Source organism: Candidatus Nitrososphaera gargensis Ga9.2 (assembly GCF_000303155.1).
GTDB lineage: Archaea > Thermoproteota > Nitrososphaeria > Nitrososphaerales > Nitrososphaeraceae > Nitrososphaera > Nitrososphaera gargensis.
Genome location: NC_018719.1, coordinates 1 through 107,926, shown reverse-complemented (window position 1 = coordinate 107,926; position 107,926 = coordinate 1). Strand labels below are relative to the sequence as shown.

The window sequence follows — 107,926 nt, the reverse complement described above, 5'->3', positions numbered from 1 at the left end:
TTTCTGAAGAGACCGACGCCGTGGTAGCAAAGGACATCCAGTTCTACAGCATGTGCGAGCACCACATGCTACCGTTCTTTGGTAAGATCCATGTCGCATACGTGCCATCTGGCAAGGTGTTTGGCGTTTCAAAGCTGGTGAGGCTGGTCGAGAAATACTCCCGCCGGCTGCAGATACAGGAGAGGCTTACAAAGCAGATAGCCGACGAGCTTGTCAGAATGGGCGTAAAGGGCGCGCTTGTGATAGCAGAAGGCGAGCACCTTTGCATGAAGATGCGCGGCGTGCGAAACGACAGCTCGATCACCACGATAGCGCACCGGGGCATAATGGAGCAGAAGGAGGTGCGCGAGCACGTGCTTGCCCTCATCTACAACCCCAAGTCTGAAATGACTAGGGTGTAAGGATTGCCTTTTTCATATCTTTTTTGCTGTAGAACGAGTCGCACGAAACGCAGTTCCACCCATCAATGTCTCCAAGCCGGGTGATCACTATGCGCTCCTTCATGCTATCGCCGCAGTCTGGGCACCGGAACATGACTAAAAGCTGGTTCAAATGTTACTTAACTGCCATATGTACAGTGCACTAGTTATGTGCTGCATTGCAACAAACTGTCATCAGGCTAATAGCGTCATTGATGGCATGTTATTATAGGACACAGCTTCATACTAGCTTAAGCTAGATAGCTCTTCCCTCGTGGTCCTCAGCCAAGTGGGGTTTAGTTATCTGGCGGCGCGGGCAATTTCCAGGCTCACACGTAGCTCGCACCGCGCGATTTATCATTTGTGGCAAAAGATTTTCTAATTCGAAAAACAGTTTTGTTGTGAAGCAGATTTAAGTATATAAAATATCACCGATTGCTGAAAAATTGAAAGCTAAGAAGAAACCGGGTAAGATTCAGAGACGGGATATCTATTACATAGCCGGTGCTGTAGCTGTTTTAGCTGTGGCCATAGCATTAATTGGGTCGAGGGAGGTACCAAAGCCTGAGATCATGGCACATGGGGAACAGGTTGCCTATCACCATCATGTTCGCTTCGAATACTATCTTGATGGCCAAAAACAAGTAGTGCCTGCCAACATTGGAGTTCCAATTGATCAGAATCATCCTCTGGGCCGTTATGGAGTTGCAGGTATTGCGCCAATTCATACACATGAAACTGATGGTCTTATCCACATGGAAAGTAAAGATGAAGAGAAGCCTTTCACGTTTGGAGAGTTTCTCGAGCTTTGGGGTCTTGATCTGACAGACAAGCAAGCTGCCCTCCTCGCCAATGGCGAGCGCATCACTGATATGGAAGGCTATGTTCTAAAAGACGGCGCAAGTTTAAGGCTGGAAGTAACAACACAACAGTAGCCAATGCCTCTTTCAATCCTTTCTTGTATTTGGTCTGTTGTCATGTCATGGACAGGATGAGGTTCCCCTTCCGGTTACGTTGGCGTTGCGGATCATTGCATAGCTGTTCCGCCATTCCCTGACTCGTAAGAGCACTTCTCAGAAATACGTCTTTATGAGCAAGATATTGGCCCGTTTTTGCATATGTATTCCAGTAAGCAACCAACAACCTATTTTGTAGTGTCATCAGGCTAATAAGCAACCTCTTTCTATCACAGCAACAGCAACAACAATTGTCCGGCTGCAGGATAACGTTCTACGGCGGGGGTAAATGAGGTAGGCGGCAACAAGATCCTCCTAGATGACGACGGTGGTACCAGGATACTGCTCGACTTTGGCAAAGGGTTTTTCCGGCGCGCAAGGTTCTTTGAAGAGTACTTAAAGCCAAGGTCGGCAAACGGCCTTGTCGACTTTATCGAGATGGGCCTCATCCCCGATGTCGAGGGCATCTACAGAGAAGACCTGCTGGAGATGGCCGGCAGGAAGGCCGGATCGCCGACCGTCGACGCTGTGCTGGTTTCACACGCCCACGCCGACCACGTCGACTATATTTCGTTTCTCCACCACGACATACCCCTCTACATGGGAGCACGTGCCACACCATACTCAAGGCAATACAGGCGAGGGCGCCCCGCGACTTTGAGCGCGAAGTGCTTGATTTTCTGCCAAAGCCGTCAAAGAGAGGGGCCAAGCCAGTCGCAAGAAAGATAAACGAGTTCAGGTCGGGCTGCAGGTTCAAGATAGGATCGCTTGAAGTGCATCCGATCCATGTCGACCACTCGATACCCGGCGCGTACGGGTTTATCATCTATACGAGCGCCGGGCCGGTTGTCTACACCGGCGACATCAGGCTGCACGGCGCTAGGCCCGAGATGACGCAAGAGTTCGTATCAGAGGCAAAGGCTGCAAAACCAGTAGCCCTCATTTGCGAAGGGACAAGGATAATTGACATACCGATGGAAGAGAGCGAGCAGCGTGTGTTCAGGGAGGCAAACGACCTCGTGGCAGGGCACCCAAACGCGCCGGTGTTTGCCGACTTTAACTTCAAGGACATGGACAAGGTCAGGACATTTTACAGGATAGCAAAGGAGAACGGACGCAAGCTAGTAGTCAAGCTGAAGGATTGCTACTACCTAAAGTACCTGTCGCAAGACCCCAACCTCGGCATCCCAAACTATGACTACAAGGATATCGTCATTTACAAGCCAAAGCAGGTGTCCGGCACATATTCAGACGGCGACTATTACGGCGAGGACGCGACATTTGCAAGCCTGCCCAACGCAAAGACGGCTGCGGAGATCAGCCAGAACCTGAGCCGCTACCTGTGCGCCCTTGGCTACTTTAGCTTTGCATCGCTTATCGATATGAAGCCGCCTCCCGGCGCGCTCTACATCCACTCTGCAAGCGAGCCGTACAACGAAGAGATGGTCTTGAGCCAAGAGCGGGTGAACAACTGGCTCGACAAGTTCGGCATGGAGCGGCACCAGATATACTGCTCAGGGCATGCAAAGGGGACCGACCTGTTCCAGATCGTAAAAGAGATCAGCGCCAAGATGCTCTTCCCCATACACACCGAGCACCCTGAGATGTACGTGAGGGCTACCCGGAACATGACCGTGATAGAGGAAGGCAAGGCGTACGACCTCCTGCAGCAGTAGTAGTAGAGGGCGGATGCAGAACCTATTTGAATTGCTGTATGTATCTACATAAAAGTGCAAAAGGTATTGTATTTTGCATTGGGTGCTAGTAGTAGTTTGGAGGTAGTTGCCAGACGACGGACTCGTCATGGGTAGACTGCCACACATGCGGCAACCGGTACGGGTCATTCCTGTCCGCCTGCCCGGTGTGCGGCGCTCAAAATTATTTTGTTGCCGGTGATCCAGCAACAACAGCAGCAGCAAAGAAGAAGAATAGCAGCGGCAGCGCCGGCAAGATAGTAGCCGCCTGCGTCTTGGTGACAGTAGTCGCAGTCGCGCTATTCATATTCGCTCCCGCCATACTTGGCGTCATTACCCAGCAGCAGGACAGCAACCCTGCGTTCAGCATCCTGCAGCCGCAGGGTCAAGAGCCGGTGACCGTACCGCGCGAGGAGCTGGTGCAGCATGCGCTCGACCTGATAAACAAGGACAGAGCTGACTTTGGCCTGCCGCCGGTGCAGCTGAGCAGCAACCAGGCCGCGCAGGTGCATGCAGAGGACGTTTTCAGGACAAAAAGGATATCCCACTGGATGACAAACGGGGAAAAGCCCTACATGACCTACACTAGATACGGAGGGGAGGGCAGCGTGCAGCAGAACGTCGCGATTGCCGGCTTTAGCCCAGAGCAGTACGAGCAGTGCCGCACCAACATACTTCTTGACTGCGAAAGGATAGAGCCGCTGTCCACTATAGCCGAGCTGCAGTATGAGATGATGTACAAGGACAAGGAATGCTGCGACAACGGGCACAGGTACAATATACTTGACCCGCGCCATACGCATGTGAGCATCGGCATCGTCTATGACAGGTACTACCTTGCGTTTGTGGAGAATTTTGAGAACAACTACGGGCTGGACATAAGCGTCAATAACGGTCAGGTCACGATCTCAGGCCAGCTTTTGGAGGGGCAGGAGCTTCAGCAGATAGACATATACTACGACGAGATCCCAACGCGGGAGATTTATGAGCAGAACAAGCACATGCTCTCGTACTCTGCTGGCGAGCTCGTAGCGGCCGTGGTCGAGCCGCTGCCGCTGGGCTTTTACTACGAAAAGCCAGAGGGCCTCATTCTGATTGAAGCCAACAGGTGGGGGCAGGGCGACGACAGCCCTTCTTCTGTCGATGTCATGTTTAATCTGGCGTCCGCGGTGCGGAAGGACGGCGTCTACACGCTCTTTGCGGTGGTTGAGGACGGCGAGGAGAGGTTCAAAGCCACATCATATTCAATCTTTGTGGACTCTGAATGATAACAATAGTTAGCAATTTAAGAAACAGAGAGCCCTAGCCAGTCAGGGAGAGAAAGAGAGATGAGCGCAGTCAGTGAAATCATGTCGTCGCCAAAAAAGATAGTCGCGGCAAGTATCAAGCCCGGCCTGTCGGCCCTTGACATGGCCAAGTTGATGATAAAGAACAAGGTCGGCTCGGTAGTGCTGATGGACGGCGACGAAAGGCCAGTCGGCATAATTACCGAACGAGACATTCTCAGAAAAGTTGCCGCGTCAAACAAGCCGGCAAAAAGCATAGCTGCCAAAGACATCATGTCGTCGCCTGTAATTACAGTCAAAGCCTTTGACTCCATTGAAACCGCCGCAGCTGTAATGACAAAGAATAAGATCAAGAGACTTGTGGTGGTAGAGCAGGACGACTCGCTGGCAGGCGTGCTGTCAGTCACCGATATTGCAAGAAAGCTGGCAAAGATACTTGCAGACGACTATAACAGGTACGGCCACTTGAAGGCCATACTTGATCTCTGACTGATGTTTAAAATTCAAAACACTTGGCGACTTTGGGTCTATAGCTCATAATAGCTATGCTGCCGGAGAGAATTTTGTTTATGTTAAAAGCAGGGGCGGACAAGGAACCGGGCCTGAAGCGAAACGTCAACCTTTTTCAGGCAGTAATGTATGGAGTCGGATTGATACTTGGAGCGGGCATTTATGTTCTGATAGGCGACGTAGCAGGGATTGCCGGCAATGCGATGTGGATGTCCTTCATAGTTGCGGCTGTCATTGCTGCCTTTACCGGCCTCAGCTACGCCGAGCTTTCCTCGATGTTCCCAAAGAGCGCGGCAGAATACGTGTTTGTCAAGAAAGCCTTTAGGAACAATCTTGGTGCGTTTATTGCAGGATGGCTGATAACGTTTGTAGCAATAGTGTCGGCGGCAGCGGTGGCCGTAGGCTTTTCATGGTACCTATCGAGCTTTTTTCAGCAGCTTGATCCTGTGCTATCGGCCGTCGCGCTGGTCTTGGTGCTGTCCCTTGTAAATTTCATAGGCATCAGAGAGTCTGTGTGGATGAACACTATGTTCACGCTAATAGAGCTGGCTGGCTTGGCCCTCATAGTCACGGCAGCGGTATTGCTGGGCTCGTTTTCAGGGGTTGACTATTATGCGACGCCTCCAGCCACATCATCACCATCGTCGTCTTTTTCACTGTCAGCAGGTGCCATACTGAGCGCAGCTGGCCTAGCGTTCTTTGCCTACTTTGGGTTTGAGAACCTTGCCAACATTGCAGAGGAGGCAGAGAACGCTTCCAGAACCATCCCAAGGGCTCTAGTAATCTCGGTTGCTGTCACCACCGGCGTCTACATCATAGTCGCCGCGTCCGCGATCACGCTCTTGGGGTGGGAAAGGCTTTCTTCCTCAGATGCGCCGCTTGCCCTTGCAGCAGAGCAGACCTTTGGAAGGGCCGGAGTAGTAACGCTTTCCACAATAGCCTTGTTCGCCACGGCAAACACGGTCTTAATGATGCTGATTGCCGGATCTAGAATAATGTTTGGAATGGCAAGAGAGCATGCTCTGCCATCCACCCTTGGCAGGATACACCCTACGACGAGGACCCCATGGATTGCAGTCGTCCTGACGATGCTGCTGGCTATAGCCGTCGTTGTGCTTTCCCAAGGGAGCATTTCTGTTATAGCCAACATTTCTGTCTTTGCAATATTCATAGTGTATGCACTTGTCAATCTGGCGCTAATCTGGCTAAGATATAAACAGCCAGAGCTTAAAAGGCCGTTTAGGTCGCCAGTAAAAATCGGATGGTTCCCTGTGCTGGCTGGACTCGGATTCGTGACGTCGCTGTCCATGCTAACGCAATTTGATAGTACGACTATGCTGGCAGGTATTGTGGCAGTAGCAGCAGGGCTGGCAAGCTATGCAGCGTTAAAGAAGTACGGCAAGCGGCAGTTCCAGGCGCAAAGCAAGCATGAGTCTAGATAATAGTCGGATCTATTATATTTGAGGAAGTGCAATCGAAACACACACATATCATAATGAGCGAAGCTTCAAGCGGCAGTTCGCAGCAGCCTACGGAAATAGTCCTTGCCAGCTGGGGTACAAGGTTCCTTGCATGGCTGATCGACTTTATCATAGTAAATGTTGTGTTGTGGGCAATATTTGCGGCAGCTGCCATCCCATTCTGGCTCACCGGGATGCCTGACAGGTGGTTTGGCAGGGCAGAAGGCCCCATAGAGTGGGCAGTGACAAGCTTGGTGTTCTTTGCATACTGGACATACTTTGAAACTACCACCGGCCAGTCGCTTGGCAAGATGGTCATGCACATCAAGACCACCGATCTGGCAGGAAACAAGGTTGACCCTCGCAATGCGGCAATACAGAGCTTTGGAAAAGCGTTCCTCCTTCCAATAGATGTGATCCTTGGATGGATATTCACAAACGACAAGAGGCAGCGAATATTTGCAAGGGCAGCCAACACGATCGTTGTCAAGATGACAGGCACCGAGTAGAACTATCGCTATACAAAAGGTTAGAAAGGTTAGATGGACAGCACGGATAGGCAGGCATTATCATGCAACGCCACCTTTGGTCAAACTGCGCCGCGGTGCGCGCATATTGCTCGCCTACGCCGTTAACCCATGCTGAAACTCGCAAATGCGAGTGATCATCATATGTTGATTCATCTATTTAAGTCAGCTGACACTATTTTCTAGCAAACATGTTAACTCATTTATACTAAGAAATCCATAGTAGAACATTCTCATATGATAAGATCCAATGAGAATCGAAGTGAAAAAAGAACGAGACCGTTCTGCCAAGTGACTGGCTGCTTTGAGCACGCCGATTTCTATGTTGTTCTCAAAGAGACCGAAGAAGCGGACTATTATGAAGTGAACAGGGACGATAACGGCAACTACGAGAAGGTAGAAAAGAGCCTTGAGTTTGATGGGTTCAAAATAATCCTGTATCTATGCAGCAGGCACGACGACGAGTTCAAGTACCTCATCATTGGGAGCGAGCTGAGGATCGCAAGGAGGTGCAACCTCCTCCGCGCTCCAGAAATTCCATAGGATCCAGCTCCTGCCAGCTGTCAAGCAGGTAGAACGTTATCGAGTAGTTGCCAGTGGAAAAGCCGCCGGGAAAAGAAGGCTGGAATGTCGAGACCATGGGCAGCCCGTTCTTGCTTGCCGCAAGCTCTTTCAGCCTCCTGACCTCGTAGCCCCGAAGGCGCGGGATGCCAGCGCTTGCTTTTACCTGAATGAACCAGGTTGACCTTGAATTACCGCTGCAGCAGCAGGTGGCGACAATATCTGCCGGCCCCCTGCTCGCCGGCGACAGCGCGATGTCCCAGCCCATCGACTTTAGGTAGAGCGCGACGACATATTCCGCCTCCCTGCCAAACTTGCTCCAAGAGTGCAACAAAGGTAGCGGCAGCCGGCGCAGCAATCCCATATAGCTGTTTTTGGCCGCGATTGTTTACCTCCCGGCTCATCAACAAGATACACGTATATGTGACAGCGAAGGCGTACGTGCTTGTCGCTCAAACATATGACTACTACTGCCTATACAACTATGAAGGTGGGACGGTGGAACCTTGCCGACCTTGTGGAGGATCCTTCAAGTGACCAGTTTGGCAGCTTTTTGCGCTCGATCGAAGAGCAGCTGGCGCAGTTTGAAAGAAGCAGGCAGATCCTGCGACAGGACATTTCCCCAGTGGAATTTGAAGGGCTCTTGCACTTGCTTGAAAGTATCTCTGAAAAGATCTCTATAGCAAGCGGCTACGCGCACCTGCGCTACTACGCCGACACGTCATCAAACGAGGCCTCGGCGCTTGTTATCAGGATGGAAAAGATGGCGTCGGACATTGGCAACAGGACGCTGTTCTTCGACCTCTGGTTCAAAAGGCAGCTTGATGACGAAAACGCAAACAGGCTGATAAATGCCGTCCCGCAGGTCTACAGGGAATACCTCCGGCACAAGCGGCTGGTCGCAAAATATTCGCTAAGCGAGCCGGAAGAAAAGATAATCAACACGCTTGAAGTGACGGGCATAGGTGCGCTTGTCAAGATCTACGACAAGATGACAAGCGGTTTTGAATTCACGGTAAAGCTCAGGCGCGGCAGGAAAATAGTAGAGAAAAAGTTTGACAACAAGGAAAAGCTAGTGTCGCTTGTCAGGAGCCCCGATGCCAACACCAGAGAAGCTGCATACAAGTCGCTGCTTGAGGTCTACAGGAAGAACAGCGGCGTACTGGGCGAGATCTACCAGAACGTCGCTGTGCAATGGCGCGACGAGGCAATTTCAATGCGCGGCTACAAGTCCCCAATCTCTGTGCGCAACATCGCCAACAATCTGGACGATGTCACGGTCGAGGCGCTGCTTGCTTCATGCCGGAAAAACTCGGCGGTATTTCAGGAATATTTCAGGGAAAAGGCCAAGATGCTTGGCATGAAGAAGTTGCGCAGGTATGACCTCTACGCCCCCATTACGACCAAGGCATCTGACACGAAAAAGTTCACTTATGGAAAAGCTGTCCAGAGCGTGCTTGACACCTTTGGTGACTTTGACCCACAGTTCCGCACGCTTGCCGAGCGCGTCTTTTCAGAGCGCCACGTCGATTCGGAGATCAGGAAGGCAAAACGCGGAGGCGCTTTCTGCTACACCGTCACGCCCAAGATGACCCCCTATGTGCTCTTGAACTTTGACGGCCTGACAAGGGACGTGTCGACCCTTGCGCACGAGTTTGGCCATGCAATCCACAGCATGCTTGCGTCGGACCTGCCGATAATGGTGTCGCACGCGCCGCTGCCGCTTGCCGAGACTGCGTCAGTGTTTGCAGAGATGCTGCTCAACGAAAAGCTGGCCGAAAAAATGTCTGCCAGAGAGCGCAGGCTCTTGCTTGCAGAGCATATCGACGACATGTACGCGACCATAATGCGGCAGGCATACTTTACGCTCTTTGAGATTGAGGCGCACAGGGTCATAGCCGAGAGCAACGCCACAATCGACGCGGTAGCCAAGATATATTTTGAAAACCTCAACGAGCAGTTTGGTTCTTCAATAGCAATAACGCCTGATTTTCAGTGGGAGTGGGTGTACATACCGCACTTTTACCACACGCCGTTCTACACCTACGCATACTCGTTTGGCAACCTGCTCGTCCTGTCGCTCTACCGCCAGTACAAGCTTGAAGGCAAGTCGTCGTTTGTCCCCAAATACTTCAAGATACTTGCTGCAGGCGGATCGAGAAAGCCAGAAGAGCTCTTGATGGAGGCAGGAATAGACATTTCTAGAGAGGAGTTCTGGCAGCAAGGCTTTGACTATGTGCGGGAAATGATACAGCAGCTGAAATCACTTGCGCCATAACGATGTAGTCCTTGCAGCATGCATAGCCGGCTCGATGTCTGCCGGCGTGCTCCTACCATCAGCTGGCCTACTGGTCGAGCCCTACATCCTTGTGTGGCTTGGCGCGCTGCTATTTCTGAACCTGATAAGGCTCAAAACTTCTGACCTTCTAGCGACATTTACAAAACCAAGGCAGCTTGCCGTGCTATCTGCAGTCAAGCTGGCGGCGCTGCCAGTTGGCATGTATGCTCTTGTGTATTTTGTGTACCAGCCGTTTGCGCTCCCTGTCCTGCTGCTCTCTGGCATCTCGACCGGCCTTGGTGCGCCATTCGTGGTCAACCTTATTGGCGGCCGGCTCCCCCTCATAGTAGGCATGATAATAGCCACCTCGCTTGCCGTCCCCTTTGTGCTCCCATCAATAGTCTATGCGCTGGTGGGGTCGCAGTTTGACATACCGGTGATCGACATGGTGTTCTTGCTGTCTGCCGCGCTGTTTACGCCGCTTGCAGCAGGCTGGTTCACCAAAAAGCGCTTCCCGGTAGCTTCAAGGTTTGTCGATGAAAAGTCATTCCCGCTATCGCTCGTCTTTATCGTCCTGATCAACTTTGGCATGTTCGCCAAGTTCTCCAGCTATTTTTACGAAGAGCAGGTGTTTTTGCTGCAGACAATAGCAACCGCGTTCATTTGCTACGCGGCCTATAGCCTTGTAGGATATGCGAGCGCGCCTGGCGGCCAGCAGGAAAGGAGCGCCGGCTTGATAGCGATGAGCTACGTCAACAACGTGCTTGTGGCCGTGTTTGCGTTCCAGTTCTTTGGCTCACAGGTTGCGGCACTTGCTGCGCTGTACAATATCCCCTACTATGTCGGCATCGTGGCGATCAAGAGGTTCATGCCCGGACAATAGCTATGCATATATCTTTTTGGCATCCCTTATCATCATCAGACATATGCCAGTAATCCAGATAACGATGAGCCAAGGGAGGACAGTGGAGCAAAAGAGGGAGCTTGTCAAGGTGCTTACAAAAGAGACCGCAAGGATCCTCAACACAAAGGAAGAGAGCATCCGCGTCCTCATATATGAGGTGTCAAAGGAGAACTGGGGCAACGCTGGCGTGCTTGGGCTTGACATGAGATAAAGAAATTATCATAATAAAATACTGCCATCGTCGAGCGTTCCTTAATAGTGTCAAAAATGACTTACACAATTGCTATAGAAGTCATGTTCACAAATGTTAAAAGCGATGCGAGTTAGCCTGCTATTACCATTTTGAAGGAAAACCTTCAGGGATTGTCCAAAATGCAGAAGATCGCTGACGGCGGCCAACTGCGTAGCAGAACACGGGGTTGACAACAACCGCTCCGTGCTGATTTGCGAGTGCGGATATTTCAAGGAATTACCCTGACTGACAGCAAATCATTAACGCCCTTCTTTTCTTTATGATGATGGGGAAGAGGAGTAGATCATTTTGTTTCCTTATCTTGCGCCTGGGCTGCCGTGCCTTCCTCCTCTCCTTGCGGCTTCCATTTCTCCGCAAACTTCCATCCAAACTTTATCGCATATGGAGAAATGAACGTCGTAATTATCGTCATCGCTCCAATCATTGGAAGCAAAAACGCGCTTGTTGCCCCCACGTCTGCTCCTCCCTTGGCCGTCACAAGCGCCAGCTCGCCTCCCGAAGCTGACAGGCCAAAGCCTGCCCTCATCGATGTTAGCTTGTTGAACCCCTGAGCCCTTGCAGCGCTCCAGACCGTAATGAATTTTGCTGCAAACGAGACGGCTACCAGAATAAGCGCCGGAATTATGAAGAGAGGAAGCAGTGAGATATCCATCAGCGCGCCTATCGATATGAAGAACAGCGCGGCAAACATGTCCCTGATCGGAGTCGCCAATATGGCAGAGACAGAGTGCATCTTGGACTCGGCTATCAGGACGCCTGCAAAGAACGCGCCAGCTGCCACAGATATGCCAAGCTCAAATGCGATAAACGCCATCCCAAACGCTACGCCCAGCATGGCCACAACGAGCACGTCTTGCTGGTTTGTCCTGCCAATGAGGTCGATGAACTTTGGAACCGTCTTTGAGCCTAGCAGCAGCGCGCCTGCAATAAACGCAAGAACTATTCCTACAGAGGCCCCGATTTCTACAAATGAGAGGTCTCCCGTGGAGGCTATCGACTGCAGTATGGCCAGCATCGAGATGATTATAATGTCTTCAATTATTGCCACGCCGAGGATGAGCGAAGATGCCTCTGCCTTTATCATTTTTAGCTCTTCTAGCACCCGCATGACAATGACTGTGCTTGTAACAGAGATCGCAAGCGCAACAAACAGGCTGTCATAGAATGAAAATCCCATTGTCTGCCCGACGGCATAGCCGGCCATAAAGGTCCCTGATGCTTCTGCCGCTGCGATGACTGAAGCCTTTCTCCCCACTTTTCGCAGCTTTTCAATCGGGAACTCCATGCCTACTACAAAGAGCAAGAGCACGACCCCGATCTCTGCAAACAGTTCCAGAACTTCAATCTGAGTGATCAGGCTGAATGGCGGCGTGTGCGGGCCTATTATCATGCCTGCTGCAATGTATGCAATGACCATAGGCTGCTTGAGCTTGTAGGAAAGCAGAGCCATGGCAGATGCGACGATCATGATAACTGCAAAATCGCGGATAACAAGCTCAAAAACTTCAACCACGCTTTTCTGACTTGTCCTACTTTATATGAATATTTGCGAAAATAGATTTTTCCTGTTGTGCTGCCATGCGACAAAACCAAGAATAATAGGCAGATTAACGCTGATACAGAACGCTAGCAAACTTGCCAATTAGTCAGTATTTGTTTTGGATTCCTCTTGTTTCTTTTTCTTCTTCTCTTTCCAGTTCTCTAATGCCAATAGAAAGTTTGCTATATCTGCTCAAAACTCGAATGCCATACGTTTGCATCTAAATAATTGTGAATTTGTCTTAATAAAGACATGTGTCTGTTGTCGATAACCATATGCGGCAGCCAATTTTTGACATCACTTTTAGAAACGCAATACTACCGACAATTTCACAGAGCCGAAAATAAAGTTCCTTTAAGCAAGTCGGGACTGAAAGCGCGCATGTAAACTGCACCATTTTCGTGCGTGAAATGGTGCACAAAGCACTATTTTTTCTACACATGCTTCTTCACTGGAAACGCGTGCACGCGCCCTTCCTTATCAGCTGCCGCCTGCCGCCGCATCCAGAATGGCCTTTGCCTGCTTGTAGTGCACCGCGTCTATCATCCTGCCTTCGAGCCTTACCGCGCCCCTGCCGCTTCCCTTCTCCATCGCGTCACCAAGCGCCTGCACCACCTTCTTTGCCCACTCGATCTCGTTCTTGCTTGGCAGGAAGACCTTGTGCACAGGCTCTATCTGGCTTGGATGGATTATGCTCTTGCCAGAGTACCCGAGGCGCTTTGCAACCGTGGCGTCCTTGACAAGGCCGTCAGCGTCGTCGACTTTCTGCCATATCGCATCTATCGCGTGCACGCCTGCCGCCCTTGCGTCAACCGGCACTTTGGCCCGGGCGTATGCATAGCCTGCCGGGTCGCTTTCGTCGTAATCAAGCCGCATATCGTGCAGAAAGTCAAACACGCCAAACACGAGCGCGTTTACCCGCTCGTCTGCGCCTGCAATCTGGTAAGCGTTCACCACGCCCCTTGCAGTTTCAATTGAAGGCATCAGTGCTACCTTGCCTCCTGTCTTTCTCTCCTTTTCCAGCGCCGCCACCTGCTTCTTTATCTTGGAGACCTCCTGTGCGTCGTTGACTTTGGGTATCACTATGCCATCGACGCCCTTGCGCACGGCCGCCTTGAGGTCCAGAGCTACCAGCCCCGACTCGGGCGAGTTTGTCCTTATGTACACCGGCCTGCCGTATTCCTGCCTGCGCGAAATCGCGTCGGCTATTATCTTGCGAGCGGCGTCTTTTTCGTTGGCTGGCACTGAGTCTTCAAGGTCAAAGCAGATGATGTCTGCCTGTAGCATCTTGGCCTTTTCAACAAAGCGGGTGCTGTTGCCGGGGACAAAGATCAGGCTTCGGAACATCATACAAAAGAGTGAAGAAAGGGAGGGTTTTTAGAGCTTTTGCGGAGTGGTCAATATCTTGCCGAACTGCTGGGCCCCAGCCATCATGACGTGGCCTTGGACCATGTCAGAGAACGGCAAGATCGTGTCGATGACCGGCTTTATCTTGCCCTTGCTGACCCAGTACATCACATCTTCAAGCTCTGCCTTGGTGCCCTGCGTGGAGCCAAGCAGGTTCGTGCCCCTGAAGAACAGGTAGCGCAGGTCGATCGTCGAGTCGTAGCCAGTAGTTGCGCCAGTCGCAACAAGCGTGCCTCCCATCTTGAGCAGCGCAACTTCCTGCGGGAAGACAGACTTGCCGATGTGCTCAAAGACGACGTCAACTCCCGGTTGCCCAAGCTTTTTGTTGATTTCACGCACCTTCTTGTACCAGTCGGCTTCTCTATGGTTGACAACATAATCAGCACCTATCTCTAGGCACTTGTCCATCTTGTCCTTGTTGCCTGCTGTAGCAATGACTGTGCAGTTGTAGAGTTTAGCGATCTGGATACCTACCATTCCAACGCCAGAGCCTCCGCCCATGACTAGGACAAGCTGACCTGGCTTTATCTTGGCCCTTCCAACAAGCATGTGCCACGAGGTCATGCCCACCATGGAAACAGCTGCTGCATCGTTGAACGAAACATTATCCGCGATCTTTACGACATTAACTTCGGGCAGGTGTGTATACTGGGCAAATCCGCCCCAGAGTGGGCCTGTCTGGAAGCCCCAGACAAGTCTGTCACTGCAATCAAATTCTCTTCCAGAAGTGCATTCATAGCATACTCTACAACTCAAGTTGGAATGAGAAACGACCCTATCGCCTACCTTCAGTTTCTGAACGTCTGAGCCTACTTCAACTATAGTGCCGGCCACATCGCTTCCAGAAATGTGTGGTAATGGGATCTTGATTGGCTCGCCCCAGATACCCCAAAGGTCATTATAGTTGTAAGCTGCCGCTTCGACTTTGATCAAAACTTCATTTGGCTTAATCTTGGGAATGTCAATATCTTCAATCTTGACGACCTTTGTTGGATCCTTGCTGTATTCTCGATATACTGCTGCCTTCATAGAGCCACAAGCACCTCCATGATCTTAAATAGTTAACTCATGTCCAACCGGCATAATACAACATTCAGATCAGCGTCTTTCAATCTTGAAATCTTTTTTAGGCTGCTGGATGCGGAGGAGGAGCTGCTTCAATTCCTCGTCAGTCAGTGGGCGGTTTATCCTGCCAGAGGACGCTGCGCTGATAAGGTAGTTTTCAACGGCTGTGGCAAGCTCTGGCTTAACGAGCCGGATGTTCATAAGCCGCTGGCGCGCCTGCGAATCGAGGACAACCTGCAAAACCCGCTGGCGCATCGCAGCCTCGGCTTCGCGCCTTCTCGCTTCCTCGTCATTTGGCTGGTGTGGCTGTGGAACTGACATGGTTCATTATTTATTATTACGCGTAGCGCTGGAGCTGGGGTGCGGCCTTTATCAGCTCTCTGTGGATCTCGGTAGCAAGCCTGTCCATCTTTTTCATGCCTTCGCTTGAAATGAGCCTGCCCTTGCCCTGCACCTTGACAATGTAGCCGGACGCCTCCAGCTGCTGGAGCGCCTTGCGGATGATCGCGCCACCTGCGTCCCTGTGGTGGGCAAGGTTGTATCCAACCTTCTTCCTGCCGCCATAAGCTACTTTCAGGTCGGCAACTCCAAGAGGACCATGAAGATAAATCTTTCTCAAGAGCGAAGCGCACCGTTCGTACCACCAGTCTTTGTTCTGGGGAATTCGGGTGGCGTGCGAGCCTGTCTTGACAAACGCGGACCAAGCTGGGGGCACTATCTTTTTGTCGTCCTTCAACTGTTCGGCTAGCTTGGCGATCAGCTCGTCAGCCGGAACATCGTAAACCTTGGCCATGTATTTTGCAAGTTCGCTCTAGCCCTTATAAATCCTTATCATGGGAAAATAAGCTTCGTATCCTGGAGGCGAATTTCTTTATCACCATATCTCTCTCTAATACCCTCCCTCTCCTTCGAGTGACATTGTCGTTAAATAGTGGGCTGGTAGTATGCCTTAATGCATTTGTGCAACTACAAGTATCGTCTCTATCCAACACGCGAGCAAGAAACAAAGCTTGAAGAGACGCTTGATGGCTGCATGGGGGTGTACAACTATTTTGTCAGCAATGGTTTTTCTTCTGAATATGACATGAACTATACTATACTCTCACAGAGCTGAAGGAGCAGAAGCCATGGCTGTGAAACTACTATAGCAAACTGTTGCAAATGGTGTCAAAGCAGGTTGCGGCCAGTATCAAAGCAATATCAGTATTAAGAAAGAACGGTCACAATGTTGGCAGGCTCCATTATCTTACTCATGACAAGTACAATTCGTTCATGTATATAACCAGTTTAGCTTTAGATTAGAAAAGCATGGTCAGACAGATTTTGTTATGGCTGTCCAAGCTTGGCTTCATTAAGATACGATTGCACAGGCAACCGACGAACATCAAACAAGTAACCATTTGTAGACAAAATGCCCGGTGGTACGCGGTCATAGCTTGCGATACTAAGCCCATATTCAGATTTGTGCACTCAAACAGATCAGTCAGAATAGATGTCGGCATTACAAAATTTGTATACGATTCAGATAATCATTTCGCAGACAATCCTCTCTTTCGGACAAGGATGTCAAAACCATTATGTAGGGCACAAAGAAAGTTATGCAGAAGGCAAAAAGGTTCAAAGAACTATGAAAAAACCAAAAACTGGGTCGCAATGCTTCATGAAGTGATAGCTAGAAAGTGCAAGACTTTTTGCATAAGATATCGCGTTATTATGCTGACAGGTATGATATAATAGTATTATTTCTTGAGAGATTGTGTACACCAAATCTAGTCAGGAACCATAGGGTTGCAAAGCACATATTGGATTCAGGTTGGCGTACTTTTAAACAGTCCCTGAAGTACAAGGCCAAGATGGTACTAGAGGTTAACCCAAAGAATACATCTATTGACTGTTCAAAGTGCGGCAATAAAGTACCTAAAACCCTCGCAGTTAAGACGCACAGATGTGACAGGTGTCACATTGCTATCGATCGGGACTATAATGCAAGTCGAAATATCAAAAACAGAAAGACTTGCAATTGTTGCTAACGCAGGGACTGCGGGAAGTTACGCCTGTAGAGATTGCATGGGAGTCTATGAAGCAGGAAGAGCCCATGCCTGAAGGCATGGTGGTTCACAGATCCTTATTCCACCCCAAGATCTTGCGGTAGGTGTGACCGCACCGCAGGCACGTGATCCTGATAGCCCTCGTTTTTGCCCTGCTGCCGACCCTTACCCTTGCGCCCCTGCCCGGCACAATAAACGCCTTGCACTTTTTGCAATAGAGCTGCCGCGCCTCGTACGGGAGCCGGACCCGGAAGCGCATCGCTATCTTTTTGGCCTGCTGCGCCTGCCGGGCAGCCAACGCTTCGTCCTTTTCCTTCAAAGCGCTTTTGACAAGTATGTCGATGCGCTCTTTGGCAATCTCTTTTTTTGTCTGCCGCCGGACCAATATGGGAGGCAAAACACTATGCTGCCTGATAAACCATATAGCTGCAACCATTAATTAATTTGGGACACCATTACAGATGTTGACCAACCTTGACGAGCTTGAGCGGGCTGCAGCAAAATATGCCGAGCTGAAAAGGGGCGAGAATAACGCAGAGCTGGCGCAGATTGCCGGCACCATAGTCGACTCGATCTCGCTTCCGTCGTTTTCATTTCCCCTAAAAGAGGAAACTCTATCCAGCAATGGGACTACGACCTATGTCTATGAAAACAACGCCACCTTCCCAGCGCTCTACGACTTTCTTGGCGAGCTTCTGCATTCAAAGGTGCCCCTTGAAATCAGGGAGGCGAAATTTGGGCCCGGCGAAATAATCGTTGCCAGGCAGAGCAAGGAAGAGGCAGATGCAGCACTTGATATGAGCATCAAGGAGCTGCAGGAGCTTGTGCACGCCAGAGAATCTGAAATTTTATCAAAATACGCCGCCGACACTCCTTAATATACGGGCCGGCGGTATCGAGAGATACGATAACAACGACGATGACAACGCTCATCATTGCAGAAGCCGCGCTAGAGACCGTGCCTTGCGAGATTATCAACCACCCCGCAGTGCGAAACCATGCTCGCAGGCTAGGATTAAAGCCTTCAGAAACCCTGCTTGATAGGAGCTACCATCATGCCGCCATGAGCAAATTGCAAGACAACGGCAGGCGTGGCAGGCCGGACATTGTCCATTTTGCACTGATGGAGGCTCTGGGAACGCCACTCTTTCTGAGAGGCATGCTGAAGGTCTATGTGCATACGGTAAACGACAGGCTGATCACAATCGCCGACAACCTGCGGATCCCAAAGTCGTACTTTCGCTTCGAGGGCCTGATGGTGAGCCTGTTCAGGGACAAAGTCATCAAAAGTGACGAAGGAAGGGTCCTTATGGAAATTTCTGACGGCACGCTTGCAGACTTGGTGAATGCCATCAGGCCTAGCAGAGTTATTGGCCTGTCCAGAACGGGCATCCAGGGCACTGCGGAAAAGGCTGTGGCTGAAAACCTTGCTGATGATGGCTGCTGCGCGTTCGTGGTAGGCGGGTTCCCAAGGGGCCACTTTTCCGAGAGCACGACCCGGCTTTTGAACCTGACCTACTCGATAAGCGACATCGGTCTGGAAGCGCATGTAGTCATTGCAAGGGTGCTGTATGAATGCGAAAAGTTTCTACTTGAAAAAGGCATCCACCATGAAGGCGATGAAAAGCGCCGTCAGGTAGGGACTTGAGAACTTGAACACTGTCCACGATGCTTTTTCGCTGGGCTTTACCAAAAGCCACACAGAAAGCGCTATCATGACTGCTCCAAAGACGGCCGCAGTAGCAAGGTAAATGATGCCAAACATCTGGTTGAAAAAGAACGGCAGGATGCTGAACACTACCATCATCAATGTGGTACCGGCGATTACCCTGACTGAGGACTTTTCGCTGGATACCACCGGCAGCATCGGCACGCCGGCCTTTGTGTAGTCTTTTTTCACATGAAGCGCAAGGCTCCAGATGTGGGTTGGTATCCAGAGGAAGACCAGACCTGCCATCACTAGCCCTATCTCAATGTTTTGAGTAGTTACCGCTACATAACCAATTAGCGCTGGTGCACCACCTGAAAAGCCGCCGAGGATGATGTTTGATTGACTTCTTCTCTTTAGCCACTTGCTGTAGACGATGATGTTGTCAAAGAGCCCAAAGGCCATTAGGCCAAATGCCCAGATGTTGATGAACCAAGCGCATACAAGCGAAATTGCTGTAAGCACAAGCCCAAAGGCAAGAGCGTTCTTGGGCGATATCCTGCCCGACGGTATGGGCCGGTTCTTGGTGCGGTCCATTATTGCGTCAATGTCTCTATCGTTGTACCCCGTCAGCGTGTCAGCAGCTGCCGAGCCGGCAGCAACTCCGCCTATAAGCAGTAGCCAAGTAAGCGGCTCGATCGGCTTATCAAAGAGGAACGATGCTGTAAGGGCAGCTCCAAAAGCTGTGAAAACCAGTAGGTACCAGATCTTGGGCTTTGTGAGCTCGTAATAGTTCTTGAGCCGGCTGCCTACAGTTATCTGGTGAGTCGTCAATTGACAGCGAGGGTAAGTTGAACTGATTGTTATTTATATTATTACTTGGCTATTGATGTCGGGTAGGCAAGCTCGCGGCTTGTCTTGCGCATCTCAATGAACGTCTCTGTCTTTTGCACTCCTTCTATCCTGCCTATCTTTTCAGAGATAAGCTGGTGCATCTCGTCAAGCGAGCGGGCGTTCATCGTCACCAGGACATCGAACCTGCCCGTGACCTCTGCGACCTCCCTCACTTCAGGGATCTTGAAGAGCTCGTTCAGAACGTTGTCTCTGAGCTTTGAGTCCATGTTGATGCCGGTGAGCGCCTTGACGTTAAAGCCGAGCGCTTCATCGTTGATCACGATAGTGAACTTTTTGATAAGGCCGCGCTTGACAAGGCGCTTTATCCTGCTGTAAACTACTGACGAATTGACATTGATCTTCTTGGAAAGTTTTGGGACAGAAATGCTTGCGTCCAGGGCAAGCTCACTCAAAATTTTCACGTCTAAATCATCAATTCTTCCCATTTAGGAAATCAGGTAGATCATAAATTTGGAGGTTAATAAACCTATTAATTGCAACTTTTGTATTAAGTTCTGTCAAGTCTTTGATCATTGACCTGACTTGCGGAATCCAAAAAGTCGTCCCGCTTTGGCGCATAGAACCCAATCGCGCTGTCGTGGAACATATAGTTCCACAACCTATTTCCAAGATTAACTGCTCCATTGTAATCGGCGTTGCAAGAGTAACCACAGGCATGGCACACGAACAAGCCCTGATGTGGCCTTGACGTATTATCACTGCAGCATCTGTGGCAAATTTGGGGCTGTACCATTCTTTCGTGGTCAGAACAGGTACGCTTTCCCATGATGCTTTGTACGTGACGTACTGCATCAGTTTGAAGAATGGCATGTATGCTACAATACGATTCATCCTTCTACCTCTTGACCTGTCTCTAATACCTGTTAGGTCACCAAGCAGAATATACAGGCGTTGTTCTGCTTTGCTATGTTGACCAGCTCTCTCTCTTTCTCTTTCTTTCTCTCTCTCGCTCTGCTGATCTTGTGTAGTATGTCATTCACCTTGCGCTGTTCAGTATTGCCGACCTTCCTTATCATCTGGAGCAGAGTTTCTTTCTTTTCACCGAGCACTTTTTGCGAAGGTACGCATAGTGATGTCTCAATCCTCTTTCTTACCTCTCTCCCTCTACCCATGATGAACATTGGGGTCTGTCTACCTACCTACTTACTTACCTACCTACTACTTTTGTAAGTTCGGAAGAACTAAGACTTGCGATCAGCACAGCAGTCCCAATGTTTTTTCCTCTTTTGCCCATGTCCACAGCTATTATGGCACAGATGGATGGGTGTTAAAATCTCCACTTCTTTCGATACGGAAAGGTGGAGCTTGTAATGCCCATCACGCTTGACGAGTTTGGAATCATTTATTATTATTATCTTGCCTTCAATGGTCTCTGCTTGGTTTGCAGCAGCAGAGGCAGTAAAAATATCCTATAATAATTCCTTTTGCAATCCTGATATCCAGAAAGTACTTGGCAAATTTTTGTTATTCGTTTCAACGATGCCAAAAACCTGCTCATTTAGGTAGAGTGGGTCGTTTGGCTCAGCTCTTGACACCATTGCCGCATATATATACATCGAATAAAAACCTCTGGATGCATCTTGCGGTTTTCTGCATATAAGAAGGCTTCTTGACCTTTATCATGTCCTGCCATGCAGCATAAAAACCTCATCAAGTAATGCCTGTTTTCTCTTTGTCAGTCGAAACAGACGCGGCAAGTTATCGCTTTCCGGGCTTCCAGTTATATTTCTGAGAAAAAGGTACCTTATATACCCTCACGAACTTTGCACTAAAAAAGAAATTTAGAGGATGTTGCGATCCTTCAAGAGCTCGGCAAGCAGGACTGCACCCTTTGCCGATCCCATCTTTTCATTGTGCGACAGGAGGACGTACTTTATACCGTTGTCAAATGCCGTGTCCTTACGTAGCCTTCCCACTACCGTGGTCATGCCGTCGTTCAATTCCCTGTCGATCCTTGGCTGCGGGCGCGTTGGGTCGTCGTGCACCACGATATAGTCCTTTGGCGCGGTCGGCAAGTCCTTGATCGATACATTCTTTGAAAATTTCAGCATCTCCTTCTTGACCTCTTCTGCATCTGCTGTCTGCTCTGTTTCTACAAATACAGACTCGGTGTGGCCGTCCAGAACGGGGACCCTCGTGCATGTGCAGCTTACTTTGAGTGGCGCCGGTGCGATAGAGCCGTTGTTCATTGCGCCCAGAATCTTTTTCGTCTCAACCTGCACCTTTTCCTCTTCCTTTGGGATGTATGGAATAACATTGTCCATGATATCCAGAGCGATAACACCTGGCGACCTTCCTGCGCCAGAGAGCGCCTGCATAGAAGTCATGAACACCTTTTCAATGCCAAACCTGTCAAGTATTGGCTTGAGCGTGATGGCCATGCCGGTAGTAGTGCAGTTTGGCAGCGGCGCAACGAACCCTTTCCATCCGCGGTTCTTTCTCTGTAGGTTCAGCAGTTCGGCGTGGTTGTCGTTAATTCCCGGTATCAGTATCGGGACATCTTGCTCGTAGCGGAACGCGGCGGCGGTGCTGATCACCGGCGTGGTCTTGGCAAATTTCGGCTCGACTATCTTGGCATCATCTGATTCGAGCGCGGTAAATATTAGATCGAAATTCTCCGGCTTGATGTCGTCTACTTTGCTGACGACCATGTTCTTGACGTACTCGGGTACTTCTTCCCTATTGTGCCAGCGCAAAATGCCAGAGTTGGGGTCGCGGATGGCGTCTATGTATTTCTTGCCAGCCGACCTTTCAGAGGCGGCTACCTGCGTCAGTTCAAACCACTTGTGCCTGTTGAGGGCTATGACGAATTCTTGGCCCACTGCACCCGTGGCTCCAATGACTGCTACCTTGAGCATATATTAGAGGTGAATTTGTGAATGGAATTATTGAATCTACCGCTTTACAAAGAAGCGGACTCCCTTTCTGGAGGGCTCTTTATCTCTACAAACGCCTCTTCCTGATTCATAGACTGTGACTGCATGCATTGCTGCACGGGACTCCAATCTCTACAGGCGTAAATTCCCGCGGCCCCGCGATAGTAGTAAGTCTAGCCTCCCTAGTTGTTCTAGACCTCTGAACTGGATGTTTTTGGCAGCATTATAATCTCTGGCAATCTTGAGGCCGCAATTGTTGCAGCTATGTGTCCTCATGGCCAAGGTTTTAGGCACTAGTTTGCGGCATCTTGAACATTCGACAGGTGTGTATTATACGGATTTACTTCTATTACCAATTTGGCTTTATAATGTGTAAATATTTTTTGAATGTGCCAAAACCACTGTCCAAGATACTTCTAGCAAGAAAATGGTTTTTCACCATGTTGTTGATTTGTAATCTTGCAAGGAAAACTGCATCATATCTTCTAGCACATCCGATTGATAGCTTATGTAGAAAATCATCCTTTTGTTTCTAATTCTTTCATGTAGTATCTGAAGTCCAGTCTTGTCTTTGCCTTTTCCTTATTCTTTGAACCTTTCTGCTTTCTGGACAATCTTCTTGAAGCTCTACGCAGTGGTTTGAGGATTTTTGTGGGATGCAATGGATTATCTACTTCATGATTGTCCGAGTCATATGCAAATTTAGTTACGTCAACATCAATTCCAACGTGTTTCTTCAAATCAATACTAGGAGTTCTTATTGCCCTTGGCTGTTTACAGGCAATACAAACTTACCATTTGTTATTAGCTCTTTTTGTAACCGTAACCTGTCTGATATTGAAAATAACTCTTGAGAACCTAATCTCTATCCAGCCTATTTTTGAAGGCCATAGTAAATTGGCATTGCCATATCTTTCTATTTTGAAGCTGACTGATTATAAGTAAAAATTCTAAATTCATCTTTTTTAATGAAATTTAGTTTGCCATTGCCACTCTTGTATCCTTTTCTTTTTCAGTTCTTGAAGTGAACTATTAGCGCAGCAACTTGAGTTGATACCATTTGCAACATTTTAGAGTGGTAATTATTGAGTCACGGTTTCTCCCTTCCTTTAATTCTGTAAGCATGTAATTCATGTCATTTCTGTCGAGTTTTGATCCTGAATTCAATCTCTTGATAAAGTCATTATAAACGACCCTACAAGCTTCAGTAGTACTGTTTAGTATTGTTTCTGGTATCTATTTGGGTACAAACAAAACTTATGGATACAGATCAATAGGAGTTGCATCAGTAATTTAATAATCGTTATTGATGTTATTTCCTTTTAGGAAACTAAATGCAAGTCCTACATATGTACAGTGTAATACAATAACCTGCGTTCCTTTTCTAAGAACCTTCAAAATAATAAATCCCCCTGTTCAGTGGAAGATTAAGTTATGCTCATGCTGTTATGTCGTTCTTCTTCTTTTCGATAACTGCGGAGCTGACATCCATATTTCGCCAAATTACATCATAACCCAGCTTGTCGACAAGCTCTGCGTGACAGGCTTCAGGAATAGCATTTTCTGAGAGAATCTGGCATGCATCAGTAAATGCTTTGACTTCTTTTAGCAATAATTCCAGTTTTTTAGCTTTAGCTTTTGAAATAAGGTAGTGATGTTGTTGCTGCTGTCCTCCGCCACCAACGCTAATATACTGATCACTGTAATCTCTTGATACGATTTTAGACACTACCTCAATTGGAAGATCATATTTCTGTGCAAGATCTTTGAGTGAAATAATATCTTTTGAGCGATCAACTTCTATTCTTAAGCTAGGGTCTCTCGTTTTTCTATCGATCATCTCCTTATCCACTGCCTTTAGATAATCAAGAATTGGCCTTATAGGAACAGAGTCATTTTTGTAAAAGATTAACCTGTCCATAGGAACTGTGGAAGAGAAAGTTGCAAATGATGATGAAGAAGAAGATATTCTTGATCCAGCAAGTTCCTCATTTATCGCTATAAAGAGGTCAACTACTGTTGTTGTATTTTTTCTTGTATTGTAGTGATGATTATTGTTACTACTATCATCACTATTGGCTTTCATAATCTGCCTTACCTTCTGAAGTTTTCTCTCTAAATAATCTGGCGTCCAAAATCCAACAATTTCCAAGTATACTCTGTTGCCATACTTCTCAAACATAAAATCAGGAATGAACGCCTTGCCATTGGCAACGATCAAAGGATCTGGCTCCCTTACCAATTTCCAACCGCTCGTCTCTCCTACTACCTCATTGAATTTTCTAGCAAACTTTTCCTCTACCAAGCTATCAAAAGAATAACATTCAGATGATGTGAAAGCTGCTGATCCAGTCTTCTTCTGTCCATTTTGATTGTCATCATATTTAGTAGCAAAAAATGGATCCGATAAAAATGGAAGAGTTTCTGAATTAGATATTTTGAACTGATACAGTTTCTTTCCTTGCATCATCATTGTTTTTCTCAAAATCCATGCATCTATTTGCCAATCGACATCTCCTTTTGCAAGTACTATAGAGGGAAGTAACTTGGCAAGTGACGTTCCGTACCTATCAGTCAGCTTGAAGAGGCTGAGCGGGCCCTCAAGGGAGCAAACCAAGGAGCTTGTGCTAGCAATATCATTTTCGTTACCTTCATTATGCCGTTGACTGCGGTTCTCTAGATAATACATCAGCCCTAGCCTCTTTACATTTCTCAATATGCGTTTCCAGTTCGTTCCTCCTGAAATTTGAAACTCCATTTTTGTTGCATTAAAGAGCAGTGTTTGCATAAGAGATAGGTTGTACCAACCAACCAAAGTTTTAGCGTCAATATCAGCAAAATGTTCAAAGATCAGGTTATCATCCAAGTCACTCCACATTACCCTTATGACATCATCTGGAGAGATATGCAGCTTTTCCGATATGGAATTGATTATGCTATTTCTTTCAAGATCTGTTAATGCAAATCCTTTCTTCGACGATTCTTCAAACAACATTCTTCTGACATCAATAGGATCTATAGCTATTGTAGTTGTGCCGGCACCATCACCTGAGGGTGCTGGCTCGTTATTAGTGGTGTTATTGGTGATATGACGGGCAGAACAATAGGCATTATTGAAGACGCATCTTCTCTCAAGAAGGGCACAAAATCCTCTTATGAGTTTGTAATCATTATGACTTGACTCTATGGCAGATATTCTGTTATAGAGCTCGAATTTTCTTTCATGTGCTCTACATGATTCTTGGAATTCTTTAACCAATGACTGAGCTAATTCTAATTCGTCGCTTCGAGTACAAAACAAAGGCATAATCATGCCCTTTCTTACTGCAACCCTAAGTAATGGAGACGCTAACATATCCTATTGTTAGTGGTATATTCCGCCTCCTCTTGCAGCTGCTTATTGATATGATCTTCTTCATCACCCTCCTCTTCACCATCCTGTCTAATCGATCTTAATGCTCTCTTCCTTTTTGCACCAGTGATAGTTTCTTCCCTCGTCTCTGATGAAATAATCTCAATCAGCTTAGCCTTCTTACTTCTTCTACTGCTATCTTCTTTTTCATCATCGGTTGCTGCACCTGAGGTGGCAGCTTTGGGTTTTGGCCTGAGTAGCCTGCCAAGCCTTTGAATGAACTCCCTTGCACTCCCAGTCCCGCTAACAATTATTCCAAGTTCTGCATCTGGCACGTCTATACCCTCATCCAATACTTTTGATGTGACAATGGCCATATACCGTCCTTCCTTGAAGCCCGTTAGCACATCCTGCCTTTCATCTTTGTTTGTCTTGTATGTTATGAATGGTATCAGGAATTTATCTGATATCTGATAAACTAAGCTATTATGCTGGGTAAATATTATAGTCTTTTTGCCCTGATTTTCTGCCAAGATCTCCTTTAGTTCTTCTATCTTTGCTTTGCTATTCAGTGCAATATTTGTAGCTTTGTTTCTTGCAAGAAGTGCCTGTCTTGCAGTTGGATTTTTTCCAGATATCATTATTAATTTTTCAAGCGAGAGATTGTAGTAGCCGCCCATTGTTTTTCCAATCTTATTCAAACACTGCCTGTATGTAGACATATTTTCACGATATTCCTTAAGCTCCTCCGGTAATAGCTCAACTCTCCTTCTCTCAATCTCATACGAAGCAAGATGCTTTTTCTTGGCAAGAGTGTCAGGGCTTGCTTGATATACTACCTCTCCTACAAGCCTTGGCAGATCTCTATGAAGCTCATCTTCTCTTTCGATAGTAGCGGTAAGTCCTAACCTATAGGGAGCCGCCATCTGTTCTGCAATAGTTCTATATCCGAGGGCTGCCAAGTGGTGCACTTCATCAAATATTATTAGTGAAAATTTATTGCCAAGCAGTGGAGCCCGCAAATAGGCGGAATCATACGTAGATACGGTAATTGGCTGAACATCATCTATCCCACCACCAAGATTTCCTATTTTAGTAGGCTGATGAAAATATTTCGAAAGGACAGCTGTCCATTGATCCATTAGGTCAAGAGTTGGAACAATGATCAGTGAAGAGGCATTTACTGTTTCTATCGCTTTGATGCCCACAATGGTCTTCCCAGAGCCTGTTGGCAGAACAACTGATCCTCTCATTCCCGCACGAATCCAGTTATCAAGTGCTTTCTGCTGATAGTCCCTTAATGACACTAAAGAGGAAGCAATAGCTATTCCAGCTGTTGCTGTTGCTTTATTTTGTTTTACTACAATACCACCATCATCATCATTATTATTACTACTATTCAAATCTGGAGATGCTATAACATCCGAGAAAACATAATCAGCAAATTCTATTCCACTCTGCTTTAGATATTCCACTATGTTGACATAGTAAAGAGCCTGTGCCCGCAATATGTTATTATTATTACTTCTAGGATCCGGTGTCGCAAACGGAATATGGGCAAGGCCTCTAATGACTATGGTGCCTCTATCATAATTCAGCGTCGCTTTGAGCACTGGCTCTTTTATCAAAAAAGAATTAAAAGTCTTGCTGCCTAGAATCAGGACGCATACAGAGTAGAGTCAATAGCGACTGTTTTTACGTAAATTAAATATAAAAAGCCGCAGAATGTGCTGTCAGTTAAGAGATTTATTAACTAATAATCGTTGGCACAAATGTATATTCAAAGAAAAAAGCTAGAAAGTTAAGGAAGCTCTTTGGATTTGTGTAACACATCCATCATTCGTTTGATGATATTGAAAAGCTCCGGGATTCCTTCTTCTTGAGCTGCCATGACTACTACTTCCTCAGACTCCCATAGCTTGTATAGACTTGTCTTTGTGAATAGATACATTACTGTCGCGTTCATCCTTTCGATTATGAAGTCAATTAGGGGCACATGATTTAAGGCATTGCCTGCCTCCAGCGCGTCAAGATAACGACTCCTTTCGGTTGGCGTAATGTAGATTGGTGGAAATCCTTCTCTCTCCAGCATCAGATTTAGGATCTCCCTTCCAGTTCTACCATTACCATCTTGGAAGGGATGTATCTCTTCAAACTTTTGATGAAATAGAGCAGCCGTCTCTACAGGATGAACCTTCTTTATGTTTCGTCGGTATTCGTCTAACAGATATCGCATTCTAGTAGGCACAGTTTCCGCCGGAGGCGGCGTATATCCGAAGCCCCTGATTAATGCGCCTCTGATTCTGTATTCGCCTATAGGAATAGGCTTTCTATCGTCTCCAGTTATGCCTTTCATTAGTAGTTTGTGGATGTGCTTTATGACATGCTCTGTAATATCGCCGCTAAATCCCTTTAGGAACTCCTTGACATCTTTGTAGTTTGATACAGCTATTGCATCTTCTAGAGGTTTGTTATTCGGAGTAAGTCCTTCAATTAACACCTTGGCGGTTTCATTTTCGTTCAGCGTCACCCCTTCAATTGCAGTAGTGCCATACACATATCTGATGAGGAATGTCTTTTCATATTCTTCCCTGTCTGATTCAGAAATATTCTTTCTTATGTTCTGATAAAGCCATTTTATGTATTCTAGCTCATCCTCGCTTACTGACGTAGGCTTATTTTCGAAGTGAGCTCTAGGCTTCTTTATAATCGCGCTGAACTTTAACATATTGATAAGATGTTTCTGGAATGCTACAGCTTGAGCCTTTATGAGCTCTTTCTCTGATAGATCTGCTCTACCTACTATTGTATTAACAATCTTGAGCTGTCCATTTGGTCTTTTGACAGCATCTTGAAAGTAGTAGTAGGATATTCCTTTGATGCGCTTAGTTACCATTGTCATACTGTTAACTAATATTACAGTCAGCAGATATATTAGGTTACCTAATTAGTTAGCTTTCTATGCCCTTGTTCATTTTTATTAGTTAACTATGAGCAATGCGGCAAAGTGACTCACCACATCTGATGCTCGACCGTTTCTGATGCATGTTTTTAAGTTGGTTTCTCAAACTAAAATCAACAATTAACCTTGATCATATGGCTTGTTACTGAAAAACCCACCATACGCAAGATTGGAAAGCAGCTGTTCGGAGATCATGCCAGACCTGTGGGCATCTTTTCCTAACTGTAACCGTTCTGCAAGGTCTTGGCGCATATGGATAGAACATGATACATATACTCTTTTGTCAAGGGCTTCAACGCCCTGTTTATTATTTCGGTCATTGGAGCGGATGTGGTATGCAGGCAGAGGCTATTGAAAAGGATATTGACGTCAGGGCGGAGGGAAGAAAAGAGAAAGTCTTTCTAACGACAGGGACACTTTACGCATTAGCGACTCTACAAGCTCTGGCCATAGGAACGGACTTGCTCAGCTTTTTCAGAGATCCTATCGAGGTCTATGGGCTCATAATAATCGGATTTTACATCGCAAATTTCCTCTATGATGACCTTGGTCAGCAGCTTGTAGAACTGTCAATTAGGCATCGGCATGCGGTTGCTTCAGCTATCAAAACAGGACTTGATGGATTTCTGAGGCGATTGGCTCAATAGAACGCAATTGTTAAAATAGATTAACTAATCTAATAATCGTTAGCCTGTACAAAAACATTCTAAATATAGCTCGTACAAGCTTCTTTGAGATGGGTCAAAAGGTGGTTGCCAGCAAGGGAATGAGCGCTTGCTCTCATGGCGGCGTTTATTCAGTCAACCCCCGGTTAGTAAAGGTTGACTGCAGCTCCAGCATCAACCCGCTTGGAACCCCACTAAAAGCAATAGCAGCAATCCAAAAGGGCGCAAAGTCCCTTGCTCCGATGTACCCAGATCCGGAATGCAGGGAACTGAAGAAAAGCCTATCGCGCTATTTGCGAATCGGCGACCCTGAATGGATAAGCGTAGGCAACGGCGCAATGGAAATCATTTACTGGTTCGCACAGGCGTTTGCAAAAGGCAGCAGGGTGGTGATCCCGGCGCCTACGTTTTGCGAGTACGAGCTTGCGTCGCACAAGTCCGGCGCAGAAGTGACCTTTGTTCCTTTGCACAACTTTGAGCTTGACGCTGATGAAGTAATTGAAAAGGCAAGAGGGGCTGGAGCGGTGTTCCTTTGCAACCCAAACAACCCTACCGGCATGCTCTCCACTAAGGGGATAAGAAAGATAATCGAAAACATTGATAGCTCGACAAAGATCCTGCTTGATGAATGCTTTATCGAGCTTGTAGACGAACCTGACACCAACAGCATGATCGGCATGATAGAAAAATTTGACAACCTTGTGATACTGAGGTCGCTTACAAAGTCGTTTGGGCTTGCCGGCCTAAGAGTAGGCTACAGCATATGCAATCCCGCGCTTGCAGAAAAGTTGTCCGCAAACAGGATCCCATGGAACGTGAACGGCCTTGCACAGGCTGCAGGGGTTGCCGCGCTTGCAGCAGACAGAATGCACCTGCCAAGGGCAAGGGCAATTATCAAAAAGGAGCGCAAGTTTTTGCATGATAGCATTGGCAGGCTAAAGTCCTTCAAGCCACTAAGATCAGATGCCAACTATTTCCTTATCCATCTGCAAGGCAAGAATTCTACACAGTTTAGGGATGCCCTTTTGAAAAAGACAGGAGTGCTTGTCAGAGACTGCAGCACGTTCACAGGCATGGAGGGCTCTCAATATGTCAGGGTGGCGGTCAAATCGCACATGGAAAACCTGCACCTTCTAAAGGCTCTGGAGGAGTTCGATGGCTAAAAAGGCTAGGCTCGTGATGGTGCAGGGCACTTCGTCTGGCGCCGGCAAGAGCACGATTGTGATCGGCCTTTGTAGGCTGTTTTCAGGCAAGGGCTACAAGGTGGCGCCCTTCAAGGCGCAGAACATGTCGTCCAACTTTTTTGCCACGGCCGGGGGCGCCAAGATGGCACTGGTGCAGGCGATACAGGCAGTGGCAGCAAGGAAGGAGCCGGACCCCCTGATGAACCCGATCCTGCTCAAGCCGATTGGCGAATACAGAAGCATTGTCTTCCTGAACGGCCGATTCTACTCTGAGATGCACGCAAAGGAATACTATGAGAAGTTTGTCATGCAACAGGGCTTTTCTACCGTGCTCAAGGCGCTTGACAGCCTGAGGAGTGAAAATGACATCGTTATCATGGAAGGCGCGGGGTCGCCATCAGAGATCAATATTGCAAAATACGACATTGCCAACATGCTGCTTGCGCAAAAGGTCGGCGCGCCCGTCATAATAGTGGCAGATATTGAGCGTGGCGGGTGCTTTGCAAGCATTGTTGGCACGATGCAGCTGCTAAAGCCGGCCCACAGAAGTCTTGTCAAGGGTTTCCTGATAAACCAGTTCAGGGGCGACATCACACTCCTTGCGCCTGCTATCAAGGAAGTGCAAAAGATGACGAAAAAGAGGATTCTGGGCGTCATCCCAAAGATAGAGTTCAATCTGCCTGAAGAGGACTCGCTTGTAGGCAGCATGGCCGGCAAGGCAGAGATTCCCCGCGAAGCTTGGAACTGGCAAATAGACCTTGTTGCAAAGGCAATAAAAGAGAGTGTCGATATGGAAAGGATATCAGAGGTCGTTGGGCTGTAGAGATGCTGCTAGGTCTACTTGCGGCGCTTGCTGCTGGTGTTGGCGTTGATTGGCTGTTTGGCGACCCGCCCAACAAGTACCACCCGGTGGCGTGGCTTGGCCGGCTTGTAGGTTATTGCGTGCCCCGGCTCAAGGGAGGGGCAGAGAAAGCCAAGGGAGCCGCGTTTGCCGTTTTGCTTGTCATCGCGGTAGCTCTGGCGGTTCATTTTCTGGTGTTTGCAAGCATGTATCTTGCAGGCATTGTCGCGCTGGCCATCGCGTCTGCCATAATATTGAAAATTACCATTGCAGTGAGAGGCATGGAAAGGCATGCCAAGGCAATCATGTCCTGTCTGGAGACTGGCGACTTGGCAGGTGCGCGGCAGAACCTGTCCATGATAGTAAGGCGCAAAACCAACGACCTTGACGAGCAGCACATCCTGTCGGCGACTATCGAGTGCGTGAGCGAAAGCACCGTTGATGGGATCACCGGGCCAATCTTTTACTACTCGCTTTTTGGGCCTGTCGGCGCTTTTGCCTATAGGGCGATAAATACGCTCGATTCCATGGTTGGCTACAAGGATGATTACTTTAAGGACATTGGCTGGATGTCTGCAAGGCTTGACACTGCAGCAAACTATATGCCTGCAAGGATAACCGCGCTCCTCATGATTGTATCTGCAAAGATGCTGGGCGCGGATTGGAAGAACTCGCTTAGTGTGCTTCAGCGCGACCACGCAAAAACGTTCAGCTCCAATGCCGGCTACCCTATGGCCACTATGGCAGGCGCGCTACGCGTCCGGCTTGAAAAGATTGGCCACTATGCCCTTGGCGACGATCAGGAGCCGGCCTCGCTTGAAAAGTGCAAGACTGCGATCTCGATAATGAAGCTCACGACGCTATTGTTCTGTATTGGCGTGTCTGCCCCGATAATTTCAATTCTGTATCTTGCCGGCTGGTGGAGGCTTGTGCTTGGCATCCCTTAGGCCAGTCCAGTCGGTGCTTGCGTTCCTGACCATACTGCCCTCTTCTTCTGGCAAGCAGCAGAAGCAAAACCACGATATACACTATGTCGCCAAGAACATGTATCTGTTCCCGGTTGCCGGCCTTGTGATAGGCACCATTGTTGGCGCGATGGCGCTTGGCATCTCGGTTGCAGGCTTGCATCCATTGCTCATTGGACTTTTAGTAGCCGGGGCACTTGTGATCATTACAGGCGTCCACCACACCGATGCACTGGCCGACTTTGCAGATGGGCTGATGGCAAAGGGCGGCAAGGAAGTAAAGCGCAAGGCAATGCTTGATCCTGCAGTCGGCTCTGCAGGGGTCGCGGCACTAGTCATGTACTTTGCTGGCATGATAATCGTGTTCCAGGCTGGCTTTTCGTCCAGCCTAGCCATTTTCACCAGCATCATAACGGCTGAGGTGATAGCCAAGTATGTCATGGTGCTGCTTGCAAACAGAGGATTATCTGCGTGGGAGGGCTTTAGCTCGCCCTTTACAGCTGCAATGAAAGACAGGCGCAGGATGGCGGCAGCCACTGCTATCATGCTTGGGATAGTGTGGCTTGCCAGCAGCTATGCCGGCCTTATTGCGCTTGGCGTTTCGCTTGCCATTGCCGGGCTCATGAAGTACGTCTCTGGCAAGAGCTTTGGCGGCATATCCGGCGACGTGCTTGGGGCATCAAACGAGATGACCCGTCTGTCGTCGCTTATCGTGCTGTCCTTACTACCGCCTTCACTTCCGACGATGATGATACTGTGGTGGTGGTGATGACGGTATTTTGACAGTAGTATTAGTAGCTGCTATAATGTGCGGAGGCAAAGCGACAAGAATGCAGCAGCAGACTGATAGGGGCGGATCAGAAAAGCCGCTGCTAAATGTGGGTGGCGTTCCCATGGTAGAGTGCGTGATTTCCGCGCTTGCCGGCTCGAACAGGTTTGGCCGCATCATTGCGGCAGTGTCACCCAATACGCCAGAGACAAAAGAGTTCCTGAAATCAAAAGGCATAGAAATTATCGAGACTTCTGGAGTGGGCTACCCGCAGGATCTTTCATGGTTGCTCTCCAAGTTGAAACCGGAAAGGGTCATGGTGGTTCCAGCCGACATCCCACTGCTGGATGCACAGGCTGTCGGCGATATTGTCGACTCTGCCAGTAACAAGCAAGAACCTGCAGTTTCAATAGTGCTTGAGAAAGAGTTTGTGGAAAACATTGGTGCAAAACCAAGCGTCGTGTTTGGCCGGTACTGCCATTCCGGGATCACTATTTTTGATACCTCCAAGGTTGTAGGTGAAACGGTGCAGGAGCGCTACCTAGTGATGAATAGAAAAGAGATCGCGTTGAACGTGAATACAAAACAAGAGCTAGAACTGGCAGAAAAACTCTACTCGTCCAGAGCGCCTAAGACTTTGCCATAGATGTTTGCCAAGCCGCCAGACCGCTCAGCCAGCAGCTCGCCGCAGGATTTACAGTTGATGTTGGTCGTGGTGTGCGAAAACACTATAGCTTTTTCGCCGCACTTTTCACACTGGACCGACAGAAACGCGCTCCTCGGCTTTGGTACCATGATGTTTTCCTTCTTCATGTCATGCTATCCCCTCTTCTCATATCTCCAGTTTGCGGATCCTCAATCCCTCTTTCATAGTCTTGTACTGGCAGGTTTTACAGGTATAGCGTAAAGTCATTTTCTTGGTGGTCTTGGCAGTCCTCTTGAGCTCAGGGAATTTCTGCCCGCCGTAGCCCTTCTTGTCCTCGGCGTGCCTGCGAGCGCCCTCTGCCACAATCCTGTCCTTGCCCTTCTTGTACAGGGCGACTGACTGAACCGTGTGCGTCTTGCACTTGGGGCAGAACTTGCGCATCTCCTTCTGCATCTTCATATGGCTACTTCATTCTTTTATAGGGTAATTTAATGGGTTCGATCAGGTCTTTGGTTGCTTCCAAAAACTCAACTTGCTTGCATCTATACTCTGATGATTACCGGTTCTTTTGCAAAAACAGGTTCCCCTTCATTGCTTCTTCACATGCAAAAGCCCTTCTTTTGAACTGACGAACCGTGCCAGCCCTTTTATGGACATATATATATGTTCATAGCTGCTACTGGCTTTGTGTAAAAAGTAGTAATCCGCAAATCCATGATCATGCATTCAAACAGCTATCCGAACGTGAACCCATGACTTTTTAAACAAAGCCGCTGCTGCTACTACTACCACGTCTCCTCTGTCCATCCACCTTTTGCATCGATCACACCAAAGCTGCCTCTCATCTTTCTATCCACTTGGGCTATCTTCTTCCCGCATGGTGGACAGAGCTGAGATGTGCCTCTGGTTTCTTTAACTGATAATAATTGAATTGCTGGTACACGCCTTTCCATCTTGCTTTGTATTCAATTTGGCGCTTTATCTCAGCAAATGACCAACCATTTAACCTACTGCGATATGATATGCTCTCTGCCTTGGTAATTGCCTCGCTGGTATAGATTGCGGATACGACGAATGTCTTCACTATTGCAATTTTATTCTCTTTGGCAGATTCCACAATCGCCTTAGAGATGTGATGAAGTAGCTGGCTTATTCTAGTCTTCTCTTTCCGTATTTGCCATAGAACTTTTACGCCTGATCCGCACATCATTGCGTTTGAACGATTTTATGATAGAAAACATGTATTCTCTCTCTGTAATCCCGACGGCTTTTGAAAGATCGTACTGCTTCATCTGTTGATAGTTGCCAACTGTAAGGTTACACAGGTTCCTATCAACACCTTCTATGCGGATACATTCGATCTTCGCTACACCTTTAGAGTATCAGATACTCAATGAACTGGCGCTCTGTAAAAGAGGAATTCTCTGATTGACTGGTTAGACAGAGTCCTTCTAACGTAGCCATTAAGCGGAATATCAAAATACTGTCTTTCATCAAGCGACACTCTCAATATGCCGTCTGCAATCTTGAAGCCATAGCATAACACAAGCAATGGCTTTTTGGCATACGGTCTCAGATTCATGCCATGCATGATTGATTTCTTTCTGTTGGCAAGAATGCCAGCCAGCGGCATGCGAGATTTTGCACACAACTTGTAGTAAGACATGATATATATTATATCTGGCAAGTTGCTTGTATGCTAGATTGCATAGTTTTTCATTAGAACTCACTGATTATGTTATGTTTCTGTGTGGAATTTGTAATTACCTCTGTTTTGCCAATTCCGATACTATCAGCACTGCAGCAAATACATCTGCTACTCCAAGGATTATGAAACCCGGTGACCTAACTTCATTGCAGGTTGTCAGATTACCAAATGCAGGTTGTGGCCCTTCTTCTTCCTCCTCCTTCTCTTCCTCTTCTTTCATATCAACGGTAGCTGGAACACATGGTATCATAAATATGCCCGTTACAACCAGAATATTGACTATAATTCCTGCCACAAGCACAATCAATGCTATTGCAGCTTTGCGCAACACTCCACAAAATACAATCAAGTTATAGAAATGTTTCTAAGGACACTTCGGGATATACTGTATTAATATCACAATGTTATGGTCTTTGATGCTAGTTATATAATACTCATATGAATGAGCTGCAGATGGTCCTGCATTGAATATGACAAAACAAAAAATGGCGGCGTAGCCTCACGCGAGGCTTTTTATGGCGTGACCGTGACCTTGGCTGTTGACTGAACCATGGTTCCTGCCACAGTCGCAGTTATCGTGCCATTTATGTTGGAGCTTACAACTGCAGCCTTGAAAGTGGCCTTGGACGAGTCGGTTGCTGACGGGGTGAGAGTTCCAACGGCAGTCGAGTTCAACGACCATGTGAAATCTGCATCAACCCAGTTGCCATAAGCGTCATAGGCTGTCGCGTTAAAGTTCTGGGTTGCGTTTGATGGCACGGTCACGTTTACAGGCATCACTTTGACGCTTGCAGCAGCCTCCGGGACAACGTTGAACTTGTTGCTCGTGCCTGTCTTGCCACCAGAGTCAGAGACGGTTATTATTGTAACATTGCTCTTGGCATTGTACAGCTTGGCAGTAAACGTGTGTTGCCCATTATCAGCCGTTGCATTGAACGTGTACGGGTTTGGCGCAAAAGAGCTTGCATTACCCATTGGGCTTGAGCCGTCGTTGGTCTTTATCGTGACCGTTCCGTTGTAGTCTTTCTTGACGTGCCCATTAGTATCTATCGCCTTTACCGTAAAGGTAAACTGGTTGCCGGCAGTCTGGTTTGCTATGTGGCTTATCTCAAAGTGGGAAAGCTGGGTGTTACCGCCGCTGCCACCTCCGGTGTTGCCGCTCAAATGCATCTCCCCAATCAAGTAGATCTTGATGTGCGATCCGAGCTTGGCAGTCGGCATGGTGGTGACTATCTTCCATTCTCTACTCTGGGAAGATGGCAATATCGTCGCTTTGAGTGTGAATTTGTCTCTATCGTCATCATCATCCGTCCTGCCCTTGATCTCCAGCAAGCCCGTGCCGTGGCCGGATCTGGAGAGCTTGACCTTGCCCTCTGCATCTATCTCATACTCTTGACCGTCAATGTCTAGGGTACCATTGAACATGACCCTGACATGGCTCCCTTCAACCTTGAGGATGGAGCCGGACATGTCAAGCTTGGCATCAGCAACCCCGGTTCTGCCGTTGTTGGATCTTTCTACTGCAAGACCGCTGGCATTCACGGTCAAGGTGCCTGAAGACGGCAGAATGGTCTTGGCATCATTATTGAGCTTCTTTAGGATACTGGCAACCCGCTCTAGCTTCTCATTGCGTTTTTCCTTTTTGTCATCTTTGTCCTTGCTCTTATTTTTGCCATTATCATCATCCGTGTCGGCATATGCGCTTGGAGGTACTGTTGCTGACATGATGAGCATGGCAGCTACTAGTAGTGCGCCTGCCAAGATTGCAAATGCGTTCTTGCTTCTCATAAGGGCAGACGATACAAGTTTACTAAAAAGCCCTATGTAGGCGCAAACTAGAGCCGAACACTATTGTGGGAACTACGACACACAACAACAATCCTTAAAAATAGGATAAAGAACCGCGTGCGTGTCATAAGATAGGCAGGACACGCCGCGGTCATACCGACTCTACTATCTTCCTTGATGGGCAGTTGAATACTACGAGCTATAGCTAGCACTTTATCTTCTTTTTATTGTTTTTGTCCACATGAGGGGCAGAACTTTGCCTCCTTTTGAATTTGATTGCCGCAATTCATGCAATATTTTGTATCAGTGCTGACATGAACTTGCTCAAGGTTTCTTAGGCCCTTATCCTCTCCGGCTATTTCGTTGATGCCGGCCAGAACTCCTCGGATTATGTCGTCATTTAGGTTGAGTACGGGCTTGATGTTCTTGCCGTTTTCGTCTTTGCAATGAAGCTGGATCATCAGATCATTTTCGTGCAGACCCTTCTTTCTCGAAATTATAGTAGCTTCTGCTATATTCTGAGCGGGGATGACGATCTGCCTGCCATCTTGGGACTTGAATACCAGCCTGTTTTTGCCTCCTTTTTCCCTGAAAAGAACCAGCTTGCCACCTTCTATCTGTTTATTCCATCCCGGATAGCCTTCTATATAATCACAATCATACGATCTGCTATCTACTCCAACGGTGGTCGTCGCATCTGTTGTTGTTGTCGTTGCTCTCTTGGATGCAGATGATGCACTTGCCTCAAGGAACTTGGCTTGGTCTCTAATATACTTCCACAAGCCATCCTCGAATTTCTTTGCAACATATAGCTTTGCCACCGTAGCGGATATTCCAACTATTGGAACTATAAATAGGGGCGCGGACGTAATGATATTCTTGCCCCATTCTCCTGTGCCAACACTAACTTCAAAGTTGTTTGGTTCTCCTCGAATTGTAATGTCTGTGCTTCTTCTTGCACCGGCAGCAGTTCTAAGGGCACCTGCCTTCCTTGCCTGAATAAAAAACCACGATGCTGGCTCCGATGAGTCTTTTGAAAATGCCACTTCGAACTTGTTCTCTTGCAAATACGTTTCAATTCTTGTAGCGAGTCTTTCCAAATCAACATCCAGGTTTGTATACCGTTCTGTTTTAGCCATATCATTGATCCTCCTATATGGGAGATTATATATGATTTATGTAAAAGAAAACTTTGCAGTGTGGGCAACCACCAAAATGCAGCAGCAACAACAACAAAACTACTAAACCAATAACAGTCTTGTGAGAAAAGGGGAAAAGAGGAAAAGATGTGGGAGGCTTTTTTACTCCATATCCATTCCGCCCATTCCGCCACCACCCATACCTCCTCCGCCTGGTGGGCCGGCTGGCATCTTTGACTTGCCTGAGGCGATCACGTCGTCGATCCTCAAGATCATGGACACTACCTCGGTGGCAGACTTGATTATCTGCTGCTTGATCACCAGCGGCTCAAGCACGTTCTGTTTGTACATGTCTGTAACCTTGGTGTTCCTGCAGTCTATGCCTGTCCACTTGGCTCCCTTGCTCTGGCTTGCGCGAAGCTCTGTCATGGTGTCTATCGGGTCCATGCCAGCGTTCTCGGCAAGGTTGAGCGGGATGGCGTCCAGCGCATCGGCAAACTTTTGCACCGCCAGCTGGGCGCGCCCTTCTTGGCTACTCGCCCACTGCCTAAGCTCGTTTGCAATGTAGGCTTCGGGCGCCCCTCCGCCTGCAACTATGGCCGGGTGCTCCAGCACGTCCTTCATGACCATGAGTGCATCGTGAATTGACCTATCTGCCTCATCAACCACCCTCTGAGAGCCACCCCTAATCAAAATGCTTACAGACTTGGGGTTCTTGCAGCCTTCGATAAAGACCCACTTGTCGGTCTCTACCTTGCGCTCTTCAACAAGGTTGGCAGAGCCCAGATCCTTTGCCGTGAGGTCGTCAAGGTTGTTGACTATGCGCGCGCCAGTTGCGCGGGACATCTTGGTCATGTCAGACTCTTTTACGCGCCTTACCGCCAGTATTCCTGCCTTTGCCAGATAGTGTTGCGCAATGTCATCGATTCCCTTCTGACACAGCAGGACATTGGCGCCAGATGACTTGATCTTGTCTACCATAGATTTCAGCATACGGTTTTCCTCCTCCAAGAACATCTGCATCTGATGTGGGTCCGATATCCTGATCTCTGCGCTCATTTCTGTCTTTTCTATCTCAAGAGCGGAATTGATGAGGGCGATCTTGGCGTTTTCAACCTTCTTTGGCATGCCTGCATGCACGACTTCCTTGTCAAGGACGATGCCCTTGATCAGCTTTGTGTCGCGCATAGAGCCGCCCGCCTTCTTTTCCACTTTGATGTCATCAAGATCCACCTTCAGGCCGCCGCTCTCTGTCTTTTCGGCAACCTGCTTTGTGGCTTCAACTACGATCTGGGCGAGAACCGGGCTATCGTCTGATACCAGCTTGGAGTCCATGCTGGTCCTCGTGATCTTTAGCAGCATGTCCTTGTCTGCAATGTCGACCTTGACTGCGATCTTTTCCAAAAGCTTCAGTGCCTGATCCGCCGCTGCGTTGTACCCGTCGACAATTACTGACGGGTGAACGTCCTTGTTGATAAGCTCCTCCGCCCTTTCAAGCAATGCACCGGCAAAAACAACTGACGAGGTAGTCCCATCGCCTACTTCGTTGTCGACCGACTTGGCCACCTCTACCATCATCTTGGCTGCAGGATGCTGCACATCGATCTCTTTTAGGATTGTAGCGCCGTCGTTTGTTATTGTAACGTCGCCAAGCGAGTCCACGAGCATCTTGTCCATGCCCCTTGGACCCAAGCTTGTCTTTACAATTTCCGCGATAAGCTTGGCTGCAGTGATGTTGTTCTTCTGTGCTTCCTTGCCTTTGGTCTCTTTTGTCCCTTCCTTTAAAATCAAAACTGGCATTCCGCCAGCGGTTGTTTGAATTGATGCCATTCTCTCATATATCACCTGTATATAGAATAGTTACACAACTCCTTATGCGTCTTTTATAGATTTTGACGGTGGGCCGGGTCGGATGAGATTTGAATATCTGAACTCTCTTTGCCCACCAGGTATTTCAGATGTTAAATAGCAGACGTGAACTACCCACGTTCTTTACAGTAGATCAAAATTTTTTCTAGGGACGGAGGTTCTTCCACAGCTTTCTGAAGTCCGTGCATGTACACACATTCCCAAGGCATTTGTTGGCTGGGCACCAGAATTAACATACATACAATCATACAGTCATACATTCAGAAACTGGGATGACGGTGCCTTGACATCCTGTAAAATTACAAATTTTGATCTACTGTAAAGAGAGTGGGGTTTTCTTTGGTTCCCGTACCCTCCATCATGATCATGATAACAGTGAAGGGGCGAGACTATCGGACTCTGATAGTAGTTCACAGATTTTGACTCATTGCATCCCAAGTTGCTTCTGCTTCTCGTTGAATTTAGCCCGAAAGCGGGGGACATTTATTATGAACCTCTCGTGCCTTCCCTCGCCTACCTTTTCAAGCTTATCTCGCGCCTCGACCTCGAACATGACCCTCCTGCCCTCGACCGAGATTACTCTGGCTCTCAGAGATACTTTTGCCCCTACAGGGGTGGCGGCAAGATGCTTGATATCAACTATTGTCCCAACCGAGTCCCATTCCGGGTCTGGCAGGAACTGCTCTTTGAGGAGCAGCCTGCAAGTCTCTTCCATCTCGGCTATCATGGAGGGGGTGGAAAGGACGTTCTCGCCCTCCCAGAGAAAGCTTGTCGTCTGGTTCGAGTCCACGGTTATGGTGCGCTCTTTGGTGGCGCCTGCCCTGATTGCAAAATCCATATGCCTAGTGTTCAGGGTGGAGGCACTTTAAAATTTGTGTCTGCGGGCGTCCACCTTCTTTTCCCTCTCCTCGCGCTCGTGGTGCAGCCTGTCCTTCTCATGGATGAACTGTTTGCCGCAGAACCTGCACTTTATGATGTGGCGCTTGTGAACATCTCTTGTATGGCCTATCAACTCGTCATAGCTTGAAAATCTCTCGTGGCAGTCCTCGCACTCATTCTTCTCACGGCGCAAAAGACCTATGCCCATGTCGGCATCAATATAATAATATGCTGTATGCTGGCTATAAAGTTGCTTTCTTCTTATAGAAATATGGCGAGAAGACCACTGGACTTGTCCAGTGGATGAATCGCCACCATATTTTTTAAGTAGCACCAGTGAAAAATATGCTGCTGTACTATCATAATCAATCAATCATCATGACGCTCAACTACAAGTTCCGCCTATATCCAACGAAAGAGCAGGAGCTTCTGTTAGAGCAAACTCTGGATGGCTGTAGATGGGTGTACAACTACTTTCTCTCACTACCATCGCCAATGTCAGAGTACGACATGAACTATGCCTTGACTGAATTAAAAGAGCAACACCCATGGCTTCGCAAATACTACCACTCTAAAATGTTGCAGATGGTGGCAAAACAGGTTGCAGCAGCTAGAAAGGTAGCAAAGGGCCGCAAGCTTTCATACAGAAAGGACAGCGATTTCAACTCATTTACATATAACCAGTCTGGCTTTCGGCTCGAGAATAACAACAGGCTGTCACTTTCCAAGATAGGCAGGATAAGGATTGTACTACATCGTCAACCAGTCAACGTCAAGCAGGTGACAATATCTCGTACAAAGACTGGCAATAAGTGGTACGCTATTGTAGCCTGCGATGTACTGCGCAGGTCATTTTCAACGATAATCAGGTACGCAAAGCCTGTTGGTATAGATGTTGGCATTGCCAAGTTCTGCCATCACTCTGACAACCATGTGGAAGACAACCCGCAGTTTCTCACAAAGATGCTCAGACCACTGAGAAGAGCTCATAGAAGAGTGTCAAGAAGGCAGATAGGCAGCAATAATAGAAAGAAAGCAAAGCGCATGCTTGCCAGACTATATGAAAGGATAAACAACAAGCGTAAGGATTTCCTGCATAAAAAATCGGCGTACTATGCCAGCCGCTATGACCTGATATTTCTTGAGAGATTGCGGGTCATGAACATGACCAAGAACCACAGGCTTGCACGCAAAATCCTGGACGCAAGCTGGTCTGCTTTTAAAAATATGCTGCAGTACAAGGCCAACCGCGTTGTAGAGGTAGAGCCATCATACACATCGATTAACTGCTCAAGGTGCGGCCATCCAGTACCAAAGTCACTTGCAGTACGTATTCATGTTTGTACAAAGTGTGGTGCAATACTTGACAGGGACTATAATTCTGCCATCAATATCCTCAAGCGAGGACTGGAGTCGTTAGTGCTACTACTACTACCGGTGGAACGCCGGGAAGTTACGCCTGTGGAGATCGTACTACAACAGCGGTCGCTGAAGCAGGAAGAAAAAGAAGAGGCTATCGGACTTGTCCGATAGTAGTTCACAGAAAAAGAGAAGGTTAGGCGTCAGAGTTGCTAGTGTCTGCGCCTTGCTGCCGAAGCAATCACGTAGGCCAGTCCTACGATCAGTCCAAAAGCCAGAGGTATCCATACTGGGAAAGCGGCTGGGTCTATTGATTGCCGTAACAGATTTTCGAACATACTACTGGAGGGTTTGTTAGTCTTAGTATATTAGATTTACTGATGAAATCGGCTCTGTCGAAACCAACGCTTCTTTACCAGCTAGTCCATGAGATTCTATAGAACAAGCTTTCTGGTAGCCTCCAATTATGCCCCTCTCTCATGAAAGAATCCAGATATGTAAAGATGGCTAGGACAATGCTACATGTCCTGAAGCACGCCAGGATGCCATTGTTCCTCCACAACAGGAAGAGCAAAACCATATATTCACAGTCTGGCAGCACGTCGTCCTTCTAGCCATCAGAGACAATACGAGGCCAAGAGCTACCGCATGTTAGCTGATTGGCTGGTCGAGGCTCATTACCTCAGGATGTTCCTGCAGCTGTCGAAAATACCACATTTTACAACCATGCAGAAGTTCGCTGCCAGAATCTCTGGTACATTGCTGGAAAGAATAATCGCCTCTTTTTCATCCTTCTTCTAACAAGCATCAAGCAGAGATATACTCCTTGGTCCTGATTCGTCCGGCTTCAAGCCGACCCATGCGTCGCAGTACTACTACTACCTTTCACTGAAAGGGCTGAATTGAGAAGGAAGTACGTCAAACTGTCGTTAGGAGCAGACGTCCTTAAGCAGGTAATCTGTACAATCAAAATCAGGCGAGCTCCTGCAAGGCACGACGACAACGTCGATTTCAAACCGCTGGTGGAAAGGGCGTCAGACATCATGCCGCTGTCTCTAGTGGTGGCTGACAAAGGGTATGACAGCGAGGAGAACCACGTGTTTGTCAGGGAACGCTACCATGCGTACAGCATCATACCGCCAAGGTACCAGGATGTACCAGTATGGCGAACTCATGGCAGGTACAGGAAGCAGATGAAGAGAGGAGGCTATCTGAGACCGCTGTACAACCAACGGAACAAGGACGAGACTATCATGTCTGTGATGAAGCGGCTGTTTGGTGAACACGTTAGGTCAAGGCTGGTCAGGACACAGAACAGGGAGCTAGCGTTTAGATGCATCGCCTACAACAATATGCATAGGGTGACGAATCTCCTCGTCATCGTGATTGATTTCTACAAAGCCGATGAAATCTTGTCAGCAGTTGTCGCTAAGATACTCCCTCTCCTCTGGGTGGCTCTCGTATTATATATATAGAGAATTTCGTGCTACCTTGTTTGCTTGAGACTGCCGTAAAATCAGTTAAACAACCTATATCACCGAATAGCTCAAGGAAGCCCACGTTCTTTAGACGTGGGTAGTTCACCAGTGGGTAGTTGACAGATCTGTTTGGAATAATCAGTACCTGGCAATTAGCCACCAAGTATGGTCACTGACCTGCCATTTTTCATCTGGACAGAGTTCTTCACTGCGCCGTATATCTTCTCCAGTGCCAGCCTGATGAACTGCAGCATGAAAAAGTACGTGAACCCGGTGTCATACTTCCGCCCATGCCTGCCACGCGCTATCCTGCTGAGGTAACTCCATTTGTTATACACACCCACTCGTTCTGTATAACAAACGACACCAGTACGTAGAGCAGGCGGAGGACGGCGCTCCGGGAAGACGTCCTGGCCCTGCTCTTTTTCATCATCCTGTACGACGATTCTATGCCAAAGCGCTTCCGGTACTCGTCAAACATCCGCTCTACCGGGATATTTACACGGCCTGTGGCATAGAACATGTACTGGACGCCGTGATTCTTCTTCTTCCTGTACCGCTTCTTACGGTACTTTGCCACGCATACAGCCTGAAAGTGCATTTCTCCCCGGTGTTCGAATCAATGATTTCATAGTCGGGTACTACAAAGCTGTCCCTTCTTTTCCGGGTCAGTTTCGATAGCCTGCCGCCGGTCTTTCTTCCCCTCGGAAAGGCAGCTATGATGTACGGGATGCGCACAGAATTGAGGTAGCTCATGACGGCTGCTGCGGTAAAGAACCCCTTGTCAAGGAACAGGCACTTTATCCTGATGCCTGTTTTCTGTACCTCTGCGAGCAGGTACCTGACCACGTCTACTAGAGACTCGTCGGCCCTGACGTACTTCATGGCCAGGGTAAACCTCCTTCCATGGAGCCTCACATATGCGCTGGCGTGTGTGAAAAAGAAGTGGGTGGTATATACCGCTTTTGGCTGGTCCGCGCCTGACATCGCCTTCGTTCTCCGGCTGCCCGTAGTAGGTGGGGGCGTGTCTGTCATATCGATGGCTATGTTGACTGCACACTGCTGCAGCACGTCCTTGGCTCTTGCCTGCAGTACTACCCTGTTGTTGACAGCTGACTGAATCCACGAAATGTCAATCTTGGATATGTGGTACTGGACATCCCTTCTGGACGGGGTGCTGACCAGAATACTACAGCATGTTGTCTGTGTTATGGACGTCCCACCGGTACAGGCATAGACCACAGAATTTGCTATATCGACTACGGAATACCGCCTTCTTTTGAAACCGGCTGGCCTGAAAAGCGGCAGCAACACGTTGACTGCGTTACCAAGTACTCTCTCATCTGTCAAGAAACGTTCATCGGCAGGTTCTTGAGTAAATGTACCGCACTCGACTGACAGGGTTCTCACAAACCATGTGTCCTTGGTGGCAGCTATAGCTGTTGCCAGGAACGCCCTTCAACAATCGACTAAAAAACTACTCACAAACCCGTTATTGCCAGGTACTGATAATGGATATACATTTAGGCACATATGGTGAACGACTGCATCAGGATTGGGCTTGATAATATCTCAACTACGAAATTATTATTGGGCAGTATAGCCTTTTTCCTTTGCTTTATTTGCTACTGCCTGCGCCTTTGCCTGGGCCCTTTGCAGCACAAAGTCTGCGGTTTCAGGAGTGACGTATCCTGCTTCGGCCGCAAGTGACCTTGCCTGTTGCTGTGCCTTGACCAACAGGGGCTTGATCGTTTCAGGAGTCATGTAGCCTGCTTCTGTGGCCAGCGCAAGTGCCTGCTGGAACGACCTGACAAGCTCGGTCTTGTATTCCTCTAGGTCGATCCTCAGGTCCTGCTCCTTGAACATCAAGCCTTCAGCGATTGCAAAGTTGACGGCTATGCCAGCTTCAATGGGCTTGACGTTGAGTTTGCTCAGAAGCGACGCAAGTTGCATCGAAATGACATCTCCGGGCTTGGCTACCACCGTGTCCTTGGACACCCATATAGTGCCCTGGTCTATCTTTGTCGGGACGTTTGCAACCTTGAACTCGGACAGGACAGGGCCTGGGGCAATGCCAGTGTTGCCGGCTGGAACGACAACTTCTTTGGTGGCAATGTCACCTCCCTTGGCCGGCAGAAACACCTTGTTCTGGGCAAATATGAGGTTGAGCTTGAACGGGCTGATGTTGGTGAACATGAGGGCGCACTGGCCTTCCAACTGCTTGCTCAGGTTCTCGATCCCTGCGACCCCCTTGACCTTTTCAAACGCCCTGATGGCGACCTTGTTCTTGATTATCCTGATCTTGACGTCATTGCGGAACTTTTTGCGTATCGCCATCAGCTGGGTCGCACGGACCTTTGTCATCTTGGACAGTGCAATTACGTTGTACTTTGTCGGAAGCTCCTGAAGCTCTTGGTACATCAGGCGCTTCTTCTTTGGGTAGTGCTTGCGCGCTTGCTGTGGTGCTGTCATCTGCGACGACATATGCTATTATTCACCACTCTTCTCCTTTTCCTTTCCTTTGAGCGCGGTTAGCTTTGCCGCCTTGCCCATCGTGAACTTGACCATGGCGTTTCTAATGTTCTTGTCGCCCTGTGGCAGCTTTTTTTCGACCGCTGCAATGATAGCGCTGGCGTTCTCTGCGAGTTGGTTGTCTTCCATCTTTTCATCGCCTATCTTGGCAGAGACGTTGAGCTGGTTCTTTGCCTTGACCCTGACAGAGTTCTTGAACCGGCCTGCAATGTTTTCCACTGGAGCGCCATACGGCAGTGGCGTTGGCATCTTGCCCTTTGGTCCTAGGAACTGGCCGAGTGAGCGGCCTATTGAGGCCATCTGGGCGGTGTCTGCCAGGAAAAAGTCATGTGCTCTTACAACCTTGCGGGCTTCGCGCTTGTTGGTGCCAAGCCTGTCAAGCTCTGTTGGCTCCATGACCGTATCGATCCCTGCCTTGCGGGCCCTGCTGCCCATGTCGCCGGAGGCGATTACACAGACGCGTGGAACTTTGCTTGGTTTGTGAGGAAGGGCCACAACCTCGTTGAGGTTGAACCCCTTCTTGACGTCGATATCCTTGAGAACAAGTGTCAATTCTGCAGACTGGGTAAAGTTGCGCTTGGTTGCTCCTTCCCGCGCCTTTTTCACCAGCTCTAAAAGTTGGTTATTGTTGACCATAGATACTCTTACCTATCCTTCCTCTTTTTTCTTATATATAGACAAAAGGAACGGATCAAGCCACTTTTAATCTTTGTTCTTCGAAGAGCCCTGCAATCTTGTTGGTGAACTACCCACGTCTTAAGACGTGGGCTTCTTCCTGCTTCAGCGACCGCTGTTGTAGTACGATCTCCACAGGCGTAACTTCCCGGCGTTCCACCGGTAGTAGTAGTAGCACTAACGACTCCAGTCCTCGCTTGAGGATATTGATGGCAGAATTATAGTCCCTGTCAAGTATTGCACCACACTTTGTACAAACATGAATACGTACTGCAAGTGACTTTGGTACTGGATGGCCGCACCTTGAGCAGTTAATCGATGTGTATGATGGCTCTACCTCTACAACGCGGTTGGCCTTGTACTGCAGCATATTTTTAAAAGCAGACCAGCTTGCGTCCAGGATTTTGCGTGCAAGCCTGTGGTTCTTGGTCATGTTCATGACCCGCAATCTCTCAAGAAATATCAGGTCATAGCGGCTGGCATAGTACGCCGATTTTTTATGCAGGAAATCCTTACGCTTGTTGTTTATCCTTTCATATAGTCTGGCAAGCATGCGCTTTGCTTTCTTTCTATTATTGCTGCCTATCTGCCTTCTTGACACTCTTCTATGAGCTCTTCTCAGTGGTCTGAGCATCTTTGTGAGAAACTGCGGGTTGTCTTCCACATGGTTGTCAGAGTGATGGCAGAACTTGGCAATGCCAACATCTATACCAACAGGCTTTGCGTACCTGATTATCGTTGAAAATGACCTGCGCAGTACATCGCAGGCTACAATAGCGTACCACTTATTGCCAGTCTTTGTACGAGATATTGTCACCTGCTTGACGTTGACTGGTTGACGATGTAGTACAATCCTTATCCTGCCTATCTTGGAAAGTGACAGCCTGTTGTTATTCTCGAGCCGAAAGCCAGACTGGTTATATGTAAATGAGTTGAAATCGCTGTCCTTTCTGTATGAAAGCTTGCGGCCCTTTGCTACCTTTCTAGCTGCTGCAACCTGTTTTGCCACCATCTGCAACATTTTAGAGTGGTAGTATTTGCGAAGCCATGGGTGTTGCTCTTTTAATTCAGTCAAGGCATAGTTCATGTCGTACTCTGACATTGGCGATGGTAGTGAGAGAAAGTAGTTGTACACCCATCTACAGCCATCCAGAGTTTGCTCTAACAGAAGCTCCTGCTCTTTCGTTGGATATAGGCGGAACTTGTAGTTGAGCATTTTTTTGTACACATCACTATTACTACTACTATTTAACGTCTCAGGCACTTTGGCGGGAGGGTGGGGTGGGGGGTAGAGGAAAAGATTCATTGACGGGAACCAAATTCATCCCACCTCTAAAGAGTGTGGGTTTTCTTTGGTTCCCGTACCCTCCATCAGGATAAAGCCGCTGAGAAGGGCTGATAGAAGACTTTCAAGAAGAAAGAAGAGTTCAAAAAACTATGTCAAAGCCAAGCATATGCTCGCCAGGTTGTATTCCCGGATATACAACAGACGTAAGGATTTTCTTCACAAACTCTCTGCAGAATATATACAAGTCGATATGATATCATCTTCCTAGAACATCTACACACATTGAACATGGCTAGGAACCATCGCCTAGCAAGAAATTTACTTGATTCTGGGTGGCGCGAATTTAAAAAATTGCTTAAGCTAAGATGATGGTTGAAGTAGAGCTGGCTTACACGTCAGTCTTACTGTTCAAGATGTGGCAATAAAGTTCCGAAGTCACTGGCAGTACGTATTCATAGATATACAATAACTGCGGTGTTGTAATCGATCGTGATTACAATGCAAGCCTAAACATATTGCAAAGAGGTTTGCTCTTGCTACCGGTGGAACGCCGGGAATTTACGCCTGAGAGATTCTAGGTGAATCATTGAAGCAGGAAGAGGCTAACAAACTTGTTCGTTAACAGTTCACTCTTTGTTCTCCACTGTCCTGTTAGATCCGTCAGGTACCGGGCACGATCTTGCCTTGTAAAACTACTCACAGTTTCTTGTAGATTTTGCTTCGATGACCGAGATCAATGACAAATACGATCATCTTGTTCTTTTCAATGCTTACTATCACTCTGTAATCTCCAATTCTAATTGAATATAGGTTGACTCCAGTTAGCTTTTTTGCCACAAGAAACGGATCGCTGGCTGCCTCGTCGAGTTTTTCAATTATTCTTGTTTGAGTAAGGAAGTCGAGCTTTTGAAGCTTGTTAAATGAAGACTCTGTCCACCTTATTTCAAAAGTCATTTAATCTTCAATCTTTGCTTGACTTCTTGCATCGACAACGTTCTGCCAGCTTTAACGTCCTCCAAGCTTTGTTCTATGTCTCTTATCGTCTCTTCGCTCAGTTCCTCTTCGTCAATTCTCAATGCCAACAGCCTTTCAACCACATTGTTATAGGATTCTTTTGGGTGTATTTTGAGCTCTTTTAGCTTGTCCCTAGTTTTCTTGTCAATCTGTATTGTTGTATCCACATTACTTATAGGCAGTTATAGGTATTTATAGTTCACTATAGCTAGCCGATCATCCTTGTACGAGGCAAGGTGGTGAACTACCAACGACTGAAGCCGTTGGCTTCTCCCTCCACTGTCACATGGTTCAGGAGAACTTTTCCTGGTTCAGTGACCGAGCTTCTGATCTCCCCAGGCGTAAATTCCCGGCGTTCCACCGGTAGTGTGTCTGGGCGTACTCCTGTTTCGGCTTTACATGGCAACAGGTATGCGCCCATACTAATGCCAAGACGTTCTTCCACTTTGCCTAGCTCTGACACAGGAGTGTCTACGAATGGCCTGCTATTTAACTGCTGGAGTACCTTGGTAGGAGAGAGAGGGTGGCTCGCTTTCATCCCACGGCTAAAGCCTGTGGGTTTTCCCGCTCGCCGAGGGATAACCTTTTACGCTGAACTTCCTTAGCACTAGAGGTATCGAATACAAAATTCGGCGCAAGCCTTATATATATAAATTATATATAGTACAATATGGCAAAACCAGTCATGTTATCTGACGAGGCATACAATGCGCTAAAGGCCGCAAAAAAAGAGGGCGAGTCATTCTCTGATGTGATACTGCGCAAGTTTCCAAAAGGCGATCCTGCCAGAATCCTAGCTGTCGTCAAAAGTATGAAACCAAACCCTGACCTATCACAAAGCGTAAGGCAGGCCAGCAAGGAGATGCGCAGGGACTTCAAGATGCGGGAGTTTGACTTTGGATAATGGCGATTCTCTGTGCTGACACTGATTTTTTGATAGACCTAAAGGATCAAGATGAGAAAGCCATAAGAAAGATGGAGCAATTGGAATCGAGAGGCGATACCGTCTCTACTACGTCAGTCAATGTTGCCGAATTTTATTTCGGTGCTTATAGAGCAAAAGACAAGGCAACTGCATTGGACCAAGCAGACAGGTTACTTGAAACATTTCCTGCCCTTCCACTTGATTTTGCAGCTGCAAGATTGTACGGACAGTTGTCAGAGAAATTAAAGTCAAACATAATAGAGCCGCTAGATCTGCTGATAGCGAGCATCGTCATTGCTAACAGACAGACTCTATTGACAAGAAACATCAAGCATTTTGAAATGGTGCCGGGCCTGACGGTTGAAAGCTGGTAAATGATTTTATAGGAACGTGGCGAGAGGACCACCGGTCTATGACCGGTGGATGAATAGCCACCATATTTTTTAAGTAGCACTAGTGAAGAATATGCTGTACTGTCATCAGCATGACACTCAACTACAAGTTCCGCCTATATCCAACGAAAGAGCAGGTGCTCATGTTAGAGCAGACGCTTGACGGCTGCAGATGGGTGTACAACTACTTGCTTGACAGCGTCCTTCCTACCTATATGATGCCCTGATTCTGGCAAAGAGCGATATCTGCAGGGCTATAATAATCGAGATCAGCACGAGTATTGGGAGTATCAGCCCATTGATCTGGCCAGAGGCGTCCCTCATTTGACCTATCGTAGAGCTGGTGTCTTGTGCAAACTGGGTCAGCGCGTTTTTGGTGGTGTTAAGCGACGCGTTGGTCTGATCTAGGGACCTGTTTGTCACGTCGAGCCTCTCGTTGAGCCTGTTAACTGATTCCTGAACAGAGCCTATGCTGGCGCTGCTGGCGACCACGACTCGAGAGTCGTGCGAGAGGAAGCCATTGTGAAAAGCGATCGAGTGCATGATGTACGAGCCGTCCCGGTCCAGCGTGACATCTGCATAGTAGAGCCCTTCATGGAGCTTGTGGAACCTGCCAGACAGGCTGATGGCCGTTGCATTTGTCGAGTCGCCAAAATGGATGTGCGATGACCCAAGGAGGTTGGATAGCTGTTCATCTTCAGCATTAACAAGCGCGCCGTTGTACGTTACCTGCACAAATATCCGGAATTGCGAGTTCGTTGAAACCAGTGTAGGCGCATCCAGCTTTACCACCAAGCTGGCCGAGCTTGGCGCGCCGGATGAAGAGCCGGCTCCTGTGATGTCAACATAATAGACTGAAAAAGTCTTGACATCTGAAGGCACTATTGATGATCTAACTTCAAGCGAATAGATCCCAAATGGGTATTGCTTTGATGGTTCCGGCCAGACAAAAACCTGTTCCGTGATTGTTCCATCGCTACGAGCTGTAAAAGTCTCAAGTCTCAATACCTTGCCACTTGGGTCAAACAGCCTTACTACAATAGCATCTTCAGGGATTACCTTTCCATAAAGGATGACAGTATCGCCAGGTGCAAATACATCAGAGCTTAGATTCAGATTGAATCGTTCGGCGCTGTCTTGAGCGCTGGCAAATTCGGCCGACGGCAGATAAACAAGAAATGTCGCTATGGGTAGAGCGGCCAATATTATTAAAATTGAAAATACGGCAAAGCCGGATAAAACTGAACCTTTTGGGAAACTTTTTCTTGTATTCTTGCGAACGTTCATTTTCAAAACAAAAAGGAAAGAAAGGGACGGAGGTAAGTAGGTTTTACCTCAACCTACTTAGCTCACGGTGATGGTCGATGTGATCGTTTCTGACAGGATCTGTGGGTTGGTGAGTCCGCTCAGTACAAAGACTCTTGCTGTGTATGTGCCTGGTGTTTCAGGTGTCCATGACAAGCCAATGCCGGTTGTGCCGTCAGCTTGCAGGGTGCCTGTCTGCCAGTTGAGGAACACAGTTATGCCCTTAGAGTCTCTGACTTCGACTATTGCTGCATATGGAGTCGATGCTGCTTCGTTATTCTTGACTGTGGTTGACAGCACTACCTGTTGACCTGCCAGTACTTGAGTCACTGGTCTGCCCTGAGCATCTTTCAACTCTGGTTTGCTTGGTGTTGTAGTCTTTGTCGTACCGGAGGTGCCTACTGGTACTGTCTTAACGAAGTCCTTGCTGGTTGTACCACCTGCATCTACTCTTTCCTCGTAGTCAGCCGGGAAGTCGTCTGTGTACTTGATGGTGATTACATCGCCATTCTTCACAGTCAGCGAACCCGACGAGAACTGGGCTGACAGAGTCAGCGTTCCTTCGAATACGCCTGTGTTGGGTCCTGTCTCAATCAGCTGTACGCTCGAGAGTCCCACTAGGTCGCTTGTCGATGTTGCCTTGACGTTGACGATGTCGTTGCTATCTGGGTCTCTGTCTCTGTCAAGGTCGGCCAGTGTTATCTTCATCTGGTCGCCTGCTGCATAGACATTCTTGTCTGTAGTTATCTCTGGATCGACGCTGACCACTGTGAATTGCTTCGAGATGGTCGTCCTTCTTCCGTTTTCGTCATTCTGGTCTTCATATCTTACAGAGACGACATCGCCCGGCGAAACAGGGATCGTTACTTCTGTCGAGTCATCGCCTGCGACTTCTGCCTGAGTAGGTGTTGCGTCAGCTTGCAGCTTGATTGTGCCTACGAACCTTGCACTGCTGCCTGTTGTCTCTTCGGCATCTAGCTGGACTTCAATGCCTGCGTCTGTTGCAACTGTGATCAAGCTTCCTGTACCTTGTCCTATTATCTGCTTGGTGTTCGGGTTGGTGTTCACGTCTGTGTCAAATATAGTGACATCTATCTCTGATGATGGTCCGACTGATGTTCCTGTTATGCCGAGGTCAAGTGAGCCTGATGCAGCTCCGACTTGTAGTGTCTTCTCGTGCCTGCCGTTTGTGCTTCCCAGTGCTGGCCAATTAGTAGATGCAGATACGCTTGGCGTAGCATCGTAGTAGAAGACATCTACCTCTGAGTCTGATTCAACATCGAATGTAATGCCGTCTATCGTGTCATCGCCTACTGCAATTGTTTCTGTGAAGACACCAGTGTCCTTGCCTGTTTCTTCAAGTTCAAGCCACCTATTTTGTGCATTGCCGTTAGCACCAGTCCATGCTACTCTGATTTTGACTTTTTCAGCTGTATCTGGATCGCGGTTGGAATCTTGGTCAGTGACTGTGAATGTCACTTCGCCACCGTTGACAACCGTTGATGTGTCTGTACTCAGGACAGCCTGCCTTGCCGTGAATGTCACAGTCACTGCGTTTGCATCATCGGTTGAACTGGCAACAGATAGACCCTTGTATTCAATCTTTAGCTTTGCACCAATCCATAGTGGATCGTCATTGCCTGCGACTGATGGGTCTACTCTAATTGTACCTTGGAAGATGCCAGTGTTAAAGCCGGTTTCCTTGAGTGCATCAGTCATGGTGATTCCAGCTGTATTGGCGAATAGCTGACCAGGTGCGGCATCCAATGTTAGAACCAGTCTTCCGCCATCATATGAGAATACCTGTCTTGCTACATTTCCTCCCGTGACGGTTGTGAATGCAGTACCACTGCCGAGTGTTTCTTCGTTGATTGTGCTATTGTTTCTGTTAGGGTCTGTGATCGTTATTACGATGTCGACAGGACCTGTGTTAGCGATGTTGTCTCTGGCTGAACCTGTTGAGTTAGATGCTATTCCGTGGGTTACGAAATCGTCAGCAGTTGCCAATCTTGGAACTGGTACTGTGGATCTGTCCACTTTGACTGTTGGCTTTTCGAGTCCGACCGTCAGGCTTACATCTGCAGTCTCTGATTCTCCGGGCTCAAGAATGTCGTTTACTTCAATCTTGAGTGTGTCACCATCTGCAAGCGCTGGACTAGCTGCAAGGTCAGACAGATCTACTTCTGCTGTAAAGACGCCTGTGTTTGGACCTGTTTCTGTGAATGTCACAGAGAAGTTAGGAGATATTGTCATCGCCGCTCCGTTCTTGTCTATTTTCAGGGAGAACGGACTTATGGTGCTTGGGAATGCGGGTACATTAGTTGCTGCAGTAGTGCCAGTAAATGTGACTGTGTATGATTCTACGATTTGGCTGTCATCGTTGAGCTCTGGATCGTTCATTGTCAGCCCTATGACTGATGACCTGCCCACGGTAGTCTTGTCGGCTGACAGAGTAGGTGCTGTATTGGTTGGCTTTATTGTAATTGACGATGTGTTCGCGGGTCCGCCGGTTGATGGAACATCGTCCTCGTATCTGATGGTTGCTTCTTGGCCTGGTAGCAATTTCAAGATGCCTTGCGCTTCAGTTGTGTTCTGCTTCCATGTCAGAATGATTCTATCCTGACCATAAGCTGGAACGAATGTGTTGCTGCTTTGCGATTGTTCTCTTAGGTTGAATTCCCTCTTGTTTGTCTGGCTAGGCTCGTTGACTTGTAGCTTAGTGTTGAGACTTTCTTGTGCCTTTGAATTCAAGTTCCTGTCAGAGTCACTTACAGTTAATGGAAGCTCGCCTGCATAGGTTACACTACTTACTGCTCCAAGGCCACCAGAGACTCTTTGAACTGTATAGGACGCAGAGCTTGATCCTATTGGCGAACCTGAGCCTCCTGTGCCTGAACCCAACGCTATTGTGGTTCCCGAAGCTGTGAAGTTCTTGAAGTCATTTACTGTCAGTGAGCGGCCTTGGGATGTGCCAGTAGTCAGGATACCTATTGTATAGGTTATTTCAAACTTGCCAGTGTTTGCACCTGTTTCAGTGTAGGTGAGTGATGATCCCTTATCAACACCGTTGGTCAGGTTTTGATTGGCAGGAGCACTTGCAGTATCTGAAAAAGTGTTCACTGCTGTTGGGTCAAGGTTCATGTCTTGGTCTTCAACTACCACGTATGCTGTAGCACCCGGTCCATAGTTTGTCCTGTCCAGTGATACAGATGCTGTCGAGTCGTCCCATGTGACTGTCTTTTGCACGCCACCGAACGAGAATGTAATTTGACCGCCTTCTAGGCCAGAGACAGAGTTAAGACTGATCGTCCTTTCAACTGTCTGGTTTGGTGCACTACCGCTGGTGTTTGGATACGCAGAGTTGTCTCCACTGCCGCCAGTACCTATGTATAGGCGTGTATTAGTACTTGAAAATGGTGTTGCTGGTGTCTGTGGATCTTCAGCACTGCCTAATGTGTTTGCTGGATTCCCCAAGTTGTCTACTTTGACATACATTAGGAAGATACCGCTGGTTTGTGAAGTCTCATTAAGAGATAACTGGCGTTGTGTACCAAATGCGGTTACTGTTACTTGTGCTGTTCCTTGTGCGTTATCAGCTGCATGTTGTGAGCTCGTGAACATCACTTCCAACAGCGCTGGCCCAAAGAATCTGTTGTTGTGGGCATCAGCACTTGTCGTGATAGTGACCGTTCCTTGAGCATATGCACCTGATGTCAGAGGCAATATACTATAGATGCCGAAAATAAGCAAGGCAGCTATTGCTATTGAACCTACTGACTTCTTGCTAAAGCTATTCGTACTATCGTGCATATAGCTGGGTCGCGTAAGAAGAATTTACTATATAAAACTTGTGAACGAAAGGTTCATCTTGCTGACAGCGTGCCTCATAAATTTGTAGTTTTTATAGAAATTTGTGGTTATCTAAACATGAACTCGTAGTATTTTAAATTGAGCATGCAAAAACATATAAAGATACAAAGAAAAAAGAAAAAATGCAGACGGGCCAGGTCTGCTTTAGAGGTTGCCAAAGTCTACATTTGTTGCGTCCAGCGAGGATCCCTTCACTTTGAGGATTATGTACGCCTTTTGCATATCAGACAGCTGATCCCAAGGTATGCCTGCGTCCACGGCTGCCCTCATGATCTGCATGCAGCTTACAGGGTCATCTCTGACGATCTCGTACAGTGAGTTATACATTGCATATCTCAGTGATGAATCGGAATCCAGAGGCTGACCTGAGAGGTTGGTGTCTGGGATTTGCTCGGCTAATATCTCGGCTGCTGTCCTAGTGTCGTTCTCTTCTGCTATTACTGTGCCAATACCAAACTCGTTGTTCACGAAGTTGACCAGCTTGAAGTAGAAGACAGGATCTGTCATTCCGGTCTCAACTGTCCCAGGGCTTGTAGGCTGGTTGGGGTTTTGAGGTGGGTTGTTGGTTGGGGGTGGGTTGTTGTTTGCAGGCGGGTTGGGTGTACCTGTAGTGAAACATGCTACCGGCTCATTTGGTTCGCCATGGAGGTGGTACCTGTAATATGCTGCTCCTGATACTATAGTGCCTGCCGCGATTACAAACGGTCTTTGTCTTGTATCATCGCAGTCGTGCCAGTTGTTGAATATCACGTCATGTGGCGGTTCTCCGCAGTTTGGATAGACACAGTCGGTCGGCTGCAGGAAGTACGTCTTTCCTACCTCAAGGCCTGTTATGAGTACGCCGTCTTCGTTTGCAAGGTCGGCCACGATGGGCTCACCTGCATCGTTGAAGAGTACAAACCACACCCACGTGCCCGGTCCGGTTCCTTGGTCACAGCTCGTGGCAAAACACGGGTTCCAGTGGCTGCTTGGTATCCTGTGCGCCTCATAGTACAGCAAGCCTTGACCTGTGCCTGCGTTTATTGTCTTGGGCTCTGCTGCGGACGCACTTGGTATGCTGCCTCCTACTATGCTCAATATCGATGCTACGAGTGCGGCTGCTATTGCCAGTGCTAGAAGCTTGTTTTTGCTAGTGTTGTTGCTTGCGTGTTCTTTCCGCATACGCTTCCAACTGACTGTCTGTTTTTATTGCGGCACGTCGATTGTTATGTTACTCCAAGCCATAGAAATGATAAATTGTTAAAACCTAGATCATTTTGATGAAGGTCAACTACCCACTGCTAAAGCAAGTGGGCTTGTAACTGCCGAAAAAAGAGGCGCTACAATGGGCTGGTTGACAGCAGCCCTAGCTGCTATATTGCAAGCAGCAACATGATCAGCCATTGCCTCATATCCGCATTCTGTACACTTGAAGTGGTTTCGTGTACGTCTGTTTCTTGCGTCAATGTTGTGGCATTTTGGACATTCACGAGAAGTGTTCTTTGGGTCAACGAACTTGACAGGAACACCATCCCGCTTTGCCTTGTACTCCACAAACGCTCGTAGTTGTCTGAAAGACCACTTGCTGTGTCTGTCTCTTTGTTGTTTGCGCCCAATAACCGTTGCCCTAGAGCGTATTCCACTCAAATCCTCTAGTGCAATCGCTCTGATGGTGCCTTTGGCTTTGGAGACAATGGCTTTTGAGATAACATGGTTAATGTCACGCTTGAAGCGTTTCTCCCTGCCAGACATCTTTTTCAAATGTCGCTTTGCAGATCGTGTGCTCTTCTTTTGCAGCCGAGCTCGCAGACTATTATATCGCTTCCTTGCCTTCTCTATCGTCTCCCCGCGGAATACCTGACCGTCGCTATCGGTGGCAATGTTTTCGATTCCAAGGTCAACGCCGATAGCTCCTACGGGGTCAAACTCTGACTGTTCTGGAGCATCAACAACTGCGATGAGGTAGAACTCACCTTTTCTGTATATCAGGTCTGCCTGTCCTCTTATTCTGTCTGCTCTTGATTTCTGGTACTCACCTATTCTTGTGCGGAGTTTGATTCTACCTTTCAGTGTTATCATTGATACTCTATCCAGTCCTTTCCATGAAAGGTTGCGCTGGTCATACTGGATAGCACCGAGTTCTCTAAACACAGGTTTGATTCTTTTGTCTTTTTTGTATGCTTCAACCACTTTGCTTATCACACGGACGGCAAACTGTGCAGATAAGTTGAACTGTTCTCGCAGTTGATAATAGAACCTCTTTTGTAGCTCTACTTTGTTTGCTATCTTCAACCGAAATGCCTGTTCAGCAAGAAAATTTGCTGCTTCATTATACTTTTTCATGGTGGCAAGCAGGAGAGCCTTCTCGTCGCCGCTTGTTTCCAGCTTGACGGGCAGGGCTTGAAGCATTCATATAGATAGTATCGCTCAATATATTTAAGCATAACAGTCGCAAATTCCTCCCGACCCTAAAGGGATTCGGGCTTCCTTTGCGACCATGCCGGGTGAAGTGAACTACCCACGTCTTAAGACGTGGGCTTCTTGCTTCCTCGACTGAAACTTGCTTATCCGTTGTCGTTGTTGGTGTCGTTGTCGGATAAGTAGAGGTTCTGTCTCTGCATGGGCCTGTTCCAGACCCGATTTCAGAATGTTCTTTGCTGCGTTCGTGTCTCTATCGAGTACAAGGCCACAGCTATGACATTCAAACATGCGTATCGACAGGTCAAGCTTTTCTTTTACTTCCACTCCACACCCAGAGCATTTCTGCGATGTACCACCTGGATTGACGACTAGTACCCGTCCACCGCGCTTTTCTACCTTGTAGGCAGTTAATTGGCGCAGCTTTCCCCAGGTGGCATCCATTATTGCCGATGCTAGATGGTGGTTCTTGACCATGTTTTTGATATTCAACTTTTTCAAATATCACAAAAGTATATCCTTGGTCTGCAATCGTCCTTGATGTCTTGTGTACAAAATCATCCCTGCATCTTCTCACCTGCCTCCATGCTTTGGCAAGTTGAATCCTTGCCTTCTCCCTGTTCCTCGAACCTTTCTGCTTTCTTGCGTGGTTCTTCTGTAGTTGCTTGATCTTCTTTGCCTGTGCGTCAAAGTCTAGTGGATTTTCTATTATTCTGCCGTCACTCAATGCGAGCCAATTAATCAAGCCAACATCTATTCCGACAGATTTTGTTACATCGGTCTTGATAGATTTTTCGACAACACTATCGTCAGTAGTAGTAGTTATGCAAGCGTACCATTGATCGACATCCCGAATGATGGTACACCCTTTCAATATACCAACAGGTATCCTATGCATTTGATTTTGATGGCTCCCATACATGACAACATAAGCTTATTGTCCCTGATTTTCCAGCCATTGTTATATTGCGGGTACGTGAACGAATTGTACTTGCCTTTCCTCTTGAAGTTTGGATATCTAGCAAGTTTCTTGAAGAATGCCTGATATGCCTTGTCGAGTCTTAATAACATCTTGCAGCACTTAGCTGTGTACCTGTTTTAGATATTTGCTGTCTTGCTTTCTCAGCGTTAACAGCTGTTTCTGTTCATAGAATCCGACATCCCAATCTACACGCCTTTCGCCAAGTGAATCATTGTACAAGCGTCTGTATGTTTCAATAGTGTTATCAAGCAGTATCTTTTGCTGCTTTGTCGGGTACAAACGAAACTTGTAAGTTCTTTTTGTTGTCATGTGTTCCCTGTTGTTCCTCGATATTTTTTCTTCGATCATGTCGGCTGAGACATGACCGGGTGTTGAAACAAAGTAACTTTTTTACGTATAAAAGATTTTCATGATGGGAGGGGTTGTTGCCTCCCATGTCGTTTTCTACTACAGCATCCCATTTATCCTTGCTGCTGGACGAGCATACTCCCATTCGCACCAATAGTGCACTGTGGCTTTGCGCGAGCCTTGGCCTAACCTAATTCGGGCATCCTATCTCGGATAGAAGAGAGATAGATGCAAGACAACAAGAGGCCCAGTTATCACCACTGCTCAACCATCCAGCCTAAAGGATCTTTCTTCCTTTAGCATGACGTATATGGCACGCACACACACGTCATCTTTCGAGCAGCTGCCATTATAGCAATCTTGGTGTTGCTTCCTTTCCGAGCCTTGATTTTGTTGTAATGCCGTGTTATAGATGACGAATCGAATCACAGTACTGTACATGCACATGAGTGCACTGTATCATTATCCAGTTTAGCATGTCATTTCCTTTCATGTCAGGTCTCTGGTACTGCTTGTCACCGGACTGGTAGGTCCCAGGTATAAGCTTGGCATATGAGCACAGGTGTTCATAGTCAGAGAACCTGTTTATGTCTGCTATTTCAGCAGATATCAGCAGCGCGGCATAGTAAGATATCCCCGGTATTGTCATCAGGTGTCTTGCGTACCTGTCGTCTGTGGTGGCCATCTTTTTGATTTCCCTATCGAGTTGGAGTATCTTTCTGTCCAGAAATTCGATGGTATCATCGAGGCAGTCATCCACGGCGGATATCTTCAGTGAACGCAGGTATTCCTTTCCCTTTTCTGTAAACAGGTCAGAATGATAGTCAATCCACCTCTTGCTCAGCTCAACATGTACCTACCTTGTTCTTGAACATGGTCCTTGTTTTTACAAAATAATAGTGTCTCCTTCGAACCAGGTCTCGCAGCTCCCTTGTCTTTCTTTATGTCTGGAATATATAGCATTCAGGTACCATATATCCATCCTCAACAGAGGTCTGCCTGCCAGTGTCCTAGCATCTACCTTATCCGTCTTTCTTTACCTTTGCGTATGCAATTGCTTTTACCATGAGTGGATGTGCTACCTTGACATCATAGTCCTTCTCTCTTTCAGAAGGTCGTACAGAAATTGGTAGTTGTATCCAGATTCCATGACCACGGCAGCATCTGTTCCCTTCAGAAATTGAAGTATCTGATCCGCCTGCTTCTTCAGCTTTGCTTCCCTGACAATTCTGCCATCATCTCTTTTCAGAACCGCTTGGATGTTCTTTTTCACCCAGATCCAATGCAGCATACATATCGGTAGTGGTAGTAGTGGCTTTTCTACGTCTTATCCTTGGCGAACATGTCACCTAATTACGCAATAGGTCTGTTATCTACCCTTTATTTTAAATTAGTGAGTAACAGGCTGTTTATGATTGAAAATTAGTGAGTAGAGAGGGCTCTAAAGGCCTGAAAATTAGTGAGTAGAACAGCAAACTAGTTTGTACAAACTAGTTTGCTGGAAGTTTATGCGTGCTATGCGGCAGTCAGCCTTCCAGCTTGCAGGGTTTAAAAGGTGTGACGACATGAAGTAATCTACTATGCCGACGCTATATACTGCATGTTGGCTAGATCCATATGTAGTTCATCTCTATCGTTCCTGCGCACTTCTGCGGCGGACTTCATAGAGGCTCCTGCAGGGCTCTGCTCCCTGTGTATGTTCCCTTCGAGAGCCTTTGGGAGGACAGACAGAATGTTGAGAGCGTCGCGTGGCACAGATCCAGCGAGACACGACACTGTTGAATTTGCGGGTGATCGCTAGCGATATCATGAAGGAAAAATCTGCAAATCTCCCGAATTTTCAACAGTGTCGCTTTTTCAGCACCTTGCCGTCGTCATGCTGTACCTCTTCGCTTGTCACTTGCAGCGAAACGACCTTCTTTTTCCTGATGTCACAACTGCCACACACATGTGTATCTTCTTCAGGCAGCCTCTGCGTACATGCCACTTGTTGTGCCGCATCCATTCTCTCCGCACGGTTGGCTACCTTGATACCTGTACTGTCAAGTGCAATTACGATGTCGTTGCCAACTCTTTCATTTATCTTGATGTCCAGACTGTTGATGATACGCCGGCACAGAGAGGGTGTGCTGTAGTTGGTGATAGAAGGCACACACCTTCTTTTTTTGCATGCGCCTTTACCACACCTTCAATGTCTGTCTGTGTCTGTATGGCAGGTGGAAATATACACACGCATGTACCCCCCAGCAGCTGGACAAAAAAGAGTGTGAGGGTACTACTTGAATGATGCAAACCTTCCTTACCCTCATATTCATCTTTTCCAGCTCGGCATCATGCCAGCCATCGATTACATCAAAATCTCCAGCAGCAGCATCATCATCACTTCCCCACACGCCTGACCAGGGATTCGTTGTAAGAGCGCCACCAGTTGACCATGTACGGGAGGCGATGTCAAAAGAAGGCCAAGCTAAATGCAGCCAAGTCAAATCTCCTTGACATACTGGTCAGTTGTGCAACAATGCACCTCTCTAAATACGTTTAAAAACTTTGGATTGGGTAAAGTCGCCAGTGTGACTACTACCATAAAAGAAGAAAAGCGCCCATGGGGCAGATTCGAGCGCTTTACGCTGAACGAGCAGTGCACAGTCAAGCTGGTCTACGTTGATGGCGACAAGCGATTATCATTACAATATCACAACAACCACTCTGAGTTCTGGAAGGTGGTAAAAGGCCCTGTAAAGGTACAAGTGGGAAGGAGCAAAGAAACCCTTGAAACAAAAAGCTTGCAAACAGGTGATACGATAACCATACCAAGGAAGGCGATCCATCGGCTGATTGGCGCAGGCACCGACGCGATAATACTGGAGATATCGACAGGCGAGTTTGACGAATCGGACATTGTGAGGCTAGAAGATGACTATAAACGATGATGTTGTGTATTATTCGGGGATACTGCCAAAAAATTAGGTCAACTACCCACCTCTAAACAGTAGATCAAAAATTAGTCCACCCCATGGTCCTTCTCCATATCAGGTATGGCGGCCATAATAACAGCCAGAACAACATATACACCTTCAGCGAGTCAGCTACGATTCTTCGGCTATGCTCGTGGTACCCATGTGGCTACGTAGAAACCATCACCCATAACAAAAGAAGATTCGTCACTCGATGCATGTTGTTGTAGGCGATGCATCGAAACGCCAGCTCCCTGTTCTGCGTGTTCCTGACCAGTACCGACGTCAGGTACTCTCGCCAAACAGCCTCTTCATGACTGAAAATATCGTCTCGTCCTTGTTCCTCTCTGACTGTACAGCACTTTTGGATAGCCGCGCTTCATCAGCTTCCTGTACCTGCCATGCGTCTTCCATACAGGCACACCTTGATAGCGTGGCGGTATGACACTGTATGTATGCGTGCATCCGTTCCCGCACCAGTACGTGGTTGCCCTCGTCGTCGTAGCCCTTGTCTGCCGCAACTACTGACAGCGGCAGGATGGCAGCTGCTCTTTCAACCAGCGGTTTGAAATCGACGTTGTTGTCATGCCTTCTTGGTGCGCGCCTTATCTTGATGGTACAGATGACCTGCTTGAGCATCTCTCCTCCAATTGACAGACAGCTTTACCCCCATCCCCTTCTCAGCTCGGCTCTTTCAGTGTAGTAGTAGTACTGCGACGCATGGGTTGGTTTGAAGCCGGACGAATCAGGACCAAGGAGTATATCTCTGCTTGATGCTTGTTAGAAGAAGGATGAAAAAGAGGCGATTATTCTTTCCAGCAATGTACCAGAGATTCTGGCAGCGAACTTCTGCATGGTTGTAAAATGTGGTATTTTCGACAGCTGCAGGAACATCCTGAGGTAATGAGCCTCGACCAGCCAATCAGCTAACATGCGGTAGCTCTTGGCCTCGTATTGTCTCTGATGGCTAGAAGGACGACGTGCTGCCAGACTGTGAATATATGGTTTTGCTCTTCCTGTTGTGGAGGAACAATGGCATCCTGGCGTGCTTCAGGACATGTAGCATTGTCCTAGCCATCTTTACATATCTGGATTCTTTCATGAGAGAGGGGCATAATTGGAGGCTACCAGAAAGCTTGTTGCAGTGAGATATGTCGACCAGATGGTCAAGAATGATTGGTTTCTACTGAGCCGGCAAGGTTAAAAGATTTATATATACAGATATTTATACATACTTTGTAATGGCCAGCAAGACGATAATGATATCTGAAGAAGCCTACGAGATCCTGAAGAAGCGAAAGAGGCCAAATGAATCTTTTACAGACGTGATAATACGACTAGGTTATGAAAAAGGAAGTGCTAAAAGACTATTGGAACTTGCAAAAAGCAGAGAGCCCATCAGCTCCGATACTGCAAAAATTATGGAAGAGACAAGCAGGGAATTCAGAAAGAATTTCAAAACCCGCGATTTCGAGCTCTGATCGACAATGGCCTGTTTCGACAGCAACTTTCTCATAGCATGGTTGCAAAACGACGCTGATGCTCTTAAGAAACTTGAAAAATTACAGCACAGTCCGGCATCTACTACTATGATAAATGCCTTTGAACTCTACAAAGGAATCTATAGATCAAAAGACAAGGAAAAAGATATCCAAAAAGTAAAAGAACTTCTCAATTCATTGGAATTGCTTACACTAGACCACGAATCTGCAAGAATGGCGGGAGAGCTTGACGCCAACATGAAATCAAACACTATCGGCGAAGCCGACCTTTTAATAGCCAGCATAGTTCTGACAAATGGTGAAACTCTGATCACTCGAAACACGAAGCATTTTGAAAGGGTTCCAGGCTTGATGGTGGAGAGCTGGTAATAGTGAACTAACGGTATGTGAACAATTTTTGTGGTCCGGCTCGGACGGTAACGTATATGACATTTTCAATTATGAAGCACAAGAAATATCTACGACCGGTACTATTATGATTAATGTTAAGGTGTTACCACGGCTCGTGGGTTGAGGACAGAGCCTCGGTGAACTGAACTAACTGTGGCGTCGCCTTGACAAATGGATGGAGAGACGGTAGTGTGTGGGGGGGTGGAGGAAAGCCCCGGGTGGGTAAATATCCGTCCACAAAAAAGTTATTCGCGGAATGTTTTTCGTACAAGAAAGAATGAATGATGAAAATAGCAGTATTTAAGGAAGTTCACATGGGTACTGTAAAGAGTGTGGGTTTTCTTTGGTTCCCGTACCCTCCGTTGTGATAAATAATAGCAGATAGATATATGGTCTCACCAGCTTTCTATTTTTAGATCTCGCACCTTTTCAAAGTGCTTGGTGTTCCGAGTGATCAGGATTTGACCATTTTCTTTAACAATTGCTGCTATTAACAGGTCTTTCTCACCAATTGGGTTTGATCTTAGTTCATAGGTAATCTCGCCCACTAGCTGCGACGATTTGTGGTTTAAGGTTAGCAAATGAAGCCTATCGATCATGCTGGCAACCTTGGCTATTTTTTGTTCTCTATTTTTTGAGCGATAGGCACCAATGTAAAGCTCGATTGCGTTTATCACGGTGGTAGATAGTGATGTAAAACCTCTTTCTTCCAATTCATCGAGTTTAGCCTGTGTCTTTGGGTCTTTCTTGATCGAATTTATCAGAAAATCAGTATCAAGGCAGATTGTTGTTGATGATAGTGCCATATCGATTAAAGCTCTACGTTTCGCAGTTTAAAGTTCTCCCCAAATTCCTTGCTGGCCTTTTCTATGTTGTCTGCCAATTCACGATCGGGAAAGTCTTTGCTTTCCAAGAGCTCTCTAAATTGCCGTATGTTCCCTTCTCCTGTCAACCGGAGTATGACATCGGTGAACGATTCGGTCTCTTTCTTTTTTCTTTTCAGAGCCTTGTATGCCTCTTCTGTGATTGTTATCGAATGTGTGGCCAACAATACTAAATCAGTTTACATACATTTAAACTTTGCAACAACTAAGTGTTGTACTTACACACATAGGTACAGATTCGATTACTGACATGGGTAACACTTCCGGCTAGGAAGTGTCATCAGAGATAGAAGAGACAAGATTCAACCTTATTCATGAACACGAACGTACTGGAGAGAGCGTCACCAACAACATCTGCAGAAGAAAGTACGGCGTATCAAGGAAGACATGCTACAAGTGGAAGAACAGGTACCTTGCACGCGGCATCGATGGCTTGAAGGACAATTCCAGGAAGCCACATAACATAGGACACAGGAAAGTATAACCCCGGAGCTCGAACAGATCATCCCCGGCCTACTACGCCTGGACAGCAGGTTTGGTACTGCCAGAATAAAATTCAGGCTAAAGAGGCTAGGGGCATCCCTCAGTAGCAGGACAGTGTACAGGGTACTGAAAAGGCATGGGGCCTGAACAGGCTGAGCTGCAAGCTGAAGATAAGAAGGTACAGGCGCTTTAGCAAGAGACGACCTAACCAGATGGTGGTCCAGATGGACATCTTGGGACCGTTCTACCTTCGTAACTCAAGCACAAAGAACTACATCATCGTAAGCTGCATCGATGACTGTACAAGAAAGGTTGTCAGCAGGTGGACTGAAAGGAAGAGGAGCACAGATGTCCTTGACGTGCTGCTGCAGGACTGGATATACGTACCAATGGGAAGCCAAAGAAAGTGATGCATGACACAACGGAAAGCAGTTTGTATCAAAATCGTTCAGGAAGTACCTGAAAGAGAGAGAATGACATCAAGGACAAACCCATACCAGCTGCTGCTGCGCATCCTCAGCTTCAAGGCAAGGTGGAGGCCTACAACAAGATAGTGAAAAATGAATTCTTGGCAGTTGAAAACATCCCTGACAGGGAAGATGGAAAGGCAAGGTACGCCATGTTTGTCAATGCGTACAACAACATGGACAGGGAGCATGGCGGCATAATAGGAGGACTGACGCCACAGGAGAGGTGGCTGCAATTGCAATTGTTAAATACTACACCGACAAGGAACAGGAATCGGCTGAAGAAAAGTGTTACTCATGTCTGTAACTGAAATTGTTACCCATCTGTGTGAGTACAACAACTGACATCATCCTCTCGACGCTAAAGCGTTCGAGGTTCCTCCGTGATCACTTTGTTCCTTTCTGCAATCACCGGAAGTTTGGGGTATGTCAGCGCACTACAACATCGCCCATCTTGGCAAACCCATAGCCTAGCGATTCAAGCTCGTCTACCGTATCCGTCAAGATCTTGAACCGCTCCGGGTCTACTTGGTTGGTGCACATGCCTGTCGCCTCGTCGATTACGCAAAAGTCTGTTGGGTGCAAGATAACTACCGCAAAGCCATACTTCTCTATGTTGGCCTGTGCCCTCTGCACAACTACATCCTGCAGAGAATCTCCAGTGTAGTTCTGTGTTCTGAACTTTAGATAGGAAATGTCATGTACAACATGGTATATCTTGGTCCCATTCACATCGGAAATGCCGCCGACAATGCCCTTGCCCGTGTCGTATGTGGAGTTTAACTTGTATGGATTTAACGTTATGTTATCACTTTGGTTTCCTACGGAAATGATGCTTATTGGCGGATCCGAGTTTGCCATTGCCCGAATCGTATCAGCACTGAACTTGTTCCGAGGCGGTGCAAATATCTCTGAAGGAGAGCCTAATAACTTTGTCAGCTTTGTATTTGCAAACTTGAAGTGCTTCAGCTGCGTCTCATAGTCTAGTTGGTCATAGGTCGTCCCGCCGCCGCTGAACCCGTGGATCGCCATCTCAAAGAGTCCGGAGTCATGTCCCTGTTTCACCTTTTTGTATATTATACCATGTGGTGCGGCATTGCCGAAATCCTCTACGATGACCCCAACAGTAAGCGGCTTCTTTTCCGCCATAAAGTAATCAAATATTGCTAGATTGACATTGGTAAGCGAGCTATCAGTTACATCGCCAAGCTTGAATATCGTAGCATTTAGCCTGCCTATTTCCTCTCCATGTGCTATCTCCTCATCAACCTCTTCGGGTGAAGAGAAGAGCCCTTCTTCCATGAACAGCGTGGCCACCATAAGCGCAGAGAGCGGAACTATCAATATCAAAAGCACTACGGATGTTCTTGATACCACGTTTTGACCCACAAAAGCGCACTCATTTTCCGTTTATAGGTAATCGAAGATTGTTCCATTCGATATTTTTATCACAACGGAGGGTATGGGAACCAAAGAAAACCCACACCTTTTCAAGTGTGATGGGATGAATCTGGTTCCCGTCAATGAATCTCCTTCTCTCTCGCCACCCTGCCCTCCTGCCTTGGTCAATTCATCGACAACTCGTCTGACCTCTTTCTCATCCGTGTGAAGTTGCCATGCTATTGCTTCTATGGGCAAGTCGGAATAATAGTACATAGAAGCAATTGTTATCAGCTTTCTAACATCCTCAATGTTTGCGCTCATCTAACATCCTTCTTGTTCTTCATCATGGCGGCTATTACAACGATTGCTATCCCTAGTACAACCAAAATGAACGGATTGAAAAGGAGCACACCGATGGTCAGAAATCCAAGCACACTCAGCACGGTTATTAAGGCTATTACACCAAAGATTATAAGCAGCCCCCGGAGTATCCATGTCAGTGTTTCAAGTCTCTTTTGCACAACTCGTTCCATAAAGTTGGTTCACCAAATTAACTAATAATGGCGACGAGTACTTTGCAGTGCAGTGAATTCATACTATTGATGTAGAAAAGAATCTTTCCTTCACACTGTTTTAAATTAAGGTAATGTTTTTGCTCAAGCCACAATATGCGGCTGCCGTCGTCAGTACTCACCAACTTTCTACAACCAAACCCGGCACCCTCTCAAAGTGCTTGACATTTCTTGTCAGCAGTATTTGTTTATTGGCAAGTGCGATGCTGGCGATAAAGAGATCGAGCTCTCCAATTGAATTAGACTTTGTCTGTTCAGCAAGCTCTGCCCATGTCCTTGCAGATTCATAATCAAGATTTAGGATAGAAAATTTTGACAGGTCGTTCTTGGTATCAGCAAGCGCTCTTGCTCTATCTTTTGCCCTGTAGGCTCCATAATAAAGCTCGGCCACGGTTATGGCAGTAGTGAAGAATGTGTTTTCACCCCTATCTTCCAGTTCTTGCAGTTTGTCAAACGCTTTCTGACTGCCTCTGCCAAGATCAATGATAAAGTCCGTATCTACACAGACCATATTTAGAGGTCAACAACCTTTCTGGTTTTGAAATTCTTACGTAGCTTTCTGCTTGCTTCTTCGACTGCGTTGGCCAGATCATAGTTGGGGCCTCTTTTCTTGTAATAGGCAAGAATCGCACCAGCGTTTCCCTTTTGGAATTTGCGCAGTATCACGTCAGAGAACGATTCTCCTTCCCTCTTTTCGGCCTTGAGTGCCTTATACGCCTCGTCAGATAACATTACAGGTTTTGCCATTCTACTTATACTAGATATATATATGCATATATATAAAACTTTAAATTTTCCTCACGCTCCTTCCCCGCGGGTGTCATACAAGCAGCAGCGATTTTTAAGAATTGGAACTAGCCTATATCTAATCCTATTTTGATTTGTATCGAACGACTTACACATTTGAAGGATTTTTATTATCTATTGTCCTGACACTCGTCTTGATCCATGGCAGCAGAGGCAGCATTTCTGCATGTAATGATTTCACTTGGCATTCTACTCTTTGCCGCTAAAATGATGGCGGAGCTATTTCATCGCGTAAAGCTACCCATAGTCCTTGGAGAATTGCTTGCAGGAATAATTGTTGGTCCTTTTGCACTAGGTGCTCTCCCCCTGATAAATGGAGAACCTCTGGTAGTTCTTGATGAGACTGTCAGACACATTGGGGAAATTGCTGCTATCGTTATCCTTTTCATTGCAGGCTTGGAGATAACTCCAAGGGAATTTCTAAGGGGCGGAGCTGCTGCTTTCACAGTTGGATCACTTGGCGTAATAGTGCCTTTTTTTGTAGGATATTACGCCTTTTCTGCGTTTGGAGTTGAAGCATTACAATCGATTCTCATCGCCACTGCGCTCACTGCTACAAGCATTGCAATTTCGATCCAGGTGCTGACAGAGCTAGGCAAGATGCAGTCAAAGGAAGCACGCCTTATTCTAGGAGCTGCCATAGTTGACGATATTCTAGCTATTGCAGCTCTCTCAGTGGTAGTAACGATGGTTCAAACGGGAAATACCGAACCTGCAATATTAGACATCACGCTACTAATAATGCAAGTACTAGGTACATTTGCTGCTATACTTATTGTTTCTGTACTAGTCATCCCAAGAATGCTCCATACAGAAAGGCTCTGGAAATCCAGAGGCAGCATGGAGGGCATTGTGACAGCTGCTTTTTTTGCAGCAGCTGGCATAGCAGCGTTTGTAGGACTGTCACCAATCGTAGGAGCATTTGCGATAGGCATGGCAGTTGCAAGCACAAGGGTAATCAAACAGGTTCATGAGTACGTTGACAAGCTGCAGATAATTTTTGCGCCATTGTTCTTTGCAATTATTGGCGCGCAGGTAGACCTGAGAGGAGTCAATCCTAATGTTTTGTATCTAGCAGGAATAATGATAGCAGTAGCAATTGTTACAAAGTTGGTAGGAACAGGACTTCCTTCAATAATCTTCCTGAAAGATAAAGCAAGAGCGATGCGGGTAGGCGTAGGCATGATTTCTAGAGGCGAAGTAGGCTTGATAGTTGCAGGCGTAGGTGTCTCGTCAGGAGCTTTAAGCAACGACATATACACCACAGTGATAATCATGGTTGCTGCCACAACGATAATCACTCCCATATGGCTAAAATTTGCCTACAGAAATGAATCAGTTGAGCATGCCTCACCGCCAAAAACAAAGCATCAAGAACCGTAATTCAACTAAATAATTATTTTATCGCCAGAGTTTGTTTTGTGTATCAGCTAGTTTTGGCACCAGAGCTATATTATATATATTGGTACGTCGTGTCAATCGCGTCTCTTCATCGTCTCCTGGTGGATCTTTGGGGCTTTTGCTTGCTGATAAGACCCTGATCAATAATATAATCTATAACAAGTCATTGAGTGTTTTTTGAATCTTTCTTGAGAAATTTATTTTTATTACGGCGACAATCTGGTTTTTCACATACTCGCCGGTAAGAGCATCCAACGTGGTTGTGTGGCCTCTCGTTAGCCCTGGGCGCCCCGGCATCCCATCACGCACTTCTATTCCCACCGCACCAACATCCGGCTCTGCTATGAAGCTTATTGTAGGAAACTCGTGTTCCTGTATTGGGACATCATTAGAGGTTCTTGGATAGATTTCCATCGTAATACTCGGATTATCTTCATGTATGTCTGCCTTGTCTTTAATCTGATAGAGGTGTCCTCTCTTCTCCAAGTATTTGCCAACTTGCTCCATTGTCGGCCTGATGGTCTCAACCTTTATTCGTTCAAATCTTGCCAAGAATTCTTGAATTTGTTCCTCATCGACATTATCTTGTTTAACTTCATTATTTTTATCGTAGGAATCTAAAATTGCGTCCAGTTCTTGGGCCAAATCATCTTCTTTTTCTTTTTCAGACATCAAGTTGACAAACACACAACCATCTTTTATAACTCTTGATTCTGGCTGCAAGGCAACAAGTGAAAACGCGCATTTGCGTATTCGGTGCCAGAGACGTGATTAAACACTTTAATCATATGCCTTTGAATATCGTATGGTAGAGTTGCGCTGCAACAACTGTAAAAGAGTGTTTCAGTATGAAGGTTATGCCAAATTCTTTACTCATTGTCCACAATGCAGGGCAACTGTCTGGCTCGCAAGACCAAGGAACTATGGCAAGCATAATCCAAGAATAAGGGGCCTTCGCTAAGAAATGCAGTGGCATTCATTGCCGCAAAAAAGTGGACGGTAAATCTTTTGTGCAGAGCAGCTAGCTAGCGTTGCTTGACTACGGTCAGCGCGCCGTCATTTGCAGTGACGATCACCCTGTCAAACTCATAGTCGTCGCCTTCCGGCGACACTAACACTCCGGAAAACGGCCCCATGTCTCCAATGCGCTGCACAGGATTGTTATCGCCAAACTGCACAGTCACGTTGCGCAGGGTGTCAAAGCTGTTGTTGCTGATCTGGGCGGTGACCACCTGCACAGTCCCTATCGCTTCTCCTCTCTCATGGAGAGCCACGTGAAGGCCCGCCCTTGACGCAAAGAAGGAGATCATTATGACGCCCAAGACCGCGAAGCCGATGAGTATTATCCGGCGGATGCCGCGTGCGCCGATCCGCCTTTTGCCTCCACCACTACCGCCCTCGCGGTACTGGTCATACCGCTTCTCTTCGTCATCCCACCTGCCGCTCAAGTCGCATCCCTGCCTCCTCTTCTACATCATATTTAGGCATGCTGCCTCAAAAAGTCTTTCTAGCCTCCTCCGCCGGCGTGCATCCTTTTGTGGATAAACAGATCTTCTTGGTAGGGCGTGAAATAGCCGCAGAACTCGCACGTAAGCAATGCATCAACCTTTGAAGGCTCGGCTACGATTCCAACAACGAATATGTCGCCGGACTCGATGACTTGATGGTTTTTCAGCCGCTCAGGGTTCGACCTGACAAAAGAATCAAGGATTTGTCTTACTGCGTCCTTTGTGAGCGTGCTCCTGCGATCAATTCCAATTTCATCTTCGACAAGCGAAATGTATCCAGTGTCGGCTTTTCCGACTTTTGAGCAGAGATGATTGTAGATTTCTGCAGCCAGCTGGCTGTCGCCGGCGCAGCTGACCGTTATTGTTTCTTCTGCCATGCTTGATATTGTAGTAGTTCCTAGTGCCTTAAGGGCTCTGTCCATCCCTTTGCTTTCATGAACCCTTCATTGGACAGGCTTACGCAGTATGGCTCGCCATATGGGCTTATCAAAAGCATGAACTTCCTTTCTACTCCCTCCAATTGCCGGCATACCACGTCTTCTGCGGCAACTCCTGCTTTGAACTGTTTCAATGGTGAAATTGTGCCATCGCTTCTGGTAGGCACATTTTCTACCAGCGTTTGAGATATGCAGCTCTCTGGAACATCGTCGCCATGGAAAGGCAAATTGGTGGCAAGATAAGACCATACCAGCCCTATACTCTTGCTGTCTGTAAAAGGGATAGAAAATACAAAGAAGCAGTCAGTTATGTCGCTATATGTTATTTCGTCGCCCCATTGGCCGTCAACAATCAGGATAGGATTCACAGTAATCGGCACATTAATTCCGTCTTGATTGGTGTAGGGATAGTTCCTTGGAAATTTGATTTCCAGTGTTCCATTTCCATTGCTGCTGACTTTGGTCTGCCAGATGCTTAGTTTTTCTATTGTTCCATTGACGACCCTGTACTGAACCTTAAAGATCTGGTCTGGCTTTGGCGGGTCTGAATAGAGGAACCTGCCGACAATATTCGTTGTTTGCCACTCATTTAGAGGCGGTGGCTGATACATAGGCAACCATGTGGCAACAATTTCTATAGTTTCAGTGCCGCGACGAAAGTCAATTACCAGGGTTCTTGTTGTGTTTGTAGCTTCTATTTCATCGAGCGCCACATTTTCATCATCCACAAATACTGCAAATTCGTTATCTGCTCCAGTCTGGTTTGGTCCCTCCCTAGAATCAATTAGCTCCCTTGGAAGTTCTATGGTAAGCTTTCCGTCGGCAGTTGAGCTGATAGTTATAGTAAGAGTTAATGTCTCTACGTCTGGCACCATGTTGACTATGCTACTGCCACTGGTAATCGAATATTGTATTGGATATGACTGACCTCTGGTTACGACGGTCCATGTTTTCCAGATGGGCTCCTCTACGTCTGTGTCATTTACACTTGTGCCACTTGCCATCATCGCTGGAAGCAGGACTCCAAGGGCAATGGTCATTGTGACCAGAATGCGCCAGCCATGCTTTGCCAATTCGGCTAAAATTATAATGACTCGTCTACTTGAGCGTTGCGCATCTTTTAGTATCTACTACGGCAGCGAGTCTTTCTTCTTCTTTATATCGAAGCTTAGCTCAAGATCTGCATCAAGAAAAATAATACCTTCAAGTGCAAAATTTGCAATCTGGAGCTTCCAACTAAAAAGCGGTTGGAAAATCACAAAAAGGTCCACCATAGAAAGAAATCCAAGAACTACGAGTATGGTGACCTGTACCTTGATTACCTTGGCAAGCAGGGGATTCAGGCTGGTTTTAGGTGAGTGGTGCGGAAACAATAACCCGCCTGTGCTTTTTGAATCTCCAGCTAGGTCTCGTGCCGGTGGATAGCAAGTGGATAAATATTTGTGCATATTATCTATAGATACATGTCCGAGGATACTGCAGAAGAGAAGTTTTTCCGTGAGAACTATGCTCAGGAGCTGCAGAGGATAAAGCACGACCGCGAGCTTGAGGAGGAAAGGAAGAAGGTAAAGCAGCAGGCAATGAAGACGCCGGGCCGGAGGGGCGAGCAGATAAAGCACGAGGAGATCGACAGGGAGATCATTCGGCGCTACCGGCTGAAAACGACGAAAAGGCACTGAAATTACTTGTCCACCGTTTATATTGCTAGTAGTCCTAGGTTGGTTGACTAATGTCATACGGCGAAAGACGTTTTGGAGGAGGCGGCCGCTTCGGTGGCGGTAACTTCGGTCCAAAGCCTGTAGAAACAGGCAAAGAATACGACGTGCGGATTACTGAAACGAGCAGACAGGGCGACGGCATTGCCAGAGTACAGGGATTTGTAGTCTTTGTAAAGAACGGCAAAGTTGGCCAAACAAGCAAGATCAGGGTCACCAACGTTGGTGCCAGGTTTGCTACAGCAGAACTAGTGCAGTAATAATACAATACAAAATCCCAAACAAAATATGTGGCAACTGCCTTTCGGAAAGTACCACAGACGTTTTTTCTTATATTTATTAAATGGTTAATACAAGCCTGACGTTATTGTTATGATTATGATTTCTGCCATTGTGCTCGTCAACTGCCGCTTTCCCTTTGATGCGGATGTAATTGCCGAGCTCAACAAGCTGTCAGCCGTGAGCCACGTTTACAGGACGTCTGGAATTTACGACCTGATAGTCAAGGTCAGCGCCGACACTGAAAATAGCCTGCGGAGGACTGTCTGTGTGGACATTGGCACGATCCGCAACGTCGATTCCACGGTCACAATGGTCATAGCCTAATAACAACAATAATACATACACTTTTAACCAACGCGTGCGCAGTGTATTTCGGTTTTTACTTTAGGCAAGAGAAAAGTCCTCAATGAAGCAGCTCTTAAAGAGATGGTGATGCCCGGCGATGGCCAACTTTTTGGCAAGGTCATAAAACTTGTCGGAGGCGACAATATTATTGTAAAATGCACCGACGGCAAGGTTAGAACCTGCAGGATTCGGGGAAAGATAAAGCGTAGGATGTGGATAAGAGATAACGACCTTGTGCTGATAGCCCCTTGGGATTTTCAGTCAGACAAGGCCGACATTATCTGGCGCTACATTGCCGCTCACGCGGAAAAGATCAAGCAGGACGGCCACCTGACAGGGCTTGAAGTATAGTATAGTCTCTCTCTACCTGCGGTGCAGTCGCGGGCCTGTATTATTTTGTGGGGTGGAAGACATCCTCTTTGATGGCGGCGCGTCGTTTTCATGCCCGGGATGAGACCGGATGTGGCCCCAGTATTGTGAACTTGTTACTGCCTCCTTGCATATGGGGCAGTTGGCGTGGCCGCATTTATGGTGACCTGCAAAATTTGGGTGTATCGTCAGGTTGCACGTAGCGCATTTTTCCAAGATGTATCATCCTATACGTAGAGCGCGTGCAATTAGTACTTTTGGTAACAATTATGGAGGAGACTTGATTTCAAAGTATATCTTGTCCTTGTAGTCGAAAAACCTGATCTCCGTCTTGTCGGCTCCTTCTCCATGCCTTCTGGCCAAGTGCCATGCGCTGTCGTCCTGATAGCCATACGAAGACGAGTAGTAAGCTCCCTGCATGTCCGGGTGCACGGCGCGAAGGTCCTTGATGGCGGCCAGGAACTTGTGAAGCGAGTTGGTGTCTGCCGGCTGCTGCGCTTTGTCGTTGTTCTGCATGCCTACTGCGACCAGCTTTTCCGAGCTCCGGCCATAGATGCCGACATCAAATGAATATTCTAGCCCCGACTCGCCGGCAATTTTTTCATTCATTACAAATTTGTGCAACAGCGGGCTGTACATCGATGAAAGGAAACTGCAAACCTGAAATTTGAAAAAGAGTCGTGGCACTCTAGAAATATCTGCTCTAGCAGCATGATTGCCCTGTCGTTCAGCCTTTCAAGCAGAATAGACAGCTTGGGCTTTTTGGCAGGCCTCTTCCGCTGACTTTGGGATCGAGCGTGCACTCGCAGCGCGCTGCCACCATTTGCAGGATCTGAACCGGGATATTGTAGTTGGCAAGGCGCGCTTCTATCTCTAGGCGCTGCTTGGCTGTGAGTTTTTGCTCGATTGTTAAAGACGACAAAATAAACGGCATTGTTATGCCAGAGAGAGACTATTAAACGCAGCTTGTCTATGCAGGAGGAGCTACCAGAGCGGCGTGACTGCCTTTGGTGTGGTAAAGTGCTCCTCTATCTCTAACAACCTGCTCATCGAATCGCTGTCACGTCTTAGCGCCCGGTAAGATGAATGAGTGTGGATTTTTGAAAAAGACGCGAGCAATTCCTCTTTGGTGACTCCGTGCCTCATGTCATATTCAATCTGCCTGCACACATTTGTAATGTTGCCGTATTTCTTGTGGTTCCTCCTCTCCCAGCTATTGGCATCGGCAGACAGGCCCTTGACGTACTTTAGAATGGTCTTCTGCATGTGCTCAAGGTGCCATTGTCTCATTGGAAAATTATTTTGCATTAAAATCCTGACCAATATATAACTACACTGCCATCGCATATAACTTCTTCACCCGATCCTCTAAAGAGGTGGCAATAACTAATGGGCCAGATTGGATCTTGCGGAAAAGTCTATGGCTGGCCGCCGACCATTTTTGGGCGAGACTTGCTGACCATCATGTTCTTTAATTTGCGGATGCCGTAGCCTGTCTTTGATGATATTATCATTATCGGTTCCTTGAGCTGCAACTGTTGCATGACTTCCTGCATCTTTTGCGCGTCTACGGCGTCTTGCTTTGTCAGGACGACTAGGACTTTGGCATGGTCTACCTTTAGCTCGTCCAGCACATCCCAGCAGCTTGAATATTTTATGTCAATGTTCTGGACGTCTTCTGAAGCGTCTACCAATAGCAGGATCAGATGTGCGGCAAGCGACTCCTCTAGAGTCGACTTGAACGCGTCTATCATGTAAGGCGGCAACCTGCTGATAAAGCCCACTGTGTCTGTGAGGAGCAGGTCGCCCTGTTTCTCGTCATTGAATTTCATTACTCTAGTGGTTGTCGAAAGCGTAGTGAACAGGCTGCTAGATGTCTCCCTGTGCTCCTTTGTGAGCAGATTGAACAGCGTGGTCTTGCCCGAGCCGGTATAGCCAACTAGCGAGACAACTGGCATCTGGGTCCTTGTCCGCTGCTGGTGGTACAGATCGCGCTTTTTCTTGGCTTCGACCAGCTTTTCTCTAATAAAGTTCATCCGCCTCTTCAGATCCCGGAACTTTACGTCTACCGTGTATTCGCCCATGCCCCCCTTGCCGGCCCTTTCGTTGCCTGAAGTCATTTTTGCGATCTCCCTGACTCGCGGGATCTCGTACTGGATCTCGGCAAGCTCGATCTGCAGTTTCGCCTCGGTGGTGGTAGCCCTTGAATAAAAGATGTTGAGTATCAGCCGCTCCCTGTCTATCGCCTGCACCTCTACGAGCTTGCTCAAGTTGTAAAGCTGCTTTGAAGTAAGGTGCTCGTCAACAACCAGCTGTTGGATGCCCTCTTCTTCTCCTTTTACAAAATCCCTGATCTCTTCAGCTTTGCCTGCGCCTATCCCGTACTGCGAATGGTTCAGATACTTCTGGGTGAAAATCTTCACGATCTTGCAGTCGGCCGATTCCACTAGGCTCTTTCCTTCTTCAAGCCTAAAGCTGTCGGGGTAGCTGACAAGTATGGTCTTGGTGCTCACTCTCTCAAGACCAGTCCATGTAATCAGCCGCAGCATATTCGTTGTTGTGTCCCCTTGAACAAGTATGTGAGGTATCGACGCTTGCAGCTGCTGACTTGATGTCGCTGTCGCTTCCTTCAGGCACGTAAATGCCGGGAAAAACTTCTCCGCAGGTCTTGCACTTGAGCATAAGCATGGGCATTTTTTCTCTCATTCATCATCAGGACTGGCTTATGTAAGTGCCTTTCCTTACACTTGGCAAGCTACTACGTTCCAGATTAAGTACATTCTTATGTGCAGGACGACACCATAAGAGATGACAAATAACAGCAAGTTCCTGATTGTTGCAGGAGTTATAATCGCCATTTCACTTGCAATCGCATTTTTCGGAGGTCAGTGAAAAACACACATGATGAAATCCTTGATAGCGCTCAAGCCTTTTGCGCACAGCCCAAAGGACAAAAAGCCAAAATATTGCTCGACATGTGGCAGCCTGGCCACGCTGGAAGCCCATTTTGATGTAGGCGACAGCGTCACCATGATAGAAAAATACTGCGACGCATACTCAAAAAAGATAACAACGTACAGAACGTGATGATCGCCTGGCAACATGCGGGATGTGCAAAAGGGGCGAAGAATACCACACGTGTGTGAGTTGTGGCAAGTATCTTTGCATTTCCTGTTTTAACACCGTCCATTTTGAGATAGGGGCGCCAAGGGCAGGCAGGTCAATGGTGTACAACAAATGCCTGTTCTGCAACGTGGTTTATGCTGCAAATGCAAAGGGCAGTGTGTGCGACAAGTGCGAAGTCATACTTACCTGGAAGTCTTCTATGAACTACCTTGCGGCAGTCAACAGGGTGTCGGAATTGCTCAGGAAAGGCGATCTGGACTCGAAGCTGAGAAACGAGAATTACTGTAAGACCAGCTTTGGCGTCCAATGCCGCGCAGGTAATAATGGACGCGGTTGACAGCTCGAAATTCTAGCAGGCCCCTGAGCCATCAGGAAAATCCTTATTCTGGCTGCCACAATGACACACTGCATTGGCAGCAGCCGGTCCTGACGAGCACATCATAAAATGCAGCTATTGCGGGCGCGACCTGATAGTAAAAGACAACATCAATAACGGAGTGGCATTCCTGAGCCACCTTAAGAACGACCATGACATCTTTTACACGCCCCAGAGGATGACAGAAACTAAAGTGAACAAGCGCACAGACAGCGGCAGGCAGACCTTTGCGCCACCAGAATAGCTCTGACAGCTTTAGCTATTGTTAAATAGTTGAGCTCTGCATCAAACTTATGGCAGCAAAAAAGAAAAAATCTGGCAAGAAAAAGCCAAAGAAGTAGTAATAATACAGAGTGGTGCAACAACTTTTGATGCACCAATTCTTTTTTCACTTGCAGCAAAAGCCTACATTCTTATAGTTCGACCACATGTAGAACATGATGAATAGAATTTTTACTTCTATCAGGGCTTCCCAAAACATTGCGGGCAGCCCAAGAAGAGCATGCAAAGACTGCGGCCAGCCCGCCACAAAAGACGCCTTGTTTGACGTGGGCAACGGGATAGCAGTCGTTGAAAGATACTGCGACCAGTGTGCAAAGGTTATCGAGAACAACAGCAACAACAGGAGTTCTGTTTAGACGTGAATTTTAGAAACGCCATCCAGACGCGTGTCGGATCAGGCGCTCCAAAAAATGAGCAGGAAAGGACTGTCACCGATCGCGACGGCGTGGCTCATCTTGAATATTTCATGAATGGAAGCTGGCGCCACAGCACTGCAAGGTGCAAGCTCCGGGTAAACAAGACCTGCAACAAGTAGTCGCGCCCACCTACATCATCGGATAGTACGTGGGGTATATCTGGTTCGTGCCACTCACGGTCAGTCCCGGCTGCGGGCCGCCGCCAATGACATAGATCTTGTTGTCCACGGTCACCGCCGCAAGCCCATGGCGCGGATCGGGCATGGGAGTTGCAGAAGACCAGCTGTCGTTCAAAGGATTGTATCTTTCATTGTTGTTGAAAGTGCCAGTGGGGCTTTCGCCGCCGAAAACATAGATGTGGTCGTCAGCATAGGATGGCGCGGCAGCAAGCCCGCCTCTCTTTGATGGCATCGGCGATAGCTTGATCCAATTGTCATTCTGATCATCGTATGCCTCATGGGCGTCAAGATTTGACGACAGGCTGTCGATCCTTCCTCCAATGACGTACAGCCTATCAAGTACCACTGAAGCAAGGTGCTGGCGCGGCGTAGGCATAGGAGCCTTCTGCGTCCAGCTGTCTGTCTCTGGATCGTACGCTTCGTTTGTCGCTAGCGGGGCGGCTGGAGAGCCAAAGCTCGAGTTCACTCCGCCCAATGCGTAAAGGATGCCGTTTACGAAATTGGCGGTCAGCGCGCCCCTTGCTGTTGGCATCGGGGCAAGCTCTTGCCATTCATTTGTCTCCGGGTCGTAGGCCAGCAGTTTGTTTGAAGGGGTATTGTCTTCAAGATAGCCGCCTACCACGTACAGCGTGCCGTTGTACGACGCCGCTGCGGCATGGTGCAGCGGCTGCGGCAATGGGGCAGAAGTATTCCACTGATCGTTCTCTGGGTCATAAACTTCTACCGTCGAGACGGCCCTGCCGAACCTGTCAAATCCTCCTATTATGTAAATCTTGCCGTCCACTGCAGCGCCTGCTATCTCGGTTCTGGGAGTAGGCATCGGCTCGCCTTCAGACCAAGCGGGAGACGGCGCAGCAGGTGTCGGCGATACGGTGAGGGCGGGGCTGATAAAAATTGCAAACGCTATTGCAATGGCGGCAGCTGCTGTTGCTATGCCTGCTCCGATAATGATAGCATAGGTGCGCGCTGCCATGTGCAGGTAGAGATAGGCACTTGCCTTGTTAAATTGATTTATTTATTTATCTATCCAGATCGGAAATTATCTTTGCGGCCCTTTCAGCTCCTCCGCCGGCAGCGTGTACTGCATTATTATTGTTCCGGCGGCCAATCTTTTCTTCAACAAGCGATTCGAGCCGGAAAATGTCTTCATACTTGAAGCCCAACCGCGCCGCGCCCTCTTCCTGCTCAAAGTGGCCCTTTATTGGAATGAAAATTCCCGGCGTGCCATAAGCGATCGATTCGTCTATCGTGGACCTGCCGGCCAGCGAAATTACAAGGTCGGCTGCATAGACCAGCTCATGCAGGTTGTCTACAAACCCGAGGTTGCGATAGTCCGGCGAATCCGGCAACTTGAGCGATGGGCCCGAAACGACTACGAGCTCTGAATCAAGCCTGCTCTGCAGCTTTCTATGCGCTTCAATGGCCTTCTCAATGAGGTACCTGCCGGCGTCGGTGCCGCCGGTGCTAACCACTATCGTGTTTCTTGTAAAGCCAAACTGCTTGCGAAGAGCGTCGCGGCCGGCGCTTGCCTGCCTCACTATCGGGCCCACGTGCCGGATGTTGCCATAGTCATCCCCGGCATCGGGAATGATGACGCAGTCGCACGCCTGTATCATTTTCTGCATCGACTTGTTCATCTTTCTCTCTATCATTGACGCCGGGCCGGTTGTAAAGTGCGTCTCTGTTATGTCGGTTATCAGCACCCGCCTGCGGCCCATCTCTTCGCCAATTGCGATAGAAGCGAAATCCTCGTCGCTCACTACAAGGCCGGCGCGCTTGTCTAAAATTTCCTTTGCTATCACCTTACACTTTTTGTAGTATGAATAATAGCTCATGAGCCACTTGAACGAATGCTGGAGCTGGCCGGACTCTACTACGAATTTTTCCGGCCGATAGACATCCATTGTATCATAACCTTTCTTTGCGATCAGGCTCGCGGCCCCTTCTCCGCTGACAAAAGCTATGCCGTCGGCCTTTAGTAGCTGCTCTGCAATCGCAATGTCCCGCGTCGCGTGTCCAAGCCCGATCGGGCTCGTAAAAAATGTGATGGTCACGTTGTGATCAGCTTGACGTGGTCCATCTTTTTGTTTGACTGGAACTTTTTAGTCATGTCCTTTATCTCCTCCGCGTCGCCTTTTAGCAGAAAGATTTCAAGGCACCTATCGCCGTCTATTTTGTTGTGTATGTGCGTCGTTATCAGCTTGTCATAGCCGTGCCCCATTTCTGTTACCTGATCGTCGGACTTTTCGTCATGTATCGCCAAAAGCACTGCGAAAAGATGGCCGGATAGATTCTGCCTGTCCTTTTCGTCTGCCAGCAGGTTCCTGATGCCGGCGCGGACGATCTCTGACCTGCCGGAGAACCCGAGGGTCTTTTGCAGCTTGTCGATCTCAGCCAGTATGTCGTCGTTGAGTGAAACGCTGACTATGGTCAACTCCAGATATTATTATTAAGATACTTATAAGCAATTCCATATTTGTTATTAACAAAACTATATATTCTTAATAATGCAATAGGAGGCATAGTTGCCATTGAACCAGAGCAGAGCTGCACTTGCGGCAATTGCAATCGTGATCCCGCTTGCCATGCTGGCTACCATATACACCGGTAGCAGGCCGTCACAACAACAGGGTAGTAGCCAAGAGCAGGACAAGATAACGGTTGTCGCATCGTTTTATCCCCTTTACGAATTTGCTTCTCGCGTAGGAGGCGACAGGGCAGAAGTGTCAAGCCTTGTGCCGGCCGGCGTAGAGCCCCACGACTGGGAGCCGACGCCGCAAGACAGGCAAAGGGTGCAATCTGCCAGCATGCTTGTCATCAATAGTGCCGGCTTTGAAAGCTGGGCTGATGATATGGAAGCCAACATAGTTGTCAACACCAGCGAAGGAATCGAGCTTGAGCATGATGATGAAGGCGAAGGAGAAGAAGAAGATAATGATGAGCACGGCCATGAAGGCGGAGTCAACCCGCACATCTGGCTCGATCCGGTGCTGGCAAAGCACCAAGTAGAAAAGATCCGCGACGCGATGGTCAGCGCGGATCCTGCTAACGCCAACTATTACATGGAAGATGCCGATAGGTTTGCTGCAGAGCTTGACTCGCTTGACGCTTTCATAGAGCTAGAGCTTGCAGACTGCGGCAAATCAGATTTTGTCGCGTTCCACGACGCATTTGCTCACTTTGCAGAGCGGTACGGCCTGACGCAGCACAGCATACATGGCGCGTCGCCCGAGGGCGAGATACTGCCCCAGCGGATGCAGGAAATAATCGAGCTTGCAAGCGAGCTTGACATTAATGTCATTTATTCAGAAGACCTGATCGACAGCCGGCTGGCCGACACCATCGCCGGAGAAATCCCAGACGGCAGGGTGCTTGTGCTAAGCCCGATTGAGGGAATCGATCGCGAAGAGCAGCAAGCCGGCATAGGCTACATCGACAAGATGAAAGAGAACGTTGCAGACCTGAAGGTGGGGCTTGAATGCAGACAACAACAGTAGTAGTCGAGATCGACAAATTATCTTATGCGTATTCCGGCAGCCTGGTGGTGCTGGACAACATCTCATTCTCTATAAACGAGGGCGTCCTGCTGGGCATGATAGACCCAAACGGTGCCGGCAAGACCACGCTTTTCTCATGCATGCTGGGTTTGCTTGGCGACTACACCGGAACTATCAAGATTTTTGGGCGGGACATAAGAAAAGACAGCAAAGAAGCCCTAAAGAGCATAGGGTACATCCCGCAAAAGAAAACCATTGATCAGAACTTTCCTGCCACTGTAGAAGAGATCGTGTCGCTTGGGATCACAACTGGCAACAAGATATCAAAAGACAAGATAGGCTCGGCGCTTGACACGGTCGGATTGTTGGCGCAAAAGGACAGGAGGGTGAGCAAGCTGTCGGGTGGCCAGCAGCGCGTGCTTATCGCAAAAGCTATTGTCAACGATCCAAAGCTCTTGATACTGGACGAGCCGGCGACCGGCATCGACCTCGAAACGCAGAACAAGTTCTACGCGCTTTTGAAAAAATTGAACCAAGAGAAAAAGATCACGATAATCTGGGCGTCGCATGACTTGGACGCGGTCAACAGGATTGCCAGCAGCGTGGCTTGCGTCAACCGCTCAATGTTCTTCCATGGCAAGATCCACGAGTTCTTTGAAAACGCTGACCTGCTCAAGGCGTACTCTGAGTCGAGCATGCAGGCACACATGCACATGCACGATCATCACCACGACCAGCACGATCACGGGGCGAGATGATGTAGTAGAGATGGTCTTTGAAATACTAGAATTTGGCTTTATGCAGCGCGCCCTCATTGCTGGCGTGGCAGTGGCGATAACGGCGTCGGTGATAGGGCTCTTCCTTGTGCTAAGGCGCAACTCGCTCTTTGGCGACGCGCTCTCACGTGGCGTTTGGCGGAATAGCAGTCGGGCTTGTTGCCAACATTTACCCGCTGTGGACCGGCATAGCGTTTTCCGTGCTGGGAGCACTTGGCATCACAAAGCTGCGCCAGTCCGCCAAGATACCGGCTGATGCCACAGTCGCCATATTGCTTGCAGGCGGCCTGGCCCTTGGCTTGCTGCTGAGTAGCATATCCCCATCAGGAAACTTGGTGGACATAGCTATCTGTTTGGAAGCATTCTAGTCGTCAGCGTAGAGGACACGCTTGGCATTCTGGCGATGGCCGGCGCGATTCTTGCGATAGTGATTCTCCTTTACAGGCAGTTCATGTACGTCGCATTTGACGAGGAGCAGGCAAAAGTGAGCGGGCTGTCGATCACGAATCTGAGCTACCTCTTTGCAGTGCTTGCAAGCGTGTCAGTCATTGTGTCAATGAGGCTTGTAGGCATCTTGCTTGTGTCATCGCTCATTGTGATCCCAAACATCACTGCACTCTTGCTTGGTAAAGGTTTCAAGAAAACTGCGCTCATTTCAGTTGGGATATCAATATTCTCGGTAGTGACAGGCATTATAGTTTCGTACGCTGCAAATTTTCCGCCTTCAGCGACAATAGTGATTGTCCTGATCGCAGTGTTTCTGGCTACGCTTGCCGCCAAGTATTCTTCAAAGAAGAAGAAACAAATTGTGGAAGCGGCTAGAAGCTGAAATCTCCGCCGCCAAAGTCGCCGCCACCGAAATCTCCGCCACCGCCGGCGTCGCCTTCAGCACCACCTGCAGCTCCGCCGTCTGTCGCAGCTCCTCCCTCGCCGCCTGCAAACCCGCTTTCTGCCGGGCTCATGGCCATGCCCATTAGGGACATCATGGACATGAAGAACATTGCGTTCATGATGCCAGAGAACAGCATCATCGGTATCCACATCCTGTTGTTGTCCATGTAGGACTGGAGCTGTTGGGTCTGGCCGTTCTGGTACCATTGTTGTATCTGCTGCGCCTGCTTCTCAAGCTCTAGCTTCTTTGTATTGAGCAGCTGGAGGCCGGTGTGGCTGATGGAGAACTCCATCTTTTTGCCGCCAAAAAAGCTCTTTTTCTCTGTGCCAATTATCAGCCTTTGCGTCATCAGATCATTAATGATTAGCTCCACCTCAGGCTTGCTCAGCCTAGTTACTTTTGCAATCTTGTCAACTGTCTTCATTCCTCTCGCTATGGCGTCCAGCACCATGAAGTGGTTTGGACTCTCGTTGACTCGTACGTTTGACATTTCACTAGTAATATAGGCAAAGCACTATTTTAACTATAATATTGCACCTAGCTTGCTTGACTGTTGCTACTCAAAAAGAGAAAGAGGAGAGGGGGGCGGCGATGTTATTATATTAGCCCGATCCGCAGCCGCTAAAGCCGCACTCGATGCATACGTTGCACCCTTCGGTGATTATCAGCCGGGCGTTGCATGTCGGGCAACGATCCTCGTCTGCGTCCATCATTGCCATCTGCGGTACTGCCGGCTGAGGTGCTGGCTTTTTAGGTGCCGCTGGGATCTCCTGGAGCGGAATCTCCTTTGGCACCGGCTTTTCTTCTTCTACTCCAGATTCCTTGAATATCTTTTGCATCTGCTCTAGTACGTAGGGCTCCTTGATGTTTGTGCTGACATAGTCTGCTATGTACCTGCTTGGCTTGACCGCAAACGCCTTTTCACCCGTGTTCTTGCCGGTGATGTGAAGCACCTGCTCGTGGCGCGAGCCATCTCTGAATACAGTTACGCCCTTTAACCCAAGCTCGTGCGACAGCAAATAAGCACACTTGACGTCTTCTGCAGTCACGTCGCCGGGCATGTTGATCGTCTTTGCAATCGCGTTGCTGATCCATTTCTGCCACACTGCCTGAGCCATCACGTGATCGGTCCAGTGAATGTCGATCGCAGTCACAAAGATGCGCTGCATCCACTCTGGAATTTCAGGCAGGCCGCGGACAGAGCCATAGTTGTTCGCAATCTTGGTCAGTATCTCGTCGTTGTAAAGACCGTTTTCCTTGAGCATGCTCTCAAACACCTTGTCGGTGTAAAAGAACCGGCCCACTGTCACGCGCTTTTCATACACAAGAGCAAACACCGGCTCGACCCCGTTTGCAGTGTCGGCGATCATGGATAGCGTGCCTGTCGGCGCAATGGTAGAGGTCCACGAGTTGCGGATGCCGTACTTCTTTATCTTTTCAACGAGCGTGTCCCAGTCGTAGGTGTGCGTCTCCTTTGGCAGCTCGTAATAGCCCGCTACTGGAATGCGACCCTTCACATAGTCGCTGTCCTTGAACATCGGGAACGGACCGCGAGCCCTTGCGATGGCCACGCTTTCGTCCATGCTCAGGTACGAAACTGCCTCTGCAAGCTTGTTCATGAACTCGTATCCGTCCTTCGAGTTGTACGGAATCTTTAGCAAGAACAGCAGGTCGGCGATGCCCATGATGCCAAGGCCGATCCTCCTTGTCTCCTTGGTTGCAACCTTGATCTCTTCGACAGGATACTTGTTCATGTCAATGATGTTGTCAAGGAATCTCGTCGCCAGCCTGATCGCCTGCTCGTAGCGCTGCCAGTCAAACTCGTACGCGCCGTCGGCCTTGCGCTTGACAAAGTTTGCCAAGTTTATCGAGCCGAGGTTGCACGATTCGTATGGGTAGAGCGACTGCTCGCCGCATGGGTTTGTTGCGCGGAGCGGGCCGTGCCTTGCGTTAATCAGCGGGTTGTACTTATTGATGTTGTCAAAGAATATCACTCCCGGCTCGGCGCTCCTCCATGCGCTTAGTGCGATAAGATCGATCAGCTGCTGTGCATCGATCTGCCTTACTGGCTCCCTTGATCTCGGGCTGCGCAGCGTGTACTTGTGGTTGCCTTCCTTGTTCACAAGCGCCTGCCAGAAATCTTCCCAGATGCCCACACTCACGTTAAAGTTCTCAAAGACGCCCGGCTTTGTCTTGGCGGTGACAAACTTTTCAATATCAGGGTGCCACGCCTCAAGGATGCCCATGTTGGCTCCCCTGCGCTTGCCTCCCTGCTTGACCACATCAGTGATTGTGTCGATGATGCGCATAAACGACGTCGGGCCTGACGCGACTCCAGATGTTGAAGCGACAATGTCGCCCTCCGGCCGCAGGTCGGAGTAGTTGATGCCGACTCCGCCGCCTGACTTGAATATCATGGCCGCGTCTGTCGAAGACTTCATGATGCCGGCCATGTCGTCTGGCATGTCAAGCACAAAGCATGCGGATAGCTGCCCGAGCCTTGCGCCGGCGTTCATGAGCGTCGGCGTGTTTGGAAGGAAGTCCCTTGAAACCATCAGGTTATAATAAGTCTTGATCTGCTCTTCGTACTGCGCCATCTTGTTCTCTGCTATCATCCTGAGCAGCTCTTTGAAAGAGACCTTCATCTGCCCTTGCTGCGCGCAATGGATGTAGTGGCGTATCATTGCTTCAAAGTGGTACTTGTTCAGGTAATAGTCGCCGATGTGCAGTTTGTTGTCAAAGTCGTCCAGCTTTGCATAGTAGCGCTCGGCCTCTTCGATGCTCTGAGTGTGGCCGCCGGCAAGGTTAAAGACTGCCGGATCGTGCAGGACATCTGCAATTGCCACGAGTGTGGCGACCCTCTCGAACATCTGCTTGGGGCCCTCAATGATTTCGTTATTGCTGTCCCTCAGCAGGTAGCGTGCCGCCAGCACTCTCAGCGAGTTGATATCAAACGCCTTGTCCACCTCATCAAGATCTCTCTTGTTGAGGATCTTCATCTTTTCGTCTCGCAGCTTGCGCCTCTCATGCCTGTAGAGTATGTAAGCCTTGGCAGTTTCCGACAGCCCCTCCTCTATCAGGATCGATTCGACCATGTCCTGCACGTCTTCAACGCTTGGAATAACTGATTTTTCGCCCTGCACCATTTTTTGAACAACTTTTGCAGCCAGCCTTTCTGCTAATGGGTAATCAGGCTTGCCTGTTGCCACCAGTGCCTTGTATATTGCGTTTGAAATCTTGCTCTGCTCGAAATTAACGATGCGTCCGTCACGTTTCCGTATCTTTGCAATCAGCGTCCCGGAATTTGAATTCGAATTAAATTCAGTAACTCCCGCCATCCCGCACTATACCATAAGACACTGGTTATTATCCTTTTAGATAAAACTGCATGCCTAATTTAGCAGACAAAATTTACTTAGTAGAATGTCATTAATTCAGAGCTGAAATCCGAGTATAGCAGTATAATATTTTGTAAAAAACGAAAAGAAAGTTCTGCCAATTACCAGCTCTGCAAACGTCGGCAGCTTGCCTGCATCATCATAATTCTAAAAAATAATGATGCGGCGCGGCAGCTGCGCAGCAGCTGCAAGATTACGAATACATCGTCAGCTTGTGCGGCGACTTGCAATGCTCACACTTGTCTGCAACAGCCTTTGAGCGCTGGCCGCACGTCGTGCACACTGCAAGCTTGATGCGGGGGCGCAGGAACGGCAGCTCTGCTGCAACAGCAACCTCTATCGCGCTCTTGGCCTCGGCTGCCGACAGGTCGGTCACGTCCAGGGTTGCGGCAAAGCCCCCGTTCAGCAGCTTGTCGATGGCTATGCATTCCTGTGTTGCGCCCTTGTCTGAGAGGATTTCCTTGCCATTTAGCGTCATTCCTTGGGAATAGCTGGTAGTGTTCTGCGATTGCAGAAGTGAGACCTTGCCATACTTCTCAGAGTCGAGGGTGGCAAACCTCACGCCAGAGCCGTCCGAGACCATGGCAATGCCGGCCCCCTCCTCGCCAAGCTGCTTGCCTTGGCTGGCCGCCACCTCGGTGGCCGTCTTGAGCACCTTCTGGAGCACCTCACTCGAAGAAGACTCGCCCAGTATGTTGTAGACCGATTCGCGGGCTCCAGTAAGGTTGATCACTATTGTCGACGTGCCCCTCTGCATTGACTGAGTGGCGCTTGCAAGCGAAGGGAGCAGGCCCCTCTTGGCATAGTCGACTATGGTTTTCTTGCGCATCGACATTGCTGCAAGCGACGGCTTTATCATGAGCGCCAGCTTTGCCCTGAAATAAGTTTCGTCCTTATTTGATTCGTATGCAAGCCGCGGCAGGTTTATCGAAAGCGAATGGAACGACATCGCTGCTGCGCCCTTGCCTGATTTGCGGATGCCATTGCTTGCCCGGGCGCCGCCGCTACTACTGCCTATTGAAATGATGCCGCCGCTGCGCACAGCTGCGGCCACATGGTCAAGGTTGTCCTTTATTATTATCTTGCCTGCTGCTATCGCAAGGCCTATCCTTGGCGCGGGCGTCGCGTCGACGTATTTCCTGTAGCCATCGAGCAGCGCGTTCAGCTGCCGCGCGTCAATGCCGTCAGGCACTGCTATTGTCGCTATAGTGCCGGAGTACGAAGGCGCGGCTGACGAAGCTGCCAGCGCTCTTGCAAACCGCGAAGCAATGTCTTCAGGGTCTTTCAGGTTCTTTAGCAGCGCTGGCACAATGCCTTCAATCACGACTTCTGATGAAGCCTCCCTTGAAAGGAGCGACACCAGAGCCGGCAGCGCGGCTATTACATCATCCGGGCTCTTGATCGCCGGGATTCTGGCCACGTTCAGGAACCGCCCTTTTAGGTCCAGCCCCTCTTCAAGCTCTGACAGGTCGAAAAAGACCGTGTCTGGGAGCAGGCCCCACACTCCAGCGTTTGAAATGTTGATCTCACCGGCCAGGTGCATGTCGGCGATGTCCTTTGGCAGCGTGTTGAATACCAGATACTCGGAAAAGACCGAGCCGGCAGTTTTTGCCATGACGCTGTCCACCGTCGCGCCTTCGGCTGAGAGCATCTCGACAATGTCTGAGGACGGAAGGCCCACCCTTGCAAGCTTGTTGCGATACTCCTCGTGGCCGTGCTCTATGAGGACAGAGTTGACTGTCTCGCGTATTAGAGAAGATGTTAGGTAGGCAGTCTGGAACTTGTAGATCTTGTTCTCGACCTCCTCAGTGATTTTGTGTGCCTGCTCCAGCGGCAGGTTGGCCTCTCTCACGAGCGACTGGATTATCTTATGCGAGTTGAACTCCTCAATGGTGTGCCTGCTGGTCCTCACGTACATTTTGCCGCTCTCGATTATCGAGCGCTCCTCGATCTGCCTTGCCAGAGACAGCACGAGCTTGCCCAGGTTCGTTATTGTATACCTGCGCTCTGCCTTGTTGAGGGCAACCAGCAATTGCCTCAGCAGCTTCCTCAGGTGGTAGGCAAACTTGCCCGACTCTTTCTTTGACTTGAAGCCGGCCAGCGCCTTGAGTTCAGAATAGGTGAGCGGCCCCTTTGTATTGAGAATGCGCAGTATATCGATCCTGTTCGGGCTTGCCATCACCGAGAAAATCATCCTGACGCGCTTTGACGCAGACTCCAAGACCCCGCCTTTCTTGGAATCCTTTGCTTGAGAATCAAAACTCATCTGTTCCATTGCACCCCGTTATCAAGGTAAATGATTAAAACTACTTTGTAAAATATTTTTAACTAACAGTACGATCTACTGCCCTACTTGGGCTTGACCAAAAGGTCAACTATTGTCTAGCTAGTTAGCTTTCAACCATCACCCTCGTCTCTTCGGCAGGCTGCTGCTCTTCTTCTTGTTCCTGCTTTTGAACCGGGATGATGTTGGTTGGCACCTCTGGGAGCTTGGCCTTTGCCTCGTCCTCAAGCACCCCCTCGATCTCGTTGAGTATCGAAAGAGCATCTGCGTCCACAGGAGTCGAGATTCTGGCGTCTGCCTTGATGTTTGCGTTGAGCAGCACGTCCGTGGTCACAGTCGAGACCTCGGAGAGCGCCTCGCTGGCAGCTGGGATGGCCCGGGTCAGCTCCGTGTGGATTCCCTTTATCATCTCAATGGTTGGGTCGATGGTGTCGAGGATCTTGGCGAACTCGTTTATCGTACTGAAGCGGATCACTATCGCCTCAAGCGCAAGGCCGGTATGCTGCGTAGTTCGGCGGAGCCGCCTCACATTTGACAGTTCAGTGGCGAGGATCTTGGCACGGGCGTTGTTGCCTGACTTGATGTTTGAGGTTATCTGCTCTAGGTAGTACGCCTCCATAGAGGCAAACCTCTTGTCGAGCATCTTGAGGCGCGTGAGCTGGTTGTAGACCACGCCGGTCGCTGTGGTGATCTGGCTCACGAACTGCTGGCGCTTGTCTCCCCCTGCCATCTTCTTATACTACTACCAGCCGGCGAAGTAAAACGGCAAAACCCCGGATGTTGTACTCTGTGTACAAAAAGCTGCTACAAAGCTGAGCTACGAAAAAATTTGTATCTTCTTCTTAATAGCGATGGTCGCGTACAAAATAGCAAGATGGTCACAGACGAGGATCACAGCCGCCACGTTTCAAAGAGAGAGCACATCGCAAAGCATCTGGGCGCACGCAAGATCGAGTTCATCGCAACCACAATCATTGGAGTCGTGTTTGCAGTCAGCTTTGCCCACCTCGAATACTATTACATTAAGGACCCTGCGCTTCAGATCTCAAACGGCGAGGTGCTGGTCACCGACTCGAATTTCGACAGGAGCAGAGAGACCGAGCCCATTATTGGCAACATGTACCAGTATCATCTGTTCCCGATGCTTTTCATATTTGTCCTCATCAGCTTTGCCGCGCTCTGGGACGACATGTCGTTCAAGCTTCTCGGCCGGCACAAGCGCATCAAGGCGATGTTCATTGGCTTTGCCAACCTCATCACCGCGATAGTGGTTGAGGATTTTGCATGGTTTGTCAACAGGTGGGCCGTGCCGCTTGAGAGCGATCCAAAAGGCGGGCTCTTGATGCAGTGGACGGACTGGACGTCGATGCACATGGGCGCAATAGACTTTGGAAGCTTTGTGGTGCCCACGTGGTATCTGATTGCGGTAGCGCTTGCCGCGCTAGCATACTATGGCGGCTTTCGCAAGCACGATCGACTGCGCTAGCGCTTGCTTACTGCAACAGTAAAATCGCCAGGGTTGAGCGCGGCGCCGCACACGGGGCAGCGGTTGTTTGTCGCGCGCAGCGCGTCCTTGACCGACTTGAGCATTCGCATCTTGTAGACCACCGAGCCGCACTTGCCGCAAACTACATCTGCAGATAGCATATGCTAGCAGCCTGCAATAACTGGAATAAGAAAAGTCTCCTTGACAGTTTTTTACAAAACGCGCAACTGCCGCTATGCTAGATCGGCGCCTTGCCTCTGTTGATCCGGGGCGATGGCTGCGCCGGTGATGTCCAATCTGTCACCTTAAAGCTGGCATGTCCGGTCTTGCTCGTGTGATCGTCGGCATCCTGCTTGAAGAAAAAGAACTGGCCACACGCTTGACATTCATACACTTTTGATTCGAACATGTACATAGGCATAAAGACGCGGGTGGTGGATATAAGAAAAAGCTAGGTGTGCCGCGTTACATACATACACAACAGTTGTTGTTACTTCTGGAGCATCAGACCGTGCTTTGAATCAAAGCCGGCCACTCTTACCTTGGTGCCTATCGGCAGGTCGGCCGGGACCTTGATGCCGGGCAGGAATCCTGACGCTCTCAGCTGCGAGTTGTCTACCTTGAACACGACCCAAGCGTACGAGCCGGCATCCTCAAAGCCCTCAGGCGCAACCGCCTGGATGGTGTATGTCACCACCGTGCCGGCCCCCTCAAGCTCCACATGCTTGAATTTGCTGCCAGAGCACTTTTCACAAAAGAGCACCGTCTCAAGCATCATGTGGCCGCACTTTACGCACTTGTGGGCAAGTATCTTTTTCCTGTTGGCAGCCTCAATGAACCTCTGGTGTGTGCTTTCCGTTGACGACAATTTCTCCATCATTTCCTGTCAACTTTTTTGAATATGTGGACTGCGGCGCTTGCGCCAGTGGCACCAAAGTTGTGTGTGAGCGCAATCTCGGCGTTTGGCACCGTGCGTTCGCCGGCCATGCCGGTGAACTGCTCGAACACTTCGACCACCTGCCCGACGCCTGTCGCGCCGATCGGGTGGCCCTTTGATTTCAATCCGCCTGACGGGTTTATCGGGATCTCGCCATTGAGGCGCGTCGCCCCGTCCCTCACCGCGTGGGCCGCCTTGCCCTTGGGGAAGAACCCGAGATCTTCGATGTCGATTACCTCCGCTATCGTAAAGCAGTCGTGCACCTCTGCAAAGTTGATGTCTTTTGGAGTCACTCCGGCCATCTTGTACGCCTGCCTTGCTGCAGCGACCGTGCTTGGGATGGTGGTGATGTCCTCCCTTCCCTGCACTGCTGCCGGCGAAGCGCCTCTGCCAGAACCAATTATCTCTACGTATGGTCTGCCGCTCTTTTTCGCAAACTCTTCGCTGCAGAGGATCGTTGCAGAAGCGCCGTCAGAGAATGGGCAGCAGTCAAGCAGCTTTAGCGGCGATGCGACCACCGGCGATTTCAAAACGTCGTCTACCGTGATCTTTTTGCGCACATGCGCCTTTGGGTTCAGCAGGCCGTTTTCATGGTTCTTGACCGCGACATGTGCAAGGTCCTCCTCGGTCGCCTTGTGTGTGTTCATGTAGGCGCGGGCCATCGAAGCGAACAGCCCAGGGAATGAAGCGCCGTTGCCACCTTCGTAGAAAAAGTCAGAGCAGTATGAAAACAGAGTGGTGCTGTGCACCGTGCCGGTATGCGTCACCTTTTCGACGCCAAGTGCAAGGACGCAGTCGTAAAAACCAGCTGCCACGTTAGCATAGGCTTCCCTGAACATGACCGAGCCCGAGCCGCACGCAGACTCGATTGTGAGCCCCGGGACATGCGAGATGCCAAGGTTGCTCATGATGACAGGCGCCATGTGCACCTGCTTGTCCGCAACCCCGAACACGTTAGAGATGTAGCCTGCCTGAATGTCCTTTGGAGTGATCCCGGCCGATTCAATGGCGTCCTTGGCCGCATTTAGTGCAATTTCAATAATACTTTCGTTCAATTTTCCATATTTCGTGCTGCCGGCACCAAGAACGCAGACTTTGCTGTTTGCCATCTCTGTAGAAAATAGTTTTTTGCATTATAAATAGCTTGATTAGTGTTGCAGCAGAAGAATCAGGGGCGGTGTGTAGTATATAGTGTGCGGTAAAACAAGCAGGCGGATGATATGATGTCACATTTCGTTAGCGATGTCCGATAGGAACGAGTCCTACCCGCTATCGCTCATTTTCTTGATAAGTGCCGACACCTCGTGCTGGCTGAACTGGCCGGAGTCCTTCAGGATATCGATCATTTTCATCTCGTTCAAGTGATAGGCATATTTCTCGATCTTCAAGATTTCATGATAAACCAGCTTGCCAAGCGTAGTCTGAAGGTACTTGTTGCCAAACTTGCGCACAAGGTCAACATTTTTTAGCGCCCTGAGCCCTTTGTAGTACTGCTTTCTTGAAATCCCTGATCTTTCAAGAAGGGCAAAGTTGTACCTGATGCCTACGCTGGCCATGTGGAATAGCGTCAGATTCTCCTTTGAAGATAGACAGAGGATTTCTCTTGCATCTTTTGAACAGGCTCATTGTCATCAATGGCAAATTTTTTATCAACCACTTTCAGTGGTAAAAATGCATTAGTCATTTTTATAATTAATAGAACTTGAAATTGTTTCTTAATAACCTAAGATAGAATACTAATGGATAGAGATTTTTGTCATCTGTACATATCCTGTTCTGCCAGACAAAAAACTGAAGATTGAATTGACAAAAAGAAAAAAGAATGATAGGATTGAGACTCGCTTAGAGTCCGCCCAAGCCAACTACTGGTGCAACAGAGACGGCGCCGCAATCCTGATCTGCATCAGCGCTTTGCTCGTTGCTCTGTTCATTAGTGTTCTCTGCATTCTGTTCTGTCTCTTGCTCGTTCTCCTGATCGGTGCTCTCTTTAGATTCTTGGTTGCCAGACAGCAGTCTGTTGATCGAACCTAACAGGCTGTTCTGCTCATCATCTTGCCCTGTGTCTTGATCGCTGCTCTGCTCGCTCAGAAGGGTTTGCTCTGAACTCTGCTTGTTCTTCTGTTCATTTTGCTAGGTTTGCTCCGAGTTCTGCCTTTGTTCCTGCTGTTGGTTGCAGTCAATGTTTGCGATCTCGGCATTGATTAGCTGCGCGTTGGCTGTTAACACAAAGGCGACGGCTGCCATGACCAGCACGGTCCCCAATGCAAGGAACGCTAGTCTGGATTCTATTCTGTTCAGCGCATCCTAAAAAATAGGATACGGATTTATCATGTCTGCCAGAAAATTTCTTAAACTGATTCGTTACATGCTTCTTCCCGGCGGCTCGGCAAAAATTAGCACAAGGCTCCTTGCAGGGCAAGAAGAATTTTCCAAGTTCTGGGGCTTTTTGGCATCATGGGACACAAAGGGTTTATCACTTATCAGATATCTTTCTTGCATTATTGTTATAGAGAATCATGCTGCGCTGATCCATGATCTATGCCATCGTTATGCCTGAGGACAAGCAGATAAATTATTTCGATGGCCAGATGTAGGATAGCCCGCCGCTATCAGAGCCAAAAGCGGGATCGGATTGTTAATATTGCAATATCTTCCAAGATCGGCTAGTTCTTGTACACGCTCGTCGTCTGCGAAAAGCCCGATGCTGCAAGGAGGATAGCGCAGGCGCTGGGCGATCCAAAGGAGTCAAAGCCAGCCGGGATTTCTGTTTTTGACGTGGCAAATAGTGATTGCCACTACAAGGTGTGCAGTGCTCTTGGCCACCTCTATGGTCTTGCCGATTCGACAAAGAACAGGAGCGTGTATCCTGTGCTCGACTTGGAGTGGGCGCCGGTCGACAAAAATCCAAGGGCAGCTAGAGCCATCAAAGTCATCTCTGAATTATCAAAAAATGCGTCGGCATTTGTGCACGCGTGCGACTATGATCAGGAGGGCGAGGTGATAGGTCACAACATCCTGCAATACGCGTGCGGCGGCAAGTATGAGAAGGCGCTGCGGGCAAAATTCTCGACGCTCACCGACGAGGAGATAAGGGAGTCGTTTGCCAGCCTAGAAAGGCCGAGCGGCGGGCTAGCGGAGGCCGGTCGGTCGCGCCACATGCTTGACTTTATCTATGGCGTCAACCTCTCAAGGGCGCTTGCCCAGTCGCTCAAGATGGCCAGCAACGGGTACTGCAACCTCTCTATCGGCAGAGTGCAGGGCCCGACGCTTGCGTTTGCAGTCGACAGGGAACTAGAAATAAGGCTGCACGTCCCTGATCCATACTGGACAATAGCGGCGCAGTTTGAAAAAAACAACCAGACATTTTCAGCGCAGTACGAAAAGCCAAAGGTTGGGACGCTTGCAGAAGCTAAGTCGATTGTAAGCGCGTGCATTGGCAGAGACGGGACGGTGAGCGATGTTGTTGACAGCAAGGCGGTGCTCGGGCCGCCCACGCCATTTAACATCGGCGACCTCCAGCGCGAAGCGTACAGGCTGTTCAAGCTCGGCCCCGGCTACACGCTTGCAATAGCTGAAAAATTGTATCTGCAGGCGCTGATCTCGTACCCCCGCACGTCAAGCCAAAAGCTGCCCCCTTCCATAGGCTACGGCAAGATAATCTCCAGCCTGTCAAGGATAGGAGGCTACGGGCAGCTGACATCGATGCTCCTCTCAAAGGGCCGCCTTGTGCCAAATGAGGGGCGCATGACAGACCCGGCGCACCCTGCGATCTACCCCACGGGCGTAGCGCCGCAGCAAAAGCTGAGCAGCCTTGAATTCAAGGTCTATGACCTAGTAGTGAAAAGGTTCCTTGCCACGTTTGGCGACCCGGCGATAAGCAGGCACACTGACGTTTCGATAGATGTTAACAGCCACACTTTCAAGGCGCAAGGCAGGTCGCCAGTGTATGAAGGCTGGATGGTGTTCTACAAGCCTCATGTCAGACTGGAACAACACGAGCTGCCAGAGCTGCGCAAGGGCGATCTAGTAAAAAACCTTGGCATAGATATGGAGGAAAAGTTCACACAGCCGCCCTACCGCTACAACCAGGCGAGCCTGCTTGCCAAGATGGAGCAGGAGCAGATAGGGACCAAAGCTACCAGAGCGGACATCATTGCCACACTGTTCAAGCGCAACTACATTGCTTCTTCGGTCAGGGGCGGGATCGAGGTGACAGACCTCGGCTTTGCAGTCATTGACTCTATGAGAACGTTCGTGCCCGCCATAATCTCTACAAGCCTGACAAGATCGATGGAGGAGCAGCTGGAAAAGGTAGAGCAGGGTTCTGCCGAAAGCGTTTTGGTCATAGAGCAGGCTGTCGATAAATTGATAGAGTCGCTGTCGGCGTTCATTGAAAAAGAGGTGGATATTGGCGCTCGGATAGGCAACGCCGCCTCTTCTTCTGCGAACGGCGCGCAGGCCGCAACGATGATCGGCTCGTGCCCGGTGTGCAAAAAGGGGCAGCTGCGCATGATAAAATCGTACAAGACAAAAAAGAGGTTCGTCGGCTGCTCGAACTATTCTGGCGGCTGCAAGGCCACGGCGCCTCTGCCACAGAAGGGCGCGATAAGGGTGCTAGGCAAGGCGTGCCCCGAGTGTGGCTGGCCGATAGTTGGAGTAGTTTTTGCAAGGCGGTCAAAGCATTGGAAAATATGTGTCAACATGCAGTGCCCATCAAAAAAGAAGTGAAGTTCTAGAACAAGCTTCGCTAGCATCCTTGCATCAACCTAATAAGAAAACGACCACCTGTTGCAATTAGTAAGATGATGTACAGCGATCACGCGCACATGTGCGAATATTGCAGGGAGAGGTTCCCATGCCCCCTAGACAAGCGCGAGTGCAAGATCGACTGGAAGACATCCCACAATGATCATCACTTGGCGCTGTCGTGCTAGTACGATAATAATCTGTACACGTCTGTACGGCGGTTCTTTAGCAGGGGCAGCGATTTTCTGACCTGCTGCACACGCGATTTATCAATTTCGATTACCTCGACGCCCTCTCGCTGACCCATATCGACAAGCACCACGCCAAACGGATCGACTGCCATGCTCCTGCCGCAATAGATGTTGCCCACCTGGTCGGGCGCGACCACGTACGAGCCGTTCTCAATAGCCCTTGCTTTTACCATCGTCTGCCAGTGCTCCTCCTTCATTTCGCCGGCGACCCATGCGGAAGGTGCGACTAGGAAGTCTGCGCCCTTGACAGTCAGGATCCTTGACAGCTCGGGAAACCGCAGGTCATAGCAGATCAAGAGCCCGACGCTGCCGGCATTTGTCTTGGCAGGCTTGGCGATATTTTTTCCGGGCACCAGCTTGGCAGACTCTTTGAACCCAAGCGCGTTGTAGAGGTGCAGCTTGCGGTAAACCGACGACACTTTGCCGGCGGGGCGTATCATCACGGCGGTGTCGTAGACGCGCTGGAACCTGCCGCTCTTTTCATAGATCGTCGCAATAACGCCGATGTTGTTTTTCTTGGCAGCCTCTGCAAGTTTTGAAACAAAGTTGCCCCTGACGGTTTCGGCTATGCCGGCGGCCAGCTGCGCCGCGGACTGGCTGCCAGGCGAAAACGCCATCTGGAACTCGGGAAAGCATACGAGATCTGCGCCCTTGGCAGCTGCCTCGGCGATAAACTCGATCGACTTGTCCAGATTCTTCTGTTTGTCCTCTGACGAACGCATCTGCACCAGCGCGACTCTCTTTTTCTTCTTTTTCTCCAAGCAGTGCACAAAAGACGCCCAAAATAAAAATAGTTTTTGCTACTGGGCTTCGCTTTTCAGCTTTTTTATCGCCAGATCAAGGGCGTCGAACCACCGGGCAGACTCGTACAGAAAATCTATGCGCCTGCCGCTCACAGGGAATCTGTAGCCCTTCCTCTGCAGCTCCTCCCAGATCTCTTGGCCCGTGAGGCGCTCGTAGGGGATAGAGTATCTCTTGACAGCGTTGATGATCCCGCTTGCCATTGTCTGGAGCTCTGGGTCATCAGGATCGTACATATCCTCTAGAGCGGCTTGCCCGACTGGAACCAGTTCTCCTTGGGCTTTTCGTCGTACACCACGATAACGTGTTCTGGCTTGGTCTTTAATATCTGGACCGCGGCGTCGGTTATAGCTTTTGCAAACTCGTCCTTCTGCTCTTTGGTCCTGCCCGGATACATTGATACTAGAATAAGAGGCATATATGTGAGCTAGCTTTTGTCAGGGCTGGCTTATATGTACATTGGCGACCGGCGTTGGAGCCATCTTTTCTTCTTCTGTCGTAGCGGCGTGGCTGTTTGACCTGCCAAGCTCGTACAGGGCGATCAAGTAACGCTTGATAAAGTTGACTCCGGGAGATGGCCTGCGGCCCTTCTCGTAGTCGCTCAGGACGGACGGCGTGATGTCCATCTTCCTTGCAAGATCTGCCTGCTTGACACCAAACTTTTTCCTCCAGTACTTTAGCTGCTGGGAGGGGTTGTCGCTCAATACCACAGAGCCGGCGATCAGTGCCAGCTCGTTGCCAGTATTATTATTAATGTCAGTGGACAAACGTAGAACGAACTGCCTTTTGGGTGATAAAAAGATTATTACGATAATAGATAAAAACTTGCTATCGTGAATACAGAGAAACTGCGCAAGCTCAACGCGCAGATAACCAAATGCGAATTGTGCCCGAGGCTGGCGCAGTACATCAGGCAGGTAGGTCAGGACAAAGTAAGGCGGTTTGCAAACGAACAGTACTGGGCGCGGCCGCTGCCAAGCTGGGGCGATCCAAACGCGCGGTTGCTGATAGTTGGGCTTGCGCCTGCAGCGCACGGCGGCAACCGCACCGGCAGGATGTTCACCGGCGACAGCTCGGGCGACTGGCTCGCAAGGGCGATGCATGAAACAGGGTTTGCGAGCATGCCGACAAGCAGGAGCAGGGACGACGGGCTGGTGCTAAAGGACGCCTACATCACTGCCGCGGTGCGCTGCGCGCCACCAGACAACAAGCCACTGCCATCCGAACTGCGGAACTGCTCTCAATATCTCATCTCAGAGCTCAAGCTTTTGGACAAGGTCAGGGTGGTGCTTGCGCTTGGCAAGATTGGATTTGACGCCTACTGCCGAGCTGTTGGAGCAAAGGGGCTCTCATTTGGGCACGGGGCTCGCCATCAGGTCGATGGAAAAACATTGCTTGCGTCCTACCACCCAAGCAGGCAGAACACGAACACGGGCAAGCTTACGTGGCCGATGTGGCTGCGGATCTTCAAGACTGCAAGCGCGATCATTGAAAAACAGAGGTAGCAAAGCACGTCCACTTCCTCCTATGCGAGTCGTGCTTTTTGTGCGCCTCTCTGTCCTGATGCAGACAGGAGGAGGATTGAAAATGCTCTATGTACAACAGTGGCAGAGGCTCAAATCCGCGCGGGTCAGTTAGTTAGCTAGCTTCGCAGCACGCCTTGCAGAGGAATTCTACCTTGATCACTTGTCCTAGATCGTACATCACCTTGCAGTAGGCGAGATGGTTGCATCGGGCGCACTGGATCGGCCGGGGAAGCGATGTGTACGTCTGCTTTCTGGTTATTGGGGAATCAAACACTTCTACAGAACGCTGGTGAACGCCTATCATGACATAGACATATTGTCAAACTAAATAAGGGATATCAGGCGGGCAAAAGCCAAATTATTTCTTTGAAGAAATGTCGGTCGTTATCTGGTCGATCTTGTAGCGCAGCGCCTCTTTGACCTTGGTGTTGTCCACCATGTTGAGCGGGCCTTTGCAGTTGGGGCACTTGAAGAACAGCTCGACCGCCGCGTCGAACTTTACGCGCGGGCAGTCACGGTTGCCGCAGTGGTAAAACTCGGTCGATTCTTCGTATTCCAGCCGCTTGTGCAGCCTGTCGAGGATCTTTTTCTTCTGGTTCTCGATAAAGTTGTCAACCTGGTCCTGCTTGGCGCGCCACCTATAGACGAACCAGCCCTTCTTTTCGTCCTTGACGCGGATGCCGGTTATCAGCGCCTTGCCAAACATGTCGTACAGCACCTTGCGGACGATGTTTATCTTCAGGCCCGTTGCGCTCGCTATCTCCTCGTCCGTGACGTCCTCGGTGTTCAGGAGGGCCCTGGCCACCTTGACGTACTCCTCGCCTCCAATAAGGCCGGCAATCTTGACAAAAGAGTCCTCGTATTCGATAGATCGCATCTAATAGTTTTACTAGTTTGTTTTTCCGATATATATCTACTCTCTCTAGCTGCTGCCTCTCTCAGGCTGTGCCATAAAGTGGGTATATCCCGTGCGAATAGTCGCTCACATAGTTCCACACTTCGGGGCTTATCCTGAGTGGGTGGAACGTGGACTTTTGCCTGTCGTCCAGCACGTCGTAAACCATCTGGCCTATCACTATCTGGTCCGGCTTGGCAAGCGTGGTCATTTTCGTCGCGATGTTGATTGTGTAGCCGAGTATGTCGTAGTGTGGGCTCCGCACTTTTTTTCCGTCAACTGTGTGCGTGTCCCACCCATACTGCACCACCACGTTTTCGCCAAGGTCTATCCCGACTCGCACGCTTATCTCAGGGTAGTCGTACTGGTTCAGGATCGGGTTTATCCCGTCCCGGATTATCTTGATCATCGACCGGGCGCAATTTACTGCATTGACGCACGGCAGGTACGTATCGTCGTTTGCAAGGAAGAACGCCAGTATCGCATCGCCCACGTATTTTAGTACGTAGCCGCCGTATGCCGCTATCGTGATTGACATCTCCTGCGTGAACGCCTGTATTATGGCGGCGAGCCGGTCTGCCGGCAGGCTCGATGAAAGCCTTGTCGAGCCTACAAGGTCAATGTGCAGGATAACAAATGTCGCCTTTGACTTGGCCAGCTTGCTCAGGATCTCCTGAGTCTCCTCGGTCGAGAGGTCGAACCTGCTCTCCACCTTGAGGGCCTTCCACACCCGCTCCTGAGCCATCTTGATCGCCTTATCCAGATCGACTACGGCGTCAAGGTAGAACGAGGCCAGTGTCGTCGTTTCAGTCGGCCTTGATTTTTCAGCAGATGCTATCACCCTGTCTACCTCCTCTTGGCTGATGTCGAGCTGGAGCGCAATGATGTCCGGCGGGATGCCAGAGTTGTACAAGTTGATTATAGTCTGCTGCTGGCTCTCGGCCATATTATAAAGCAAGTTGCTCGCAGGCGGTAGATATACTATTATTATTATTTACTGATAGAAGAAAGGTTCCAGCGAGATTAATAATAAGCACTTCCATTATACACATGCACGGGGACAATGGCGAGCAAAAATCAGGAAGAGGAAGAGAGGGCTCTGCTGACGATGACGAACATAAAGTATCTGGTGGAGGGCCTTGACGCGCTGCTGATGACCGACTTGGACGGAGAAAAGCGCAGGAAGGTCATACAGCTTCGCAACGAGCTGTTGGCGCACATCAACAGCATATTCAACGACTATTCGTAAGAGCCGCGCGGACCTTGTACATGACTTCGTTTATCGACAGTGGCTCTTTTTTTATCACGTCGTCCCTGTCAAGCGATCCCATCAGCCTGATCGCCTCGTCGCTTGACACCGAGAGCAGGAACATGAACCTGACCTCGCCGTTGTATGAGCGGATTTCGCGGTACAAATCAAGCCCCGTCATGCCACGCATCACAAGGTCGGTGATGACAACCCTGTATTTCATATGGCTTGCAAATTTTAATGCTTCAGAAGGGTCGGGCGTATGGTCGACTGAAAAGCCGTCTGCGCGGAGGTAGGTCGACACGAGGGCCGCCGTGTTCGGCTTTTGGTCCACAAGAAGAATTGTTTGATTCAACTCTCCCCTTCTCTTCTTGGCTCATTTTTGATATTAAGGGTGCTGGTCAATTGTTATAGAGTTGTTGATTCTCTCCTTCCTCAGCGTTTTCTAGCAAGCCTATAGGACGTCAGAAAGGTCATGAGCAGCATCGCAAAGAGCAGTATGCCGGTGGAGAGGTGGGTTGCGACGAGCAGCGCCTGCAGCTTTGTGAGCACGACGAACATGCCTATCACTATCTGCACCGACACCACGATTGCTGCTATCACAGCGGTCTTCCGGGCCGGGTGAGCGTTCTTGACGGCATAGATGGCGGTCGCATAGATAAGGCCGGCGGCAACTACGACCATCAACCTGTGGTAGTGCTCAAAGAAATACCTCTCTGGCGGCAGGTCAAAGCCATTTGGGCAGAGCGGCCAGTCCGGGCACGATAGCCCCTGATGCGACGCCGTGATGTAGACGCCGACTAGCATGACAGAGTAGAGCATGGCCAGTGCCGAGAACGAGAGGCCGACGGCCACCTTTGGTCTGGAATGCTGTACCTCTTCCAACAGGCAGGAAATCGTGCCTACGCCAATTATAACCTTGGCATTAGACTTTTTTCTGCTCTATTTTCTCATATCTGTTTTATGCGCTGGTGCCGCTAGTCAGTGCAATGGAAAATACTACCGATGCAGACCTGTCAAGTTTCGAGGGCAAGTACCCCAAAGACCTCTTCAACAAGAATGTTGAGGCAAATGGGCAGGCAATAGGACGCATTGCAAAAGAGACGGATGACACTATAGTGGTTTTCAGTGATTCCGGCAATTTGCGCTTTGACATACCCAAGTCAAAGATAGAGATGGCTGGCGGCTCGGTGATAGTAAAGGAGGAGGCGCTTGACCAGTATGTGGTTGACAAGGATGCGCCATTGCCAGAGAGCGGCGGCCTCAGGCCGTCGGCTGAGGAGATAATCCAAAAGGCTGGCGAAATCCCGGAGAGGCCGTCGGCGTCTGTCCCTGGAGAGCAGCAAGAATACAGGCAGCCGTCAGCAGTGGAAGAGAAGGCAATAGATATCGCCGATGACGTCACCGATGAATTCAAAGGCGTAGGCCGGGAGTTGGAACAGGCGGCCAAGACGGCCAAGGGCAAGATGGAAGAAATAGGGGCGACCGCGGCAAGCGATATGGAAGAAGCGGCAAGGCAGGCCGCAAGCAGCACCAGCAGCCTGGCGCGGTCAGGAGCCAGAGCAGCCAAGGAGAAAATCGTGGCTGCTCAGAGCAACACAGAGGCCGGCTTGAGCTCTGACAATATCTTGAAGATCGAAAAAGAGTCAAGGCAGCCGTCTACGGAGGTTAATCTTGGCAGCTACGAGGGAAAATATCCCAAGGACCTCTTTAACAGAACCGTGCTCCTGAACAACCAACAGCCAGTCGGGCGCGTGGTCAGAGAGACAGACGACATTATTGTGGTATTCAGCGATACCGACAGTTCTATTAGATTTGACATCCCCAAGTCCGAGGTCACTCTGGCTGGCGGCTCTATTGTCGCTAACGAGGATCTGCTGTTTCGGTACAGAAAGCGGAGAGATGATCCGATACCGCCGGGTAGGGCGCTCAGACCTTCAGGGAAAGAGATCCGCGCTGCGGCCGCAGAGCAGGTCGTTGTTGAAGCTGAGCAGAAAAAGCGCACGACTCCAGACGCGGTGATGCAACAGGGAGACTATCTGGCAGCCATGCCGCCGCCCGAGACCACGGTCGTGTCAAGGCCGGAAGGATATGTTGGCACCGAGTCAGAGCTGTCCAAAAAGGTCAAAGGGGCACTTGCGGAGCTCAAGGAGATAATCGTTGCAGGCACCAAGGTGGCAAAGAAAAAAGCCAAGCAAGCGCAGCTGCAGGCTGCGGAAAAGCAGGCAGAGATGGACGCAGCGGCGATCTCGCGGATGGGAGGGCTTTCTGCAAGGTTTGCTGACTCGTTTGAAGAAATATTATCAGAAATCAGGACAAGAACGTATGCAGATCAAGAGCAGATTTACACGGGCTTTCTAAAGCTGATGGATACGCAGCGCGAACTGGTGGTTGCAAGGCGCGACCTTGCCAGAAGGCTGAAGGACTCGGTCAATGTTCCTGTGGTAGACAATAATCCTCAGCTGGACGTGCCGCCCGAGCTTCCAGAGGACGTTAGTAAGAGCAGAACCCTTACCGAAGGCAGGAACACGACGACAACGAAAACAAGGCGGACACGCAAAACAATAAGGAAAAGAAAATCCTAGTAGTGCAGGCGCGAATTTTCGTAAAATTCCCTGTCCTCTTCTGCCATGACCACGCGCTTGTGGCATTCCTCGCAGAGCAGGTATTTCGAATCGGCAGGAAGCTCTTTTTTGCACTTGCCGCAGAATTTCTTCAACAACAACAGCAGGATGATCATGCGGCTTTCTAAGATAAAACTGTGCCGCGTATAGAGAAATCTACTTAAGCATGAAGTTCGCCATCAAAGCGAACAGGGGCAACGTTGGCTTTACAGAACGAAGTTTCTAACGCATTGTCGTATGCGGTCAGCAAAGGCTTCCAGATACATCCTGACGCGTTTGCAATGCTCAAGGGACTCGAATCTGCCGACGTGCTCAAGACCGTGCAGGAAATAATCAAATCCAAAAAGCCGTCAAAGAACGCGGTCATTCTGGTAGAGGATATCAAAGGCCTGCTGAGCCCCAAGAAAAACGATGGGCCGATAGAGCAGACGTGCACGGTGTTGATGGACCCGACGCCCAAGGTCACCACCGGAGAAGGCGTCGAAGGCTATGCGGCGCTCTTTAGGAGCAGATTTGAAAAGACAATGCGCATTCTGGCGCAGAGGCCCGACAGTAAGCGCATATCCAAGATAGCCTCAGTCAAGCAGAACTCACGCAATAATAATAGTAGCAAATTTGTTGAGAGGGGCGAAAAGAGCCTTCATGGCAGCGCAGGCTCGACCATAGTCGCCGGCCTCTTGATGTCAAGGCGAACCAAGAAGAATGGAATTGAAATTGCAGTTGACGACTATACCGGCATTTTGACAGTCACCGCAGTGGCCGAGGACGCAAAAAAACAGGCGGCAGCGCTTGCCATGGATCAGATGGTCATGCTCGAGCTTGAAAACGGCAAGGGCGCGCCGGGGCTGACGGTCAAGAACATCATGTCGCCGGACATACCCGACCACCTGCCCAACAGGAGCAAGTCAGAAGCGTACGCAGTTTTGATTTCAGACCTCCATGTGGGGAGCAAGTATTTCATGGAAAAAGAGTTTTTGCGATTTTTAGACTGGCTGTCGTCTGATGACGATAATGACATTGTGCGCAAGATCAAGTTCCTATGCATCGGAGGCGACGTGATAGATGGGATCGGCATATTTCCAAATCAGGACAAGGAGTTGCTGATGATGGATGCAGACAAGCAGATGAGCCACGCGGCGCGGCTGCTGGCCAAGGTGCCAAAGCATATCAAGATGCTAGTGATACCGGGCAACCACGACCCGGGAAGGAGGGCGCTTCCGCAGCCAGCGATCCCGGGCAAGGATCTAGCTGACCACCTTTACGGCCTGCCAAACTGCACGATGCTTGGCAATCCTGCATTTGTCGATCTGAACGGTGTCAAGTTGTTGATGTTCCATGGGCAGAGCTTGGATGATGTCATTGCCACCACGCCGGGCCTGAGCTATTCAAGGCCGGCAGAGGCGATGAAGGTGCTTCTCAAGGCGCGGCACCTTGCTCCGACATATGGCGAACGCACCCCGGTCGCCCCCGAGCAGGAGGACATGATGGTCATTACAGACGTGCCGGACATTTTCCATGCGGGGCACGTGCACGTGACGGATGTCCAGAGCTACCGCGGAACCCTTATCGTGAATTCAGGGGCGTGGCAGAGCCAGACAAAGTTCCAGCAGACCATGGGCATCACGCCGTCGCCGGGCATGGCGATACTAGTCAACTTGGCGACGCTCCAGCCTTCTATCCAAGATTTCAATTAGTAGCAGTAGTAATAAGCGACGCAAAATCTTCCTTGAGCGCTTCTTTGACTGTTGTCATAGGAATCGTTATCTTGATCTTTTGCGACCTGCCATAGCGCCCTTGGTTGACGATGTCTGTCGACACCAAACCAAGAAGCTCTAGCTCGCTTATTATCTGGGTGACACGCCGCTGAGTCAACGGCTTTTGCTCTACCTGCTTGCAGAGCGTCAGATAAGTGTCATAGACGTCGCCGGTGGTTCCGCTCTTTGATTTTGTCACAGCGATTATTACCAGCTTGTGGTGTACCGGCGCATTTTTCAGCGCTACAAATGGAGCATCTTTTTCCATTCTGTCCTGCCCCGCGCGAACATGCTTTTCATCAACTCTAGTTGCGCCTTCCCTTTCTGCAAGCTCGGCCGCGACCCTGAGCAGATCGATTGCCTTTCTTGCGTCGCCGTGCTCCCTCCCGGCCATCGCCGCGCAGAGGTTGATTGCCGCGTCAGAGATTGCGCCCTCGTTAAAGGCCAACTTGCTCCTCTCCTGCAGGATCTGGCGCAGTTGGTCCACCGTATATGGGTTGAACACGGTCTCTTCCTCGCTGAGGCTGCTTCTCACACGAGGGTCGAGTTTGTCCTTGAACGTGAGGCTGTTAGAGATTCCAATTAGAGTGACAAAGCCTCCCTTGCTCATCATGCGCTGGTTGGCCCTTGTAAAGTTGTAGAGGATATCGTCCCCACTCTTGTCGACAAGCGAGTCTATTTCGTCTATCACCAGGATAAAATGCAATTTTTTCTTTTGTATGTACTGCAGTATCCTGTCGGTCGCTTCGCCCATCGACAGGCCGGTAAAGTGCACCTGCTTGCCCTGCTCTTCCTTGTTGATGCCAAGATCTTCGGCAATTTCAAAGAGCACCTTGTACGCACTGCCGGCTGCCTTGGCGTTTATGAAAATTACCGTGACGTCTATCTTTAATTCATTTGACTTTTTCTGAAGCCTATCGACAACATTTTTTGCCACCGCGGTCTTGCCCGTGCCCGGCTTGCCAAACAGCAGCAAGTTTGATGGTCTTGCACCCTTGAAGACAGTCGACAGCACCTGCGCCAGAGTCTTTGCTTCTTCATCACGGAATGGAAGTTTTTCCGGCACATAATCTATCGTCAGTGCTTGGCGATTCTTGACAAGTGACTTGCCACTTGCGGCCTTGTCAAAAATGCTATCGATGTCAAAGCTCAATTGATATCACATCACCATTACGGGCGCGCCAATTTTAACCAGCCGCCACACCCCTCTTTTTCTTTTGCAAAATGCAAGTTTGTTAATTTTACCTTAACAA

Annotated in this window: 144 protein-coding genes and 2 pseudogenes (1 of these 146 cut by a window edge); 56 read left to right on the top strand and 90 right to left on the bottom strand. The window is 48.7% G+C overall.

The annotated features are described in order from the left end of the window. On the top strand, window positions 1-401 hold the 3' portion of the coding sequence (gene folE / locus NGAR_RS00665; protein WP_015017663.1) for a GTP cyclohydrolase I FolE. Its footprint begins 190 nt before the window's first position; 401 of the gene's 591 nt are visible here — the last part of the coding sequence; its start codon lies beyond the left edge, outside the window; it ends in the stop codon at window positions 399-401. Here folE and NGAR_RS16975 read toward each other — a convergent pair. Continuing rightward, window positions 391-552, bottom strand: coding sequence for a hypothetical protein (locus tag NGAR_RS16975; protein WP_015017662.1), 162 nt, complete (start codon window positions 550-552; stop codon window positions 391-393). The two genes, folE and NGAR_RS16975, sit on opposite strands and share 11 nt — an antisense overlap. Before the next feature lie 313 nt (window positions 553-865). On the opposite strand from NGAR_RS16975, the gene NGAR_RS00660 reads away from it, so the two are divergent. Further along, the gene (locus tag NGAR_RS00660; RefSeq protein ID WP_015017661.1) at window positions 866-1,354 is read left to right on the top strand and encodes a hypothetical protein; all 489 of its coding nucleotides are present in this window, start codon (window positions 866-868) and stop codon (window positions 1,352-1,354) included. 251 nt (window positions 1,355-1,605) lie between these two features. Here NGAR_RS00660 and NGAR_RS18170 read toward each other — a convergent pair whose 3' ends face one another. Beyond that, a complete protein-coding gene (locus NGAR_RS18170) occupies window positions 1,606-1,842 on the bottom strand; it encodes a hypothetical protein (protein WP_228369238.1) in 237 nt (78 codons plus the stop codon). A gap of 201 nt (window positions 1,843-2,043) precedes the next feature. Between NGAR_RS18170 and NGAR_RS00655 the strand changes: the two genes are divergently transcribed. From NGAR_RS00655 to NGAR_RS00630, 6 genes are all read left to right on the top strand, one after another. Further along, window positions 2,044-3,051 carry an MBL fold metallo-hydrolase gene (locus NGAR_RS00655; protein WP_228369237.1) on the top strand — a complete coding sequence of 336 codons (1,008 nt, stop codon included), beginning with the start codon at window positions 2,044-2,046 and terminating at the stop codon, window positions 3,049-3,051. A 185-nt stretch (window positions 3,052-3,236) separates the two neighbouring features. Next, complete coding sequence (locus tag NGAR_RS00650; protein ID WP_015017657.1) at window positions 3,237-4,337, top strand: CAP domain-containing protein; 1,101 nt, start codon at window positions 3,237-3,239, stop codon at window positions 4,335-4,337. Window positions 4,338-4,397: 60 nt separating this feature from the next. Then, window positions 4,398-4,844: a CBS domain-containing protein gene (locus NGAR_RS00645; RefSeq protein WP_015017656.1), complete on the top strand. Its 447-nt coding sequence runs from the start codon at window positions 4,398-4,400 to the stop codon at window positions 4,842-4,844. An 80-nt stretch (window positions 4,845-4,924) separates the two neighbouring features. Next, entirely contained in the window at window positions 4,925-6,307 is a 1,383-nt protein-coding gene (locus tag NGAR_RS00640) for an APC family permease (RefSeq protein WP_015017655.1), read from the top strand. A gap of 53 nt (window positions 6,308-6,360) precedes the next feature. Next, window positions 6,361-6,834 carry an RDD family protein gene (locus NGAR_RS00635; protein ID WP_015017654.1) on the top strand — a complete coding sequence of 158 codons (474 nt, stop codon included), beginning with the start codon at window positions 6,361-6,363 and terminating at the stop codon, window positions 6,832-6,834. 255 nt (window positions 6,835-7,089) lie between these two features. Beyond that, window positions 7,090-7,395, top strand: coding sequence for a hypothetical protein (locus NGAR_RS00630; protein WP_148680771.1), 306 nt, complete (start codon window positions 7,090-7,092; stop codon window positions 7,393-7,395). Here the strand turns inward: NGAR_RS00630 and NGAR_RS00625 are convergent. After that, the gene (locus NGAR_RS00625) at window positions 7,331-7,744 is read right to left on the bottom strand and encodes a restriction endonuclease (RefSeq protein ID WP_148680770.1); all 414 of its coding nucleotides are present in this window, start codon (window positions 7,742-7,744) and stop codon (window positions 7,331-7,333) included. The two genes, NGAR_RS00630 and NGAR_RS00625, sit on opposite strands and share 65 nt — an antisense overlap. A gap of 129 nt (window positions 7,745-7,873) precedes the next feature. On the opposite strand from NGAR_RS00625, the gene NGAR_RS00620 reads away from it, so the two are divergent. Genes NGAR_RS00620 through NGAR_RS00610 form a run of 3 tightly spaced genes read left to right on the top strand, consistent with a single transcriptional unit; the run spans window position 7,874 to window position 10,806 of the window. Further along, window positions 7,874-9,691 carry a M3 family oligoendopeptidase gene (locus NGAR_RS00620; protein WP_015017652.1) on the top strand — a complete coding sequence of 606 codons (1,818 nt, stop codon included), beginning with the start codon at window positions 7,874-7,876 and terminating at the stop codon, window positions 9,689-9,691. Further along, the gene (locus NGAR_RS00615) at window positions 9,681-10,574 is read left to right on the top strand and encodes a bile acid:sodium symporter family protein (protein WP_015017651.1); all 894 of its coding nucleotides are present in this window, start codon (window positions 9,681-9,683) and stop codon (window positions 10,572-10,574) included. Before NGAR_RS00620 ends, NGAR_RS00615 begins: the two co-directional genes overlap by 11 nt. 43 nt (window positions 10,575-10,617) lie before the next feature. After that, window positions 10,618-10,806, top strand: coding sequence for a tautomerase family protein (locus NGAR_RS00610; RefSeq protein WP_015017650.1), 189 nt, complete (start codon window positions 10,618-10,620; stop codon window positions 10,804-10,806). Between the two features lie 325 nt (window positions 10,807-11,131). Here NGAR_RS00610 and NGAR_RS00605 read toward each other — a convergent pair whose 3' ends face one another. The 5 genes from NGAR_RS00605 to NGAR_RS00585 all read right to left on the bottom strand — a co-directional run bounded on the left by NGAR_RS00605 (window position 11,132) and on the right by NGAR_RS00585 (window position 15,653). Continuing rightward, window positions 11,132-12,361 (bottom strand): cation:proton antiporter, encoded by a 1,230-nt coding sequence (locus tag NGAR_RS00605; protein ID WP_015017649.1) that lies wholly within the window; start codon window positions 12,359-12,361, stop codon window positions 11,132-11,134. A gap of 507 nt (window positions 12,362-12,868) precedes the next feature. Beyond that, window positions 12,869-13,738 (bottom strand): HpcH/HpaI aldolase/citrate lyase family protein, encoded by an 870-nt coding sequence (locus tag NGAR_RS00600; RefSeq protein ID WP_015017648.1) that lies wholly within the window; start codon window positions 13,736-13,738, stop codon window positions 12,869-12,871. Between the two features lie 27 nt (window positions 13,739-13,765). Further along, complete coding sequence (locus NGAR_RS00595; RefSeq protein WP_015017647.1) at window positions 13,766-14,824, bottom strand: zinc-binding dehydrogenase; 1,059 nt, start codon at window positions 14,822-14,824, stop codon at window positions 13,766-13,768. Window positions 14,825-14,893: 69 nt separating this feature from the next. Next, a complete protein-coding gene (locus NGAR_RS00590; protein ID WP_015017646.1) occupies window positions 14,894-15,181 on the bottom strand; it encodes a DNA-binding protein in 288 nt (95 codons plus the stop codon). 16 nt (window positions 15,182-15,197) lie between these two features. Next, entirely contained in the window at window positions 15,198-15,653 is a 456-nt protein-coding gene (locus tag NGAR_RS00585; RefSeq protein WP_015017645.1) for a 30S ribosomal protein S19e, read from the bottom strand. A 165-nt stretch (window positions 15,654-15,818) separates the two neighbouring features. On the opposite strand from NGAR_RS00585, the gene NGAR_RS18165 reads away from it, so the two are divergent. From NGAR_RS18165 to NGAR_RS19045, 3 genes are all read left to right on the top strand, one after another. Then, window positions 15,819-15,974 carry a helix-turn-helix domain-containing protein gene (locus NGAR_RS18165; protein ID WP_015017644.1) on the top strand — a complete coding sequence of 52 codons (156 nt, stop codon included), beginning with the start codon at window positions 15,819-15,821 and terminating at the stop codon, window positions 15,972-15,974. A 194-nt stretch (window positions 15,975-16,168) separates the two neighbouring features. Next, window positions 16,169-16,594, top strand: coding sequence for a transposase (locus NGAR_RS18160; RefSeq protein ID WP_015017643.1), 426 nt, complete (start codon window positions 16,169-16,171; stop codon window positions 16,592-16,594). Next, window positions 16,540-16,890 carry an RNA-guided endonuclease InsQ/TnpB family protein gene (locus NGAR_RS19045; protein WP_015017642.1) on the top strand — a complete coding sequence of 117 codons (351 nt, stop codon included), beginning with the start codon at window positions 16,540-16,542 and terminating at the stop codon, window positions 16,888-16,890. The genes NGAR_RS18160 and NGAR_RS19045 overlap by 55 nt, the downstream gene beginning before the upstream one ends. Before the next feature lie 85 nt (window positions 16,891-16,975). On the opposite strand, the gene NGAR_RS00575 is transcribed toward NGAR_RS19045, so the two are convergent. Then, the gene (locus NGAR_RS00575; RefSeq protein ID WP_015017641.1) at window positions 16,976-17,293 is read right to left on the bottom strand and encodes a ribonuclease P protein component 4; all 318 of its coding nucleotides are present in this window, start codon (window positions 17,291-17,293) and stop codon (window positions 16,976-16,978) included. 76 nt (window positions 17,294-17,369) lie between these two features. Here NGAR_RS00575 and NGAR_RS00570 point away from each other — a divergent pair, with 76 nt between their 5' ends. Continuing rightward, window positions 17,370-17,786 carry a hypothetical protein gene (locus tag NGAR_RS00570; protein ID WP_015017640.1) on the top strand — a complete coding sequence of 139 codons (417 nt, stop codon included), beginning with the start codon at window positions 17,370-17,372 and terminating at the stop codon, window positions 17,784-17,786. Window positions 17,787-17,827: 41 nt separating this feature from the next. Continuing rightward, window positions 17,828-18,556: a ribosome biogenesis protein gene (locus NGAR_RS00565; RefSeq protein WP_015017639.1), complete on the top strand. Its 729-nt coding sequence runs from the start codon at window positions 17,828-17,830 to the stop codon at window positions 18,554-18,556. On the opposite strand, the gene NGAR_RS00560 is transcribed toward NGAR_RS00565, so the two are convergent. The 9 genes from NGAR_RS00560 to NGAR_RS00515 all read right to left on the bottom strand — a co-directional run bounded on the left by NGAR_RS00560 (window position 18,497) and on the right by NGAR_RS00515 (window position 28,601). Further along, entirely contained in the window at window positions 18,497-19,390 is an 894-nt protein-coding gene (locus tag NGAR_RS00560; RefSeq protein ID WP_015017638.1) for a heme o synthase, read from the bottom strand. The two genes, NGAR_RS00565 and NGAR_RS00560, sit on opposite strands and share 60 nt — an antisense overlap. A gap of 41 nt (window positions 19,391-19,431) precedes the next feature. Next, complete coding sequence (locus tag NGAR_RS00555; RefSeq protein ID WP_148680768.1) at window positions 19,432-19,896, bottom strand: Lrp/AsnC family transcriptional regulator; 465 nt, start codon at window positions 19,894-19,896, stop codon at window positions 19,432-19,434. 438 nt (window positions 19,897-20,334) lie between these two features. Next, window positions 20,335-20,592 (bottom strand): hypothetical protein, encoded by a 258-nt coding sequence (locus NGAR_RS00540; protein WP_015017635.1) that lies wholly within the window; start codon window positions 20,590-20,592, stop codon window positions 20,335-20,337. 660 nt (window positions 20,593-21,252) lie between these two features. Next, a complete protein-coding gene (asd, locus tag NGAR_RS00535) occupies window positions 21,253-22,329 on the bottom strand; it encodes an aspartate-semialdehyde dehydrogenase (protein WP_015017634.1) in 1,077 nt (358 codons plus the stop codon). Between the two features lie 150 nt (window positions 22,330-22,479). Then, entirely contained in the window at window positions 22,480-22,641 is a 162-nt protein-coding gene (locus tag NGAR_RS19155) for a transposase (RefSeq protein ID WP_228369234.1), read from the bottom strand. A 224-nt stretch (window positions 22,642-22,865) separates the two neighbouring features. Then, window positions 22,866-23,087, bottom strand: coding sequence for a transposase (locus NGAR_RS16965; protein ID WP_015017633.1), 222 nt, complete (start codon window positions 23,085-23,087; stop codon window positions 22,866-22,868). Window positions 23,088-23,785: 698 nt separating this feature from the next. After that, window positions 23,786-25,702, bottom strand: a complete 1,917-nt coding sequence (locus NGAR_RS00525) for a DUF790 family protein (protein ID WP_148680765.1) — start codon at window positions 25,700-25,702, stop codon at window positions 23,786-23,788. Then, a complete protein-coding gene (locus NGAR_RS00520; protein ID WP_015017631.1) occupies window positions 25,696-27,327 on the bottom strand; it encodes a DEAD/DEAH box helicase family protein in 1,632 nt (543 codons plus the stop codon). Before NGAR_RS00520 ends, NGAR_RS00525 begins: the two co-directional genes overlap by 7 nt. 173 nt (window positions 27,328-27,500) lie before the next feature. Next, window positions 27,501-28,601 (bottom strand): Fic family protein, encoded by a 1,101-nt coding sequence (locus NGAR_RS00515; protein ID WP_015017630.1) that lies wholly within the window; start codon window positions 28,599-28,601, stop codon window positions 27,501-27,503. A 395-nt stretch (window positions 28,602-28,996) separates the two neighbouring features. Here NGAR_RS00515 and NGAR_RS00510 point away from each other — a divergent pair, with 395 nt between their 5' ends. The 6 genes from NGAR_RS00510 (at window position 28,997) to NGAR_RS00485 (ending at window position 33,731) form a co-directional block, all read left to right on the top strand. Next, window positions 28,997-29,308 (top strand): hypothetical protein, encoded by a 312-nt coding sequence (locus NGAR_RS00510; protein WP_015017629.1) that lies wholly within the window; start codon window positions 28,997-28,999, stop codon window positions 29,306-29,308. An 89-nt stretch (window positions 29,309-29,397) separates the two neighbouring features. Beyond that, on the top strand, window positions 29,398-30,489 hold the full coding sequence (locus NGAR_RS00505) for a pyridoxal phosphate-dependent aminotransferase (protein ID WP_015017628.1): 1,092 nt from the start codon (window positions 29,398-29,400) through the stop codon (window positions 30,487-30,489). Beyond that, a complete protein-coding gene (locus NGAR_RS00500) occupies window positions 30,482-31,333 on the top strand; it encodes a cobyric acid synthase (protein WP_015017627.1) in 852 nt (283 codons plus the stop codon). The genes NGAR_RS00505 and NGAR_RS00500 overlap by 8 nt, the downstream gene beginning before the upstream one ends. Window positions 31,334-31,335: 2 nt before the next feature. Next, window positions 31,336-32,298: a cobalamin biosynthesis protein gene (locus NGAR_RS00495; protein WP_015017626.1), complete on the top strand. Its 963-nt coding sequence runs from the start codon at window positions 31,336-31,338 to the stop codon at window positions 32,296-32,298. Further along, window positions 32,285-33,085, top strand: coding sequence for an adenosylcobinamide-GDP ribazoletransferase (gene cobS / locus NGAR_RS00490; RefSeq protein WP_015017625.1), 801 nt, complete (start codon window positions 32,285-32,287; stop codon window positions 33,083-33,085). Before NGAR_RS00495 ends, cobS begins: the two co-directional genes overlap by 14 nt. 10 nt (window positions 33,086-33,095) lie before the next feature. After that, window positions 33,096-33,731, top strand: a complete 636-nt coding sequence (locus tag NGAR_RS00485) for an NTP transferase domain-containing protein (RefSeq protein WP_148680763.1) — start codon at window positions 33,096-33,098, stop codon at window positions 33,729-33,731. Here NGAR_RS00485 and NGAR_RS00480 read toward each other — a convergent pair. The 10 genes from NGAR_RS00480 to NGAR_RS16960 all read right to left on the bottom strand — a co-directional run bounded on the left by NGAR_RS00480 (window position 33,698) and on the right by NGAR_RS16960 (window position 41,322). Beyond that, a complete protein-coding gene (locus NGAR_RS00480; RefSeq protein WP_015017623.1) occupies window positions 33,698-33,898 on the bottom strand; it encodes a 30S ribosomal protein S27e in 201 nt (66 codons plus the stop codon). The genes NGAR_RS00485 and NGAR_RS00480 overlap by 34 nt on opposite strands. A 19-nt stretch (window positions 33,899-33,917) precedes the next feature. Then, window positions 33,918-34,190 (bottom strand): 50S ribosomal protein L44e, encoded by a 273-nt coding sequence (locus tag NGAR_RS00475; RefSeq protein ID WP_015017622.1) that lies wholly within the window; start codon window positions 34,188-34,190, stop codon window positions 33,918-33,920. Window positions 34,191-34,593: 403 nt separating this feature from the next. Then, window positions 34,594-34,938 carry an IS200/IS605 family accessory protein TnpB-related protein gene (locus tag NGAR_RS00470; RefSeq protein ID WP_228369375.1) on the bottom strand — a complete coding sequence of 115 codons (345 nt, stop codon included), beginning with the start codon at window positions 34,936-34,938 and terminating at the stop codon, window positions 34,594-34,596. 183 nt (window positions 34,939-35,121) lie between these two features. Next, window positions 35,122-35,397 carry a hypothetical protein gene (locus NGAR_RS00465; RefSeq protein WP_187147600.1) on the bottom strand — a complete coding sequence of 92 codons (276 nt, stop codon included), beginning with the start codon at window positions 35,395-35,397 and terminating at the stop codon, window positions 35,122-35,124. A gap of 97 nt (window positions 35,398-35,494) precedes the next feature. Further along, the gene (locus NGAR_RS00460) at window positions 35,495-35,770 is read right to left on the bottom strand and encodes a hypothetical protein (RefSeq protein ID WP_228369233.1); all 276 of its coding nucleotides are present in this window, start codon (window positions 35,768-35,770) and stop codon (window positions 35,495-35,497) included. Window positions 35,771-35,952: 182 nt separating this feature from the next. After that, window positions 35,953-37,227 (bottom strand): hypothetical protein, encoded by a 1,275-nt coding sequence (locus NGAR_RS00455; RefSeq protein ID WP_015017618.1) that lies wholly within the window; start codon window positions 37,225-37,227, stop codon window positions 35,953-35,955. A gap of 224 nt (window positions 37,228-37,451) precedes the next feature. After that, a complete protein-coding gene (locus tag NGAR_RS00450; protein WP_148680760.1) occupies window positions 37,452-38,366 on the bottom strand; it encodes a zinc ribbon domain-containing protein in 915 nt (304 codons plus the stop codon). Between the two features lie 162 nt (window positions 38,367-38,528). After that, the gene (thsB, locus tag NGAR_RS00445) at window positions 38,529-40,196 is read right to left on the bottom strand and encodes a thermosome subunit beta (protein WP_015017616.1); all 1,668 of its coding nucleotides are present in this window, start codon (window positions 40,194-40,196) and stop codon (window positions 38,529-38,531) included. Window positions 40,197-40,659: 463 nt separating this feature from the next. Continuing rightward, window positions 40,660-41,073 carry a thioesterase family protein gene (locus NGAR_RS00440; protein ID WP_015017615.1) on the bottom strand — a complete coding sequence of 138 codons (414 nt, stop codon included), beginning with the start codon at window positions 41,071-41,073 and terminating at the stop codon, window positions 40,660-40,662. Between the two features lie 27 nt (window positions 41,074-41,100). Continuing rightward, a complete protein-coding gene (locus NGAR_RS16960) occupies window positions 41,101-41,322 on the bottom strand; it encodes a C2H2-type zinc finger protein (RefSeq protein WP_015017614.1) in 222 nt (73 codons plus the stop codon). 170 nt (window positions 41,323-41,492) lie between these two features. Here NGAR_RS16960 and NGAR_RS00430 point away from each other — a divergent pair, with 170 nt between their 5' ends. Both NGAR_RS00430 and NGAR_RS00425 read left to right on the top strand, forming a co-directional pair. Beyond that, complete coding sequence (locus tag NGAR_RS00430; protein WP_148680758.1) at window positions 41,493-42,647, top strand: RNA-guided endonuclease InsQ/TnpB family protein; 1,155 nt, start codon at window positions 41,493-41,495, stop codon at window positions 42,645-42,647. A 728-nt stretch (window positions 42,648-43,375) separates the two neighbouring features. Then, window positions 43,376-43,948, top strand: a complete 573-nt coding sequence (locus NGAR_RS00425) for a transposase (RefSeq protein ID WP_015017612.1) — start codon at window positions 43,376-43,378, stop codon at window positions 43,946-43,948. Window positions 43,949-44,103: 155 nt separating this feature from the next. Here the strand turns inward: NGAR_RS00425 and NGAR_RS00420 are convergent, their stop codons facing one another. From NGAR_RS00420 to NGAR_RS00395, 6 genes are all read right to left on the bottom strand, one after another. After that, window positions 44,104-44,289: a hypothetical protein gene (locus tag NGAR_RS00420; RefSeq protein WP_148680757.1), complete on the bottom strand. Its 186-nt coding sequence runs from the start codon at window positions 44,287-44,289 to the stop codon at window positions 44,104-44,106. Beyond that, on the bottom strand, window positions 44,256-44,474 hold the full coding sequence (locus tag NGAR_RS00415; RefSeq protein WP_148680756.1) for a hypothetical protein: 219 nt from the start codon (window positions 44,472-44,474) through the stop codon (window positions 44,256-44,258). The genes NGAR_RS00420 and NGAR_RS00415 overlap by 34 nt, the downstream gene beginning before the upstream one ends. Beyond that, window positions 44,450-45,301, bottom strand: coding sequence for a hypothetical protein (locus NGAR_RS00410; RefSeq protein WP_015017611.1), 852 nt, complete (start codon window positions 45,299-45,301; stop codon window positions 44,450-44,452). Before NGAR_RS00410 ends, NGAR_RS00415 begins: the two co-directional genes overlap by 25 nt. A gap of 237 nt (window positions 45,302-45,538) precedes the next feature. Next, the gene (locus tag NGAR_RS00405) at window positions 45,539-46,435 is read right to left on the bottom strand and encodes a 50S ribosomal protein L10 (RefSeq protein ID WP_015017610.1); all 897 of its coding nucleotides are present in this window, start codon (window positions 46,433-46,435) and stop codon (window positions 45,539-45,541) included. 6 nt (window positions 46,436-46,441) lie between these two features. Further along, on the bottom strand, window positions 46,442-47,119 hold the full coding sequence (locus tag NGAR_RS00400) for a 50S ribosomal protein L1 (RefSeq protein WP_015017609.1): 678 nt from the start codon (window positions 47,117-47,119) through the stop codon (window positions 46,442-46,444). A 109-nt stretch (window positions 47,120-47,228) separates the two neighbouring features. Further along, window positions 47,229-48,374, bottom strand: a complete 1,146-nt coding sequence (locus tag NGAR_RS00395) for an RNA-guided endonuclease InsQ/TnpB family protein (protein ID WP_148681681.1) — start codon at window positions 48,372-48,374, stop codon at window positions 47,229-47,231. A 136-nt stretch (window positions 48,375-48,510) separates the two neighbouring features. Between NGAR_RS00395 and NGAR_RS19040 the strand changes: the two genes are divergently transcribed. Further along, on the top strand, window positions 48,511-48,714 hold the full coding sequence (locus NGAR_RS19040) for a transposase (protein WP_187147599.1): 204 nt from the start codon (window positions 48,511-48,513) through the stop codon (window positions 48,712-48,714). Window positions 48,715-49,142: 428 nt separating this feature from the next. Here the strand turns inward: NGAR_RS19040 and NGAR_RS00385 are convergent, their stop codons facing one another. Further along, entirely contained in the window at window positions 49,143-49,400 is a 258-nt protein-coding gene (locus NGAR_RS00385) for a type II toxin-antitoxin system RelE family toxin (protein WP_015017607.1), read from the bottom strand. After that, complete coding sequence (locus NGAR_RS00380; protein ID WP_015017606.1) at window positions 49,397-49,627, bottom strand: DUF7557 family protein; 231 nt, start codon at window positions 49,625-49,627, stop codon at window positions 49,397-49,399. The genes NGAR_RS00385 and NGAR_RS00380 overlap by 4 nt, the downstream gene beginning before the upstream one ends. Before the next feature lie 503 nt (window positions 49,628-50,130). Between NGAR_RS00380 and NGAR_RS00375 the strand changes: the two genes are divergently transcribed. The 3 genes from NGAR_RS00375 to NGAR_RS00365 all read left to right on the top strand — a co-directional run bounded on the left by NGAR_RS00375 (window position 50,131) and on the right by NGAR_RS00365 (window position 51,004). Continuing rightward, window positions 50,131-50,364: an antitoxin VapB family protein gene (locus NGAR_RS00375; RefSeq protein WP_148680755.1), complete on the top strand. Its 234-nt coding sequence runs from the start codon at window positions 50,131-50,133 to the stop codon at window positions 50,362-50,364. Further along, window positions 50,364-50,759, top strand: coding sequence for a type II toxin-antitoxin system VapC family toxin (locus NGAR_RS00370; RefSeq protein ID WP_015017603.1), 396 nt, complete (start codon window positions 50,364-50,366; stop codon window positions 50,757-50,759). The genes NGAR_RS00375 and NGAR_RS00370 overlap by 1 nt, the downstream gene beginning before the upstream one ends. Window positions 50,760-50,869: 110 nt before the next feature. Further along, window positions 50,870-51,004, top strand: a complete 135-nt coding sequence (locus NGAR_RS00365) for a helix-turn-helix domain-containing protein (protein WP_015017602.1) — start codon at window positions 50,870-50,872, stop codon at window positions 51,002-51,004. Here the strand turns inward: NGAR_RS00365 and NGAR_RS00360 are convergent. From NGAR_RS00360 to NGAR_RS00320, 11 genes and pseudogenes are all read right to left on the bottom strand, one after another. Further along, window positions 50,985-51,980 (bottom strand): hypothetical protein, encoded by a 996-nt coding sequence (locus NGAR_RS00360; RefSeq protein WP_148680754.1) that lies wholly within the window; start codon window positions 51,978-51,980, stop codon window positions 50,985-50,987. The genes NGAR_RS00365 and NGAR_RS00360 overlap by 20 nt on opposite strands. Before the next feature lie 141 nt (window positions 51,981-52,121). Continuing rightward, a complete protein-coding gene (locus NGAR_RS00355; protein WP_015017600.1) occupies window positions 52,122-55,577 on the bottom strand; it encodes a hypothetical protein in 3,456 nt (1,151 codons plus the stop codon). Window positions 55,578-56,096: 519 nt separating this feature from the next. Continuing rightward, window positions 56,097-57,113, bottom strand: coding sequence for a hypothetical protein (locus NGAR_RS00350; protein ID WP_015017599.1), 1,017 nt, complete (start codon window positions 57,111-57,113; stop codon window positions 56,097-56,099). A gap of 105 nt (window positions 57,114-57,218) precedes the next feature. Beyond that, entirely contained in the window at window positions 57,219-58,340 is a 1,122-nt protein-coding gene (locus NGAR_RS00345; protein WP_015017598.1) for an RNA-guided endonuclease InsQ/TnpB family protein, read from the bottom strand. 105 nt (window positions 58,341-58,445) lie between these two features. Beyond that, a complete protein-coding gene (locus tag NGAR_RS18145) occupies window positions 58,446-58,793 on the bottom strand; it encodes a transposase (RefSeq protein WP_266190354.1) in 348 nt (115 codons plus the stop codon). A gap of 121 nt (window positions 58,794-58,914) precedes the next feature. Beyond that, window positions 58,915-59,247, bottom strand: a pseudogene (locus tag NGAR_RS16950) (transposase); the annotation flags it as partial. 183 nt (window positions 59,248-59,430) lie between these two features. Next, entirely contained in the window at window positions 59,431-59,679 is a 249-nt protein-coding gene (locus tag NGAR_RS16945; RefSeq protein ID WP_015017595.1) for a helix-turn-helix domain-containing protein, read from the bottom strand. A 406-nt stretch (window positions 59,680-60,085) separates the two neighbouring features. Continuing rightward, complete coding sequence (locus tag NGAR_RS00335; protein WP_015017593.1) at window positions 60,086-60,439, bottom strand: IS110 family transposase; 354 nt, start codon at window positions 60,437-60,439, stop codon at window positions 60,086-60,088. A gap of 318 nt (window positions 60,440-60,757) precedes the next feature. Beyond that, complete coding sequence (locus NGAR_RS00330; protein ID WP_015018420.1) at window positions 60,758-60,970, bottom strand: hypothetical protein; 213 nt, start codon at window positions 60,968-60,970, stop codon at window positions 60,758-60,760. Window positions 60,971-61,257: 287 nt separating this feature from the next. Further along, window positions 61,258-61,434: a hypothetical protein gene (locus tag NGAR_RS00325; RefSeq protein WP_015017591.1), complete on the bottom strand. Its 177-nt coding sequence runs from the start codon at window positions 61,432-61,434 to the stop codon at window positions 61,258-61,260. Window positions 61,435-61,519: 85 nt separating this feature from the next. Then, complete coding sequence (locus tag NGAR_RS00320; RefSeq protein ID WP_148680752.1) at window positions 61,520-61,831, bottom strand: hypothetical protein; 312 nt, start codon at window positions 61,829-61,831, stop codon at window positions 61,520-61,522. Window positions 61,832-61,962: 131 nt separating this feature from the next. On the opposite strand from NGAR_RS00320, the gene NGAR_RS18140 reads away from it, so the two are divergent. Together NGAR_RS18140 and NGAR_RS00315 are read left to right on the top strand one after the other, a co-directional pair. Next, window positions 61,963-62,175, top strand: coding sequence for a hypothetical protein (locus tag NGAR_RS18140; protein ID WP_228369231.1), 213 nt, complete (start codon window positions 61,963-61,965; stop codon window positions 62,173-62,175). A gap of 74 nt (window positions 62,176-62,249) precedes the next feature. Next, on the top strand, window positions 62,250-62,609 hold the full coding sequence (locus NGAR_RS00315) for a phosphomannose isomerase type II C-terminal cupin domain (protein WP_228369230.1): 360 nt from the start codon (window positions 62,250-62,252) through the stop codon (window positions 62,607-62,609). A gap of 309 nt (window positions 62,610-62,918) precedes the next feature. Here NGAR_RS00315 and NGAR_RS00310 read toward each other — a convergent pair whose 3' ends face one another. After that, window positions 62,919-63,272: a hypothetical protein gene (locus tag NGAR_RS00310; RefSeq protein ID WP_015017588.1), complete on the bottom strand. Its 354-nt coding sequence runs from the start codon at window positions 63,270-63,272 to the stop codon at window positions 62,919-62,921. 620 nt (window positions 63,273-63,892) lie between these two features. Between NGAR_RS00310 and NGAR_RS00305 the strand changes: the two genes are divergently transcribed. After that, window positions 63,893-64,114, top strand: coding sequence for an antitoxin VapB family protein (locus tag NGAR_RS00305; protein ID WP_266190353.1), 222 nt, complete (start codon window positions 63,893-63,895; stop codon window positions 64,112-64,114). A gap of 6 nt (window positions 64,115-64,120) precedes the next feature. Beyond that, entirely contained in the window at window positions 64,121-64,504 is a 384-nt protein-coding gene (locus NGAR_RS00300) for a type II toxin-antitoxin system VapC family toxin (RefSeq protein WP_015017584.1), read from the top strand. A 416-nt stretch (window positions 64,505-64,920) separates the two neighbouring features. On the opposite strand, the gene NGAR_RS00295 is transcribed toward NGAR_RS00300, so the two are convergent. Together NGAR_RS00295 and NGAR_RS00290 are read right to left on the bottom strand one after the other, a co-directional pair. Continuing rightward, window positions 64,921-65,331, bottom strand: coding sequence for a type II toxin-antitoxin system VapC family toxin (locus tag NGAR_RS00295; protein ID WP_015017583.1), 411 nt, complete (start codon window positions 65,329-65,331; stop codon window positions 64,921-64,923). Window positions 65,332-65,336: 5 nt separating this feature from the next. Then, window positions 65,337-65,576 (bottom strand): antitoxin VapB family protein, encoded by a 240-nt coding sequence (locus NGAR_RS00290; protein ID WP_015017582.1) that lies wholly within the window; start codon window positions 65,574-65,576, stop codon window positions 65,337-65,339. Window positions 65,577-65,683: 107 nt separating this feature from the next. On the opposite strand from NGAR_RS00290, the gene NGAR_RS00285 reads away from it, so the two are divergent. The 3 genes from NGAR_RS00285 (at window position 65,684) to NGAR_RS00275 (ending at window position 66,670) form a co-directional block, all read left to right on the top strand. After that, window positions 65,684-65,893 (top strand): helix-turn-helix domain-containing protein, encoded by a 210-nt coding sequence (locus tag NGAR_RS00285; RefSeq protein WP_015017581.1) that lies wholly within the window; start codon window positions 65,684-65,686, stop codon window positions 65,891-65,893. Window positions 65,894-66,104: 211 nt separating this feature from the next. Beyond that, entirely contained in the window at window positions 66,105-66,302 is a 198-nt protein-coding gene (locus NGAR_RS00280; RefSeq protein ID WP_015017580.1) for a hypothetical protein, read from the top strand. Between the two features lie 122 nt (window positions 66,303-66,424). Continuing rightward, complete coding sequence (locus NGAR_RS00275; protein WP_015017578.1) at window positions 66,425-66,670, top strand: hypothetical protein; 246 nt, start codon at window positions 66,425-66,427, stop codon at window positions 66,668-66,670. 118 nt (window positions 66,671-66,788) lie between these two features. Here NGAR_RS00275 and NGAR_RS00270 read toward each other — a convergent pair whose 3' ends face one another. The 5 genes from NGAR_RS00270 to NGAR_RS00250 form a co-directional block, all read right to left on the bottom strand. Further along, on the bottom strand, window positions 66,789-67,736 hold the full coding sequence (locus NGAR_RS00270; RefSeq protein ID WP_148680751.1) for a polysaccharide deacetylase family protein: 948 nt from the start codon (window positions 67,734-67,736) through the stop codon (window positions 66,789-66,791). Window positions 67,737-67,769: 33 nt separating this feature from the next. Next, complete coding sequence (locus tag NGAR_RS00265) at window positions 67,770-68,063, bottom strand: hypothetical protein (RefSeq protein ID WP_148680750.1); 294 nt, start codon at window positions 68,061-68,063, stop codon at window positions 67,770-67,772. Then, window positions 68,060-68,275: a hypothetical protein gene (locus NGAR_RS00260; protein WP_148680749.1), complete on the bottom strand. Its 216-nt coding sequence runs from the start codon at window positions 68,273-68,275 to the stop codon at window positions 68,060-68,062. The genes NGAR_RS00265 and NGAR_RS00260 overlap by 4 nt, the downstream gene beginning before the upstream one ends. A gap of 157 nt (window positions 68,276-68,432) precedes the next feature. After that, window positions 68,433-68,825: a type II toxin-antitoxin system VapC family toxin gene (locus NGAR_RS00255; protein WP_015017575.1), complete on the bottom strand. Its 393-nt coding sequence runs from the start codon at window positions 68,823-68,825 to the stop codon at window positions 68,433-68,435. Between the two features lie 2 nt (window positions 68,826-68,827). Continuing rightward, on the bottom strand, window positions 68,828-69,061 hold the full coding sequence (locus tag NGAR_RS00250) for an antitoxin VapB family protein (RefSeq protein ID WP_015017574.1): 234 nt from the start codon (window positions 69,059-69,061) through the stop codon (window positions 68,828-68,830). A gap of 201 nt (window positions 69,062-69,262) precedes the next feature. On the opposite strand from NGAR_RS00250, the gene NGAR_RS00245 reads away from it, so the two are divergent. Continuing rightward, window positions 69,263-70,504, top strand: a complete 1,242-nt coding sequence (locus NGAR_RS00245) for a cation:proton antiporter (protein WP_015017573.1) — start codon at window positions 69,263-69,265, stop codon at window positions 70,502-70,504. 171 nt (window positions 70,505-70,675) lie between these two features. Here the strand turns inward: NGAR_RS00245 and NGAR_RS00240 are convergent, their stop codons facing one another. The 5 genes from NGAR_RS00240 to NGAR_RS00220 form a co-directional block, all read right to left on the bottom strand. Continuing rightward, window positions 70,676-71,194 carry a hypothetical protein gene (locus NGAR_RS00240; RefSeq protein WP_148680748.1) on the bottom strand — a complete coding sequence of 173 codons (519 nt, stop codon included), beginning with the start codon at window positions 71,192-71,194 and terminating at the stop codon, window positions 70,676-70,678. A 353-nt stretch (window positions 71,195-71,547) separates the two neighbouring features. Next, window positions 71,548-71,970, bottom strand: coding sequence for a hypothetical protein (locus tag NGAR_RS00235; RefSeq protein ID WP_015017571.1), 423 nt, complete (start codon window positions 71,968-71,970; stop codon window positions 71,548-71,550). A gap of 59 nt (window positions 71,971-72,029) precedes the next feature. Beyond that, entirely contained in the window at window positions 72,030-72,452 is a 423-nt protein-coding gene (locus NGAR_RS00230; protein WP_015017570.1) for a zinc finger C2H2 domain-containing protein, read from the bottom strand. After that, window positions 72,428-73,540 (bottom strand): hypothetical protein, encoded by a 1,113-nt coding sequence (locus NGAR_RS00225; RefSeq protein ID WP_015017569.1) that lies wholly within the window; start codon window positions 73,538-73,540, stop codon window positions 72,428-72,430. Before NGAR_RS00225 ends, NGAR_RS00230 begins: the two co-directional genes overlap by 25 nt. A gap of 57 nt (window positions 73,541-73,597) precedes the next feature. Beyond that, window positions 73,598-73,840 (bottom strand): hypothetical protein, encoded by a 243-nt coding sequence (locus NGAR_RS00220; RefSeq protein WP_015017568.1) that lies wholly within the window; start codon window positions 73,838-73,840, stop codon window positions 73,598-73,600. Window positions 73,841-73,930: 90 nt separating this feature from the next. On the opposite strand from NGAR_RS00220, the gene NGAR_RS00215 reads away from it, so the two are divergent. The 4 genes from NGAR_RS00215 to NGAR_RS00200 all read left to right on the top strand — a co-directional run bounded on the left by NGAR_RS00215 (window position 73,931) and on the right by NGAR_RS00200 (window position 75,160). Beyond that, entirely contained in the window at window positions 73,931-74,146 is a 216-nt protein-coding gene (locus NGAR_RS00215) for a hypothetical protein (protein WP_015017567.1), read from the top strand. A 50-nt stretch (window positions 74,147-74,196) separates the two neighbouring features. Then, window positions 74,197-74,442 carry a TRAM domain-containing protein gene (locus tag NGAR_RS00210; RefSeq protein ID WP_148680746.1) on the top strand — a complete coding sequence of 82 codons (246 nt, stop codon included), beginning with the start codon at window positions 74,197-74,199 and terminating at the stop codon, window positions 74,440-74,442. A gap of 118 nt (window positions 74,443-74,560) precedes the next feature. Further along, window positions 74,561-74,788: an Lrp/AsnC ligand binding domain-containing protein gene (locus NGAR_RS00205; RefSeq protein ID WP_228369229.1), complete on the top strand. Its 228-nt coding sequence runs from the start codon at window positions 74,561-74,563 to the stop codon at window positions 74,786-74,788. Between the two features lie 45 nt (window positions 74,789-74,833). Beyond that, a complete protein-coding gene (locus NGAR_RS00200; RefSeq protein WP_148680745.1) occupies window positions 74,834-75,160 on the top strand; it encodes a translation initiation factor eIF-1A in 327 nt (108 codons plus the stop codon). A gap of 12 nt (window positions 75,161-75,172) precedes the next feature. Here the strand turns inward: NGAR_RS00200 and NGAR_RS00195 are convergent, their stop codons facing one another. The 6 genes from NGAR_RS00195 to NGAR_RS00170 form a co-directional block, all read right to left on the bottom strand. After that, window positions 75,173-75,394 carry a hypothetical protein gene (locus tag NGAR_RS00195; protein WP_148680744.1) on the bottom strand — a complete coding sequence of 74 codons (222 nt, stop codon included), beginning with the start codon at window positions 75,392-75,394 and terminating at the stop codon, window positions 75,173-75,175. A 51-nt stretch (window positions 75,395-75,445) separates the two neighbouring features. Then, window positions 75,446-75,787 carry a hypothetical protein gene (locus NGAR_RS00190; protein ID WP_148680743.1) on the bottom strand — a complete coding sequence of 114 codons (342 nt, stop codon included), beginning with the start codon at window positions 75,785-75,787 and terminating at the stop codon, window positions 75,446-75,448. Window positions 75,788-75,905: 118 nt separating this feature from the next. Further along, on the bottom strand, window positions 75,906-76,100 hold the full coding sequence (locus NGAR_RS00185; protein WP_015017563.1) for a hypothetical protein: 195 nt from the start codon (window positions 76,098-76,100) through the stop codon (window positions 75,906-75,908). A gap of 62 nt (window positions 76,101-76,162) precedes the next feature. Continuing rightward, on the bottom strand, window positions 76,163-76,444 hold the full coding sequence (locus NGAR_RS00180; protein WP_148680742.1) for a hypothetical protein: 282 nt from the start codon (window positions 76,442-76,444) through the stop codon (window positions 76,163-76,165). 152 nt (window positions 76,445-76,596) lie between these two features. Beyond that, window positions 76,597-77,727 carry a GTPase HflX gene (hflX, locus tag NGAR_RS00175; protein WP_015017561.1) on the bottom strand — a complete coding sequence of 377 codons (1,131 nt, stop codon included), beginning with the start codon at window positions 77,725-77,727 and terminating at the stop codon, window positions 76,597-76,599. Next, window positions 77,696-77,884, bottom strand: a complete 189-nt coding sequence (locus NGAR_RS00170) for a hypothetical protein (protein ID WP_148680741.1) — start codon at window positions 77,882-77,884, stop codon at window positions 77,696-77,698. Before NGAR_RS00170 ends, hflX begins: the two co-directional genes overlap by 32 nt. 195 nt (window positions 77,885-78,079) lie before the next feature. Between NGAR_RS00170 and NGAR_RS00165 the strand changes: the two genes are divergently transcribed. The 5 genes from NGAR_RS00165 (at window position 78,080) to NGAR_RS16940 (ending at window position 79,497) form a co-directional block, all read left to right on the top strand. Further along, window positions 78,080-78,265: a hypothetical protein gene (locus tag NGAR_RS00165; RefSeq protein ID WP_148680740.1), complete on the top strand. Its 186-nt coding sequence runs from the start codon at window positions 78,080-78,082 to the stop codon at window positions 78,263-78,265. 136 nt (window positions 78,266-78,401) lie between these two features. Beyond that, window positions 78,402-78,641, top strand: a complete 240-nt coding sequence (locus NGAR_RS00160; protein WP_148680739.1) for a hypothetical protein — start codon at window positions 78,402-78,404, stop codon at window positions 78,639-78,641. A 73-nt stretch (window positions 78,642-78,714) separates the two neighbouring features. Continuing rightward, the gene (locus NGAR_RS00155) at window positions 78,715-78,924 is read left to right on the top strand and encodes a hypothetical protein (RefSeq protein WP_015017558.1); all 210 of its coding nucleotides are present in this window, start codon (window positions 78,715-78,717) and stop codon (window positions 78,922-78,924) included. A gap of 193 nt (window positions 78,925-79,117) precedes the next feature. Beyond that, window positions 79,118-79,318 carry a hypothetical protein gene (locus NGAR_RS00150; protein WP_015017557.1) on the top strand — a complete coding sequence of 67 codons (201 nt, stop codon included), beginning with the start codon at window positions 79,118-79,120 and terminating at the stop codon, window positions 79,316-79,318. 2 nt (window positions 79,319-79,320) lie between these two features. Then, a complete protein-coding gene (locus NGAR_RS16940) occupies window positions 79,321-79,497 on the top strand; it encodes a hypothetical protein (RefSeq protein ID WP_015017556.1) in 177 nt (58 codons plus the stop codon). Between the two features lie 10 nt (window positions 79,498-79,507). Here the strand turns inward: NGAR_RS16940 and NGAR_RS00145 are convergent, their stop codons facing one another. From NGAR_RS00145 to NGAR_RS00135, 3 genes are read right to left on the bottom strand one after another with little or no spacing between them, the layout of a single operon-like run. After that, window positions 79,508-80,530: a Kelch repeat-containing protein gene (locus NGAR_RS00145; protein WP_015017555.1), complete on the bottom strand. Its 1,023-nt coding sequence runs from the start codon at window positions 80,528-80,530 to the stop codon at window positions 79,508-79,510. A gap of 46 nt (window positions 80,531-80,576) precedes the next feature. After that, entirely contained in the window at window positions 80,577-81,611 is a 1,035-nt protein-coding gene (locus NGAR_RS00140) for a glycosyltransferase (RefSeq protein WP_148680738.1), read from the bottom strand. Then, the gene (locus tag NGAR_RS00135) at window positions 81,608-81,991 is read right to left on the bottom strand and encodes a CopG family ribbon-helix-helix protein (RefSeq protein WP_015017553.1); all 384 of its coding nucleotides are present in this window, start codon (window positions 81,989-81,991) and stop codon (window positions 81,608-81,610) included. Before NGAR_RS00135 ends, NGAR_RS00140 begins: the two co-directional genes overlap by 4 nt. Before the next feature lie 97 nt (window positions 81,992-82,088). Between NGAR_RS00135 and NGAR_RS00130 the strand changes: the two genes are divergently transcribed. The 4 genes and pseudogenes from NGAR_RS00130 (at window position 82,089) to NGAR_RS18610 (ending at window position 84,659) form a co-directional block, all read left to right on the top strand. Then, on the top strand, window positions 82,089-83,054 hold the full coding sequence (locus tag NGAR_RS00130) for a metal ABC transporter solute-binding protein, Zn/Mn family (protein WP_228369228.1): 966 nt from the start codon (window positions 82,089-82,091) through the stop codon (window positions 83,052-83,054). Then, the gene (locus tag NGAR_RS00125; RefSeq protein ID WP_015017551.1) at window positions 83,036-83,812 is read left to right on the top strand and encodes a metal ABC transporter ATP-binding protein; all 777 of its coding nucleotides are present in this window, start codon (window positions 83,036-83,038) and stop codon (window positions 83,810-83,812) included. Before NGAR_RS00130 ends, NGAR_RS00125 begins: the two co-directional genes overlap by 19 nt. Window positions 83,813-83,822: 10 nt before the next feature. Next, window positions 83,823-84,198, top strand: a pseudogene (locus NGAR_RS18615) (metal ABC transporter permease). Further along, window positions 84,147-84,659, top strand: a complete 513-nt coding sequence (locus NGAR_RS18610; protein WP_323444727.1) for a metal ABC transporter permease — start codon at window positions 84,147-84,149, stop codon at window positions 84,657-84,659. The pseudogene NGAR_RS18615 and the gene NGAR_RS18610 overlap by 52 nt, the downstream one beginning before the upstream one ends. Here NGAR_RS18610 and NGAR_RS00115 read toward each other — a convergent pair. The 4 genes from NGAR_RS00115 to NGAR_RS00100 form a co-directional block, all read right to left on the bottom strand. Then, complete coding sequence (locus NGAR_RS00115) at window positions 84,649-85,212, bottom strand: MarR family transcriptional regulator (RefSeq protein WP_015017549.1); 564 nt, start codon at window positions 85,210-85,212, stop codon at window positions 84,649-84,651. The genes NGAR_RS18610 and NGAR_RS00115 overlap by 11 nt on opposite strands. A gap of 112 nt (window positions 85,213-85,324) precedes the next feature. After that, entirely contained in the window at window positions 85,325-88,060 is a 2,736-nt protein-coding gene (locus tag NGAR_RS00110) for an adenosylcobalamin-dependent ribonucleoside-diphosphate reductase (RefSeq protein ID WP_015017548.1), read from the bottom strand. Between the two features lie 253 nt (window positions 88,061-88,313). Continuing rightward, window positions 88,314-90,386, bottom strand: a complete 2,073-nt coding sequence (gene nrdD, locus NGAR_RS00105) for an anaerobic ribonucleoside-triphosphate reductase (RefSeq protein WP_015017547.1) — start codon at window positions 90,384-90,386, stop codon at window positions 88,314-88,316. 124 nt (window positions 90,387-90,510) lie between these two features. After that, the gene (locus tag NGAR_RS00100) at window positions 90,511-91,134 is read right to left on the bottom strand and encodes an SNF7 domain-containing protein (RefSeq protein WP_015017546.1); all 624 of its coding nucleotides are present in this window, start codon (window positions 91,132-91,134) and stop codon (window positions 90,511-90,513) included. A gap of 144 nt (window positions 91,135-91,278) precedes the next feature. Here NGAR_RS00100 and NGAR_RS00095 point away from each other — a divergent pair, with 144 nt between their 5' ends. Continuing rightward, window positions 91,279-91,890 carry a hypothetical protein gene (locus tag NGAR_RS00095; RefSeq protein ID WP_015017545.1) on the top strand — a complete coding sequence of 204 codons (612 nt, stop codon included), beginning with the start codon at window positions 91,279-91,281 and terminating at the stop codon, window positions 91,888-91,890. Here NGAR_RS00095 and NGAR_RS16935 read toward each other — a convergent pair. The 6 genes from NGAR_RS16935 to NGAR_RS18605 all read right to left on the bottom strand — a co-directional run bounded on the left by NGAR_RS16935 (window position 91,887) and on the right by NGAR_RS18605 (window position 95,089). Further along, on the bottom strand, window positions 91,887-92,051 hold the full coding sequence (locus NGAR_RS16935) for a hypothetical protein (RefSeq protein WP_015017544.1): 165 nt from the start codon (window positions 92,049-92,051) through the stop codon (window positions 91,887-91,889). The two genes, NGAR_RS00095 and NGAR_RS16935, sit on opposite strands and share 4 nt — an antisense overlap. Before the next feature lie 77 nt (window positions 92,052-92,128). Next, window positions 92,129-92,299, bottom strand: coding sequence for a hypothetical protein (locus NGAR_RS16930; protein WP_187147598.1), 171 nt, complete (start codon window positions 92,297-92,299; stop codon window positions 92,129-92,131). A gap of 81 nt (window positions 92,300-92,380) precedes the next feature. After that, entirely contained in the window at window positions 92,381-92,767 is a 387-nt protein-coding gene (locus tag NGAR_RS00090) for a Zn-ribbon domain-containing OB-fold protein (RefSeq protein ID WP_148681678.1), read from the bottom strand. Next, window positions 92,767-93,936, bottom strand: coding sequence for a thiolase domain-containing protein (locus tag NGAR_RS00085; protein ID WP_015017541.1), 1,170 nt, complete (start codon window positions 93,934-93,936; stop codon window positions 92,767-92,769). Before NGAR_RS00085 ends, NGAR_RS00090 begins: the two co-directional genes overlap by 1 nt. A gap of 153 nt (window positions 93,937-94,089) precedes the next feature. Next, a complete protein-coding gene (locus NGAR_RS00080) occupies window positions 94,090-94,383 on the bottom strand; it encodes a hypothetical protein (protein WP_015017540.1) in 294 nt (97 codons plus the stop codon). Between the two features lie 574 nt (window positions 94,384-94,957). Continuing rightward, a complete protein-coding gene (locus NGAR_RS18605; protein ID WP_266190350.1) occupies window positions 94,958-95,089 on the bottom strand; it encodes a hypothetical protein in 132 nt (43 codons plus the stop codon). A gap of 408 nt (window positions 95,090-95,497) precedes the next feature. Between NGAR_RS18605 and topA the strand changes: the two genes are divergently transcribed. After that, the gene (gene topA, locus NGAR_RS00075) at window positions 95,498-97,555 is read left to right on the top strand and encodes a DNA topoisomerase I (protein ID WP_015017538.1); all 2,058 of its coding nucleotides are present in this window, start codon (window positions 95,498-95,500) and stop codon (window positions 97,553-97,555) included. 74 nt (window positions 97,556-97,629) lie between these two features. Next, the gene (locus tag NGAR_RS18600) at window positions 97,630-97,761 is read left to right on the top strand and encodes a hypothetical protein (protein ID WP_266190349.1); all 132 of its coding nucleotides are present in this window, start codon (window positions 97,630-97,632) and stop codon (window positions 97,759-97,761) included. Here NGAR_RS18600 and NGAR_RS00070 read toward each other — a convergent pair. The 4 genes from NGAR_RS00070 to NGAR_RS16925 are packed head-to-tail and all read right to left on the bottom strand — an operon-like array spanning window position 97,758 to window position 99,392. Beyond that, complete coding sequence (locus NGAR_RS00070; RefSeq protein ID WP_015017537.1) at window positions 97,758-98,585, bottom strand: carbon-nitrogen hydrolase family protein; 828 nt, start codon at window positions 98,583-98,585, stop codon at window positions 97,758-97,760. The genes NGAR_RS18600 and NGAR_RS00070 overlap by 4 nt on opposite strands. A gap of 39 nt (window positions 98,586-98,624) precedes the next feature. Continuing rightward, a complete protein-coding gene (locus tag NGAR_RS00065) occupies window positions 98,625-98,861 on the bottom strand; it encodes a hypothetical protein (protein ID WP_015017536.1) in 237 nt (78 codons plus the stop codon). 5 nt (window positions 98,862-98,866) lie between these two features. Continuing rightward, the gene (locus NGAR_RS00060; protein ID WP_148680737.1) at window positions 98,867-99,043 is read right to left on the bottom strand and encodes a tautomerase family protein; all 177 of its coding nucleotides are present in this window, start codon (window positions 99,041-99,043) and stop codon (window positions 98,867-98,869) included. A 19-nt stretch (window positions 99,044-99,062) separates the two neighbouring features. Further along, window positions 99,063-99,392, bottom strand: a complete 330-nt coding sequence (locus NGAR_RS16925) for a helix-turn-helix domain-containing protein (RefSeq protein WP_015017534.1) — start codon at window positions 99,390-99,392, stop codon at window positions 99,063-99,065. Between the two features lie 66 nt (window positions 99,393-99,458). On the opposite strand from NGAR_RS16925, the gene NGAR_RS00050 reads away from it, so the two are divergent. Continuing rightward, a complete protein-coding gene (locus NGAR_RS00050) occupies window positions 99,459-100,130 on the top strand; it encodes a uracil-DNA glycosylase (RefSeq protein WP_015017533.1) in 672 nt (223 codons plus the stop codon). A 133-nt stretch (window positions 100,131-100,263) separates the two neighbouring features. Here the strand turns inward: NGAR_RS00050 and NGAR_RS00045 are convergent, their stop codons facing one another. The 3 genes from NGAR_RS00045 to NGAR_RS00035 all read right to left on the bottom strand — a co-directional run bounded on the left by NGAR_RS00045 (window position 100,264) and on the right by NGAR_RS00035 (window position 101,992). Continuing rightward, window positions 100,264-100,455, bottom strand: a complete 192-nt coding sequence (locus NGAR_RS00045) for a hypothetical protein (protein WP_015017532.1) — start codon at window positions 100,453-100,455, stop codon at window positions 100,264-100,266. A 54-nt stretch (window positions 100,456-100,509) separates the two neighbouring features. Next, window positions 100,510-101,028, bottom strand: a complete 519-nt coding sequence (locus NGAR_RS00040) for a transcription factor (protein WP_015017531.1) — start codon at window positions 101,026-101,028, stop codon at window positions 100,510-100,512. Between the two features lie 61 nt (window positions 101,029-101,089). Further along, entirely contained in the window at window positions 101,090-101,992 is a 903-nt protein-coding gene (locus NGAR_RS00035; protein WP_015017530.1) for an adenylate/guanylate cyclase domain-containing protein, read from the bottom strand. Between the two features lie 117 nt (window positions 101,993-102,109). On the opposite strand from NGAR_RS00035, the gene NGAR_RS00030 reads away from it, so the two are divergent. Then, window positions 102,110-102,295: a hypothetical protein gene (locus NGAR_RS00030; RefSeq protein ID WP_015017529.1), complete on the top strand. Its 186-nt coding sequence runs from the start codon at window positions 102,110-102,112 to the stop codon at window positions 102,293-102,295. Here the strand turns inward: NGAR_RS00030 and NGAR_RS00025 are convergent. Both NGAR_RS00025 and NGAR_RS00020 read right to left on the bottom strand, forming a co-directional pair. Next, window positions 102,279-102,650: a response regulator transcription factor gene (locus tag NGAR_RS00025; RefSeq protein ID WP_015017528.1), complete on the bottom strand. Its 372-nt coding sequence runs from the start codon at window positions 102,648-102,650 to the stop codon at window positions 102,279-102,281. The genes NGAR_RS00030 and NGAR_RS00025 overlap by 17 nt on opposite strands. A gap of 80 nt (window positions 102,651-102,730) precedes the next feature. Beyond that, window positions 102,731-103,180: a COX15/CtaA family protein gene (locus NGAR_RS00020; RefSeq protein ID WP_015017527.1), complete on the bottom strand. Its 450-nt coding sequence runs from the start codon at window positions 103,178-103,180 to the stop codon at window positions 102,731-102,733. A gap of 104 nt (window positions 103,181-103,284) precedes the next feature. Between NGAR_RS00020 and NGAR_RS00015 the strand changes: the two genes are divergently transcribed. Further along, on the top strand, window positions 103,285-104,880 hold the full coding sequence (locus NGAR_RS00015; protein ID WP_015017526.1) for a hypothetical protein: 1,596 nt from the start codon (window positions 103,285-103,287) through the stop codon (window positions 104,878-104,880). Here the strand turns inward: NGAR_RS00015 and NGAR_RS16920 are convergent. Further along, window positions 104,877-105,035, bottom strand: a complete 159-nt coding sequence (locus tag NGAR_RS16920; RefSeq protein WP_187147597.1) for a hypothetical protein — start codon at window positions 105,033-105,035, stop codon at window positions 104,877-104,879. The two genes, NGAR_RS00015 and NGAR_RS16920, sit on opposite strands and share 4 nt — an antisense overlap. An 84-nt stretch (window positions 105,036-105,119) precedes the next feature. Here NGAR_RS16920 and NGAR_RS00010 point away from each other — a divergent pair, with 84 nt between their 5' ends. Continuing rightward, window positions 105,120-106,613 carry a DNA-directed DNA polymerase II small subunit gene (locus NGAR_RS00010; protein ID WP_148680735.1) on the top strand — a complete coding sequence of 498 codons (1,494 nt, stop codon included), beginning with the start codon at window positions 105,120-105,122 and terminating at the stop codon, window positions 106,611-106,613. Here NGAR_RS00010 and NGAR_RS00005 read toward each other — a convergent pair. Then, a complete protein-coding gene (locus NGAR_RS00005) occupies window positions 106,606-107,826 on the bottom strand; it encodes a Cdc6/Cdc18 family protein (RefSeq protein ID WP_015017524.1) in 1,221 nt (406 codons plus the stop codon). The genes NGAR_RS00010 and NGAR_RS00005 overlap by 8 nt on opposite strands. Window positions 107,827-107,926: the final 100 nt, after the last annotated feature.

What these genes read in the sequence shown, in the direction of transcription:
- NGAR_RS00375 (WP_148680755.1), top strand. Translation starts at nt 50,131, where the DNA reads ATGGCAAAACCAGTCATGTTATCTGACGAGGCATACAATGCGCTAAAG.
- asd (WP_015017634.1), bottom strand. Translation starts at nt 22,329, where the DNA reads ATGCTCAAGGTAGCAGTCATTGGAGCCACGGGTGCAGTGGGCCAAGAA.
- NGAR_RS18160 (WP_015017643.1), top strand. Translation starts at nt 16,169, where the DNA reads ATGGTCAGACAGATTTTGTTATGGCTGTCCAAGCTTGGCTTCATTAAG.
- NGAR_RS00480 (WP_015017623.1), bottom strand. Translation starts at nt 33,898, where the DNA reads ATGAAGAAGGAAAACATCATGGTACCAAAGCCGAGGAGCGCGTTTCTG.
- NGAR_RS00085 (WP_015017541.1), bottom strand. Translation starts at nt 93,936, where the DNA reads ATGGCAAACAGCAAAGTCTGCGTTCTTGGTGCCGGCAGCACGAAATAT.
- NGAR_RS00215 (WP_015017567.1), top strand. Translation starts at nt 73,931, where the DNA reads ATGTCCGAGGATACTGCAGAAGAGAAGTTTTTCCGTGAGAACTATGCT.
- NGAR_RS00505 (WP_015017628.1), top strand. Translation starts at nt 29,398, where the DNA reads ATGGGTCAAAAGGTGGTTGCCAGCAAGGGAATGAGCGCTTGCTCTCAT.
- NGAR_RS00280 (WP_015017580.1), top strand. Translation starts at nt 66,105, where the DNA reads ATGGTGGTCCAGATGGACATCTTGGGACCGTTCTACCTTCGTAACTCA.
- NGAR_RS00570 (WP_015017640.1), top strand. Translation starts at nt 17,370, where the DNA reads ATGTTGACCAACCTTGACGAGCTTGAGCGGGCTGCAGCAAAATATGCC.
- NGAR_RS00385 (WP_015017607.1), bottom strand. Translation starts at nt 49,400, where the DNA reads ATGACTTTTGAAATAAGGTGGACAGAGTCTTCATTTAACAAGCTTCAA.
- NGAR_RS00610 (WP_015017650.1), top strand. Translation starts at nt 10,618, where the DNA reads ATGCCAGTAATCCAGATAACGATGAGCCAAGGGAGGACAGTGGAGCAA.
- NGAR_RS00595 (WP_015017647.1), bottom strand. Translation starts at nt 14,824, where the DNA reads ATGAAGGCAGCAGTATATCGAGAATACAGCAAGGATCCAACAAAGGTC.
- NGAR_RS00440 (WP_015017615.1), bottom strand. Translation starts at nt 41,073, where the DNA reads ATGGATTTTGCAATCAGGGCAGGCGCCACCAAAGAGCGCACCATAACC.
- NGAR_RS00640 (WP_015017655.1), top strand. Translation starts at nt 4,925, where the DNA reads ATGTTAAAAGCAGGGGCGGACAAGGAACCGGGCCTGAAGCGAAACGTC.
- NGAR_RS00300 (WP_015017584.1), top strand. Translation starts at nt 64,121, where the DNA reads ATGGCCTGTTTCGACAGCAACTTTCTCATAGCATGGTTGCAAAACGAC.
- NGAR_RS00370 (WP_015017603.1), top strand. Translation starts at nt 50,364, where the DNA reads ATGGCGATTCTCTGTGCTGACACTGATTTTTTGATAGACCTAAAGGAT.
- NGAR_RS00475 (WP_015017622.1), bottom strand. Translation starts at nt 34,190, where the DNA reads ATGAAGATGCAGAAGGAGATGCGCAAGTTCTGCCCCAAGTGCAAGACG.
- NGAR_RS18145 (WP_266190354.1), bottom strand. Translation starts at nt 58,793, where the DNA reads ATGGATGCCACCTGGGGAAAGCTGCGCCAATTAACTGCCTACAAGGTA.
- NGAR_RS00095 (WP_015017545.1), top strand. Translation starts at nt 91,279, where the DNA reads ATGGTCACAGACGAGGATCACAGCCGCCACGTTTCAAAGAGAGAGCAC.
- NGAR_RS00415 (WP_148680756.1), bottom strand. Translation starts at nt 44,474, where the DNA reads ATGTTCTATGCCACAGGCCGTGTAAATATCCCGGTAGAGCGGATGTTT.
- NGAR_RS00015 (WP_015017526.1), top strand. Translation starts at nt 103,285, where the DNA reads ATGGAAAATACTACCGATGCAGACCTGTCAAGTTTCGAGGGCAAGTAC.
- NGAR_RS18140 (WP_228369231.1), top strand. Translation starts at nt 61,963, where the DNA reads ATGATGCAAACCTTCCTTACCCTCATATTCATCTTTTCCAGCTCGGCA.
- NGAR_RS00160 (WP_148680739.1), top strand. Translation starts at nt 78,402, where the DNA reads ATGGTGTACAACAAATGCCTGTTCTGCAACGTGGTTTATGCTGCAAAT.
- NGAR_RS18170 (WP_228369238.1), bottom strand. Translation starts at nt 1,842, where the DNA reads ATGCCCTCGACATCGGGGATGAGGCCCATCTCGATAAAGTCGACAAGG.
- NGAR_RS00540 (WP_015017635.1), bottom strand. Translation starts at nt 20,592, where the DNA reads ATGTTCATCATGGGTAGAGGGAGAGAGGTAAGAAAGAGGATTGAGACA.
- NGAR_RS16930 (WP_187147598.1), bottom strand. Translation starts at nt 92,299, where the DNA reads ATGTTCGAATCAAAAGTGTATGAATGTCAAGCGTGTGGCCAGTTCTTT.
- NGAR_RS00350 (WP_015017599.1), bottom strand. Translation starts at nt 57,113, where the DNA reads ATGCGGAAAGAACACGCAAGCAACAACACTAGCAAAAACAAGCTTCTA.
- NGAR_RS00230 (WP_015017570.1), bottom strand. Translation starts at nt 72,452, where the DNA reads ATGGACAGAGCCCTTAAGGCACTAGGAACTACTACAATATCAAGCATG.
- NGAR_RS00525 (WP_148680765.1), bottom strand. Translation starts at nt 25,702, where the DNA reads ATGTTAGCGTCTCCATTACTTAGGGTTGCAGTAAGAAAGGGCATGATT.
- NGAR_RS00510 (WP_015017629.1), top strand. Translation starts at nt 28,997, where the DNA reads ATGCAGGCAGAGGCTATTGAAAAGGATATTGACGTCAGGGCGGAGGGA.
- NGAR_RS00295 (WP_015017583.1), bottom strand. Translation starts at nt 65,331, where the DNA reads ATGGCACTATCATCAACAACAATCTGCCTTGATACTGATTTTCTGATA.
- NGAR_RS00395 (WP_148681681.1), bottom strand. Translation starts at nt 48,374, where the DNA reads ATGCTCAACTACAAGTTCCGCCTATATCCAACGAAAGAGCAGGAGCTT.
- NGAR_RS00635 (WP_015017654.1), top strand. Translation starts at nt 6,361, where the DNA reads ATGAGCGAAGCTTCAAGCGGCAGTTCGCAGCAGCCTACGGAAATAGTC.
- NGAR_RS00090 (WP_148681678.1), bottom strand. Translation starts at nt 92,767, where the DNA reads ATGGAGAAATTGTCGTCAACGGAAAGCACACACCAGAGGTTCATTGAG.
- NGAR_RS16945 (WP_015017595.1), bottom strand. Translation starts at nt 59,679, where the DNA reads ATGATCGAAGAAAAAATATCGAGGAACAACAGGGAACACATGACAACA.
- hflX (WP_015017561.1), bottom strand. Translation starts at nt 77,727, where the DNA reads ATGCTGCGGCTGATTACATGGACTGGTCTTGAGAGAGTGAGCACCAAG.
- NGAR_RS00365 (WP_015017602.1), top strand. Translation starts at nt 50,870, where the DNA reads ATGACACTCAACTACAAGTTCCGCCTATATCCAACGAAAGAGCAGGTG.
- NGAR_RS00260 (WP_148680749.1), bottom strand. Translation starts at nt 68,275, where the DNA reads ATGGAACGAGTTGTGCAAAAGAGACTTGAAACACTGACATGGATACTC.
- NGAR_RS00180 (WP_148680742.1), bottom strand. Translation starts at nt 76,444, where the DNA reads ATGCAGAAGACCATTCTAAAGTACGTCAAGGGCCTGTCTGCCGATGCC.
- NGAR_RS00630 (WP_148680771.1), top strand. Translation starts at nt 7,090, where the DNA reads ATGATAAGATCCAATGAGAATCGAAGTGAAAAAAGAACGAGACCGTTC.
- NGAR_RS16935 (WP_015017544.1), bottom strand. Translation starts at nt 92,051, where the DNA reads ATGCTATCTGCAGATGTAGTTTGCGGCAAGTGCGGCTCGGTGGTCTAC.
- NGAR_RS00035 (WP_015017530.1), bottom strand. Translation starts at nt 101,992, where the DNA reads ATGGCCGAGAGCCAGCAGCAGACTATAATCAACTTGTACAACTCTGGC.
- NGAR_RS00250 (WP_015017574.1), bottom strand. Translation starts at nt 69,061, where the DNA reads ATGGCAAAACCTGTAATGTTATCTGACGAGGCGTATAAGGCACTCAAG.
- NGAR_RS00245 (WP_015017573.1), top strand. Translation starts at nt 69,263, where the DNA reads ATGGCAGCAGAGGCAGCATTTCTGCATGTAATGATTTCACTTGGCATT.
- NGAR_RS00310 (WP_015017588.1), bottom strand. Translation starts at nt 63,272, where the DNA reads ATGCTCAAGCAGGTCATCTGTACCATCAAGATAAGGCGCGCACCAAGA.
- NGAR_RS00190 (WP_148680743.1), bottom strand. Translation starts at nt 75,787, where the DNA reads ATGAATGAAAAAATTGCCGGCGAGTCGGGGCTAGAATATTCATTTGAT.
- NGAR_RS00585 (WP_015017645.1), bottom strand. Translation starts at nt 15,653, where the DNA reads ATGGCCAAGGTTTACGATGTTCCGGCTGACGAGCTGATCGCCAAGCTA.
- NGAR_RS00330 (WP_015018420.1), bottom strand. Translation starts at nt 60,970, where the DNA reads ATGCTGCATTGGATCTGGGTGAAAAAGAACATCCAAGCGGTTCTGAAA.
- NGAR_RS00045 (WP_015017532.1), bottom strand. Translation starts at nt 100,455, where the DNA reads ATGATAGGCGTTCACCAGCGTTCTGTAGAAGTGTTTGATTCCCCAATA.
- NGAR_RS00645 (WP_015017656.1), top strand. Translation starts at nt 4,398, where the DNA reads ATGAGCGCAGTCAGTGAAATCATGTCGTCGCCAAAAAAGATAGTCGCG.
- NGAR_RS00465 (WP_187147600.1), bottom strand. Translation starts at nt 35,397, where the DNA reads ATGTCTTACTACAAGTTGTGTGCAAAATCTCGCATGCCGCTGGCTGGC.
- NGAR_RS00210 (WP_148680746.1), top strand. Translation starts at nt 74,197, where the DNA reads ATGTCATACGGCGAAAGACGTTTTGGAGGAGGCGGCCGCTTCGGTGGC.
- NGAR_RS00165 (WP_148680740.1), top strand. Translation starts at nt 78,080, where the DNA reads ATGATGAAATCCTTGATAGCGCTCAAGCCTTTTGCGCACAGCCCAAAG.
- NGAR_RS00430 (WP_148680758.1), top strand. Translation starts at nt 41,493, where the DNA reads ATGACGCTCAACTACAAGTTCCGCCTATATCCAACGAAAGAGCAGGAG.
- NGAR_RS00620 (WP_015017652.1), top strand. Translation starts at nt 7,874, where the DNA reads ATGACTACTACTGCCTATACAACTATGAAGGTGGGACGGTGGAACCTT.
- NGAR_RS18600 (WP_266190349.1), top strand. Translation starts at nt 97,630, where the DNA reads ATGATGTACAGCGATCACGCGCACATGTGCGAATATTGCAGGGAGAGG.
- NGAR_RS16960 (WP_015017614.1), bottom strand. Translation starts at nt 41,322, where the DNA reads ATGGGCATAGGTCTTTTGCGCCGTGAGAAGAATGAGTGCGAGGACTGC.
- NGAR_RS00355 (WP_015017600.1), bottom strand. Translation starts at nt 55,577, where the DNA reads ATGTATGTCAAAGTAGACAACTTGGGGAATCCAGCAAACACATTAGGC.
- NGAR_RS00065 (WP_015017536.1), bottom strand. Translation starts at nt 98,861, where the DNA reads ATGTACGATCCTGATGACCCAGAGCTCCAGACAATGGCAAGCGGGATC.
- NGAR_RS00600 (WP_015017648.1), bottom strand. Translation starts at nt 13,738, where the DNA reads ATGATGTTCCGAAGCCTGATCTTTGTCCCCGGCAACAGCACCCGCTTT.
- NGAR_RS00125 (WP_015017551.1), top strand. Translation starts at nt 83,036, where the DNA reads ATGCAGACAACAACAGTAGTAGTCGAGATCGACAAATTATCTTATGCG.
- NGAR_RS00115 (WP_015017549.1), bottom strand. Translation starts at nt 85,212, where the DNA reads ATGTCAAACGTACGAGTCAACGAGAGTCCAAACCACTTCATGGTGCTG.
- NGAR_RS00265 (WP_148680750.1), bottom strand. Translation starts at nt 68,063, where the DNA reads ATGAGCGCAAACATTGAGGATGTTAGAAAGCTGATAACAATTGCTTCT.
- nrdD (WP_015017547.1), bottom strand. Translation starts at nt 90,386, where the DNA reads ATGAGTTTTGATTCTCAAGCAAAGGATTCCAAGAAAGGCGGGGTCTTG.
- NGAR_RS00495 (WP_015017626.1), top strand. Translation starts at nt 31,336, where the DNA reads ATGCTGCTAGGTCTACTTGCGGCGCTTGCTGCTGGTGTTGGCGTTGAT.
- NGAR_RS00565 (WP_015017639.1), top strand. Translation starts at nt 17,828, where the DNA reads ATGACAACGCTCATCATTGCAGAAGCCGCGCTAGAGACCGTGCCTTGC.
- NGAR_RS00455 (WP_015017618.1), bottom strand. Translation starts at nt 37,227, where the DNA reads ATGAGAAGCAAGAACGCATTTGCAATCTTGGCAGGCGCACTACTAGTA.
- NGAR_RS00030 (WP_015017529.1), top strand. Translation starts at nt 102,110, where the DNA reads ATGGCGAGCAAAAATCAGGAAGAGGAAGAGAGGGCTCTGCTGACGATG.
- NGAR_RS00150 (WP_015017557.1), top strand. Translation starts at nt 79,118, where the DNA reads ATGATGAATAGAATTTTTACTTCTATCAGGGCTTCCCAAAACATTGCG.
- NGAR_RS00240 (WP_148680748.1), bottom strand. Translation starts at nt 71,194, where the DNA reads ATGTCTGAAAAAGAAAAAGAAGATGATTTGGCCCAAGAACTGGACGCA.
- NGAR_RS00080 (WP_015017540.1), bottom strand. Translation starts at nt 94,383, where the DNA reads ATGGCCAGCGTAGGCATCAGGTACAACTTTGCCCTTCTTGAAAGATCA.
- NGAR_RS00515 (WP_015017630.1), bottom strand. Translation starts at nt 28,601, where the DNA reads ATGACAATGGTAACTAAGCGCATCAAAGGAATATCCTACTACTACTTT.
- NGAR_RS00110 (WP_015017548.1), bottom strand. Translation starts at nt 88,060, where the DNA reads ATGGCGGGAGTTACTGAATTTAATTCGAATTCAAATTCCGGGACGCTG.
- NGAR_RS00470 (WP_228369375.1), bottom strand. Translation starts at nt 34,938, where the DNA reads ATGTGCGGATCAGGCGTAAAAGTTCTATGGCAAATACGGAAAGAGAAG.
- NGAR_RS00040 (WP_015017531.1), bottom strand. Translation starts at nt 101,028, where the DNA reads ATGCGATCTATCGAATACGAGGACTCTTTTGTCAAGATTGCCGGCCTT.
- NGAR_RS00345 (WP_015017598.1), bottom strand. Translation starts at nt 58,340, where the DNA reads ATGCTTCAAGCCCTGCCCGTCAAGCTGGAAACAAGCGGCGACGAGAAG.
- NGAR_RS00405 (WP_015017610.1), bottom strand. Translation starts at nt 46,435, where the DNA reads ATGTCGTCGCAGATGACAGCACCACAGCAAGCGCGCAAGCACTACCCA.
- NGAR_RS00205 (WP_228369229.1), top strand. Translation starts at nt 74,561, where the DNA reads ATGATTTCTGCCATTGTGCTCGTCAACTGCCGCTTTCCCTTTGATGCG.
- NGAR_RS00060 (WP_148680737.1), bottom strand. Translation starts at nt 99,043, where the DNA reads ATGCCTCTTATTCTAGTATCAATGTATCCGGGCAGGACCAAAGAGCAG.
- NGAR_RS00400 (WP_015017609.1), bottom strand. Translation starts at nt 47,119, where the DNA reads ATGGTCAACAATAACCAACTTTTAGAGCTGGTGAAAAAGGCGCGGGAA.
- NGAR_RS00100 (WP_015017546.1), bottom strand. Translation starts at nt 91,134, where the DNA reads ATGGCAGGGGGAGACAAGCGCCAGCAGTTCGTGAGCCAGATCACCACA.
- thsB (WP_015017616.1), bottom strand. Translation starts at nt 40,196, where the DNA reads ATGGCATCAATTCAAACAACCGCTGGCGGAATGCCAGTTTTGATTTTA.
- NGAR_RS00590 (WP_015017646.1), bottom strand. Translation starts at nt 15,181, where the DNA reads ATGTCAGTTCCACAGCCACACCAGCCAAATGACGAGGAAGCGAGAAGG.
- NGAR_RS00450 (WP_148680760.1), bottom strand. Translation starts at nt 38,366, where the DNA reads ATGGCTAAAACAGAACGGTATACAAACCTGGATGTTGATTTGGAAAGA.
- NGAR_RS00170 (WP_148680741.1), bottom strand. Translation starts at nt 77,884, where the DNA reads ATGAGAGAAAAAATGCCCATGCTTATGCTCAAGTGCAAGACCTGCGGA.
- NGAR_RS00555 (WP_148680768.1), bottom strand. Translation starts at nt 19,896, where the DNA reads ATGGGAAGAATTGATGATTTAGACGTGAAAATTTTGAGTGAGCTTGCC.
- NGAR_RS00500 (WP_015017627.1), top strand. Translation starts at nt 30,482, where the DNA reads ATGGCTAAAAAGGCTAGGCTCGTGATGGTGCAGGGCACTTCGTCTGGC.
- NGAR_RS16920 (WP_187147597.1), bottom strand. Translation starts at nt 105,035, where the DNA reads ATGATCATCCTGCTGTTGTTGTTGAAGAAATTCTGCGGCAAGTGCAAA.
- NGAR_RS00255 (WP_015017575.1), bottom strand. Translation starts at nt 68,825, where the DNA reads ATGGTCTGTGTAGATACGGACTTTATCATTGATCTTGGCAGAGGCAGT.
- NGAR_RS00145 (WP_015017555.1), bottom strand. Translation starts at nt 80,530, where the DNA reads ATGGCAGCGCGCACCTATGCTATCATTATCGGAGCAGGCATAGCAACA.
- NGAR_RS00305 (WP_266190353.1), top strand. Translation starts at nt 63,893, where the DNA reads ATGATATCTGAAGAAGCCTACGAGATCCTGAAGAAGCGAAAGAGGCCA.